The sequence below is a fragment of the Streptomyces sp. NPDC046931 genome (genome assembly GCF_040644655.1).
Taxonomy (GTDB): domain Bacteria; phylum Actinomycetota; class Actinomycetes; order Streptomycetales; family Streptomycetaceae; genus Streptomyces.
Genome location: NZ_JBEYWX010000008.1, coordinates 1 through 113,091, shown reverse-complemented (window position 1 = coordinate 113,091; position 113,091 = coordinate 1). Strand labels below are relative to the sequence as shown.

The following is a 113,091-nucleotide window of genomic DNA, read 5'->3' as shown; positions in this document are numbered from 1 at the left end:
CTATCTGCCGGAGGGCGCCGCCCTGTGGCACGCCAATCTCCGGTCCAGGGAGCGTGCTCTTCTGATGCTGTTCCTGTTCACGGAGGTCACCGAGGACGACGCCCCGACCCGCATCCGCGCCGGCTCGCATCTCGACGTACCCCCGGTCCTGGCACCGTACGGCGAAGAGGGCGCCTCCTTCCTGGAGCTGGGCCCACGGGTGGACGCGGCCTCCGCGCGCCGGCCGCTCGCGTATGCCACCGGCCGCCCAGGAGACGTCTACCTGTGCCACCCGTTCCTGGTCCACGCCGCCCAGCCCCACCACGGCACCCGGCCCCGGTTCATGGCGCAGCCGCCCCTGTATCCGGCGGTGCCCTGTGAGCTGGAGCGGGCGGACGGGAACTACTCTGCGGTGGAGCTCGCGATCCGCCGGGGCCTGGGCCGGAAGGGCTGAGCCCGGCGCATCACCCCCGGAGGCGGTCCGCGTCGTGGCCGTCGGCTCCAGGTGGACCATCTCGGCGTGACCTCATCCGTACGGGCGTCAGCGCCACGGACGCCGGCGGCCGATCACCGCCATTCGGCCGGACGGCACCGACGGCGCTCCCGCGACCGAGGCGGATCCCCGGGTCAGGGCCCGGGTTTGCGGAACGCCCTGAGGGAGAACATCGGATCGGGGCGCGGCAGGTCCTGATCCGGCAGCTCGGCGAGACGCCCGGCGATCCGCTCGGGGAGCGGATCGCCGGGCGTCAGCGTGGCGAACCAGCCGCGCCTGAGATCCGCCAGCGTGCTGCGGGGACTGCGGCCCTGGCCGACGCCGGGGAAGCCGGCCGCTCCGGCCGGTACCAGACCGCAGGCGGCGGCGTGCGCGGCGACGGCCTGCGCGGCGTCGACGGCCGGCCGGCGCGGGCGCGGGGCGAGCACGGCGTCGATGTCACTGCCGACGTCGTGGGCGGCGGCCTTGTCGACGGTGGTGACATACACCCCGCCCGGCCTCAGCACCCGGGCGCACTCGGCAAGCACGGCCCGTACGTCCTCGGGCCGCCCGACGAGATGCAGCAGCCAGATGCCGGTGACCGCGTCGAACGTCCCGTCGGCGAACGGCAGTCGGCGGCTGTCGGCGAGGACGACGGCACGGGGCAGCCGGGCGTCGGCCCGGCGCGCCATCCCGTACGAAAGGTCCACCCCCGTGACCCGCAGCCCGGGTCTTCCGGCCGCGAGCCGCCGGGTCACGATGCCCGTGCCGCAGCCCACGTCCAGCAGCCGGTGCGCGTCCTCGGGTATGAGCCCGAGCACGGCGTCGGCCGCGGCCGCGGCTCGCGGCTCGCCACCGCGCGAGACGTCGTACGCCTCGGCCTCCTGGTCGTAGTCCAGCACGCGTCGTTCCCCCGTTCAGTGCGCGCCGTGCCCGGGCGCCAGATCCTCGATCCGGTGGGCGAGCTCGAGGTCCAGCTCGGTGACCGCGCCGCCCACGCTGTGCGTGTTCACGGTGACCGAGACGGTGTTGTAGCCGAGGGTGAGGTCGGAGTGGTGGTCGAGCTCCTCCTGCACCTGGGCGATGTGCACGACCATCGCGGTCGCCGCGAAGTGCGAGCCGAGCCGGTAGGAGCGGGCGATCCGGTCGCCCTCCAGCGACCAGCCGGGCAGCTCCGCCAGCCGGTCCTCGATCTCCTTCTGCGACAGCGGTTCGACGGGCATGGCCTGGCTCCTTCCGTACGGCGCGGGGTTCGCCCCACCCTGTCACATCCCCTTCGTGGGGCTCCGTACGCGCGGCCGGGCCTTCGGACCGTCAGCTTCGTGCACACGCCGCGGCGAGGTCGTCCGCCAAGACGGTGATCTCGGCCCGGCCTTCGACGCGTTCCAGCCACTCGTGCGGCAGTCCGTGGTCGCCGTGATGGGCACCGAGGAGGTTGCCGCAGATGGCGCCGGTGGAGTCGCTGTCACCGGAGTGGTTGACGGACAGCAGCAGCGCGCGCCGGACATCGGGCTCGACCAGCGCGCAGTACACGGCGATGGCCAGGGCCTGCTCGCCGACCCAGCCCCCGCCGAGGGTTTCCACCTTCTCCGCGGTGGGCGAGCCCTCGGCGGCCAGGTCGAGGGCTTCCCGCAGGGCGTCCGTGGTCTCCTCGTGCCCCGGATACCGGGCGAGCAGGCGCACGGCGCGCAGCACCGCCCCCTCCAGGGAGTCGCCCTCGACGAGGTGGGCGACGATCGCGGCGAAGGCGCCCGCGGAGTAGTAGCCGGTGGGGTGGCCGTGGGTGGTCTGGGCACTTCGGGCAGCCATGGCGAACGCGGTGCCGGCCGGCACGCGCGTGAGCCCGAAGGGCGCCGAGCGCATGACCGCGCCGCAGCCCTTGGAGTCGGAGTTCACCGGGCCGGGGCGGCCGAGTTCGGCCCCCGGGTCGGGGGCGAAGTCCTGGGCGAGGCCGGACAGGCAGGCGTTGCCGGGCGCGCGGCGCGCGTACAGCCACGGCTGGGCGGCGAGGCCCTCGGCCCCCTCGGGCGGGCCGGGCAGCCGCTGGGTGTCGAACCAGCGGCCGTACGCCTCACGCACCAGCCGGGACCAGCCGCCGCCGATTCCCTTGTGCCGCTCGCGCTCGTGCGCCTGCCGCAGCCCCTCCACGGTGAACAGGGTCATCTGGGTGTCGTCGGTGACCCGGCCGGCCACTCCCCCTCCGTCCGGCACGAGCCCGGTGACGCCCCGCGCGCCGTGCAGGGCCCGGATGCGGTCCAGGGAGACGAACTCGACGGGATACCCGAGGGCGTCACCGACGGCGCCCCCGAGCAGGGCCCCGCGCACCCGGGCCCGGTAGATCGCCGTGGCCTGCCAGGACGGGTTCAGCCGGTCGTACATGCACCACTCCTCGACTACGGTCGTCGGTATGACCATTGTCGCGTCCGGCGCCGCCGCCTCCCCACCTGCCCCCTCCGACCCGGGCATCGGGCCGCTGCTGCGGGGCTGGCGGGAGAAAAGGCGGGTCAGTCAGCTGGAGTTGGCGCTGCGCGCCGGCTCTTCGGCACGGCACATCAGCTTCATCGAGACGGGACGGTCCCGGCCGAGCGAGGAGATGGTGCTGCGGCTCGCCGAGCACCTCGAGGTCCCGGTACGCGAGCGCAACGCGTTGCTGCTGGCGGCGGGTTACGCCCCCCACTTCCCGGAGACGCCCCTGGACGACCCCTCGATGGATGCGCTGCGCGCGGGCGTGGAGCGGCTGCTCCAGGGCTACGAGCCCTATCCGGCTCTGGTGGTGGACGCGCGGTACGACGTGGTGGCGGTGAACCGGGGCATCGCGCTGCTGCTGGAGGGCGTCCCGGACCGGCTGCTCGTCCCTCCCCTGAACGCGATGCGGCTCACGCTGCACCCCGAGGGCCTGGCGCCGCGCATCGTCAACCTCCGTGAGTGGCGGGGCCACTTGCTGGCGCAGATGGAGCGTCAGATCGCGCTTCAGCGCTCGTCGGCCCTGCACGCGCTGTACCAGGAGGTGACGGCGTATCCGGTACCGGACCGGACCGGGACCGAACCCCGGCCCGAACCGGACGAGCCCGCACCGCACTTCGCGCTGCCGATGCGGATCGAGCACGACGGCAGGGTGCTGTCCTTCGTCTCGTCCATCTCCACTTTCAACACCCCCATGGACGTGACGGTGGCGGAACTGGCCATCGAGACGTTTCTGCCCGCCGACCCGGCGACGGTCAAATACCTTCAGTCGACCGGTACCTGACGGGCCGAGGGTCTGCGGCACGTCGGACCCCATGAGACTTCTCCACGAACATGCCACACTTCTCCCGTACTTCGGCGCGAGGGGAGGCGTGGCAGTGAGTGAGCGACGTGCTGCGCCCACCGTGGGACAGGTGGTGCTCGGGCGGCGGCTCCAGGAGCTGCGGGAGTCCGCCGGGCTGAAGCGCGAGGAGGCGGCGCAGGTGCTGCGGGTCGCTCCGGCGACCGTGCGGCGCATGGAGACCGCCGATGTGGCGTTGAAGATCCCGTACGTGCAGATGCTGCTCGAGAGGTACGGCGTGCCCGACGAGGAGATCGCCGCCTTCGTCCGGCTCGCCGAGGAGGCCAACCGGCCCGGCTGGTGGCAGCGATACCACGATGTGCTGCCCGACTGGTTCAGTCTGCATGTCAGCCTGGAGGGCGCCGCACGCCTCATCCGGTCGTACGAGCCGCACTTCGTGCCCGGGCTGCTCCAGACCGAGGACTATGCCCGCGCCGTGCTGGAGGCGGGAACCGTCGGACAGGCCCGTCCCCAGGACGTCGAACGGCATGTGGCGTTGCGCCTGGCCCGGCAGAGGCTGCTCACCCGCGAGGACGCGCCGCACCTCTGGGTGATCATGGATGAGACGGTGCTGCGGCGGCCGGTCAGCAGCCGTTCCCAGGTGATGCGCGACCAGCTCGACCGGCTCCTGGAGGCCGGCGAGAACCCCGGGATCACTCTCCAGGTGGCCGAATTCGACTCAGGGCCGCATCCGGGGACGTACACCCCGTTCGTGCTGTTCCGTTTCCAGGAGCCGGAGCTGCCCGACATGGTCTACAGCGAGTATCTGACCGGCGCCCTCTACCTCGACTCGCGCGCCGAGGTGGCCATGCATCTGGAGGTCCTGGACCACATGTCCGCGAAGGCGGCCTCCGTCCAGCGCACGAGGACGATTCTGCGCGAGTACCGCGACACCCACTACTGACCCGGCGAATGCCGGGGAGACACACCGAGCACGAAGTCCACCCCCCATCAGGAGCATCAGCATGACGACCGGACACGAGGCGGCGCCCGCCCGCATCGACACCAGCAGGCCGCATCCCGCCCGGGTGTACGACTGGTGGCTGGGCGGCAAGGACAACTACCCGGTGGACGAGGAGCTGGGCCGGAAGATCCTCGCCGTGGACCCGACCGTGCGGCGCGGGGCGCGCGCCAACCGCCGGTTCATGCACCGGGCGACCCGGACGCTGGCCGAGGCGGGGGTGCGCCAGTTCCTCGACATCGGCACCGGCATCCCCACCGAGCCCAACCTCCACCAGATCGCCCAGGAGGTGGCTCCCGAGGCACGGGTGGTGTACGCCGACAACGACCCGATCGTGCTGCGGCACGCGCAGGCGCTGCTGCGCGGCACCGCCGAGGGCGTCACGGACTACGTCCACGCGGACGTCCGCGACCCGGACGCGATTCTCACCCTGGCCGCGCGGTCCCTGGACCTCGGGAAGCCGGTCGCGCTGTCGCTGGTGGCGCTCACGCACTACCTCGACGACGAGGCCGATGACGTCCATGGGCTGCTGAAGCGCTACCTCAAGGCCCTGGCGCCCGGCAGTCACCTGGTCCTGTCGCAGGTCACGCCGGATCTGAACGCCGAGGCCGTCGAGAAGGCCGCGGGTCTGTTCCGGCAGAGCGGCACGCCCCTCTTCCCGCGCACGCTCACCGAGTTCTCGGCGTTCTTCGACGGTCTGGAGCTGCTGGGGCCGGGGGTGATCCCCGTCAGCGGATGGCGGCCGGAGCCGGAGGACGTCGCAGCCCAGGCGGAGGGCATCGTGCCGGTCTACGCGGGAGTCGCGCGCAAGCCCTGAACCGGCGGCATCCTTCCGGCGTCAGGCAGCACCGCCCTGGCCGCCGCCCTTGTGCGCGCCGCTCTCGGCGTTCGTGTCGTTCTCGTCGACGATCTCGGCGTCCACCACGCCCTCCTCGTCCCGAGGCGACGCATGCTCCTCGGCGCCCTGTCCCGGCGTCTGCTGTGCTTGGGCGTACATGGCCTGACCCATCCGCTGGCTGACGGCGGCCAGCCTCTCGGCCCCGGCCCGCAGGGCCGTCGTGTCGGCCTCGCCCTCCAGCAACTCCTTCAGCTCGGTGAGCGCGGCCGTCACCTCGCCCTTGGTGTCCGCCGGAACGTGCTCCTCGTTGTCCCGCAGGAACTTCTCTGTCTGGTAGACGAGTTGCTCCGCATGGTTGCGCGTCTCGGCGGTCTCCCGGCGCCTGCGGTCCTCCTCGGCGTACTGCTCCGCGTCCCGCATCATCCGGTCGATCTCGTCCTTCGGGAGCGCGGAGCCGCCGGTGACCGTCATCTTCTGTTCCCGGCCGGTCGCCAGGTCCTTGGCGAAGACGTGCATGATCCCGTTGGCGTCGATGTCGAAGGCCACCTCGATCTGCGGCACCCCGCGCGGCGCGGGCGGCAGCCCGGTCAGATCGAAGACGCCGAGCTTCTTGTTGTACGCGGCGATCTCGCGCTCGCCCTGGTAGACCTGGATCCCGACGGAGGGCTGATTGTCCTCGGCGGTCGTGAAGATCTCGGAACGCCGGGTCGGAATGGTCGTGTTGCGCTCGATCAGCTTGGTCATGATGCCGCCCTTGGTCTCGATGCCGAGGGACAGCGGGGTGACGTCGAGCAGCAGGACGTCCTTGACGTCGCCGCGGATGACGCCGGCCTGGAGCGCCGCACCGACCGCCACGACCTCGTCCGGGTTGACGCCCTTGTGCGGGTCCTTGCCGGTGAGTTCCCTGACCAGGTCGGTGACGGCCGGCATACGGGTCGAGCCGCCGACGAGGATGACGTGGTCGATCGCCGAGAGCTTCACGCCCGCGTCCTTGACCGCCTGGTGGAAGGGGGTACGGCAGCGGTCCAGCAGATCGGCGGTGAGTTCCTGGAACTGGGCGCGTGTCAGCCGTTCCTCCAGGTGCAGCGGGCCCTGGGAAGAGGCCGTGACGTAGGGCAGGTTGACGGTGGTCTCGGTGGAGCTCGACAGCTCGATCTTGGCCTTCTCGGCGGCCTCGCGCAGCCGTTGCAGCGCCATCTTGTCGGCCGCCAAATCGATGCCGTTCTGCCCCCGGAACCGCTGGACGAGGTGGTCCACGATCCGCTGGTCCCAGTCGTCCCCGCCGAGGTGGGTGTCGCCGTTGGTGGCCTTGACCTCGATGACACCGTCACCGATCTCCAGCAGGGAGACATCGAAGGTACCGCCGCCGAGATCGAAGACGAGGACGGTCTGCTCCTCGCCGCGGTCGAGTCCGTATGCGAGGGCCGCGGCCGTCGGCTCGTTGATGATCCGCAGGACCTTCAGTCCCGCGATCTCCCCGGCCTCCTTGGTGGCCTGCCGCTGGGAGTCGTCGAAGTAGGCGGGCACGGTGATCACGGCGTCGCTGACGTCCTCGCCCAGATACGCCTCGGCGTCGCGCTTCAGTTTCTGAAGGACACGGGCCGACAACTCCTGCGCCCGCAGGCGGGTGCCGTCGACTGACCCCTGCTCCGGGAACCGCCAGTCCGCCTCGCCCATGTGCCGCTTGACCGAGCGCGCTGTGCGCTCCACGTTCGTCACCGCCTGCCGTTTGGCGACCTCGCCTACCAGCACCTCGCCGTTCTTGGCGAAGGCCACGACCGACGGGGTGGTCCGCGCGCCCTCGGCGTTGGCGACGACGGTCGGTTCACCCCCCTCCAGGACGGCCACCACCGAGTTCGTCGTACCGAGATCGATCCCGACCGCACGTGCCATCGCTGTCCCCTTCCGCCAGGGCGCTCCTTGCACTCCATCACAAAACTTGAGTGGGTCCTTGTCAATGACACCGTCTCGACACCGGCCACCGTCCGTCCCCGCCTTCGGCTACCCGGAAAACAGCGGTGCCGCGCCCCCCTTGCGGCGGGCGCGGCACCTGCGGACGTGTGCGCGTCAGGCGAGCTTGGCGTCCAGGGTGATCGTCGTACCGGCCAGGGCCTGGCTGACCGGGCAGTTCTTCTTGGCGTCCTCGGCGGCGGCGGCGAACGCGTCGTTGTCGATGCCCGGGACGGTGCCCTCGACGGTGAGGTGGATGCCGGTGATGCCCTCACCGGGCTGGAAGGTGACGTCGGCCTTCGTCTCAAGCTTGGTGGGCGGGGTGCCGGCGCCGGTCAGGCCGTGCGACAGCGCCATGGAGAAGCAGCTGGAGTGGGCGGCGGCGATCAGCTCCTCCGGGCTGGTCTTGCCGTTCGCCCGCTCGGCGCGCGACGGCCACGACACCGGCTGCGGGCCGATACCGGAGGAGTCGAAGGTGACGACGCCGTTGCCCTCGAGCAGGTTGCCTTCCCAGACGGTGTGTGCGGTGCGCGTGGTAGCCACGATGAGTCCTTTCGCATGCGTGCGCATTCTCGCGAGGCGGCCCCGTAGCCGGGTGCCACGCCCTATCCGATCACATTCCGGCCCGGGGTACCCGCAGGACCGGCTCCCGGCGCCCGAAGCGGCGGCCCGCATCCCCGCTCACCGGGTCGGGACGGGCCGGTGCGCGGCCCGGTCGGCCACCCACAGGGCGATCTGCGTCCGGGTCCGCAGGCCGAGCTTGTCCCGTACCTTGTCGAGGTGGCTGGCAACCGTGTGGGGCGACAGATCCAGCTTTCCAGCGATCTGACGGTTGGTCAGTCCTTGGGCGACCAGCTCGGCGACCATGAACTCCCGGCCGGTCAGCGGAGACTGCTGTCCGGCGTCCGCACCGCCGCCCTCCGCTCCCGCGCCGCCGTACCCGCCCCGCAGCGCGTAGGCGACCAGTCGTTCCCCGCGCAGCCGGCGGGCCGTAACGACGGCGGCCCGCCGTGCGGCCGGCGACAGCCGTGCCCCGGCGCGTGCCGCCGTCTCCTCCACCCGGCGCCGCCACGGCCCCTCGGCCTCGGTGTCCAGCCGCCGGCGTGCCTGGGCGCTCGCCTCGCACAGCCGTAGCGCCCGCTCCATGTCACCGCTCTCGGCGGCCACGATCGCCAGGCCCTCGACGGGGTACAGCGCGTGGAAGCTGGATCCCGGGGCGATCCTGAGCACCTCGGCGAAGAGCTCCTCGGCGCGATTCAGGTCGCCGAGGGCCAGCCGCGCGGCGCCCGTCGTGTGCAGTGCGGCCGCCAGCTGACGCCAGGGGGCGTGCCGCCGGAGCACCGGCAGGCAGTGGGACATGAGCGCATCGGCCTCCCGTTCGCCGCCCGCCTGGAGCAGGGCCCAGGCCAGATGGTGGGAGCACCAGGCGGTGGCGTGCGCGTTGCCGAGCGAGGCGACGACGGTGAGGCACTCGCGCAGATCCGCCACGGCCTCCGAGAACTCGCCGCGGCACAACCGGGCCCCGGCCCGTGCGTCCAGGGCGTTGGCGAGGCCCGCGGGACTGTCGCGCGGGCGCTCTTCGTGCACGGCTCGCTCGCCGAGCCGCAGCGCCTTGGCGAGTTCGCCCTGCTGGCAGGCCACACGGGCGGCGAGTGCCGGGACCTCGCCGCCCAGCGCTCGGCTGCCGGCGTCGTCCACGAGGCGGGCCAGCAGCGCCCGGGCGGCGGACGGCTGCTCCTGCTGGTAGCGGATCCGGGCGAGTTCGAGGGCGAGACGGACATGCACGCCGCCGTCGCAGGGCGCGCCCTGGGCCAGGGCCGCGGCGAGATTGTCGCGTTCCGCCGCCAGGCCGCCGCCTGCCTGGTCGGCGAACACCTCGTCCCCGGCGTCCTCCGCGAGCCCGTTCAGCCACCGCACGACCCGTCGGCGGGTGTCCTTGAGTTCACCGGCGGCGATCAGGCGTTCCAAGGCGTAGGCGCGAATGGCGGTGAGCTGCCGGAACCGTGCGGGCCGGGCCTCCCCGGGCACCCGTACGATCAGGGACTTGGCCTCGAGGGCGCACAGCACCCGCAGGACCTGCCGCGACGCGACGGGGTCGCCGCCGCAGACCGCCCGGGCCGCGCTGTGGTCGAACCCGCCGACGAGGACGGAAAGACGCCGGAACACCGCCTGTTCCACCGGTTCGAGCAGGCGGTGGCTCCAGTCGATGGCGGCGGCCAGCTCACGGTGGCGGCGGGGCCCGGTCCTGCTGCCGTCGGCCAGGAGGGACAGCTGGTCGTCGAGGCCCGCCAGGATGCCGTTCACGGGGAGACTTCCGGCCCGGCGGGCCGCCAGTTCGATGGCGAGCGTCAGACCGTCGAGGCGGCGGCAGATCTCGGCGACCGTCCGGCCGTTGCCGCGATCCAGGCGGAAACCGGGCGCGCAGGCCGAGGCACGGTCCACGAACAGCCGTACGGCGTCGGCCCGCAGCAGTGCCGCCGGATCGTTCCCGCTCCCGGGAGGAGCCAGCGACAGCTCCGCCACCCGGAACACGACCTCTCCGGGGACGCGCAGCGGTTCCCGGCTCGTGGCGAGGATGCGCAGACCGGGGCAGCGGCCGAGCAGGGTCGCCGCCAGATGTGCGCACGGGTCGGCCAGGTGCTCGCAGTTGTCCAGGATCAGCAGCCGGGAGGTCTCCCCGATCGCCCGGGCCAGGAGATCGGTGCCGGTGTGTCCCGCCCGCTCACCGACGCCGAGTGCGGCCGCCACGGACTGCACGAGTTCGGCGTCGTCCTGCAACGAGTCGAGTTCCACCAGATCGACCCGGCCGGCTCCGCGGGGCCGGGCCCTGGCGTACTCCAGCGCCAGCCGTGTCTTGCCGACCCCGCCGGTTCCGGTCAGGGTGACCAGCCGCGACGACCGTAGCAGCGTACGCAGTCGGGCCAGTTCCGGCCGGCGGCCCACGAAGGAGTCGAGCGCCCGGCCCAGGCCGCGGTCGTGTGTGACCGCGGGCGGGGCCTGCGCCGGGGCCGCGGCCCCCCGCGCCGGGTGTGCGTCGCGGCGGGCCGCCCGCTGCCGGAACGCCCGTTGTCTGCATGCGCCGGAGCAGTAGCGCGCCGGCCGGCCGGCCCGCGGCCCTCCGGTCAGGGGCCCGCCGGTCAGGGGCGCGCCGCACTCCTCGCAGATTCGACTCGGGCTCATCCCGGATTCCTGGCCGTGACGTTCCGTGGAGAAACCACCGTCTCCGGCGCCGGGGCGGCCGCCCTCAGGGGGTCGCGGCGGGGTCGATGCCGAGCACGACCGTGCCGGTCACCCCCTTGCCCAGGTCACCCCCCGTCTGCGTGAGCGTCAGGAGGGTGGACGAGCCGCCGCGTTGGTAGATGCCGTCCCGGGCGTTGGGGGTGCGCGCGGTCGAGTTGGTCCGGTAGGGGTCCCGTGCGGCGACCCTGTCGTTGTACGTCTCCGGGAAGTAGAGCTGGCCGGTGTGGGACACATGGCCGCCGTGGTACTTCCCGCCGGAGACGGTGCCGCCGACGTGTGTCTTGACATGGATGTGGAGGGCACGCGCCACATACCAGCCGGGATAGATCGTGGTGAACGTGGCGACGCCGGAGGCGTCGGTCAGCTGCACCCCGCGTAAGAACGTCGTGTCCGGGGTGGAGCCGCCGGCGACGTAGCCGGAGTAGACCCCGAGAGCGTCGCAGTGCCAGATGTCGACCGCGGTGCCGGGCAGCGGTGCGCACGTCTTGGCGTTGACCACCGTGACGCGCAGGGTGAGGGGCACCCCGGCCTTGCCCTCGGTGATGTCCTTGCGGACCGTCTCCAGGTCCAGGTAGTAGGGGCCCTCCGTCTGTTCCGGGGTGAGGACACAGGCGACGGCCGGGCGGGGGCCTGCCTCCGGGGTGTTCCGGTCCGGTTCCGTCTGCGTCTGCGCGGCGGCGGAACCTGCCAGGCCCATGGCCGCCAGTCCGAGCGTCATTCCGCCGATACCCGTGATCACGGACCTGCGGCTGGCTCCGCTCCGGCCGTCGGCGGACGCGGACGTCTGCTCCGCCTGCGCGGAGTGGGGGTGGGGGGTGTCAGTCATACTGCGACAGTGGCACCGCGTGTGCCCCGGCGCATCCCTCGCATGACCCGCGGACCGGGCGAGTGACGAAACTACTTGCGGGGGCCCGCAGGGGCCCGCGCGGCGGTCAGGCGGCGCGTTCGTTCTCGTCCGCGCGTCCCGTCACGGGCACCTGGGGACCGTCGCACTCGCGCAGCCAGCGGCGGAAGACCTCATGGAGCCGCTCGGCGCCGACGAGTTCCGCTCCGTCCCCGGCCGGGGCGGACAGAGTCAGCGGCCACAGCAGGAAGGGCCGCCCCTGGGCACCGCCGAGTCCGCCGTGCGAGCCGATCTGCTCCTCGAAGGCGAGCACTTCTCCCGAGGCCGGGTCGTACCAGGAGTTGACCATGATGTCGGCGGTGTGCGGGAAGGAGTGGGTGCGGCGTACGGCGTCGGCGGCGCCGGGACCGAAGGCGGCCAGCGGCCCGGTTCCGTCGGCGAGCCGGTCGACCGGGATCGCGGCGCCGTGCGCGCCCAGCACCACCCCGCCGTGCTCCTCGCTGCGGACGAGGACGAAGCCGACGCCGGGGTGGTCGGCGAGCGTCGACAGCAGCGCGGGGTGACGGCGGTCGATCTCCTCCCTGCTCATCCGGTGCGGCACGTCCGGGAAGGAGACGAGTCCGAGGTTGCCGGAGGCGAGCACGACGGGCTCGGAACGGCGGCGCGCAGCCGGGTGGCCCCCGCCGTTCTCCTCGACCGGCCGGCGCAGCGCGGCCCGGACCGCCGCACGCGCCTCGGCGCCGCTGTGGGTGCTCTCCACCCGGCGCGGCACGGGCAGACCGCAGCCGGCCCGGACCAGGTTGCCGAGGCTGAGTCCATAGCGGGTCCGGAAGGTCTCGCCAGGGCTCTGGCCGTGGTCGGACAGCACGACGATCCGGTACGGGCGCGGGGCGTGCTCGGCGACCTGTGCGAGCAGCGCGAGCGAACGGTCCAGCTTCTGGAGGACCTTCTCGGCGTCGCGGCCGTGCGGGCCGGAGTGGTGGGCCACTTCGTCGTACGCGACCAGGTCCGCGTAGACCGCGTTGCGCCCGGCGAGCATGTCGCCGATCACCGCGGCGACGACGACGTCCCGTTCGACGACCGTGGCGAAGGCGCGGACGAAGGGGTAGAGACCGCCGCGGCCGACCCGCGGCCGCTGTCCGGCGAGACGGGCCCGGGTGGACTGCCCCATCTCGCGGCCGACCTCGGCGACGAAGGACAGGGCGGTGCGGACGGCGTTGGCGGGATCGCTGAAGTAGGCGAAGTAACCGGCGCGCGAGCGGTTCTCCCGGCCGCGCCGCGCGGCGACGGACAGCACCAGGGCGAGCTGGTCGGCGCCGCCGCTGAACAGGTTGCCGCGGCTTGCGCCGTCCACGGTGAGGAGCCCTCCGTCTCCGGTGCGCTCGACGGCGCGGCGCTGGAGTTCGGCGGCGCTCGTCGGCCGGTTGCAGACCACGACCTCGCGGCTCTCCTTCTCGTACCACCGGAAGGCCGGGACGTCGTGGTTGGAGCCGTGCAGGATGCCGAGCTGGCTCGCACCGGTCTGGCTGGACCAGTCGGTGCGCCAGGCGGTGAGGTGGTGGGTGGGTCCGCGGCCCTCGGACGGCGCGAGCCAGGAGGCGACGGTCGGCATCAGCCCCTTGTCGACGGCCGCTCGCAGCACATCGTGTCCGACGCCGTCGAGCTGCACGAAGACGGCGCCCGGCGTGAGCGGCCCGGCCTGCCCGGGGCCGCGTCCGCGCCTCCGGTCGGCGAGCCGGTAGAGCCGTCTGCGGTACGCGTCGTCGTCCCGGACGGCCAGGGCGGCGCCGGTGGCCGAGGCGACCGCGGACATCACGGCGGCGACCACCACGGCGGTCTCGGGTGCGGCCTCGCCGCGCCCGGAGGGGTTGACGCGCAGGGCGACCAGGAGCAGGGAGCCGTTGAGGAAGAAGACGAGCAGCCCGAGCACCAGGGCGGGCACGAGCAGCAGCAGGCGGACGAGCAGGGGCCATACGAGGGACGACAGCAGGCCGAAGGCACCGGCGCCGGCCGCGGCGGTGACGGCGATTCGGGTGGCGCTGTCGCCGCCCGCGGACTGAAGCCGGAAGTCCGGGAGGATGCCGGCGAGCACGAGCATCGTGGCGGTGGACACGGCCCAGACGGCGATGCTCCGCCACACTCCGCTGATCAGGCTCCGCAGACGCCCGCGCGCCACACCACACCTCACGTCCCGGCCCCCTTCCGCACCCCCCGGGGCCTGACCCACCTTGTCACACCGGCCCGGAAGACCATGAGGGCGCGAAAGCGTTTCGCCGGGTCGGATCCCATAGCGGCGCCGGCTGAACCGGGACTGGTGCCGAGATGATCGACGCGTGTCGGGTACGGGACTTCACCAGGGTGTTCCGGTTGGTGAAGACCAAGGCGGGCATCTACCCTTCGATGATCGCCCGTCGTTGCGAGCTGACCCCCAGCCGCGTCGGCGAAGTGATCGCAGGACAGCGCCAGTTAGAGCACATGGACGTAATTGAGCGCATCGCGGACGGCTCGCGCATCCCAGGACACATGCTCGGGCTTGCCCGTCGAAGCTGGGAGACGCCTCAGGCGCTCGTGGTCGCCCCGCGTGAGGCACCGCAAGTATCGGAGCCCGAGCAGCAGACTCCCGTGGCGCTACCAGGCCCCGATGTCGACAGCATCCTGGCCCTGGCCACGCGAACGGAGCTCAGCGCAGCAACACTGGAAGCCTTCCGCTCCTCCATCGAGGACTACTGGCGACGGGACGACCAGCACGGCGGCGAGGCGCTGAGGCCGGCCATCGTTGGTCAGCTCCGGTATGTCGTTGGGCTCCTGAAGGAGAACCGGCCACCGTCCATCCAGATCGGCCTGTAGGGAATCGCAGCTGAGCTTGCACGCCTCACCGGCTGGACCTACTTCGATGCCCGCCAGTACAACCAGGCCCGCGCGTACTTCACCGAGGCGTTGCAACTGGCCAAGGAGATCGACGACCGACAGTTCATGGCCAACGTCCTCGCGTGCATGAGCTTGCAGGCCACCTACCAGGACAAGCCCGCAGACTCCCTGGCACTCGCGACCGCAGCCCAGGACCAGGCCCGCTCGGCCCTTGGCACCACCCCGCGTGTTCTGTCCATGCTGTCCATGCGCGAAGCCTTCTCCCATGCGACCCTCGGAAGCCGCAGTCTCAATTGCCGCTCGTTCCAGGGGCGTCCGTCACCGTCCACCGGGGGTTGGGAAGCACCTCTGACCAGGGGCGAACGTCGATTCGCGGACGCCCATGGACGTGCCCGGAGCAAGATCGAACAACTCGTAATGCGGGGATCGCTGGTGTGCTGACTGATCACTCCCCGATGTCGGGATCCTCCCGCGTCGCATCCAACTGCTCCACGAGCCTCGCGCTGGTCAGGGTGTTGGGGTGGTCTTCGCCCAGTACCCGCCGCTGCCGGGTCAGGGTGTCTTCGCCCAGGGCGCGGGCCTCCTCCGTCTGTCCCAGCGCCGCAAGACGGATGGCCAAGTTGCAGGCGCTGGTCAGGGTGTCGGGGTGGTCTTCGCCCAGCACCCGCCGCCGCCGGGTCAGGGTGTCCTCGCCCAAGGCGCGGGCCTCCTCCGTCTGCCCCAGCGCCGCCAGCCAGATGGCCAGGTTCGAGGCGGCGCCCAGGGTGTTGGGGTGGTCTTCGCCCAGCACCCGCCGCCGTCGGGTCAGGGTGTCCTCAGCCAGGGCGCGGGCCTCCTCCGTCTCCCCTAAAGCCGCCAGATGGTTGCTCAGGTTGGAGGCGGTGGCCAGGGTATCGCGGTGGTCTTCGCCCAGGAGGCGGCGGCGCCGCTGGAGGGTGTCCTCGTCCAGGGCGCGGGCACGGGCGTGGTCCTGGGTGTTGTTGTAGGCGCGGGCGAGGTACTGGGCGGTCCACAGGGTGCCTTCGTGGTCCGGGCCGAGTTGCCGGGACCAGGTGTCGTACAGCTGCTGGAGGCGGTCTCGGGCGGTGCGGGCCTGGCCGCGGTCCAGCAGGTACCAGCAGGCATTGCGGACGATATTCCGTCCCGTCTCGCTGGTGATGAGGGCCGGGTCCACCGCGAGGAGGTGGGGCAGCAGCGTTCGCCAGGCAGGCCACGTCGAGGGCTGCCCGACATACCCAGGATCGGCCGCGGTCAGAAGGGCTTCGGCGTCCCGGCCCGCCTGCTGCCGCTGGTGGGGTGTGAGCTGGTCGCGCAGCACCCTCTGGGTCAGGCGGTGCAGCTGAAGGGTGCCGTCCTGGGCCCTCGCCAGGCTGTGCCGAGTGATGGCACGCAGCGCTGTGCTGCCGGCCAGGCGGGTGGCCAGGGCGTCGGCCAGGGGTGTGGAGGCGGTGTCGGGGAGGTGACCGGCGCAGGTGGTGATGGGGAAGGGTTCCGGGGCCAGCAGGCTCAGGGCGAACATGAGTGCGGCTGCGCCGGGGTGGTCGGATTCCAGGCGGGTGGTGGTCAGACGGACCTGCGCGGCCAGGGAGACGGGATAGCCGACGGGTCGCCCCTCGGCCAGAACCTCGGCCGTGCTCCGGGCCAGTTCCGCGCTCAGGTCGGCAGCGGACAGGCCGTCGGTGAGAAGGGCGGCGGCCTGGGCGAGGGCGAGCGGAAGGTCATCCAGGGCCCGGGCGAGACGGTCTGCGTCGCTCTCACCCAGAACGGCGCCGTGAGCGTGGAGCAGGGCGATCGATTCGGCACGGGTGAAGACGTCGACGTTCAGCGGGCTGGCGTGAGCCTGCCAGTGCGGGCTGCGCGAGGTGATGAGCACATGGCCACCACCCCCCGGCAGATAAGGGGCCAGGACGGCGGGGTCTTCGATGTTGTCGAAGACCAGCAGCCAGCGAGAACGGGTGCGCAGCTCACCCAACAGCGCGTCCACGGCGTCGGCCGAAGCGGCATCGGCAGGCGCGGCGCCGATACGGGTGGCGAGCTGGGCCAGCTGATCGGGAACGAGGGCGGGATCCTCGGCGGCGATCCACCAGGCCAGTTCGTACTCGCCGGCGAAGCGGTGCGCGTACTCGACGGCGAGCTGGGTCTTACCGACCCCTCCCCGCCCGTGCAGCGCCTGGACGGCCACCCGACTGCTGGCCGCCAACGTCTGACGCAGCCGGACCAGGAGGGTGTCCCGGCCGGTGAAGGAGGCGTTGCGGGCGGGCAGGTTCCACACCCGCGGCAGCGACCCGGGCAGGCGGGGCCCGCTGCCACCCAGCTGCCGCAACGCCCCGGGAAAGACCGGGGCAGCGGTCGGCCGACGCGGGCCGCTGACCGCCTCCAACAGCACCCGGCGGGCGGCCTCCTCACCCAAACCGAACAACTTCGGGGCCAGCAGGGGGCGCAGGATCGCCGGCGAGACGACCTCGGCCACACAAACAGGAGTGATCTTCTCCTTCATCGCCACGACGGCCGTCCACTCCGGCGTGGTGAACCGCTCCGGCTCGAAATAGGCCGGGGAGAACAACGCCAGAAACCGCCCCGCTTCCAAAGCGGCGTTCATCTTCAGGACGAAGTTGTCCCCCGCACCCCAGTCCCAGTAATCCAACTCCACCTCGAATCCGGCGTCGACCAACTGCCACGCCGCCCACTCCGCCCAGGCCCGATCCGCCCCCGCATGACTGACGAACCACGCCCCGCCAGACACCTCAACGCCGCCCATCCCCATCCCCCGAAACCAGCCACCCCACTGAACCTCCGAGCCTAGAACCCCCCACCCCCCACCGACCCGCGTTCACCCACACAAGCCAGGAAACAGGCAAGATTCGGGACCACACCGACCACAGATGACTCTCAGCGGTATCCGATGTCCCGCCGGCAGTGGCTCGTTGTCGGAGGCGCGCCTCACTCGAACTCCACAACGCCTTCGTCTCCTGACTGTCACGGGCATCGAACTTGATCATGGTGGATTCCATGTGAGAGCGTACGCGCACAGCTCGCGTGCTGCGCAATACACCGATTTCGGTGCTTATTGCGCAGCCTTTACTTGATTCCCTCCAGATCGGAAAGGGTTGCCGAGATGAAGGCAATATCCTCGCGCCGCTTTGCGGCTGTCGCCGCCGCGGCAGCATGCATGGTGATCGGAACCGCGACATCCGCCAGCGCAGCAAGCGCGGACTCGCCCAAGTCGTATGCGTTCAACGGTGACGGCTGGGCATACTTCGTGGCCAATGGCGATGAATTCAAAATTCACGACAGCAAATGCGACGGTGACACTGTCTGGGCTCAGCTGTCATGGTACAAATCCGGATATGGATGGAACTTCCGGACGATTCGCAATATTTCCGGATGCGGTACCACGGACACGGAGCACCCATGGAACATCCCCGAGGGTGCGGACGTAACTGTCCAGGCCTGCGGCAGCGTGGGTGACGGCTTCGTCAACACCGGCGCAGGCATGCTCAGCGCCTGTCACGACGCTGGCACCCAGGCGTACGGTACGGCCTGAGGTACGAGCGAGCCTGTCCCACTGTGCGCGGTTCCGCGTCCAGTGGGACAGGCTGGATCAGCTACTTGCTCCTGAAGAAGTCGAGCTAGCCTCGAAGTTTCGTGACGGTCCGCCGACGGAGTCGGTGGACCGTTTTCGTGCCGTGGGCGAAGGCTGTGCAGGCCCAGGGCCCGAGTGTCGCCTCGGGGTGGCGCCGGGTTCCACTGCTCCGGGTGTTGAGCTGCTGTCGTAGGTACGGGGAATCCGTTGGTCAGCCGGGGTTCGGCAGAAGTGCGAGCCGCTCGAGAGCTGTGGTGATGTGGCTGGTCCAGGGCCAGTGCCGGGCCAGGCGGAGGGTTCGCCGACGGCCGGTGGTCACGAGTTGTCCGGCCGTGGTGAACAGGCGGAGCCGTAGTCGGCGGGGCTCCCAGAGCCTGGCCATGCCGGTCAGCGCGAGCATCGGCATCCAGGCCAGCAGGTCGAGAGCGATCTGCACGATCTCCAGCCAGATCCGGTTCTGGGCGGTGCGGTGCAGGGGCAGGTTGCGCAGACCAGTGGCCCGGGCGGCGCGGATGCCGTCCTCGGCCCGGGCCCGCAGCCGGTGCCGGAGTTCGAGCCCGGCGATCGGCCGGCCCAAGGTGTTGGTGACGAAGCAGGTCAGCCGCATGCCGTCCGCATCCGTGAGCCGCAACTGGGCCCCGGGGTGCGGCCGTTCCTTGCGGACGGTCAGCCGCATGCCCTTGGGCCAGCCGTCCAGAACGTCGCCGGTGAGTTCGGCGACCCAGGCGCCGTCGCGTATCTCGCCGTCCGCCTCGACGGCCGCCGTCCAGGCCGATGCCGGAACCTTCAGCACATGCAGGTGGATCGCCTCGGTGATCACCATGCCGACCGAGCGGGACAGCCACCGCCCCCGCTGAGCGAGCCAGGCGACGAAGTCGTGGGTGCCGCCCGCGGAGTCGGTCCGGATCAACGTCGGCGCCCGCACCGGTACTTCCCCGGCAGCTGGTGCCAAGGCCAGTTGAGCGGCGGCAATGTGGTCGGCGGCCGTGTTCGAGCCCACGTTCCCCGGCCTGAGCAGGGCCACGACCGGCTCACCCGTGCCGCCCGGTCTGTGGTCGACGAACCCCATCAGCGGGTGGTGCCCGTAGGTCCGCTTCCACGTCGGTGCCGCGTCCTCCTTGTCCGAGTGCGCGATCACCAGCACCCCGTCGAGGTCCACGGTCACCGTCCCGCCCGCATCAGGCGCTTCCCGGCCGGCCAACCGCCAGACACGTCGGCGGACTTCAGCTCGCGCAGCACGGATGGCCCCCAGGGCCTTGTCCTCGGAGGCTGCGAGGGTGTCGATGAGGCGGGAGACCGTCGGGTCGGAGGCCACCGGCCCGAACACGGCCGGCTCGGCCCGCAGCATGGCGACATCCGCGAGGCAGTCCCCGCCCAGCGCGACCGCCAGGGCCATGTCCAGCAGGATCTTGCCCGGATCGTGCACCGCCCGAGCCTTCTGCCACGGCGTCAGCGCCGCTGATATCGCGGTGTCCAAGCCGGCCTTGCGGACGGTCTCGACCAGCAGCACGCCCCCGGCCTGCCAGACCACCGCCCGGCCGCCGCCCTCGATGCGGACACGCGGGTACGACCCGATACGCTTCTTCACCTGGAGAGTGCTTCTTTCCATGCAGCCAACAGGACCCTAGACAAGTCCCATCGTTGCAGGTCAGGAGCACTCTCCGCTTATTTGATCAAGCCTCGGACACCCCACTTGGGGAAAGCGCGAGGCTAGAGAAGTCAATAGGGCCGCCTATGGGCCATGTGTGGGCCAGGAAGCGCCGGAGGATTCTTAGAACAGGCCCTGACCAGGGTGTATGCACTGCTCCTTTGACGCTCTTGAAAACCGTGCTGGACCTGGGACGGCCCCGGGAGCCCGGACGGGCCCGGCGCCGGATCAGCGGCCGTCGTAGCCCGCTGTCGGCATCGAGAGGCGGCGGTGGACGCGGGCCTTCATCTGGGCGTCGTACGACGGTTCCGCGCGACCGACCGTCTCGACGCGCACCCCCCGCCGCGCGCACTCGGCGGTGAACTCCTCCACGGAGGACAGGGCCCGCTCCAGGACGCGGCGGCTCGGGGCCACGAACAGGTCGACCAGGCCCGCGTCCACGTCCGCCCACAGCGCGCAGTGGTCGGGGCGCAGGCCCCGCACGAGCAGTTCCCGCGTCACCACATAGCCGTGCTCCGCGGCCCAGCGGGCGCACATCGCGTGCTGGCTGCGGGAGTCGACGAGGAAGGGGTCCGCGTCCAGCTCCTCCAGCGGCGTCAGACTGGCGATCGCCGTGACCCGGACCATGGCCGGACCGCCCAGGACGTCGCGTGCGCCGGAGGTGCCGTGCGCATCTCCCATGGAGTCCCCCCTCACCTCAGGGTTTCGCCGCAGACCCTACTCCTGCCCGTAGGCTCGAGGGGAGTCGCGCGAAGGAGGCATCGGAGTGCCGGTGGAGATCACGTGGTGGGGACACGCCGCCTGCACGGTCGAGGACTCCGGGCTGCGGGTTCTGACCGATCCTCTGTTCGCACGCCGCCTGGCGCATCTGCGGCGGCGGCGCGGTGCCCCGCCACCGCCCGAGGCCGCGGTCGCCGATCTGGCGCTGGTGTCGCATCTGCACGCCGACCACCTGCATGTGCCGTCGCTGGCCCGGCTGGCCCCGGGCACCCGTCTGCTGGTGCCGCGCGGGGCCCCCGGACAGGTGCCGGGGCTCAGGCGGCTCGGCTCGCTGCGGGTCACGGAGGTCGTGCCCGGCGACCGGGTGCGGGTCGGTGACCTGGTGGTACGGGTCGTTCCCGCGCGTCACGACGGACGCCGGCTGCCCGTGGGACCGCACCGCTCCCCCGCCCTGGGGTTCGTCGTCGAGGGCGAGGCGCGGACGTACTTCGCCGGCGACACGGGCCTGTTCGCGTCGATGGGCGAGGAGGTCGGGCCGGTCGATGTGGCGCTGCTGCCGGTCGGCGGCTGGGGACCCTGCCTCGGCGAGGGGCATCTGGACGCGGGGCGTGCGGCGCAGGCGCTGGCCGCGCTGATGCCGCGCAGCGCGGTGCCGGTGCACTACGGCACGTACTGGCCGATCGGGATGGATGCCGTGCGCCCCCATGAATTCCATGCGCCGGGTGATGAGTTCGTGCGCCTCGCCGCGCAACGCGCGCCTGGGGTCGCGGTGCATCTCCTCGGCCACGGCGAGAGCGTACGGCTGGAGGCCGCCCGATGACCGCCGCCGTCCGCCACCGGCCGGCCGCCCCGGCCCGCTTGATTCGCCGCCGTGGCCCCGGGAGCGATCCCCACGGTCCGGCAGGCGGGCCCGCCGCCGCGTCCCCGGGGAGGGCCCGGTGACGTTCCTCGCCGCCGCGGGCGGCATCGTGCCCACGGAGTCCACGCAGCAGGCGGTCGGTTATCCGTCGCTGTTCCTGCTCGTGCTGATCGGCGCCCTGGTGCCGGTCGTGCCCACGGGGGCCCTCGTCAGCACGGCGGCGGTCGTGGCCTTCCACCGGACCGCACTCTTCTCGCTCGCGCTGGTCTTCGTCGTGTCCTCGCTCGGAGCCTTCCTCGGGGACGTCGCGCTCTACTGGCTGGGCCGGCGCGGCATGCGGTCGAAGAACGGCTCCCGCTGGCTGGAGACGATCCGCGACCGGGCCCCGGAGGAACGGCTGGCGCAGGCGCAGGAGAAGCTCCACGACCACGGCACCGCGGTGCTCACCCTCTCCCGGCTCGTCCCGGCCGGCCGGATACCGGTGATGCTCGCCTGCCTGGTGGCCCGGCTGCCGCTCAGGGAGTTCGCCCGCGGCGACGCCCCGGCCTGTCTCGCCTGGGCCGTGACGTACCAGCTGATCGGCATCCTGGGCGGCTCACTGTTCGCCGAGCCCTGGGAGGGCGTGGTGGCGGCGGTCGCGCTGACCCTCGCGATCAGCGCGGCGCCCGGGGTGTGGCGCCGGGTGCGCCGCTCCGCCGCCTCCTGAGCGCCGGGGTCACTCCAGCACCCGGGACGCCCCGATCGGCAGGTCCCACAGATGCTCACGGGCCAGCCCCGCCTTCTCCCAGGCCACCCGCACCCGCGTCAGCGGTTCCAGGACCGGCTCCGCCGACAGCACGAACGTGCCCCAGTGCATCGGCGCCATCCGCCGCGCGCCGAGGTCCGCCGTCGCCCGCACCGCCTCCTCCGGGTCGCAGTGGACGTCGCTGAGCCACCATCGCGGGTCGTAGGCGCCGATCGGCATGAGCGCCAGGTCGATCCCCGGATAGCGGCGGCCGATCCGCTCGAACCAGTGGCCGTAGCCCGTGTCGCCCGCGAAGTACACGCGGCCTCCGTCGGGCGCCGTCAGCAGCCAGCCGCCCCACAGCGAACGGCAGGTGTCGGTCAGGGTGCGCTTGGACCAGTGGTGGGCGGGGACGAAGTCGAAGCGCACGCCGCCGAGTTCGGCGCACTCCCACCAGTCCAGCTCGGTGACGCAGGTGAACCGGCGCCGCCGGAACCACGGGGCGAGCCCGGCCGGTACGAACACCGGTGTGGTGGGCGGAAGCCGGCGCAGGGTGGGCGCGTCCAGATGGTCGTAGTGGTTGTGGCTGATCACGACCGCGTCGATGCGCGGCAGGGCGCTCCAGGCGATGCCGACGGGGGTGATACGGGGCGGCGTGCCGAGGATGCGCCGGGACCAGACCGGGTCGGTGAGCACGGTCAGCCCGCCGATGCTCACCACCCAACTGGCGTGCCCCGCCCAGGAGACGGCGATCGTGCGCGCGCCGACCCGGGGCAGGGGCTCCGGTTCGTACGGCAGCAGCGGGATGTCTCTGAGGCCCTCGGACCCGGGCCGTACCGCACCCTCACGGGCGAAGCGGGCCAGGGCCCGCAGGCCGGGCAGGGGTGCGGTGAGCCGGTCGGCGAAGGAGCGCGGCCAGATACGGCGTGCGCCGAGCGGGCGGGGCTCGACGAGCGGCTGGGGCGGGGTCGTCGCCCCGGGTTCCGGGCTCAGCAGGGACGCGGACGCCGGCTCTACCACGTTCTGGCAGGCCGGTGCGGGGGTCGTGGTCGGCTCGGACTGCTGCGTCATCGAGGAGGCTCCCATCGCTGAGCGTCGTCGCGTAGATCGTCGAGGACCGATCCCAGGTGGTTCAACGCGCGTTGCACATGCGGCAGTTCCAACGGCGCGGGTGAAAGGAGGGATTGGATCCGTTCCTCGGCCGTAGTGCCGAGGAACGGCCCGGTGGACAGGCGCACGCGGAGCTCGGCCAGGTCGTCCCCGAAGCGGTGGCCGCCCGGCACCGGCATGCCGAGCCGGCCGGTGAGGAAGTCCTCCAGCTCCTGGGCGTCGCCGACGCCGTGCGCGCCGAGCGCGGAGCGCAGGGGGCCGAGGTCGGCGTAGAGGTGGCGACCGGCCAGCGGGGGCCTGGCGAGAGCGCCCGCGGACACCACGATGCGGTACACGGCGTTGGCCACGCGCGCGTGCAGCGCGACACCGGCGGCGAGGCGTTGGGCGACCTCGGGGGGCTCGTCGAGGGCGTACACGGCCGCGGCGGCGACCGGGTCGGCGACACGGGCGTCGAGGGCGGTGAGCACGTCCAGGACGCGGGCGCGCAGCCCGGCGCCTTCGGCGGTGGCCGGGAAGCGGGCGACGGCGGCGGGCCAGCTCGTGGGCAGAAAGGGTCCGGCGAGGTCGGTGACCACGGTGACCCGTTCCGGCAGCATCTCGGCGGGGCTGAGCAGCACGGTGCCGTGCGGCCGGTGCACGGTGTCGCGCCATGTCTCGTCGCTCACCAGGTGGAGCCCCTCCCCGGCGGCGGCCTCCACGGTCTCGTGCACCAGTTCGGGCGGTGCCACCGTGGCGGTCGGGTCGTCGGCGACCGCCAGCGCCAGCAGCCGTGGATCGCCGCCTTCGGCGCGGATCCTGCGGACGGTCTCCAGAAGGGCGTAAGGATCGGGCACGCCCCCGCACTCGGCGGGTGTCGCCACGTGGAACACGGAGCGTCCCAGCACCCTCACCTGGGGCACCCACCAGGCGGCGCAGGGCCGCGGGACGAGCACATCACCACCGAGCGCTGCGGTGACCGCGAGCAGCAGGGCCGGGGCGCCGGGTGCGGCGGCCACCGCGTCGGGCCGGGCGCGCAGTCCGCGTCGTGCGAAGTAGCCGCACGCGGCGGCGGGCAGCCCCGGCACCCCGCCGTGCTCGTCGCCGCCATGGTCCGCGGCGTCGGCGAGCACGGCGGACAGCCCGGCCGGCAGGGGCAGCCCATGGCCGGGAAGGGACGGGCCGTAACGGACCGGGCCGTGCCCTTCCGGATCCGTCCGCCGCATGCGTGCCTCCGCGCAGTCCGTGGTGCCGGGTCCGGTCCCCCGGTGTCCGGCTCGCCGCGGGCACTCGACGTCCGGCCGACCGTCCTCGTACCTGTGTTCCCCTGGTGCCGGTGGTGCCCACGGGCTCTGAGTACCCAAGGTTCCGGCCGGTCATGGGCGCCCGGCCGGTTCCCCGGATCACGGGTTCGGCCGCTGCCGGCCGGTACGCGGGGCCGGACCGGGTACAGGGCGGCGGCGCACGCGCCCGCGATCAGGGGCCCGCCCACGACGAGCGCGGGGACGGACCCGGCGAAGGAGCCGCCCAGCCGCGTGTGCACCCCGTGCCCGGAACCGACGGGCGCCGGCCCCGTGTTGTGCTCCTCTTCCCGCTCCCCTCGTACTCCCCTTGCGATCCCGCCCGGGCGGCCCCCTGCCGCCCCGGCTGGGGGCCGCCCTGCTGCTCGGCGATGTCCCGGGTGGCGCGGGCGGACGGGCCCGGCGCGGTCGCCCCGGGGCGACCGTGCCCGGGACGGCACCGGCCGGAGCGTGGGCGGACAGGACGGGGGCGCTGGGGCGCATGGGGTGCTCCTTCGGCGGGGTACCTGCGGGCACGGCGGCCGTGCCCCTGCAAGCCCATGACAGCCCGCCAGGCCCCGGCCCGCGCGTGGCCGTGCCCCATTCGCGCGACCGGGACGTCCGCGCGGGTGACCACCGCGCCCCGAAGACGCCGGGGCGCGAGGCCGGTACCGCTAGGCCGCGTCCTTCATGACCTGGTCCCTGAGCCGGTTGCAGCAGCGGCTGATCAGCCGGGAGACGTGCATCTGGGAGATGCCGAGCCGTTCGGCGATGCTGCTCTGGGTCATGTCGTCGAAGAACCGCATGTAGAGAATGGCCCGTTCCCGCTCGGGCAGGGCCTGGAGCCGGGGCTTGACGGCCTCGCGGTCGACGACGGTGTCGAGCGCCGTGTCGGGCGCGCCGAGCGAGTCGCTGAGCGAGTATCCGTCCTCGCTGCCCGGCAGCTCGGCGTCCAGCGACAGCGCCGTGAAGCTCTCCAGTGCCTCGAGGCCCTCCCGGACGTCCTCCTCGCTCATCCCGGCGTGCTCGGCGATCTCGGCGATGGTGGGCCTGCGTCCCGAGATGGTTCCCGACAGGTCCTGGCAGGCGAAGCGGACCCGGTTGCGCAGGTCCTGGACACGGCGCGGCACATGGAGGGTCCACATATGGTCACGGAAGTGCCGCTTGATCTCGCCGGTGACCGTGGGGACGGCGAAGCTCTCGAAGGCGTGGCCGCGGTCCGGGTCGTACCGGTCGACGGCCTTGACGAGGCCGAGCGCGGCGACCTGGCGCAGGTCATCGAAGCTCTCGCCGCGGCTGCGGAAACGTCCCGCGAGCCGTTCGGCCATGGGCAGCCAGGCCTCGACGATCTCGTCGCGGAGCGCGTCGCGCTCGGGGCCCGGGGGGAGTGTGGCGAGCCTGCGGAAGGACTCCGCGGTGTCGGGGGCGTCGTCGTGGGGGTGGTGCTTCACGCTCGCTCGGTTCGGCATGGTGGGTCGCAGCTCCCTAGCTGGTGCCTTGGGTGGACGGTCAGCGTGGGAGGGCGCCCGTGCCGGACGGGAACACCCGTGGGCGGGTATGCACCGCTCCCACGGACGTGCCTCCTGTCCGAAGCACTGAGACAGCGCCTGCCCCGACACCTCCGCGACAAACACCCCGTCTCCCGGCTCGTCCGGGGTGGCTGGGCCCACCCGGACGTCCGAGCGGGTCGCGCGTTCGGGGCCGTCGGCTACATGAGGTTCAGCGTTCGTCCCGGAGTGTGCGCGGCCAGGCAGCACGGTGGCCCCGCTCTCACACCCGGCGCCGGGCCGGCACTCCACATGACGGAAGCTTGAGGGTTGAACCTCTGTCTCTCCCGTACCGAACGCCTGCCGGGTTTCCGTGTCGATCGCGGCCCACCGGGTACGCGACTGCCACCCCCGAACACCTGGAGGGAGTCATGCAGCGAGGCAGCGACCGGCTGAACGTTCACCGCGACGACGAGATGAAGCACGAACTGCAAGGGCTGCTTCGGTCCGGTCACCCGACGCGGGCCGAGGAGTGGTACGACCCCGAGCCGAGCGCCGACGACGATCCGGAGATCTGGGGCGGTCCGGTGGTGCCGGGCGGCGCCCCGCGCTCGATGGCCGACGTCCGCTACGCGTTCGCGCGGATCCTGGGGCGCACGGCCTTCCCGGCGCGCCGGGACGACCTGATCGAGAACCTGCGCCGCAGGCATGCCCCGGACGCGCTCGTCGAGACCGTGGAGCGGCTCCCGCGTTCGGCGCGCTTCGCCAACGCCCACGAGCTCGCCGAGGCCGTCCTGGAGGCGTGAGAGGCCTCGGGGAAGGCATGGGTCCCCGGCTGAGGGGTACTGCGGGCGTCGTCCCGCCGACGTGCCCCCGCGACGGCCGGGGGACCTGGGAAAGGACTGGAGTGCATGGCTGATTTCGTCAGGGAGGCCATCGTCGGGATCGTCGTGACGCCCGGCGTCGTGGCGGTCCGCCCGGACTCCTCGCCAGGCGAGGCGGCGCAGCTGACAAGCGTGTCCGGACGGGCGGCCACCGCCGGGCGGGTGACCGGATGAGCCGCCGGGACGGGGCCGCCGAGGTCAGCGCGTACGGGGCCACCGTGGACGTGGGCGACGCGACGACCCGCTACCTCCTGTACGGGCTGCTGCCGTCGTGGTTCGTACCGGGTCTGGCCGACTGGGCGATGCACCGGCGCACCCGGATCGAGGACACGGCCGGCACGAAGGAGTCACTGATCCATGCGCTGATGATGGCCGAGGTGGGCACGCCCATCGCGCTGACCCTTCGGTACGAGGTCAACCCCCTGCTGCTGTGCGTGCAGTTGGCCGGGATCGCGGTGCACGAGGCGACCGCGCTGTGGGACGTGCGGACGGCCGTCGACAGCGACCGCGAGGTCAGGCCCGTAGAGCAGCACATCCACAGTTTCCTGGAGTCGCTGCCCTTCGCGGCGCTCACGGCGCTGTCGTGTCTGCACGTCGACCAGGTGCGCTCGCTGCTGCGCGGCGGCCGAGGCGACCCGCACGCCTGGCGGCTGGTGCCCCGGCGGCGGCCGCTGTCCCCCGGGTATCTCGCGGGTGTGGCGGCGGCGATCGGCACCTGTGTGCTGCTGCCCTACGGCGAGGAGCTGCTGCGCTGTGTCCGTGCCGGACGCGGCCGGGCACGCAGCCGGAAGAAGGGGGCGCCCCGGGACGAGGCCGCATGGCACGCGGAGGCGGCAGCGCCCGCGCCGGCAGAGCCCGCAGAGCCCGCAGAGCCCGCAGAGCCCGCAGAGCCCGCAGAGGCAACGAAAGGACAGTGAGCACATCATGCGTATCGCGTTCCTGACCGCGCCCGAAGGCGTGGAGCAGGTCGAACTCACCGAGCCCTGGAAGGCGGTGTCCGAAGCCGGTCACCAGCCGGTCCTGGTGTCCACGAAGCCGGGCCACATCCAGGCGTTCAACCACCTCGACAAGGCGGACACCTTCCCCGTGGACGCGGTCGTCGGCCAGGTGGAGGCCGAATCCTTCGACGGGCTGGTCCTGCCGGGTGGTGTGGCCAATCCGGACTTCCTGCGGATGGACGAACGGGCCGTCTCGTTCACCCGGTCCTTCTTCCAGCAGGGCCGCCCGGTGGCCGCGATCTGCCACGCACCCTGGACCCTGATCGAGGCGGACGTCGTACGGGGCCGGGTCCTGACGTCGTGGCCGAGCCTGCGAACGGACATCCAGAACGCCGGCGGCACCTGGGTGGACGAGCAGGTACGGCTCGACCAGGGCCAGAACAAGCTGATCACCAGCCGTAAGCCGGACGACCTGAAGGCGTTCACCGAGGCGATCCTGACGGAGTTCGGCGGCTAGACCCGGTCGCCGTGGTAGTCGCGCCCCCCGCCTGCCCCGCGCCGCCCCGTGCGGGGGCAGGCGCGGGGCGCGCTCTCAGCGGGCCGGTTCGGCTCCCTGGCAGGGGCCGAGGTCGGCCGCTCCCCGTTCGCGTGCCCCGTCGCGGGTCCGGCTGGCCACGACCGGGCGGCGGGGGTGGCGGCGCAGATACTCCCCCTCCAACCGCGCCATGCGGTCGTTGTGCGTGCGCAGCGCGTCGTTGGAGCCGTACAGCAGCGTGTCGTGACGGGTGCGGTGGATGTTCTCCAGCTCCTTCATGAGCTGCTGGTCGGTCAGCAGGCCCGGGTCGACTCCGGTCATGGTGGCACCCCGCTCGTCGTGTTCCTCAGTGTGGTCCGGGTACCCGCCCGGAAAGGCAATACCCCGAGCGGCATCCGGGAGGGAGCCATGGATCTCGCGTTCCTCCATCCACTGTACGAACATCCCGGACCCTGGGCCTCCGTATACGTCGACACCTCCCGGCGTACGGAGTCCACCCCGCACGAGCTCTCCCTGACCGCTCGGGCCCTCGTCCGGGACCTGGCCGGACAAGGCGCGGACGAGCCCACCTGCCGGGCCGTGCGGGAGGCGATCGAGGAGCTGGGCCACATGCCCGAGCCGTACGGAAGGGCCATGTTCGCCCGTGCGGGCGAGGTGGTCCTGGATCCGCCCCTGGTCGCCGCCCCGCCGCGTTCCTCGGCCCACTGGTCGCCGCTGCCCCACACGGCGCCGCTGCTGGCGCTGGCCGGCGAGGACCCGGTGTGCGTGGTGGCGTACATCGACCGCAAGGGCGCCGAATTCGAGCTCCGCGGAGCGCTGGGCAGCCGGGAGGCCGGGCAGGTGACCGGAAGGGAGTGGCCGCTGCACCGTACGACCTCCTGGGACTGGTCGGTGCGGCACTTCCAGCTGCGGGTGGAGAACACCTGGGAGCACAACGCGGCGGAGATCGCGGACGCGCTCACCGTCTGCCAGGAGGAGACGCGCGCCGACCTGGTGATCCTCGTCGGGGAGCAGCGTGAGCGGCGCGCCGTGCACGAGCGGCTCCCGCAGCGGCTCGAGGACCGCGTGGCCGAGGCCCCGCACGGCGCGGGCAGCCGGCTGCTGGACGAGGACGTGGAGAGGATCCGCAACGAGCACGTGCGTCGGCGGGCGGAACAGGAACTGGAGCGTTTCCTGGCGGCCCGGGCACCGGACGAGCAGGGACGGACCCGCGCGGTCGAGGGCGTGCCCGCCGTGATGGAGGCAGCCCGCGAACACCGTATCGACGAACTCCTGATCCAGCCGGACGGCCCGGACACCCGCCTCGAGGTGTGGGTCGGCAAGAATCCGGACCTGCTCGCGGTGCGCCGCAACGAGCTGGAGGCGCTGGGTGAGGCGCACGCCTTGCCGGCCCGCGCGGACGACGCCCTGGTGCGCTCCGTGGTGGAGACGGGGGCCGAGGCCGTCTCGGTGACGGCCGCGACGGCGGCCGAGGTACCGGCGGGCGGCGTGGGCGCGTTGCTGCGCTGGGCCTGAGGCAGGACCTAACGGGCCCGTTCCACGCGCCGTTCGTCCCAGACCGGTTCCGGGGTCTCCCGGAGCCGGCCGTCGCTGCCGAAGACCAGATAGCGGTCGAACGAGCGGGCGAACCAACGGTCGTGGGTCACCGCGAGCACCGTGCCCTCGAATCCCTCCAGGCCCTTCTGGAGCGCCTCGGCGGATTCCAGGTCCAGGTTGTCCGTCGGCTCGTCGAGCAGCAGGGCCGTCGCCCCCATCAGTTCCAGCAGCAGGATCTGGAACCGGGCCTGCTGTCCGCCGGACAGCCGGTCGAAGGTCTGCTCGGCCTGCGCGGTCAGCTCGTAACGGCGCAACCGGGACATGGCCGCGCCCCGGTCCTGGGAGTGTTCCCGCCACAGGATGTCCAGGAGCGGACGGCCCTCCAGCTCGGGGTGCGCATGCGTCTGGGCGAAGTGCCCGGGCACCACGCGCGCCCCCAGCCGCCACTGCCCCGTGTGCGCCACGTCGCCGCCCGCGAGCAGCCGCAGGAAGTGCGACTTCCCGGAGCCGTTGGAGCCGAGGACCGCGACGCGCTCGCCGTAGAAGACCTCCAGATCGAAGGGTTTCATCAGGCCCGTCAGTTCGAGTCCCTGACAGGTGACGGCCCGGACGCCGGTACGGCCTCCCCTGAGCCGCATGCGGATGTCCTGCTCGCGCGGCGGCTCGGGCGGCGGTCCGGCCTCCTCGAACTTCCGCAGGCGGGTCTGGGCGGCCTGGTAGCGGGACGCCAGCTCATGGCTGACGGTCGCGGCCTGCCGCAGGTTCAGGACCAGCTTCTTCAGCTGGGCGTGCTTCTCCTCCCAGCGTCTGCGCAACTCCTCGAAGCGGGCGAAGCGTTCGCGCCGGGCCTCGTCGTACGTGGCGAAACCGCCGCCGTGCAGCCATGCGTCGGCGCCGGCGGGTCCCGGTTCGAGCGACACGATCCGCTGTGCGGCACGGGCCAGCAGCTCCCGGTCGTGGGAGACGAACAGAACGGTCTTGCGGGTCTCCGCCAGCCGCTCCTCCAGCCACCGTTTCCCGGGGACGTCCAGGTAGTTGTCGGGCTCGTCGAGGAGGAGGACCTCGTCGGTGCCGCGCAGCAGCGCCTCGAGGACGAGCCGCTTCTGTTCGCCGCCGGAGAGGGTGCGGACCTGGCGCCACTGGGCCTTCTCGTACGGGATGCCGAGCGCCGCCGTGGTGCACATGTCCCACAGCGTCTCCGCCTCGTAGCCGCGCGCCTCGGCCCAGTCGGCGAGTGCCTGCGCGTACCGGAGCTGGGCGGCCTCGTCGTCGACGGTCATGACGGCGTGCTCGGCGGCGTCCACGGCGCGGGCCGCCTCGCGGATGCGGGGCGGAGCGACCGAGACGAGCAGGTCCCGTACGGTCGTCTCGTCCCGTACGGACCCCACGAACTGGCGCATCACCCCTAGCCCGCCGCTGGTGGTGACGGTCCCGCCGTGCGGCTTCAGCTCACCGGACAGCAGCCGCAACAGGGTGGTCTTCCCCGCGCCGTTCGGTCCGACGAGCGCGACGACGGCACCTTCGCCGACCCGGAAGGACACATCGCCGAGCAACGCCCTCCCGTCCGGGAGGTAGTACTCGAGGTGCGCGGCTTCCAGATGTCCCATGGGGCGCATTGTGGGCGGCCACCGCGGGAGCGGGCAAACGGTTATCGCGCCGTCGGCATCCCACCCGGAGGGGCTCCGCACGGTTCGGCCGTCCGGGGGTATCCGCGACGCATGACCCCAGATGTCGACCTCACCACCCGCCCGCCGGGCCCGCATCCGTTCCGTGACCGGTTCCTCGCCTTGGACTGCCGTCTGTTCGAGGCCGTCGCCGCCCGGCACTGGCCCGGGGCCGACCCCCTGCTCCCCCGTCTGAGCCGTGCCGCCAACCACGGTGTGCTGTGGTTCACGACGGCGGCGGCCCTCGCCGCCACCCGCAGTCCCCGCGCTCGCCGGGCCGCCGCCCGTGGTGTCGCCTCCCTCGCGCTCGCCTCCGCCACCATCAACACCGTCGGCAAGCGCTCGGTCCGCCGCCCCCGTCCCGTTCTGGACCCGGTCCCGGTCGTCCGCCGGCTGAAGCGCCAGCCGATCACCACGTCGTTCCCCTCGGGTCACGCCGCCTCGGCCGCCGCCTTCGCCGCGGGCGTCGCCCTGGAGTCGCGCGGCTGGGGTGCGGCGGTCGCGCCGCTCGCCGCCGCCGTCGCGATCTCCCGTGTCTACACCGGAGTCCACTTCCCGAGCGATGTCCTCGCGGGTGCGGCGCTGGGCGCGGGCGCCGCCTACGCGGTACGCGGCCTGGTGCCGACCCGCGACCCGGTACGGCCGCCCGGCCGTCCGCGCTCCCCCGGGTCCTCGGGTCCGCTCGAACGGGGAGGTACCCCCATGGCGCCCGCGTTGCCGGACGGTGCGGGACTCGTGGTGGTCGTGAACAAGGGCTCGGGGACCGCGGACCGCGTCCGTGCCCTCAAGGACGCCCTTCCGGCCGCGGAGACGGTGGAGTGCGAGCCTGCGGACGTACGCGCCGAACTGGAGAAGGCGGCGGCCCGCGCCCGTGTCCTCGGGGTGTGCGGCGGCGACGGCACGGTGAACACGGCCGCCGATGTCGCCCTGCGCCGTGATCTCCCGTTGGCGGTCCTCCCCGGCGGCACGCGCAACCACTTCGCACTCGATCTGGGCATCGAGGAGGTCCGGGACGTGGTGCGGGCACTCCGACAGGGTGACGCGGTCCGCGTCGACGTGGGCAGGTTCTCCTCCGGGAAGACCCGGGGCTGCTTCCTCAACACCTTCAGTCTGGGCGTCTACCCGGAGCTGGTGCGCGAGCGGGAGCGCTGGTCACGGCGGATCGGCGGCTGGCCGGCCGGCGTCCTCGCCGCCCTGCGTGTCCTGCGTGCCGACCGCCACCCCCTGCGCGTCGAAGTGGGCGGCCGGACCCATCCGTTGTGGCTGTTGTTCGCCGGCAACGGCACATACCACCGGATGGGCCTCGCCCCCGGCCGCCGTTACGACCTGGCCGACGGGAGGCTCGACGTGCGGGTGGTGCACGGCGGCCGCCGCCCCGCGGCCCGGCTGCTGGCGGCCGCGGTCGCGGGACCGCTGTCCCGCTCCCCCGCGCACTCGGCGGTCCGGGTGCGGCGCCTGCGCCTCGAGGGGCTGGCTCCCGGCACCCTCCTCGCCTACGACGGGGAAGTCATGGAGGTCGAGGGCGAGATGACGCTCGAGAAGCTCCCCGAGGCGCTGACCGTGTACCGCCCGCTGCCCCTCCGCTGACCGTCCGGCCCGCCAACGGCCCGCACGGCATCCACTCCGCCCGCTCTCCGCGTTGTCCGTATTACGAGACGTCAGTCTCAGTATTCGGCATGACGGGCTACGGTGGTGCGTACCGCGCCGCGGTGAGATCCGCGCGGTACCACCCGTACGAGGGGAAGAGGCAGGGCATGCCGAAGGACACCGCCGTCTACACGCACGGCCACCACGAGTCCGTGCTGCGCTCGCACACCTGGCGGACCGCCGCCAACTCCGCGGCATACCTCCTGGACTCGCTCCGGCCGCATATGCGGATCCTGGACATCGGCTGCGGACCGGGCACCATCACCGCCGACCTCGCGGAGCTGGTCCCCGACGGCCATGTCACCGGTGTCGACCGGGCGTCGGGGGTACTGGAGCAGGCCCGGGCCACCGCCGCCGCCCGCGGCCTGGCCAACGTCGACTTCGCCGTGGGGGACGTGCATGCGCTGGAGTACCCGGACGACACCTTCTGCGTGGTCCATGCGCACCAGGTGCTCCAGCACGTGGGCGACCCGGTGCAGGCGCTGCGGGAGATGCACCGGGTCACCCGCCCCGGTGGCTTCATCGCCGTCCGCGACGCCGACTACGCGGCGATGACCTGGTACCCCGCGTCCGAGGGCCTGGACGACTGGCTGGACCTGTACCGGCGGGTCGCCCGCGCCAACGGAGGTGAGCCCGACGCCGGGCGGCGGCTGAGGTCATGGGCTCTGCGGGCCGGTCTCGAGGACGTCAGGGCCACCTCCGGCACCTGGACCTTCGCCACACCGCAGGAGAGGGCCTGGTGGAGCGGGCTGTGGGCGGACCGCACCCTCGCCTCCGCCTACGCCGACCGGGTGACGGGGGGCGACCATGCGACCGCCGAGCAGCTGGCGGCCGTGTCCCGGGCCTGGCGGGAATGGGGACGGCACGAGGACGGATGGTTCTCGGTGTTGCACGGAGAAATTCTGTGCCGAAAGGACGCCTGATTCCCGGATTTCGGGAAACCCGGTGATCAGGAGGTAACACCATGGTTCCCGTTCTCTTGGTTCTTCTGCTGGCCCTGATTCTCTTCGGCGTCGGATTCGCGATCAAAGTGCTGTGGTGGATCGCTCTGGCGGTGCTCGTGATCTGGCTTCTGGGATTCCTGGTGCGCGGTACGACCGCGGCCGGAGGGAGGGGCCGGTGGTATCGCTGGTGACCGGTCGGAGCAGAAGATCCGTCCGGCGCCCGATCGCCCGGTGACATCCCGGACGGTCAGTCCCGCGGAAGCAAGGTTCCCAGCGGCCCGAGGTCCAGATTGAGGTCCTCGGGCCGCAGTCCGTAACGCTGCCGGAGTTCGGTCATTCGCTCCTCGAGCAGCATCAGGGTGAGTCCGATGCGCTCCTCCTGCTCCTCGCTCAGCTCGCCGGTGTCGAACCGGCGCAGCGCCTGTCGCTCCATGAGCTGGCGGAGCAGTTCGACGACGGTCAGCACGAGCTTTACCAGGTCCCGCTCCACGGTGTCGGGGGCGAGCTCCAGTCGGTTCTCTCGAGCGGTCACTGTTCCTCCGGCCAGGGTGCGGACACCTGTGCGCCGACCGAGCTGATCAGCGCGTTGAGGTCGATACGGACGAGGTCGACGTCGGCGATGCGCAGGGTGAGGTCGCCGGTGATGACGACTCCGCCGGCCAGCAGCCGGTCGAGCAGGTCGACCAGGGCGACCTGCCGGTGCTCGAGGGCGGTCACGGGCGGGCCCGCCCTTCGACGCCGCTGAAGGAGTACGCGGCCCAGGGTCCCGTCAGTTCCACGCGGACACCGGGAATTCCGCTCTTCTCGCCGTCGACCCGTTCCACGAACGCCTCGGACGCCGAACGCGGCACCAGATAAGCGGCGTTGAGCACGTTACGGCCCGGCACCTGGGAGAGGGCGGGATTCTGCGGAGGATGCAGAAGGGAATCCTCGGCACATCCGGAAAGGGTCTCGTGCAGTCTGCGCACGAATCTCTCGGTGTTTTCCCGTATTTCCTCGTGGGCCTGGTGGCGCAGGCGCCGCTGACGCAGGTAGTCACGGCCCGAGGTGGCCGAGGCGGCCTTCCGGTCGCCGGGGGGCTCCTGGGCCCGTTCCGTCCGCTCCGCTTCCGCATACACCTTGACGCCCCATTCCACCCGGCCGTCGAGCCGGTCCAGCGCACGGTGGAAGTCGTCCTCGCGTTCCTCCAGCATCGCGCGTACACCGCTGTCGTCGCGGAACACCGTGGCGAGCCGCAGCGGCAGGGGGGTGGTGACGGAGGTGAGGGCGTCGATGACGCCCTGGTGGGCGCGGGCGGTGGCGGTGAGCCACCCCAGGTCCTCCAGATGGGCCCTGAGCGGTGCCTCGCCGAAGTCCTCCTCCGGGACCGTGCTGACGATGGCGATCAGCCCGCGGTGGGGCAGCTGCCGGGGCGGCACCCCCGCGACGCCCGCCGGGCCGTCCTCGAGTGCCGCGCCGAAGGGGCGGCAGACGGCGTACACGTACCGCAGTCCGGTCATGATCCCTCCTCCTCGGCGCGGGGCGCCTCCAGTCGGGCCAGTCGGCCGCGCAACTCGGCGTTCTCACGGGCGAGTTCCCGGTGCCGGGCGCGGGAGGACAACGCGGGGTCGTCCTCCCACCAGTCGATGCCCATCTCCTTCGCCCGTTCGACGGAGGCGACCACCAGGCGGAGCTTGATGGTGAGCAGCTCGATGTCCAGCAGGTTGATCCGGATGTCACCCGCGATCACGATGCCCTTGTCGAGGACGCGTTCGAGGATGTCGGCCAGGTTCGCGCCGCCGTCGCGTGCGTAGGGATCGGGCAGTCGCCCGGGAGTGGTCATGAACGGCCGCCTTTCTCCGGGCCCTCGTCGTCCTCGTCCTCGAACTCGGCACGCTCCGGGTCCACGTCCTCGAACTCGTCGTACTCCGCGTCCTCCAGGTACTCCGCGTCCTCCGGGAACTCGGCTTCCTCCGGGAACTCGGCGTCCTCCAGGTCCGCGGCCTCCAGCCCCGCTTCCTCCAGCGCAGCGGACACCAGGGCCGCCGCGTCCGCGACGTCGGCGTCGGCGTCCATGTCTTCCTCGTCCCCCCATGTGTCCTTGTCCAGGGGGTGCGCCGGGCCGCCGGCCCGGGTGACATGACGGCCGACGGCCAGGGCGAGGCGGGCGAAACCGGGGCTGTTGCCGTCGACGATGTCGTCGAGCCTGACGCTGAGCCCGCCCAGCCTGCGGCCGAGGGCGGCGAACAGGGGCTGGGCCCGCACCATCACATACGCCCACGCCTCCGCCTTGAGCCGCTGGACGGCCGGATCGTGCGCGACCGCCGGGGTGCGGGCCGCCAAGGGCTGCCTCGGCCTGCCACTCCTGCGTCCGAGGGCGTAGGCGATTGCCAGGGCGAGGCCGAGTTCGAGTCGGTTCATCGTGCCGTACCGCCCGCTGTGCCGGGACCGCCGCGTTCCATGGCGGTCTCCAGCCGGTCCAGGAGCTGATCCTCCAGCCGGTCGAACTCCTCGGCGTCGATCTCGCCCGCCTCCAGCCGCTCCTCCAGACGGGCGAGTTCGGCGCGTACGGCGGCCGGGTCGTAGTACTGCCGCTCGGCCTCGGCGAGCACCTGTCTCACCGCCCAGAAGCTGCCGCGCACGGGCGCGAACGGCAGCAGCAGCACCTCGCCGATCAGCCCCATGCGCTCACTCCGCGCCCTTCGCGGCGGCCGCGGGCTCGGCCGGGCCCGGCTCCACGAAGCTGTACGGCGGCAGCGGTCCGTTGACGCGCACATCGATGTGCGGGTGTGCCCTGCGGACCTCCTCCACGGCGTTCAGGAACGCGGCGGAGGAGTCTCGGTCCACCAGGAACGACACATTGGCCAGCCACCCCGTGGACTCGGGACCCACGCTCACGGCCTCGGCGACCGGCTCCAGGGAGCGCCGCACCTCCGCGGCGTCCTCGCCCTCACGGCGCTGCACCGCGGCCGCCACCGTCTCGCCGAGCCGCAGCCGGTCCTCGTAACTGCCTCCGCCCGCGGCGCGGTTTGCCTCCGCGAGGGCGCGGACGTCCGCGTTCTCGGACATCACACGGTGCAGCACGGCCTCCTGGTCGTGGCTGGCCTTGACGTTGTACTCGATCTTCCCGGCCAGCGCGTCCAGCCGCTCCCGATAGTGGTCGACGCGCTCCGCGAGGACGCCGGTGACGGCGTCGTCGTCCGCCGCGACACTGCCGAACCGCATGGGCAGGACGGATCCGCCCGCGGCCGCCTCGCTCAGCACGTTCTGATGGGCCAGCAGGTCACGGCGTTTGGGGCGCAGCCCCTCGGGCGCGTCGCTGACGATCGCGGCCAGCTCGCCCTGGGTCAGCACGCGCACCGGACGGGCCGGGTCCCCGACCCCGCCCATGCCCGTGGGCAGCGAGGGGTGGGAGGCCGCGGCGATGCCGTAGACGTACGTGGTCACTCCTGCTCCTCCTTCTTCTCCCGGGCGGAGGTGGACTTGCGGGTCCGGGACCGGGGCTGGGCCTCTTCACGGGCCTGGCGGAAGGCGTCGGATATGGTCTCCGCGGCGCCGGAGAGCGCCCCCTTGGACTTGCCGCGCGCCCCGGACTCGGTGATCTCACCGACCAGGTCGGGCAGTCCGGGATTCTTGTGCGGGCCGGACTCCAGGTCGAGGCGGTTGCACGCCTCGGCGAAGCGCAGATAGGTGTCGACACTGGCGACGACGACCCGTACGTCGATCTTCAGGATCTCGATGCCGACGAGCGAGACGCGAACGAACGCGTCGATGACCAGCCCGCGGTCGAGCACGAGTTCCAGAACGTCGTACAGGCCGCTGCTGCCGCCTCCTCCGGTCTGTTGTGCCGGGACAACGGTCATGGCGAACGGACCTCCTTACGGTCTCGGGTACGGGATACGGGGGGTTGCCGGTAGGGGTACGGGACGGGCGGTCGCTCAGGAGCGGCCGCCCGTCCGTGCGTCGGCCCTTCCGCGTTCGTAGCGGCGAACGCGCCGGTAGCCGGTGAGCTCGCCGTCCGTGGCGAGGTCCACCTCATAGGTCGCGAGCAGGCTCATCGTGTCGGGGACCCTGGCGAGTTCCAGGACCTCGATCTGAAGGGTCCAGCCGTCCTCGGTGCGGTCGAAGGACGACACGGCCTCGGCGGTCAGGCCCGTGAGCTCCGTGAACTGGGCGCGCGCATGGCGCAGCACCTCCATGGTGCTCGGCCGGCCGTTCGCCGGGGCGTCGTCGTCGGACGAGTCGTGGTTCTTCTGCGTACGTGATGTGTTCGTCATGGCCACCTCTCCCCCCGTGTGGCCGCAAAGACGTTGGCCAAACCTGTGGGTGTGCGGTTCAGCCACGCAGGGCGTCGAGCCGCCGCCGGGCGGGACCGAGGGAGCGCCCCCTGCCCGGCAGGTCCGCCCAGGGGTCGGTGCGGGCCTGGTCCACCGCGTCGGCGACGGTCCAGCGGCGCGCGTGGACGTTCGGGTCGTCCAGCTGATCCCAGGTCAGGGGCGTGGCGACCGGGGCGCCGGGCAGGGCGCGGACGGTGAAGGGGACGACCGCGGTCTGGGCGTAGGCGTTGCGCTGCACATCGAGGTAGAGGCGGTCGCCCCGGTCCTTCTTGAGGGCCGCGGTGGTGAGTCGGTCGGGGTGTGCGGCGGCGAGGGTGTCGGCGAAGTCCTTGGCGAACTCCCGTACTTCGCCGAAGCCGTGGGAGCCGGCGAGCGGGACCACGACGTGCAGACCGCGCGAACCGGTGGTCATCAGCCCGGAGGGCAGCCTCAGTTCACCGAGCAGCTCCCCCACCAGCCGTGCGGCCTGGCGCACTTGGCCGAAGTCGTCGTCCGCCGGATCGAGGTCGAACACGAGCCGGTCGGGCCGCTCCGGCCGGTCGGCGCGGGAGAGCCAGCGGTGCAGGGTGAGACAGGCCTGGTCGGCGAGGTACACGAGGGTGGCGGTGTCGTCGCAGACGGTGTGGCAGACGGTACCGCCCTTCTTGGGCAGCTCGGCGCGGTGGACCCAGTCCGGGTAGTGGCCGGGCGTGTTCTTCTGCATGAAGCGTGGGCCGCCGACCCCGTCCGGGTGCCGTTCCAGCATCAGGGGCCGCCCGCGCAGATGGGGCAGCATCCAGGGGGCGACGGAGCGGTAGTAGTCGACGAGGCCGGCCTTGGTGTACTCCTTGCCGCCCCCGCCGACGGGGAACAGCACCTTGTCCGGCCGGTGGACCTCCAGCGTGCGGCGGCCCGCCCGCACGGCCCGCGTGCTGGTCATCGCGCTCCTTCGGTCACGGCACCACGGCGTGTTCCACCAGCAGCCGGGCCGCGGCGACGATCGACTCCGCGTCGATGCCCGCGGCGTGCAGCTGCTCGGCGGGGGTCGCCGAGCCGGGCATCGTACGGACCGCGAGGCGCACCAGACGCGGTACGGGCCGCCCGTCCAGGAAGGCGTCGAGGACCGCGTCACCGAGGCCGCCCTCCTCCCGGTGGTCCTCGACGGTGAGGAGGCATCCGGTGCGTTCGGCGGCCTCGCGCAGGGTGGCGCGGTCGACGGGCTTGACCGAGTACAGGTCGACGACCCGTACGCGGATGCCGTGTTCGGCGAGGGCGTCGGCGGCCTTCAGCGCCTCGTGGACGGTGACGCCCGCGGCGACCAGGGTGAGCCGGTCCTCGGCGGAGGCGCGCAGCACCTTGCTGCCGCCGATCGGGAACTCCTCGGTGGGGCCGTAGATGACCGGGGTCTTGCCGCGGGTGGTCCGCAGATAGCGGATGCCCTCGCGGCCGGCCATGCCGGCGACGAGCTTGGCCGTCTGGTTGGCATCGCACGGGTACAGGACGGTGGAGTCGTACACGGCGCGGAACATCGCGAGGTCCTCCAGGCCCATCTGCGAGGGCCCGTCCTCGCCGATGGCGCAACCGGCGTGCGAGCCCACGAGGTTGATGCCGGAGCCGCTGATGGAGGCCATGCGGATGAAGTCGTGGGCGCGGGTGAGGAACGCGGCGAACGAGGAGGCGTACGGCACCCAGCCGCGTGCGGCCATGCCGACGGCGGAGGCCACCATCAGCTGTTCGGCGATGTAGCACTCGAAGTAGCGTTCCGGGTGGTCCTTGGCGAAGTACTCGGTGCGTGTCGAGTCGCCGACCTCGCCGTCCAGGGCCACGACGTCACCGCGTGCGCTGCCGAGCGCGGCGAGCGCCTGGCCGTAGGCGTCCCGGGTGGGGACCTCGTCGCCGATGTCGTAGCGCGGCAGCTCCAGATGGCCGCCCTGGACGGCGTGCAGCATGCGGGCCGCGGGCGGCGGCTGGACCTCGACGTGCAGGTTCCGTATGCCGCCGAGTTCCTCGATCGCCTCCTCCGGGTCCGGCAGCGGCTTGCCGTGAAGGCCCTCGCGGTCCTGGACGGCGGTGACGCCCTTGCCCTTCAGGGTGCGGGCGAGGATCACGGTGGGCTGTCCGGTGGTGGACTCGGCCTCGGCGTAGGCGCGGTCGATGGCCTCGACGTCGTGCCCGTCGACCTCGACGGTGTGCCAGTCGAAGGCCTTGAAGCGGCGCGCGTAGGCATCGAGGTCGTGGCCGTGGCGGGTGGGTCCGCGCTGGCCCAGCCGGTTCACGTCGACGATCGCGATCAGGTTGTCGAGATGCTCGTGCCCGGCATGCTCGGCGGCCTCCCACACGGATCCCTCGGCCAGCTCGCTGTCGCCGCACAGCACCCAGACGCGGTAGCCCGTGCGGTCGAGCCGCTGCTCGGCCAGGGCGATGCCGACGCCGACGGGCAGTCCCTGGCCCAGGGAGCCGGTGGCCGTCTCCACCCAGGGCAGCCGGCGGGGCGTGGGATGTCCTTCGAGCCGGCTGCCGAGCTTGCGGAAGGTGAGCAGCTCGGTCTCGTTGATCGCCCCGGCGGCCTTGTAGGCGGCGTACAGCAGAGGTGAGGCGTGTCCCTTGGACAGGATGAACCGGTCGTTGCCGGGATGGGCGGGGCGTTCGAAGTCGTAGCGGAGGTGTTTGGCCAGCAGGACGGCCATCAGGTCCGCCGCGGACATCGAGGAGGTCGGGTGCCCGGAGCCCGCCGCGGCGGCGGCGCGCACACTGTCGACGCGCAGCTGCTGGGCGAGTTCGGTGAGCTGACGGGTGTTCATGAATGATCCTCCGTACCGGATTTCTCCGTACCGGACTGTGCGGGGGCTCCCGGCACGCGGGCCAGTTCGGGCGACGCGGTGTCCAGCGGTACGTTCCAGGAGCGGACCAGCCCCAACTGGACGTCCTGGCGCGGCAGTACGGCTTCCAGGAGCCAGTCGGCGGCGACCCGGATGCGGTTCGCGGGCATCGCCGCGAGGTGGTAGCCACGGGTGACGGCTCCTGCGAGCGGCCCGGACAGGGGGATCCCGAGCGGGTTGGCGGCGGCCTGCACACCGCCGAGGTCCACGACGAAACCCAGGTCGCGATGACGGTAGGGGCGTCGGCTGCCGATGCCCAGCGAGGCCGCTACGTTGACGGCGGCGACCTTACCGTGCCGCCAGGCGTGCTGCGCCGTCATCGGCGTGTACTGGCCGGGCTTGGCGAGATCGGGCACGGCGGCCGCGTCCCCGCAGGCGAACACGTCGGGGTGACCCGGCACCTGCAAATACGGGTCGACCAGCAGCCGGCCGCGTTCGAGGGGCTTTCCGAGGTTGCCCACGAGCGGATCGGGCCGTACGCCGACACACCACACCAGGGTGCGGCTTTCGACGAACTCCCCGTCCGTCAGCAGGACTCCGTCGTGGGTCGCCTCCTTCACGGAGACTCCCATCCGTACGTCGACACCGCGGTGACGCAGGACCCGGTCGGCGGTGCGGGAGAGCCGCTCGTCCATCTCCGGCAGCACGCGGGGCGCGACGTCCAGCAGCATCCAGCGCGGGCGCATGCCCGCGCGCAACGGCTGCTTGCGCACCAACGCGTCGGTGAACAGCTGTCCCTGCGCGGCGACTTCGGTGCCGGTGTAGCCGGCGCCGACCACCACGAAGGTGCAGCGGGAGGCGCAGCTCTTGGGCTCGTCGGCCGCGGCGGCCAGCTCCACCTGGCGGGTCACGTGGTCGCGCAGGTAGAGCGCCTCGGGCAGGCCCCGGAAGCCGTGGGCGTTCTCGGCGACGCCGGGAACGGGCAGCAGCTTGTTGACGCTGCCGACGGCGAGCACCAGCCGGTCGTAGCCGAGGGTGCCGCCCTGGCCCTCGGGGTCGGTGTAGTGCACGGTGCGCGCGTCGAGATCGACACCGTCGGCCTCGCCGAGCACCAGGCGGACATGGCGCAGGGTGCCGGCGAGGGGAACGGCGACGCGCCGCGGCTCCAGGATGCCCGCGGCGACCTGGGGCAGCAGGGGCAGATACAGAAAGTAGTCCGTCGGATTCAGCAGGGTGATCTCGGCCCGGTTGCGGGTCAGCCGGGAGAGGGTGCGTGCCGTGCGGTAGCCGGCGAATCCGGCACCGACGATGAGGATGCGAGGTCGACTCACGTTTCGCCTCCGGCGTGGTCGCGCGTACGTCGTCTGCCTGGCGGGCGCACGAATGCCACCCGTGGAGACCTTCCGCGTTTCCCAGGTCAGGGCGCCCAAACCCGGCAGGCCCGGCGTTTCGCCCCCACCGGCGCGGTTACCCGGCCGGAGACCGACGCGGTAAGCCCCGTCCCGGAGGTTCTTCCATGACCGAGTACGGCTATTTCCTCTCGTGTGAGGAGTTCGGCCCCGCTGATCTGATCGAGCAGGCGCGGATGGCCGAGCAGGCCGGATTCCAGGCGCTGTGGATCTCGGACCACTACCACCCGTGGAACGACGCGCAGGGCCAGAGCCCCTTCGTGTGGTCGGTCATCGGTGCCCTCTCGGAGGTGGTGTCGCTGCCGGTCGAGACCGCGGTCACCTGCCCGACGGTGCGGATGCATCCGGCGGTGGTGGCGCAGGCCGCCGCGACCAGCGCGGTGATGACCGGCGGCCGCTTCCGGCTGGGTGTCGGCACGGGCGAGGCTCTGAACGAGCACATCCTCGGCGACCGCTGGCCGCCCACGAGCGTGCGTCTGGAGATGCTGGAGGAGGCCATCCAGGTGATGCGCCGGCTGTTCACCGGCGAGGAGGTCACCCACCACGGCACTCACTACACGGTGGAGAACGCCCGCCTCTACACGGTCCCCGACGCACCCGTCCCGATCGACATCTCCGGCTTCGGGCCCGCGGCGACCTCGCTCGCGGCCCGGATCGGCGACGGCTACATCACCATGATGCCGAAGGAGTCGATGGTGGCGCAGTTCCGCAAGGGCGGGGGCGGCGCCAAACCGGTGAGCGGCGGCACGAAGGTCTGCTACGGCACCGACCGGGACGAGGCCGTCCGCACGGTGCGCAGGCTGTGGGCCAACGAACTGCTGCCCGGCGAGATGGGGCAGGTGCTGCCATCGCCGAAGCACTTCGAGCAGTTGCAGCCGCTGGTCACCGAGGAGACGGTGCGCGAGAACCGGGTGTGCGGGGACGACGTGGACGAGCACGTGGCCGCGCTGTCCGCGTTCGTCGACGCGGGCTTCGACCGGGTCTACGTCAACCAGATCGGCCCCGACCAGCGCGGCTTCTTCGACTTCTACCGCACGAAGGTGCTGCCGCAGCTGCCGCGTTGAGATGTGTCGAGACGTGACGAGACGTGACGTGACGTGACGTGGGGCCGGGAGCGGGGCCTGGCGCACGAGACCGCCCCCGTTTTCCAGCCCCACTCCGCGCCCCGGGCCCCGCTGTCAGCCGCGGCGGCGCAGGGCCTCGACTGCCACCGCGGCGCCCAGTCCGCCGGCCAGCAGACCGGCGCCGATCCTCGCCCGGTTGCGGGAGAACCATTCCTCGGCACTTATCGGCTGGGACTCCGCGTCGAAGCGTCCGTGCGCCCCGAAGTCATGGCCGTGCGGGCCGTCCGCGGGGGTCCACAGGTTCCCCGCCCCGTCGTGCCGCGCCTTGTCCCGCTCGTCCTGCTGGGCGTCGAACCCGGTGCGCGCGAGATACCGGTCCAGCAGCCCGGGAGCCACCGCATTGGCGATCAGGGTGGCCACCGTCGATCCGCCCACCCAGTACTCCCGGCGCCTGGCATGCCCGGCCGCGTGCACGATCGCGCGTGCCGCCACCTCCGGCTGGTAGACCGGCGCGACCGGCCTGGCTCGCCCCGGCATCCGGTTCAGCACCCAGTCGAACTGCGGGGTGTTCATGGCCGGCAGCTGCACCATGGTCGTCCGCACCCGCGACCGTTCGTGCATCAGTTCGCATCGCAAGGACTCGTTGAACCCCTGGATGGCATGCTTGGCACCGCAGTACGCCGACTGGAGCGGTATCCCCCGGTACGCGAGCGCGGAGCCGACCTGGACGATCGTCCCGTGGTTCGCGGGCTGCATATGCCGTAGGGCGGCCCGGGTACCGAACACACATCCGAGGTACGTCACTTCGGTGACCCGGCGGAACTCGTCCGGCGCGATGTCCGTGAACCGCGCGAAGACACCCGTGAACGCGTTGTTGACCCAGACGTCGATCCGCCCGAACGCATCGGCGACCTGCTGCGCGGCGTCCTCGACCGCTCTGGCGTCCGCCACGTCGACAGGTACGACGAGCGCCTCACCGCCGACGCGCCGCACCTCTTCCGCGGCCGCCGCGAGGCCCTCGCGGCCCCGGGCCAGCAGGGCGACCCGGTCGCCGCGCGCGGCGAAGGCCACGGCCGCGGCCCGGCCCACGCCGCCGCTCGCCCCGGTCACCACGACCGCCCTGCGGCGACCCGTCACGGCTCGCGTCCACGACCTGGCCATCGTTCACCGGGCCCGGCGGTGCGGTACGTCGGGGCCGGCTTCCGGCATACCCGGCACAGGGCCGCCCGTCACCGGGTCCCCGGGTGCGGCGGGCGGCACCGGCGGGTACGGCATGCCGTGGCCGCTCGGCGGTCCGGCGGGCGGCGGCGTACCGCCGACGAGACGGCCCGTGGCCCCGTGGGATCCGGTCCCGTGCGGGTGGCCGCCGGAGCGGGCGGCACCGCGCAGCACATAGGCGGCCACGCCCAGCACCGCCGCCATGATCAGCGCGGCGGCCCAGCCGGGCAGGCCGAGGGCCAGGGCCAGGCCGACGGCGAGCGCCAGCGCGGCACCCGCATACAGGCCGGCGGCACCGGACGCGGCGTACAGCGCGGCCGTGCGGCGCTGCTTGCGCGTCTGTTCGCGCAGCTCGTCACGCACGGCCTCACGGGCCACCTGTGTCAGCTCGTCGACCAGCTGCTTGTCCAGATGTTCCAGATGATCCAAGCGCTTCATGCCGGCCGGGTACCCGGGCATGGGCGCGCATAACGCCGTGCCACCCGCCTGCCACACCCCCGTCCCGGGGAAAAGCGGCGTGTATCCGGCGGAATCGATCTCCTCTCCCGAACCGCCCCAACTAGGCTCGCCCGCATGGAGATTCTGGGAGCCTCGCTGCGCGTCTGCGTCGACGACATGGAGACCGCGGTCCCCTTCTACGAACGTCTGGCGGGCGGCAGAGCTCTCCGTTTCGAACGCGGGGGCGTCCAGGTCGCCGCGGTCGGCTGCTTCCTGCTGATGAGCGGCCCGGCGTCCGAACTCGAGCTGCTGCGCAGGGTGGCGGCGACGATCGCCGTGGATGACGTCGACGAGGCCCACCGCGTGCTGACCGGCCTCGGAGCCCGGATCATCGCGGGCCCGCTCCCCACACCGGCGGGCCGCAATCTGATCGCGGCGCATCCGGACGGGGTGGTCTACGAGTATGTGGACCGCCGGCCGCCCGCCTAGCCGCTCACGGTGCGGGCCGCATCCGGAAGTCGTAGCGCGCCGGCAGCGGCTCGTCGGTGATCCGGGCCCACAGCTCGCTGATCGTCTCCTCGCCCTCCCGCAGATCGGCGACTTCGAACCCCTCGTCGAACACCGCCCGCGCCGCCTCGCGATCGCCCTCCGCGAGCAGCAGCCGCGCCTCGATCAGCCGGAAGCGGCCGCGCTCTCGCGTCATGGGGTGCAGGCGGTGCCACACCGCCCGCGCGTCCCGGGCGCGGCCCACGGCCAGCAGGGCCTCGAGGGTCTCGCGGCCGAGCGCCGCGGTGGCGGCCGTCCAGGTCTCCCCGTCGTCGCGACGCTCCCGGCACAGGTCGTCGAAGGCCTCGGCGTACCGGTCGGCGGCGCGCTCGCGGTGTCCGGCCTCCTGGTCGGCCACCGCGAGACAGCGCAGCACGGGCCACAGGGACGGGGCGAGAGGAAGGGCGCGCTCCCAACTGCGCACCGCCTGCGCACGGTCCCCGGCATGCCACTGGGCGATGCCGAGGTGATACTCCGTCAGGGGCCGTGCGGGCGCGGTCTCCAGCATGTCCCGCCAGTGCGGCGCCACCAGCGTCTCCCCCGGCGGCCCGGCCCGCCGCGCCTCGGGGAAGGAACCGGTCCGCAACAACTCCAGCCATGGCGCCTGCGCATCACCGAGCGTCGCCTCCTCGAACGGGGTCCCCGGCAACTTGCCGCCCGTGCACAGCACTTCGAGTGCGCCCCAGCCCGAACCGGCGGCGAGCACCTCACCGGGTTCGGCGTCGGCGTACGGCCGCCACGCGGCGTAGGCGGTGTCGACGCGCTCGCGCGGCAGACAGGCCTCCAGACGCGCCTCGGCCGCGCGTACGACGCCGGGCCACTCCCCTTCGCGCTCGGCGTGCAGCGGCCCGTACGCCTCCAGCCAGGCGACCTCGCTCTTTGCCTCCAGGCGTACGTGTTCCAGCTGGGTGCGGGCCAGTCCGGCCTGGATCTCGCAGTATCCGCCGGTGCCCGGTTCGGTGAGCCACTCCTGCCAGCGGCGACCGCCGGTGCCCGTGCCCCAGACGAAGAGCTTGCGGCCGTGCAGCACATCGGTCGACGTCTGCACCAGTCCGTGGCCGTCCTCGCCGAGCGCGGCGATCCAGCGCCGCCGCCCGTCGGGGACGTCGTAGAACCAGTCGGCGGGATGGACGCTGTTCGCCGGACAGGTGCGGTCCACACCGTCGTACGACGGCACCGGCACACGGTGCGGTCGGCGCTCGTAGCCGAAGTGGTAGGCCTCCTCGGCGGGGGCGAGCACCCGGCACTCCTCGGGTACGGCGATATTGGACCACCAGTAGGTCGGCACCGGCCGGTCGTGCGGATTGCGGATCCGGGCGCCGACGTACAGGAAGTCGGAGCCTTCCGGCAGCCAGAGGTCGACCTGGAACGGCAGGTCGCGCAGGCGCTCCCACTCCCACAGGCGCAGCATCTCCCCGCCGTCGGGCGCGGTGACGCGGGCCGCGTGCAGGGGCGAACAGGAGAGGGTGGTGTGGCCGGTGGCGCCGATGTTCCACTCGATACCGCCGGAGAACCAGGCGCCGTTGAGCGCGAAGCAGGCGGGCTGGAACACCGGGTTGCGGTAGAGGAGTTCACGTCCGCTCGGCTTGTGGAACAGTGACGCGACGCGTCCGCCCAGGCCGGGCAGGACGGTGACGCGCAGCCGGTCGTTCTCGATCACGAGGGTGACGATGTCCCGGTGAGCGCGCGCTCTGCCGTAGCCGTCCCGCACCCGCACGGGCAGCAGGCTGCGCAGAGGCGCACAGCCGAACTGCCGGGCCATGTCGGGCGGCAGGTTCTCCCTGTCGCGGTCCTCGATGCGGTGCACGTCGTCGAACGGCCGCAGCGGGGGCAGTGGGTTGTCCGGTCCCAGAGCCGCCGCGGGCAGCTTCATCACGTCCCGTCGGATCGTCGTCACGATCGCCATGGAACCCGTTCGCCGACGAGCCGACCAGGGGCTCTGCCGGTCAGGATTCCGCAAAGCCGGACATGACGGCGCCCGGGGCGATGCCGCACCGGACCTCCCCGGAGGCCGCGGGCCCGGGTCAGCTGCCGGTCATCTCGGCGGTGATGGCCCAGCGTTCGTGGTCGCGCCAGGCCCCGTCGATGTAGATCATGTTCGGCGAGAAGCCCTCGAGGCGGAAGCCGCAGCGCCGGGCGAGGGCGATCGAGGCGGTGTTGCCGGGCTGCGCGTTGATCTCCAGCCGGTGCAGTCCCATCGGTCCGAACGCGTACCGCACCACGAGGTCGAGGGCCTCCGCCATCAGTCCCCGCCCGGCCGCATGGGCGAAGACACCGTAGCCGAGGGCCCCGCACAGGAATCCGCCCTGGACGATGTTGTTGATGTTGATGAACCCGGCGATGGCCCCGCTGTCCTTCTCGCACACCAGGAAGCCGGTCTTCGTCGGATCGTCGATCAGCCGGCCCGCGTAGGCCGCGTAGGCCCGCGCGGTGACGGGCGGGAAGAGCCACGGATGGTGCAGGTCCTTGCTCTCCCGCGCCCGGGCGGTGAATTCGGCCTCGTCCTCGTAGGTGAAGTGGCGAATGCCCACGCTGGGGCCTTCGGCGAGATATCCGCGGGTCACAGGCACACCGGTACCCTACGTGACCCGCGGCCCCCGCGCCGCGGAGCTACGCCAGCGCCGGCTCGTCCAGCGTCAGCGTCCCGGCCTCCGCGTCCAGTTCGGCCCCCACCCCGAACGGGATGGTCAGCGCGCCCTCGCCGTGCCCGAAGCCGAACTCCTCGACGACCGGTACCCCGAGGCCGCCGAGCCGGTCGGTGAGAACCCGCCGCAGCAACTCGTACGGACCGCACTCCTTCCAGGAGCCGAGCGCGATCCCGGCGACCCCGTCGAGCCGGCCGGAGCGCAGCATCTGGGTGAGGACCCGGTCCACGCGGTACGCCTCCTCGCCGACGTCCTCGATCATCAGCAGGCCTCCCCGTGAGCCGGCCCGGGCGTGCGGGGTGCCCAGTTCGGTCGCGAGCAGGCTCAGACAGCCGCCGAAGGTGACGCCCCGGGCCCGTCCGGGCACGAGCACCGTCCCGCCCAGAGCGCGGATGGCCGTCACGGACTCCGGCTCGAAGAGCGTGGCCCGCAGATGCTCCTGCGCCCGGGCGTTCTTCAGGAAGTCGACCGACGACACCATCGGACCGTGCAGCGTGACCAGGCCGAGGCGGACCGCGAACGCCTCGTGCAGCGCGGTGATGTCGCTGAAGCCGACCAGCACCTTGGGCCCGGCGGCCCGCAGCGCGTCCCAGTCGAGCAGGTCCACCATGCGCTGCGCCCCGTATCCACCGCGGGCGCACAGCACCGCGGTCACATCCGGGTCGCACCAAGCGGCCTGGAAGTCGGCGGCCCGGTCGGCGTCCGTGCCCGCGAGGTAGGGGTAGTCGGGGTGCCGGTCCAGGACATGCGGGCCCACGACCGGGTCCAGTTCCCAGGCGCGCAGGAGGTCGAGCCCGGCGGCGAGCCGCTCCTCGACCACGGGCCCGCTGGGCGCGACGACGGCCACGCGGGCGCCGGGGGCGAGTCTCGGCGGCCGTGCGAGAGGGATCATCTGCTGAGCTCCAGGGTGGGTATGCCGGGCGGGTCGAACCCGAAGACCTGCGCGTACAGGGACAGCTCGGCCTCCAGGGCACGCACCATGGTCTCAACCCGCCGGAAGCCGTGCCCCTCGCCCTCGAAGGCGAGGTAGGCGTGCGGCACCCGCCGCCCCGCGAGCCGCGCGAGGAACCGCTCGCACTGCGCCGGCGGACAGATGGGGTCGTCGAGCCCCTGGAGCAGCAGAAAGGGGGCGGTGATCCGGTGCGCGTTCTCGAGGGGCGATCTCTCGGCGTACCGGTCGGGCACCTCGGAGTAGGGCCCCACCAGGGTGTCCGTGTACCGGGACTCGAAGTCGTGGGTCTCCCCCGAACCGAAGCTCTTCAAGTCCAGGACGGGATAGATGATCGTGCCGCAGGCGTAGCCGTCCGTCGTCGTCAGGGACACCGCCGACGTCCAGCCGCCCGCGCTGCCGCCCCGCACGGCGAGCCGGTCGCGGTCGGCGATGCCCTCGTCGGCGAGGGCGGCCGCGACGGCCGCGCAGTCCTCGACGTCGACGACCCCCCACTGTCCGCGCAGCCGGTTGCGGTACTCGCGTCCGTATCCGGTCGAGCCGCCGTAGTTCACCTCGACGACGCCGATGCCGCGCGAAGTGAAGTAGGCGATCTCCAGGTCCAGGACGCACGGGACCCGGCTGGTGGGCCCGCCGTGGGCCCACACGAGATAGGGCGGCAGCTCGCCGTCGGGCGCGGTGTGACCGGGGTGGTGCGGCGGATACAGGTGGGCGTGGATCTCCCGGCCCCCGGGCCCGGTGAAGGTACGGACCCGCGGGTCGGGGTAGTAGGCGGGGTCGACCGCGTCCTCGTGGGCGGTGCCGACGACCCGGGCGCGGCCGGTGCTCACATCCAGTTCGACCACCTCGTACGCGGTGCGCGGGCTCGCGCCGACGGCGACGATCCGGCTGCCGTGCGCGGCGAGGGTGGCGGCGAACTCGGTCCAGGGTCCGGCCGCGTCGACGACCTCGCCGCTGTCCGGGTCGAGGATACCGAGCCGACTGGCTCCCCTGCCGTGCAGGACGGCGATCAGCCCGCTCTCCAGCGGAGCGAACCACCGCAGGCCGACCTTCCACAGCGGCCCGGCGAACTCCTCCGCGCGGGGGCACAGCGGCACACCGTCCCGGTACAGATTCCACCAGCCGCCGAGGTCACTGGCGTACAGCAGGGAGCCGTCGGCCGCCCACTCGGCCTGGGGGATGGACTCCTCGGGGCCACCGGCGAGAGTGCGCGGCTCCCCGAGTGTCCCGTCGCCGGTCACCTCGGCCACGATGAGCTCGGTGCCGTCCCACGGCATGCGCGGATGGTCCCAGGCGATCCACGCCGCGCGCCGCCCGTCCGGCGAGAGGCGGGGCCCCGTGACGAAACGGTGCCGCGCCTCGGTGAGTTCCCGCACGGCACGCCGGTCCCGCGCCGCGGAACCGTCCAGGGGCACGGCGGCCACCACCCGGCGTACGTCCGAGGGGCCCTCACCGGTGAACTCCTCCAGCACACACCACACCTCGCCGCGCTCGGCATGCAGTTGCGGGTCGACCCAGCGCAGTCCGCCGCCCACCGGCGAGAGGGGAGTGAGCGGGCGCGGCCCGTCACCGGGCGCCGCCGGCTCGTATGCGTACAGCCGCTGGTCCGCGAAGTGGACGAAGACCAGCAGCGGGCCCTCGGGACGCATGACACCGGACCAGGGCCGGCCGCCGTACTCCATGACCCGGCTGCGCACGTTCCACGGCGGGGGCAGCACCGTCTGCTGTGCACCGTCCGCCGTGCGCCGCACGAGGGTGCGGCGGCCGCCTTCCATGGGGCGTGGCTCGGTCCACCACGCCTCCTCGCCCACGAAGTCCACCGAATCCGGCTGCCCGTCGTGCGCGGCGGCGAGCGCCGCGTCGATGGGCGAGGGCCACTCCCCGTAGGGCAGGATCCGCGCCATCTCCCCCACCTCTCCTAGGCCGTCCGCAGAAAGCGGTCGAGGACTCGGACGCCGAAGTGCAGGGCCTCGACGGGGACGCATTCGTCGACGCCGTGGAAGAGTGCCTGGTAGTCGAAGCCCTCCGGCAGCTTCAGCGGCGCGAAACCGTATCCGGTGATGCCGAGGCGCGAGAACTGCTTGGCGTCGGTGCCGCCCGACATGCAGTACGGCACCACATGTCCCTCTGGCGCGAACTCCTCCACGGCGGCCCGCATCCGGGCGAAAGTCGGTGAGTCCACCGGTGATTGGAGGGCGACCTCGCGGTGGTGGTACTCCCAGTCGACGTCCGGTCCGGTCAGTTCGTCGAGTGTGGCGCGGAACTCGTCCTCACCGCCGGGTACATAGCGTCCGTCGATGTGGGCGACGGCCTCGCCCGGGATCACGTTCACCTTGTAACCGGCGCGGAGCATGGTCGGGGTGGCGCTGTTGCGGACGGCCGGCCGGACCAGTGCCGCGGCCGGGCCCAGCTCCTCCAGAAGGTCGTCCGTGGCGACGGGGTCGTCGAGGTCGGCGTCGAGGCCGTACAGGGCGGCGAGTTCGGTGAGCGCGGCCCGCACGGTCGGGGTGAGCCGCAGCGGCCACTCATGGGCGCCGATCCGGGCGACGGCGGCGGCGAGCCGGGTGACGGCGTTGCTGTGGTTCGGCTTGGAGCCGTGGCCGGCGCGGCCGCGGGCGGTCAGGGTGAGCCAGGCGGTGCCGCGCTCACCCGCCGCGACGGGATAGATGCGCCGGCCGCCGCCGTCGTGGAACGTGAACGCTCCGGACTCGCTGATTCCTTCGGTGCACCCCTCGAAGAGATGCGCATGGCGGTCCGCCAGGAACTCGGAGCCGTCCTCGGCGCTCGCCTCCTCGTCGGCGGTGAACGCGAGGACGAGGTCGCGGCGGGGCCGCACGCCCGTGCGGGCCCAGGCCGCCACGACCGCGAGGATCATCGCGTCCATGTTCTTCATGTCGACCGCGCCACGGCCCCAGACGACACCGTCGCGCACCTCTCCGGAGAACGGGTGCACGCTCCAGTCGGCGGCCTCGGCGGGCACCACGTCGAGATGGCCGTGGACGAGCAGTGCGTCCGCGGACGGGTCGGTGCCCTCGATCCGGGCGACGACGTTGGTCCGGCCTTCGGTGCGTTCCAGGAGCGTGGGCTCCAGGCCCGCCTCGGCCAGCCGCGCCGCCGCGTACTCGGCGGCGGGCCGCTCGCGGCAGTCTCCGCCGCCCCGGTTGGTGGTGTCGATCCGGATGAGGTCCGAGGTGAAGCGCACGACCTCGTCGAGTGCCTGCCGGTCAGCCATACTGCTCCTCCACCGCCGCAGAGGCGATCGTGGTGACCGCCTTGAAGGTACGGATGCCCTCGTACATGGTGGCGCTCGTGTACGCCACCTTCCGCTCGCCGATGCGGTCCACGCCCGGGACGACGGTGGCGGCCATCGCGAGGTGCTCGGCGTCGAACTCGAGCGCCACGGTGAACGGTCCTGCGTAGACCGGCTCCTGGCGCACCGCCAGCGCGACCGCCCGCTTGGCGGCGGCGCGGATGTCGGCGGCGGTCCTGGCGGGTGTGCGGCACACCGCCGCGTACCGGGAGACGTGGTCCTTGACGGCGACCTTGAGCGCCTCCGGCGCATAGCCCAGCGCGTCCTCGCAGGCCACGTCGTCGCCGGTGACCAGGATCACGGGCACGCCGTACTCGGCGGCGACGTGCGCGTTCAGCAGACCCTCGCTGGCGCGGACGTCGTTCAGCCAGACTCCGGTGATGGAGTTGGCGAGATAGGTGTGCGCCAGCACGCCTTCCATACCCGCGCCCGCGTGGTAGCCGACGAACGCGATGCCGTCCACGTCGCCGTGTTGGACGCCCTCCACCATGGACAGGGACTTGTGACGGCCGGTGAGCATCTGCGCCCGCTCGTCGAGCCGCTCCAGGAGCAGATTGCGCATGGTCCAGTGTGCCTCGTTGATCAGCACCTCGTCGGCGCCGCCGTCGAGGAAACCGAGCACGGCGGCGTTCACGTCCGAGGTGAACATCGCCCGGCACCGCTCCCACTGCGGCGTCCCGGGCAGCACGTCGGCCGGCCAGGTCACACCGGTGGCGCCCTCCATGTCGGCGCTGATGAGGATCTTCATGCACGAAACCGTACGTGCTGGTGACGATGCGTGACCAGCCCTGTGGAAAAGCGGTCGCCCCTTCGGGGGTCAGGCGCCGCAGGAGCGGAGGAAGGCGCGGGTGCGGACGGCGATGGGCAGCGGCCGCCCCGGTGGGCAGGGGTACATGTCCTGCTCGACGATGGCGAAGAGGTCGACGCCGAGGCCCTGGGCGGCGGCGAGGACCGGTTCCAGCGCGGGCACGCCGCCCGGGGGTTCGCACATCACGCCGCGCTGCACGGCGGGCCCGAAGGGCACCCCGTTCGCCACGACGTCGGCGAGGATCTCCGGGTCGACCTGCTTGAGGTGCAGGTAGCCGATGCGCTCGCCGTAGGTCTCGATGAGCTTGACGCTGTCGCCACCGCAGTAGGCGTAGTGCCCGGTGTCCAGGCAGAGGTTGACGAGGTCGGAGTCGGTGGCGTCGAGGAGGCGCCCGACGTGCTCCTCGGTGTCGATGTGGGTGTCGGCGTGCGGGTGGACGACGATGTCGAGTCCGTAGGTCTCCTTGACCTCGTGGCCGAGCCGCTCCATGCCCTTGCAGAGGTGGGCCCACTGTTCGGCGGTCAGCTCCGGCGGCTCGATGATCTCGGCGGTCTTGTCGTCCCGCCAGAAGGAGGGGATGACCACCAGGTGTTGCGCACCCATCGCCTGGGTGAGCGCGGCGACCCGGCCGACGTGCTCCCAGGTGGACTCCCATACGGCCGGTCCGCGGTGCAGTGCGGTGAAGACGGTGCCCGCCGACACCTTCAGACTCCGCTTGTTCACCTCGTCGGTGAGCCGGGCCGGGTCGGTCGGCAGATAGCCGTAGGGGCCGAGTTCGATCCAGCAGTAGCCGGCCTCGGCGACCTCGTCGAGGAAGCGTTCCCAGGGCACCTGCCGCGGGTCGTCGGGGAACCAGACGCCCCAGGAGTCCGGGGCCGAGCCGACCCGGATGCGGTCCAGGGCAGGGGTCATCTCAGGAGTTCCCTTCGGGAGGTGCGGCCACGGGTGCCCGGAGGTCCCTCTCCTCCGGGAGGCCCTGGACGTCGACGCCGCCGACCTGTGCCAGCTCGTGCTTGAGAGCGGCGAGTTCGGCGCCGCCGGCCATGTGGTTGGTCAGCTCTTCCAGGCTGACCTGTGTGCGGTCGGCGCTGAGCTCCAGGGTGCCCAGGCGCAGCACACTGAAGTGGTCGCCGACCATATACGCGTGGTGCGGGTTGTGGGTGATGAAGATGACGCCCAGTCCGCGCCCGCGGGCGGCCGCGATGTACTTGAGGACGACGCCCGACTGCCTGACGCCGAGGGCGGCGGTGGGCTCGTCCAGAATGAGGACGCGGGCTCCGAAATAGACGGCGCGGGCGATGGCCACGCACTGGCGCTGGCCGCCGGAGAGGGTGCCGATGGGCTGTTCGAGGTCGTCGAGGACGATGCCCATGTTGCGCAGTTCCTCGTCAGCGGTCTTCTTCATCCGGGCGATGTCGAGGCGGCGGACCGGCCAGGGCCCCCTGGTCATCTCCGAGCCGAGGAAGAAGTTCCGCCACACCGGCATGAGCGGCACGGTCGCCAGATCCTGGTACACGGTGGCGATGCCGCGGTCCAGGGCCTCACGCGGGGTGCTGAAGCGCACCGGTTGCCCGTCGACGAGGAACTCGCCCTCGGTGTGCTGGTGGAGCCCGGAGATGATCTTGATCAGAGTGGACTTGCCGGCGCCGTTGTCGCCCAGGACGCAGGCGACCCTGCCGGGGTGGACGGCGAGGTCGACGCCGTGCAGGGCGCGGATGTTGCCGTAGGACTTGCCCGCCCCGCGCAGTTCGACGATGGGGGCCCGGTCGGCCGGGGTGGACGTGCCGTTGGGGGTGCCGAGGTCGGCGGTCGTCATGGGGATCACCTCCGGGTCGCCGACTGGCGGACCCACAGATTGATGAGGGTGGCGCCGAGGAGCATCACGCCGAGGAATGCCTTGAACCAGTCGGGATTCCAGCCGGCGTAGACGATGCCCTGGCTGACCATGCCGAACATGAAGGCGCCGAACACGGGGCCGATCGCGGAGCCGTAGCCGCCGGTGAGCAGGCAGCCGCCGATGACCGCGGCGGCGATGTAGATCAGTTCCTGGCCGACGCCCTCGCCGGACTGCACGGTGTTGAAGGCGAACAGCTGGTGCATGCCGACGAACCAGGCACCGAGGCCGACCACCATGAACAGGGTGATCTTGGTGAACTTCACCGGCACGCCGACGGCCCGTGCGCTGTCCTTGTTGCCGCCGACCGCGAAGATCCAGTTGCCGTATTTGGTGCGCAGCAGGACCCAGGTGGCCAGGGCCGCGAAGCCGAGCCACCACAGGACGGTGACCTTGAACTGGACGCCCCCGACGGTGAGGGAGGAGGCGAAGACCGCCTTGGCCTGGTCGAAGCCTTCCATGTCGCTGATGTCGTCGGTGGCGACGTTGCCTGTGATCAGCTTGGTGACCGCGAGGTTGATGCCCTGAAGGCCGAGGAACGTGCCGAGCGTGATCAGGAAGCTCGGCAGTCCCGTGCGCATCACCATCCAGCCGTTGAACGCCCCGATCGCGAGCGACACCACGAGGGCGACGATCACGCCCACCCATACGTTCATGGTCAGCTGGTAGCTGACCATGCTCGCGGTCAGCGCGGAGGTGATCACCGAGACACCGGACGACAGGTCGAACTCGCCGCCGATCATCAGCAGCGCCACGGGCAGCGCCATGATCCCGATGGTGGAGGACTGGTAGAGGACGGTGGCCATCGCACTGCCCGTGCGGAACGTGGGCGCCGCGACGAAGAAGAAGACGAACACCGCGACGGCCCCGAGGAAGACGCCGACCTCGGGCCGAGCGAGCAGCCGGAGCACGAGGGAGCGCTGTACCGTCCGGCCGTCACGCTCCTTGGGGCCGGAGGCCGGCGGTGAGGACACCGCCGGCACAGCCTGCTCGGACATGGTCATCACCTCGTGCCCTTCGCGGCGAACGCCGCGACGGTGTCGACGTTGGACTTGTCGACGAAGGCCGGTCCGGTCAGCACCGGCTGTTCGCCGCCGCCGCTGTAGTTGCCGTTGTTCTTCTGGAGCCACAGGGAGTCGACCGCCAGGTAGCCCTGGAGATAGGGCTGCTGGTCGACGGCGAACTGGATGTCACCCTTCTGGATGGCGTCGGTGAGGTCCTTGTTGAGGTCGAAGGTGGCGACCTTCGCCTTGCTGCCCGCGTCGCCCACCGACTGCACCGCGGTCAGGGCGTAGGGCGCGCCGAGCGCGGCGACGTAGTCGATGGAGCTGTCCTGCTTCAGCTTGGCGGTGATGGTCGACTTCACCGACGGCATGTCGGTGCCGTTGACATAGAGGATCTGCGTCTTGCCGCCGAATGTCTTCTTCACGCCGTCGCAGCGCTGGGTGAGTCCGACGTTGCCCTGCTCCTGGATCACACAGACCGCGTTCTTCGCTCCGACCTCGTTCAGCTTCTTGCCGAACGCCTCTCCCGCCACGCTCTCGTCCTGCCCGAAGAACTCCAGCAGTCCCAGCTTCTTCCAGTCGCTCACCCCGGAGTTGAGGCCGACCACCGGGATCCCCGCCTGTGTCGCCTTGCCCACCACGTCCTTCATGGCGTCCGGTTTGGCAAGGGTGATCGCTATGCCGTCGACCTTCTGGTCGATGGCGTTCTGCACCAGGTTGGCCTGGCTGCCCGCGTTGGGGTCGCTGGAGTAGACGAGCTTGATGTTGTCCTTGGCCGCGGCCGCCTCGGCTCCCTTGCGGACGATGTCCCAGAAGGTGTCGCCCGGGGCCTGGTGGGTGACCAGCGCGACCGTCATCCGGGGCGTGGTCGCCTTGCCCGCGGCGACGCCGGAGTTCTTCTCCTCCGCCTTCCTGCCGCCCGAGCTGCTGGAGCAGCCGGCGGCGAGCAGCGCGGACGCCGCGGCCAGCGCGACAAAGGGGACGACTCTGCGGGAGTGGCGGGGGTGGAACGTGCGGTCCATCTTTCCTGCACCTCACTGTGCGGCCGGGGAAGGGGAAAGGGAGAGGGACGGCGCCGGGCGGCAGCCCCACATGGGGCCCGGACCGGGGGTCCGGGCCGGGTGCCGTGATCCGGCGGTTTCGCTGGGACCGGATACAAGCCCCTGGCGCACCCACCTGTCAATACTTTGTTAAGACATTATTTAAGAAGCAGGTCCGAATGTAAGTACATAGTCTTGACAGTGGCTTGCCGTGCGGCCTACACATGTCCCAGGCCGTCGAGCGTTTCGAGTCCGATCACCGTGCGACACATCGGGGGCGATCTCTACCCACTACAGACCGGTATGGCGCTTCCGCAGGTCGAGTCGTCAGGAAGTTTCCAGGACCATGCGATGACACAGGATTCCGCCGAGCAGTCGGCCGTCCGTCTCCCCGGCGTGACCCCCGGCCCGCCCTCGGCCCCCGCACCTCCCACGACCCCGGCCCCGCCCAAGGCCCTCGACTTCGCCCTCGACCGCGGCAGCCCGGTCCCGCTCTACTACCAGCTGGCCCAGCAGCTCGAGGCGGCCATCGAGCAGGGAGCACTGGGCCCGGGCAGTCTGCTGGGCAACGAGATCGAGCTGGCCGGGCGCCTCGGCCTGTCCCGGCCCACCGTCCGCCAGGCCATCCAGTCCCTCGTCGACAAGGGTCTGCTGGTCCGCCGCCGGGGCGTCGGCACCCAGGTGGTGCACAGCCAGGTCAAGCGGCCCTTGGAGCTGAGCAGCCTCTACGACGACCTGGAGGCCGCCGGGCACAAGCCCGCGACACGGGTGGTACGCAACACCCTGGCACCGGCGTCCGCCGAGGTCGCGGCCGCCCTCGGTATCGCCGAAGGTGCGGACGTGCACCATCTGGAACGTCTCCGGCTCGCCCACGGCGAGCCGATGGCGTTCCTGTCCAACTACGTGCCGATGGGCCTGCTGGCCCTCGACACCGGGAAGCTCGAGGTGACGGGCCTGTACCGGATGATGCGCGGCGCCGGCGTCACCCTGCACAGCGCCCGTCAGTCCGTCGGCGCCCGTCGCGCCACCGCCGGGGAGGGAACCATGCTGGGCGAGCCCGAGGGTGCCGCCCTGCTGACCATGCGGCGCACGGCGTACGACGACACGGGCCGCGCCGTCGAGTACGGCACCCACATCTACCGCGCCTCCCGCTACTCCTTCGACTTCCGGTTGCTGGTCCGCCCCTGAACCGCCCCCTTTCGCGGCTCGGCCGGACGGGCCGGTCGCGGTGCCCGGTTTCCGTGACAGCGAGGGGACCATGCCGGGCATCGGTCAGCCGCTGCGCCGAAGCGGAGCGGCCGCCGCGTCCGGCCCCGCGGTCATCCGAGGTCCACCCAGGTCCGCAGCCGCGCGGAGCGGCTCATGGCGTCCAGGGCGGTGGCGCTGTGCACGGCGTCGTCGAGGGTAGGGCCGTACGCCGTTCCCTCCGCCACCGAGCGCAGGAAGTGGTAGGCCTCGATCACCTTCAGGTCGTCGTAGCCCATGGCGTTGGCGGTCCCGGGCTGGAAGGCGCCGTACTCGCCGTGGCCGGGGCCGACATAGAGGGTGCTGACGGGCTGGTCCTGGTAGAACGTGCCGCGGCTGACGCCCAGTTCGCCCATGCGCCGGAAGTCCCAGAAGACCGCGCCCTCGGTGCCGTGCACCTCGAAGCCGTAGCTGTTCTGCTCGCCGACGGAGACCCGGCAGGCCTCCAGGACTCCACGGGCCCCGGACGCGAAGCGCAGCAGGCAGTTGACGTAGTCCTCGTTCTCCACCGGGCCCGGCTCGCCGCCCGTCGCACGCGTGTGGCCCGCGGTGGCGCCGACGGGACGGGCTCGCTCGGGGATGAAGACGGCGGTGTCGGCGGCCAGCGACTCGATCTCGCCGAGCAGGAAGCGGGCCAGGTCCACCCCGTGCGAGGCGAGGTCGCCGAGGACTCCGCTGCCGCCCCGGGCACGCTCGTACCGCCAGGTCAGGGCAGACTCGGGGTGAGCGGCGTAGTCGCTGAAGAGCCGGATGCGGACATGGGTGACGGTGCCGATCCCGCCGGAGGCGATCAGCTCGCGGGCGGCTTCGACCGCCGGTGCGTTGCGGTAGTTGAAGCCGACCGTGCCCTGCACCCCGGCCTTGGCGACGGCGTCCGCGACCGCGTGGGCGTCCTCGACGGTCAGACCGACCGGCTTCTCGATCCAGATGTGCTTGCCCGCCTCGGCCATGGCGGTGCCGATCTCACGGTGCAGGAAGTTCGGCGCGGCGATGCTCACCGCCTGGACGCGGGGGTCGGCGGCGACCTCCCGCCAGTCGCGGACGGCGGTGGCGAAGCCGTACTGCCGGGCGGCCTCCTCGGCGCGGCCCGGCACCTCGTCGGCCACGGCGACCAGTTCGGGCCGCAGAGGCAGCCGCGGGAAATGGTGCGGCACACGGATGTACGCCTGGGTGTGCACCCGTCCCATCCAGCCGAACCCCACGACGGCGACGCCGAGCGTACCCACCATGCCTGCCCCTCTTTGGACCGGTCCAGAGATTCCCAGCCCACACTGGAGCCCGTCCCTGCAGTTGTCAATCCTTTGACAAGCGGATGAGCCGCATGGAACGGTCCAGACATGAGAGCGCCGACGATCCGCGATGTGGCCGAACGGGCCGGAGTGTCGAAATCGCTGGTCTCCCTGGTGCTGCGCGGCTCCGACCAGGTGCGCCCGGAGAAGCGGCAGGCCGTGCTGGCAGCCGTCGAGGAGCTGGGCTATCGCCCCAACGCCGCCGCGCGCAGTCTCAGCGAACGGCGCACCCGTACGGTGGGTGTGCTGCTGAACGACCTGCGCAACCCCTGGTTCGTCGAGCTGCTCGACGGCCTCAACTCCCGGCTGCACGACGCCGGACTGCGCATGCTGATGGCCGACGGCCGCCTCAGCCGGCGTCTCGGCGAGGACCTCACCCGTACGTTCACGGACCTCGGGGTCGACGGGCTGATCGCCGTGGGCACACTGCCGCCGTCCAAGGCGCTGAGGACGGCGGCGGCGCGGATTCCCACCGTGGTCGCGGGGGCCCGCGAGCCCCGGCTGCCCGCGGTGGACATCGTCGCGGGCGACGACGGACACGGCGCCCGGCTCGCCACGGAGCACCTCATCGACCTCGGCCACCGCCGCATCGCGCACATCGCCGGTCAGGGGGTGGTCGGGGAACTGCGCAGGCGCGGCTTCGAGACGGTCATGCGCGAGCACGGTCTGGCGGACACGGCGGTCGTGCAACAGGGAGATCCGACCGAGGAGGGCGGCTACCGTGCCGCGGTCGGCCTTCTCGCAGCCCCCGAACGCCCCACCGCCGTCCTGGCGTTCAACGACATGGCGGCGGTCGGCACCCTCTCGGCGGCCGAGCAGCTCGGCCTCCAGGTACCCCGGGACCTCTCCGTCGTCGGCTACGACAACACCTATGTCTCCCGTCTGCGGCACCTGTGGCTCACCACGGTGGACAACGGCAGCCACGACGTCGGCCGCCGCGCCGCCCGGTGCCTGCTCGACCGGATCGCCGACCCCGCCCGCCCCGCCGAACTGGTGCTCACCACACCGGTGCTGGAGGTACGGGGGACGACGGGAGCACCGGCGCCGGGCACCGCCGTCTGAGGAGTCCGCCGGCCAGGGACGGGTCCGGCGTCCGCAGGGCAGCCGGTGACGATGAGGGCGCTGCCCGCGCGGCCGGTCGGCCTGTGTTCGACGATGCGGGAGCGGACCGGTCGCCGGCCGGATCGACCTCGCCGCCGCAATCGATCACCACCGGTCACACCCGGACCATGCACCCGATCCGGTCAAGCCCGGCATCCGGGATCGCTCGAGCCCTGTTGCGTCGGCAGATCAGGCCATGACAGAACTGAACTTGTTACGGTTATTTCACCGGATGGGTTGAAGCTTCTCTGAATAGGAGCTGCCTCATCACCAGGAGGCTGGGAGATGGCCGACACGACGCCACCGTGGTGTCGGCGGAACTCCCGTCCTCCCGGCTCAGCGGGCACCTCTCTGCATCATCTCTGCCCAGCCGCAGTCACCGGCCGGTGGTTTCGGGTTCAGTCCTCGTGCCCCAACTGCAGATCGCGCTCCGTCCGGCCGCCCCCGGCAACCTGCAACACGGTGGCCACCGGCGGGTATCCCGCCGCGATCACGGTGTACTCCCCGGATGACAGATCGACGAACCGGAACGTCCCGTCGGCTCCCGTCGTCAGCGTGTCGACGACGTTGCCGGCCGCGTCGAGCAGGGTGACCCGGGCGTCCTCCACCGGCCGCCCGCCGCCCGCGCGCACGGTGCCGCGCAGCACCGCGCCGCCCGCGAGTTCCACGTCCTGCCGGGTCTCGCGGGAGGCCTGCACGCTGACGGGCAGCGCGGCCGGGCGGAACGCGGGCGCACTTGCGGCCAGGGTGTACTCCCCGGCCACCAACTCGGTGATGACATAGCCCCCTTCACGCCCGCTGCGGGTGCTCGCGACCACTTCTCCGTGCACATTGGTGAGCGTGACGGCGGCGTCGCGCACCGGCGTGCCGTCGGCGGTCAGCACGCTGCCCGCCAGCCGTCCCGCACCGCCGAGCACGACGTCCAGTTCCACCGGACGCTCCCCCACGGTCACCGAGACCGCCTGCGGCTGGTGGCCGCCGGCCGCGGCGATCAGGACGTAGGACCCGGATCCCGGCGTGGACAGCGCGTACCGGCCGTCCTCGCCGCTCGCGCCACGCCCGATCTGCTGTCCCGCGACGTCGATGAGGGTGAGCGCCGCACGTGGCACGACGGTGCCGTCGGGGTGCTGAACCGTGCCGCAGACGGGTACTCCGGCGGCGTACGGCGAACGCGCCTGCGGGACCTGGGTGGTGGTGGCGGGCGGGCACTCGGCGGGGACGTTGTGGGACACCAGTGGTTTCTCCTTGAGGAAGAAGGCGATGAGCAGGCCGAGGACGAGCACCGGCACGAGATAGAGGAAGATCCTCGGCATGGCGTCGGCGTACGCCTCGATGTACGTGTCGCGCAGGGCGGGCGGGAGCGCGTGGACGAGCTGCGGGGTGAGGGACTCGGGGTCGGGCAGGCGGGTGCCGCCGCGGGGCGGAAGGCGGTGTTCCAGCGCGTCGGAGAGACGGTTCGCGAACAGGGTGCCGAAGACGGCCGCGCCCGCGCTTCCGCCGATCTGCCGGAAGTAGTTGTTGGCGCTGGTCGCGGTGCCCAGGTCGGCGGGGCGCACGGAGTTCTGCACGGCGAGGATCAGCACCGGCATCACCAGGCCGATGCCCGCTCCGAGGACCGCCATCCAGAGGCTGTACTGCAACCGCGTCGTGCCCGGGTCGAGCCTGGACAGCAGCCACATGCCGACGGCCGCCAGGCCGCTGCCGAGCACCGGGAACACCTTGTACCGCCCGGTGTGGCTGACGAGGTGTCCGCCGATGACGGAGGCACCGACGATCCCGGCCATCATCGGCAGCATCAGCAGCCCGGACTCCGTGGCGCTCGCCCCGTCGACCATCTGCAGGAAGGTGGGGAGGTAGCTGGCGGCGCCGAACAGCGCGACACCGACCACCAGGCCCACCAGAGCGGTGACGTTGAACACGGAGTCGCGGAACAGCCGCAGCGGGATGAGGGGTTCGGCGGCGAACCTCTCGGCGGCCAGAAAGAGGACGACAGCCACGGCCGCGCCGGCACCGAGCCCAAGGATGACGCGCGAACCCCACGCGTACTCGGTGCCGCCCCAGCTGGTCAGCAGCACCAGGCAGGTGGACGCGGCGGCCAGCAGCAGGGTGCCGGGCACGTCCAGGCGGCCCTTCGCGGCGGGCTTCGGCAGTTTCAGCACCACGGTGACGACGGCCAGGGTGATCAGGCCGAAGGGCACGTTGATGTAGAAGCACCAGCGCCAGGAGAGATGGTCCGTGAAGTAGCCGCCCAGCAGCGGTCCGGCGACGGAGGCGAGCCCGAAGGCGGCGCCGATCAGGCCCATGAACCGGGCGCGCTCGCGGGGCGGCACGATGTCCGCCATGATCGCCTGCACACCGATCATGAGCCCGCCGGCTCCGACGCCCTGGACGGCACGGAAGGCGATCAGCTGGTCCATGGTCTGTGCCCGTCCGGCGAGCGCGGAGCCGACGACGAAGACGGCGATCGCGAACTGGAAGACGCCCTTACGGCCGAACAGGTCCCCACACTTGCCGTAGACGGGCAGTCCCACGGTGGAGGTCAGCAGATAGGCCGTGATCGCCCAGGACATCCGGTCCAGGCCGTGCAGCTCGCCGACGGTCTTCGGGAGCGCGGTGGCCACGATCATCTGGTCGAGGGCCGCGAGCAGCAGCGCGAGCATCAGCCCGACGAAGACGAGGCGTACCCGGCGGGGGCCGAGCGCCGTGGGGCGTTCGGCGCCGGCCGGCTCCCGGGGCGCGTCGGGGACCACGGACGGCACGGCCCGCTTCTCGTCCACGTCCACCACCGTCGTCCCGCCCACGTCCCGCTCCCCTCATCACCTCTGCGCCGCCCATTTCTCGCATTGCGCGACAACCGGGTTCAAGCGAGGCGAGTTGCCAGGGGAGGGTGCGGTGCGAAGGTATCCGCCGGTCGGAGCCCTACGGCGTACAACCGCGTCATGCGGAAAACCACTCGAAACGGTGAGCGTGAGATTCGGCCGGACGACTGACGACGTGCGCTCCGGAGCTCGGAGTCAGGACTTCACGCCCCGGAGCGCACAATGGGTCGCGACGGAGCCGGGAGCTCGCGCCGGTCGCGTTCGGTATCGCTTCGCAACGGCGTCAGTACGCCGACGGCGTCACTTCTCCACCTCGGCGGCCAGCTTCCCCAGCTCCGCGTCGTAGATCCGGGCGAGCCCCTTGGGCGCGAAGGTCTTCTCGAAGAAGCCGCCGATGCCACCGGCGCCCTTCCAGGTGGTGGTCACGACGACCCGGGACCTTCCCTCGCCGGCCGGGGTCACCCGCCAGGTGGTCACCATCGAGGAGTTGCGGTCCTTCTCGACGAGTTCCCCGTCGGTCGGCTCGCTGACCTCGAGCAGGCAGTCACGGACGCGCTTGCTGGTGGCCTGAAGCTTCCAGTGCACGAGGGTGCCCTCGCCGTCGCCGCCCTCGCGCACCTCGTACTCGCTGAACTGCTCGGGCAGCAGCCGCGCGCGGGTGCCGCTGTAGTCGGCGAGGGCGTCGAACACCGTCTCCGCGTCCGCCGCGATGATCCGCTCCGTCGTGGCCTCGACCTGCGCCATGACCATCCTCTTCCTGTACGTGTGATGGGGCGTCCGCCATCCCATCACACCCCGGGCGCGGTCACTGACGGGACGCCGGCACCGGGCGGTCCTCCACGGCCGGCGCTCCGCGCCGGGCGCGCCGGGCGCGGAGCGCCGCGAGGCACTCCTCGAAGAAGCCGAGGGCGCGCAGATGGTACGAACGGGCCGCCCAGCCCAGGCTGATGTTGTGGCCCGCCTCCGGCTGGTGCTCGACCCGCAGGACGGGTGCCGCCGCCAGCAGGGCGGTGATCTCCGCGATGTCCCGCTCGCCGTGCAGCCACCACGCCTCGTGCTCGGCGAAGGTCATCCGTACGGGGATCCGGAGGCGGGGTGCGAGGTCCTCGAACATCCCCGGCCAGTGGGCGACTTCGTCGGCTTCGCGCACCGGCATGGGGGCCACCAGGGCCCCGAGGGAACGGAACGTGTCCGGCGGATACAGCCGCAGCGGGCCCCAGTTGCGTCCCCAGGAGGAACGGCTGAGGACCCGGGGAAGATCGGCCGGCTCGATGTCGTAGCGGTGGCCGCAGCCCGACACGTCGAGGGCGAGCGGCCGGAGGGTGTGCGCGGCGCTGACCATGGCGACCTTGCCGCCGTAGGAGTGGGCCAGCAGGAAGAACCCCGCTCCGGTGGCGTGACGCTGCGCGAACCGGTCCATGACGGCGTCCAGCACCTCGGCCTGCTCGGCCAGGCTCTGCCCGGCGGGCAGCTGTCCGGCGGACAGACCGTAGCCGGGCCGGTCCAGGGCGAGCACCGTGAAGCCGAGGCGCGCGCCCAGCGTCAGCAGGGACAGGTCCGGGTGGGCCTGACCGTCGAAGTAGCCGGCCGTCATGCCGCCGCCGTGCACGGCGACCACGGTGGCCCGCGGCTCCCCGTCCGGTGGCTCTGCGAACAGACAGGACAGGGTGACGCCCGCGGCGTCCAGGGTGAGGGGGCGCACGCCCGCGGACAGGGGCTGCGACGGTTTCGACGTCTCCACCCGTCCGTTATGACGTAGATCGCGGCCCTGGGGCGGTGGACGCGCCGAGCTCGCCGTCGAACCGTTGCCCCTTCTGTGTGACCGTAGGGAAAGAAGCAGGTCAGAGCGGGTGCCCCAAGGAATCAGCCGCGAATCGAACTCTCAATCGAGTCAGCCTCGCGATCATGGGAACCTATGTTCTATTCTTTGGCCTGTGCTTCGACACCCCGGAGTTCCGCGGGATCACCAATTCAGCCTAAGAGGTTCGATGCTCAGCGCGGCAGCCGCAGACAAGGCCTGGCGGGACATGTTGAGTTGCACCCGAGGCCGACAGGCACCAGCGGGCCCCTCCTTGAGGCCGGCAGGAAAGGCCGCTTACGCCGCGCTGCTGCAAGGAGGATGCAGACCCTCCCCCGGTGACGCCCCCGCCGAGCAGTGGCTGCTCCTGCGCGATCGCACGTCGAGCCGCTCCGACGGGCACTGAAACCCTCGCGGCGCCTCAGGACCGCCGTTTGGAGCCGCCACCGCCGGCAGCCGCTCCTGCGACCGCGCCAGGACTGGCCTCACCGTGCGAGCCGCATTCCCCGTGGCTGCCAGTGTTCGCGGACGAGGATGCCCTTCCTCTTCAGCTGCTTCAGGTGGTGGTGCACGGAGCCGATGCTGCCAAGGTTCGTGCGCTCGACGAGGACGCCGGGCGCGCCCTCGGCGTCGGCCAAGCCCGCGTAGATCTCCCCTATGACGCAGATCGCGGCCCTGGGGTGGTGGACGCGCCGAGCTCGCCGTCGAACCGTTGCCCCTTCTGTGTGACCGTAGGAAAGAGGCAGGTCAGAGCCGGCGCCCCAAGGAATCAGCCACGAATCGAACTCTTAATCGAATCAGCCTCGCGATCATAGGAACGTGTGTTCTATTCTGTGGTCAGTGCTACCGAGGAGGTGCCCATGCGCTGGGACCATCTGGCGGAAAACCCCGCCACGGCCCGCGACGCCGCACTGTTCGACGCGGACGCGGTGACCACCCGCACCTTCGACACCCCGGAGTTCCGCGGGATCACCTTCCACGAGGTCAGGGCCCGCTCGATCGTGAACCGGGTCCCGGGCGCCTCCCGCATGCCATTCGAGTGGACCGTCAACCCCTACAGAGGCTGCACGCACGCGTGCGTCTACTGTTTCGCCCGCAAGACGCACAGCTACCTGGACCTCGACACGGGTCTCGGCTTCGACACCCAGATCGTGGTCAAGGTCAACGCCCCGGAACTGCTGCGCGCCCATCTCGGCTCGCGCCGCTGGCACGGCGAGCACATCGCGATGGGCACCAATGTCGACTGCTACCAGCGGGCCGAGGGCCGCTACCGGCTGATGCCGGGGATCATCGCGGCCCTGCGCGACCACGCCAACCCGTTCTCCATCCTGACCAAGGGCACGCTGATCCTGCGCGATCTCGACCTGCTCCGGCAGGCCTCGGAGGTCACCGATGTCGGCATCTCCGTCTCCGTCGGCTTCGTCGACCAGGAACTCTGGCACACCGTCGAACCCGGAACCCCGGCGCCGCAGCGCCGTCTGGACGTCGTACGCACCCTGAGCGAGCACGGCATCGGCTGCGGTGTCCTGATGGCCCCGGTGATCCCCTTCCTCGGCGACCATCCGGCCCAACTGCGCGCCACCGTGCGGGCGATCGCCGCCGCCGGGGCCACCTCGGTGACCCCGCTGGTGCTGCATCTGCGCCCGGGCGCCCGCGAGTGGTTCATGGCCTGGCTGGGGCACCGGCACCCTTATCTCGTACGTCGCTACGAGCGGCTGTACGCGGACGGTGCATACGCCCCGAAGTGGTACCAGCGCCGGATCACCCGTCAGGTGCACGAGCTGGCACGGGAGTACGGCATCGGGCCCACGCCCGCCGGAATGCCGCGCCGTATCCGGCGGCCCGAGCCCCCGGCACCCGCCCCCGCGGCGCCCGGGCCCACGGTGAGCGGGCCGACCCAGCTCTCTCTCCTCTGACCGCGCCCGCCGGGCATCCGAGCGCTTCGGGCTACCCGATCGGGTCAAGTGCCGCCGTAACACGCCCTGCCGGGCGGCCCTTTCCGGGACGATGCGGCGAGGACCTGACAGCCGTGGTCCGCCCCGTCCGTCCTGGGAGGACTGACATGAGAAAAGGCGCAGCCGTACTGTGCGGTGCCGCCCTCGTGGTGGCCGGGATGCTTCCCGCGCTCCCGGCCGACGCGAACGCCCCACGCGCCGCGGACACCGCGCAAGCGACCGGACTCACCTGGAACAAGTGCGCCACCGCCGCCTCTCCGACGCTCCAGTGCGCATCCGTGACGGTGCCGCTCGACTACGCCAACCCGCGCGGACGGCAGATCACGGTGGCGCTGTCGCGCGTCCCGCACACCGCGAAGACCTCTCAGGGGCCGCTGCTGGTCAACCCGGGCGGGCCCGGCGGCAGCGGTCTGAAGCTCGCCGGATTCGTGGCGTCCGCGCTCCCCAAGGCGGTGGCGGCACAGTACGACGTGATCGGCTTCGACCCGCGGGGGGTGGGCAAGAGCGAGCCGGCGCTGGACTGCCGCCCCGGCCACTTCGGCCCGGTGCGCCCGGACTCGGTGCCCGGTACACGCGCCCTGGAGAGGGCCAACCTCGCCCGCGCCAGGTCCTTCGCCGTGGCCTGCGCCACCAAGTACGCGAGCGTGCTGCCGTACATCGACACGATCAATGCCGCGCGGGACATGGACGCGATCCGCAAGGCGCTGGGCGCCGAGAGGCTGAGCTACTTCGGGTACTCCTACGGCACCTACCTGGGCGCCGTCTACGCGAAGCTCTTCCCGCAGCGGGTGCACCGTCTGGTGCTCGACTCCATCGTCGACCCCACGGGCGTCTGGTACGACGACAACATCCAGCAGGACTACGCCTTCAACGACCGCCATCTGGCCTTCCTGTCGTGGGTCGCCCGGCACGACCGGACGTACCGGCTGAGCCCCGACCCGGCCCGGGTCGGGGCCAAGTGGTACGCGATGCGGGCGGCTCTGGCCAAGAACCCCGCCCGGAACAAGGTGGGTGCCTCCGAGCTGGAGGACACCTTCATCCCGGGTGGCTACTACAACGGCTACTGGCCGCGCCTGGCCGCCGCGTTCTCGGCCTATGTGAACGACAAGAACCCCGGCCCGCTGGTCAACGCGTACCAGGCCATGGCAGCGGTCGCCCCCTCGGGCGACAACGGCTACAGCGTCTACGCGGCGGTGCAGTGCCGTGACGTCTCCTGGCCGCGCGGCTGGGCTCAGTGGCGCAAGGACACCTGGGCGGTGTACGCCAAGGCGCCGTTCATGGCCTGGAACAACGCCTGGTACAACGCGCCGTGCGTCTTCTGGCCGACGTCCGGGCTGCGGCCGGTGGACGTGGCCAACGACGCGCTGCCGCCGACGCTGCTGTTCCAGGCGACCGAGGACGCCGCCACGCCCTACCAGGGCGGAGTGACGGTCCATCATCTGCTGCGCCGTTCCAGCCTGGTGGTCGAGCAGGGCGGCGGCAACCACGGCGTCTCGCTGAGCGGCAACGCCTGTCTCGACAGGTATCTGGCGGCATATCTCACCGACGGCACGGTGCCGCACGGGCGCGGCGGAATCGACGCGGTGTGCCCGAAGCTGCCGGATCCCGAACCGGCGACCGCCAAGACGGCCACCACTCCCAAAGGCGGTTCCACGCTGCACGGTCTGCTCGGCTTCCGCGGCTGAGGGGCCCGCCCGGCCCGTCGGGGGCGTTGTCAGACCCGTGGTCCACCATGGACCCATGAGTGAGCTGACCAGGATCCCCGCCCCCGACGGAGTCGCCCCCGCCTCCGCATACGCGCATGTCGTGCTGGGCACCGGACGCTTCGTGGCCATATCCGGCCAGCTCGCGCTGGACGAGGACGGCGGGCTCGTCGGCGAGGGCGACCCGGCGGCCCAGGCCCGGCAGGTCTTCGAGAATCTGCGCCGCTGTCTGGCCGCCGCCGGGGCCACGTTCGACGACGTGGTCAAACTGACCTACTTCGTGACGGACATGGCGCACCTGCCGGCGATCCGCGCGGCCCGCGCCGCCCACATACCCGGGGACCGCCTGCCCGCCTCGTCGGCGGTACAGGTGGCGGCGCTGGTGGGCCCCGAGTTCCTCCTGGAGATCGAGGCCTTCGCGGTGCTCCCCGAATAACCCCTGGCCCGGCGCGGCCGGGCCCGTCTACGGTTCCCGTCATGGACGGCCGGCTGCGTATCCGGGACATGACGTTCGCCGACTGCCGACGCGTGAGCGAGATCCGTGTCAGCGGCTGGCGGACCGCCTACCGGGGGCTGATTCCCCGGTCGTATCTCGATGCGCTCGACGTGGACGCCGAGACCGAGCGGCGCCGCGCGCGTCTCGCGGAGGGCGACGGCCGGGTGGTGAACGTGGTCGCCGTGGGGGCACCTCCGGGGCCGTCCAGGCACTGGGGGAAGGACGGCGAGACGGTGGTCGGATGGGCCGCGCACGGACCGTACCGGGAGGGCGAAGTGCGTACCGGCGACGCCGAGTTGTACGCGCTCTACGTGGCTCCCGACTTGCTCGGGCGCGGCATCGGCCGGGCCCTGCTCACGGAGGCGGTCCACAGGTGCAGCGCGGCCGGACACCCGCGGATGTATCTGTGGGCGCTCAAGGACAACGTCCGCGCCCGGCGTTTCTACGAGCGGGCCGGATTCCACGCCGACGGCACCGAGGCGGCGTTCGGGGCGGACGGGGTGACCGTGCCCGAGGTGCGGTACGCGGCCGTGCTGCCGCTGCTCGGCTGAGGCTCAGTGCTGCGGGGGGATGCGCGCGAGTGCGTGCACCGCCGCCTCCGCGAGTGCCGGGTGGGCGAGTGCCTCGCTCAGTACGGATACGGCCCGTGCGTCCCCGAGCTCGCCGAGCCCCTCCACACAGGCGAGCGCCACCTTCCGGTACGGGTCGTGCGGCCGGAGTCTTCGCTGGAGCGTGGTGATCAGCGCGGGCACGGACTCGGGGGCGCGCAGTGCGACGAGCAGGCGTACGGGGTGGAGTGCGTAGGCGACGCGGAGTTCGTTGGTGGCGAGGGCGGCCGCGGCGCGGGCGGTGCGGGGATCGCCGAGCCGCGCCAGGGCATGGGCGGCCGACACACATCGCTGGGGATCGCGGTGGTTGAGCAGCAGGACAAGCGTTTCGAACGCCCTCCGGTCCCCCGCGACACCCAGCCGGAAGGCGGCCAGCTCCCGGGCCCACAGCGGCTGTCCGTGTTCCGTCAGCACGGCGGCCAACTCGTCCGGGTCGTCCGTGGCGACGAGCCGCCCGTACACCGGCGAGGAGCCGGCCTCGTCCCGTAAACGTTCCGCGAGTGATCGCAGCGCTTCCTCCATGGAGCCGAGACTAGGGCGGTCAACCCGATGGGGGGACCTACATCACAAAGTCCAGGGGTGGCGTGCTCGTTACCCACCGGTTAAGCTCATTCGAGCGAGCTACCCGCTCGCGTATTGCAGTGGTTTGGTGACGCAGCCATTGCAGGGGCACCTCCCAGCCGTCAGGGCGGGAGGCGCCTGTCGGTTCGGTACATCGTGTACCCGAGTACGACCCGGCTCCGGGACAGGGCCGGTCGGAACAACGCTCCCGGACGTGTGCACGTCCGCGGACGCACCGGGCGTGTGCGCTCGTCAGCCCGGCAGACACCCGCGTTCTCCGCACTGTGTGCGCCCTTCGGCGCATCCAGGCCTGCCCTCTCAGTCGTCACCCTCATTCCTGGAGTCCCGCGATGGCCGCTCCCCTCTCCGACACCCCTCTGTCCCCGCTCAATACCATTGCCGTGATCGGTCTCGGCACCATGGGCACCGGCATCGCCGAGGTGCTGACCCGGGCCGGCCGCGAGGTCGTCGGCATCGACATCAGCGAGGCCGCGGCCACGAAGGCCGTCGCCGCCGTGAACGCCGCGACCGCCCGCGCCGTGAGCCGCGGCCGCCTGACCGAGCAGGAGCGCGAGGACGCCCTCGCGCGCTTCCGCACCTTCACCGACCTGCGCGCGGCGGCCGACGCCGACCTGGTCATCGAGGTGGTCCCGGAGTCGTACGAGATCAAGCAGCAGGTCTTCCGTGCTCTCGACGACATCGTGCGCCCGGACACCATCCTCGCCACCGGCACCAACGCCCTCTCCGTCACCCGGCTCGCGGCCGACTCGGCCCACCCGGAGCGGGTCCTCGGGCTGCACTTCTTCAACCCGGCGCCCGCGATGCGCCTGGTGGAGGTCGTCTCCTCCGTGCTGACCGCGCCCGCGGCCGTCACCGCCGTCACCAACCTCGCCCTGGACCTCGGCAAGGAGCCCGTCGCGGTCGGCGACCGGCCCGGGTTCGTCGCCGACGGGCTGCTGTTCGGCTATCTCAACCAGGCCGCCGCGATGTACGAGGCCAAGTACGCCTCCCGCGAGGACATCGACGCCGCGATGCGGCTCGGCTGCGGCCTGCCCATGGGCCCGCTCGCCCTGCTCGACCTGATCGGCATCGACACCGCGCGCACCGTTCTCGAGGCCATGTACGCGGCCTCCCACGACCGGCTGCACGCGCCCGCGCCGATCCTGAAGCAGCTCAGCGAGGCGGGCCTGACCGGCCGCAAGTCGGGGCGCGGCTTCTACACCTACGAGGCGCCCGGCAGCCCGACCGCCGTGCAGGACGCGCTGACGCCGCTCACGGGTGCCGCCTCGGTGCCGGGCCGGCCGGTCCGATCGGTCGGAGTCGCCGGTTCCGGCACCATGGCGTCCGGTATCGCCGAGGTGTTCGCCAAGGCCGGGTACGAGGTGGTCCTCGCGGCCCGCACCGAGGAGAAGGCGCTGGCCGCGAAGGCCCGGATCGGCAAGTCGCTGGCCCGCTCGGTCGACAAGGGCCGGATGACGGCCGAGGCGGCCGCGCAGACGCTCGACCTGATCCGGCCGACGGGCTCCTACGACGACTTCGCCGACGTCGACCTGGCGCTGGAGGCGGTCGCCGAGGACCTGGAGGTCAAGCAGCAGCTGTTCGCCACGTTCGACAAGGTCTGCAAGCCCGGAGCGATCCTCGCCACCACCACCTCCTCGCTGCCCGTCGTCGCCTGCGCCCGCGCCACCTCGCGCCCGCAGGACGTGATCGGCATGCACTTCTTCAACCCGGCGCCCGCCATGAAGCTGGTCGAGGTGGTCCGTACCGTACTGACCGCGGACGATGTGCACGCCACGGTCCGTGAGCTGTGCGCGGCCATCAGGAAGCACCCGGTGGACTGCGGCGACCGCGCCGGATTCATCGTGAACGCGCTGCTGTTCCCGTACCTCAACAACGCGGTCAAGATGGTGCAGGAGCACTACGCGTCGCTCGACGACATCGACGCGGCGATGAAGCTGGGCGGCGGCTACCCGATGGGGCCGTTCGAACTGCTCGACGTGGTCGGTCTGGACGTCTCGCTCGCCATCGAGAAGGTCCTGCACCGCGAGTTCCGTGACCCGGGCCTGGCTCCCGCGCCGCTTCTGGAACACCTGGTGGCCGCGGGCTGCCTCGGCCGCAAGACCGGCCGCGGCTTCCGCGAATATGCCAAGCGCTGACGGGCCCGGCGACTGGTTCGAAGGCGGCGCCGACTGGGGCGGGCTGCTCGATCCCCAGGGTGACCCCCCGCCCCCGTGGGGCGGGGGGAACCCGGGACATGCGCGCCATCCTGCGCACATGCAGTACGTTCGGGTCATGTCCCAGCCCGCCAAGTCCTCCCGTACACCAGCTACGCCCGACGCACCGGAGAGTGCCGCAGGCAGCCGCGCCGCCGCCCAGCGGCTCAAGATGCGCCGAGAACTGGCGGCTGCGGCGATGGAGCTTTTCGCCACGAAAGGGTACGAAGCGACCACTGTCGACGAGATCGCGGCGGCCGCCGGGGTCGCCCGGCGCACCTTCTTCCGCCACTTCCGCTCCAAGGAAGAGGCGATCTTCCCCGACCACGACGACACCCTGATCCGGGCCGAGGCGGTGCTCAACGCCGCCCCCGCGCACGAGCACCCGCTGGACACCGTGTGCCGCGGCATCAAGGAAGTCATGAAGATGTACGCGGCCCGGCCGGAGATCTCCGTGCAGCGCTACAAGCTGACCCGCGAGGTGCCGACCCTGCGGGAGGCGGAGATCGCCTCGGTGGCCCGCTACGAACGGCTGTTCACCCGCTATCTGCTGGGCCACTTCGACGAGCACGCGCACGACGACGACGCCAACGACGATCCGCTGCTCGCGGAGGTCGCCGCATCGGCGGTCGTCACCGCCCACAACCACGTCCTGCGGCGCTGGCTGCGGGCCGGCGGCCAGGGGGACGTCGAGACCCAGCTGGATCACGCCTTCGCGATCGTGCGCAGGACGTTCGGCACGGGCATCGGCGCCGGCCGGGACGCCGCGCCCCGGACCACGCCGGCCTCGGTGACGTCCCAGGGCGAGGTCCTGGTGACGGTGGCGAGAACGGATGCGTCCCTCGACGAGGTGATGCGCACCATCGAGCAGGCGCTCAAGGAGCGCTCCTAGCGACACCGCTGCGGGAAGGGGCGGGCGGCGGCACTCGGTGCCGCCGCCCGCCCCTTCCCGTTTCCACTACCCGGCAGTAGCTTTGATCGATCATCGCTCATCTGTTACGTAAAGATTTCATCTGAGGGAACTTTCTGGCACCCAGTGCCTTGCGGGGTGACACGCCGTGCCATACGTTGGTGTCGTCCGGGCGGCCGGCGTGCAGAGACCTTTCGTACGCCGGCTGTCCCCGCAAGCCTCCCCGGCGAGCGCGCCCGGACGCCTGCGTCACAGGCACCCTCCGCGCCACAAAGCGCTGCCACAGCACCACCTCCGCCGAACCGACGGCACCCCTCTCACCAGCACACCGACGTAGACCCTCAGCGTCTCCCCTCAAGACGCTCTTTCGCCGGAGGCAACACCGTGAAGGACATCCTGGACGCGATCCAGTCGGGGACGGCCACGTCCGCCGACTACGCCGCTCTTCCGCTCCCCGAGTCGTACCGCGCGGTCACCGTGCACAAGGACGAGACGGAGATCTTCGCCGGGCTCACCACCCGGGACAAGGACCCCCGCAAGTCGCTGCACGTCGACGACGTCCCGCTGCCGGAGCTCGGCCCGGGCGAGGCCCTGGTCGCCGTCATGGCCTCCTCGGTCAACTACAACTCGGTGTGGACCTCGATCTTCGAGCCGCTGTCCACCTTCGGGTTCCTGGAGCGCTACGGCCGGCTCAGCGAGCTGACCAAGCGCCACGACCTGCCGTACCACATCATCGGCTCCGACCTGGCCGGTGTGGTCCTGCGCACCGGCCCCGGCGTCAACGCCTGGAAGCCGGGCGACGAGGTCGTCGCGCACTGCCTCTCGGTCGAACTGGAGTCCTCCGACGGCCACAACGACACGATGCTCGACCCCGAGCAGCGGATCTGGGGCTTCGAGACCAACTTCGGCGGTCTCGCGGAGATCGCGCTGGTGAAGTCCAACCAGCTCATGCCCAAGCCCGGCCACCTCAGCTGGGAGGAGGCCGCCGCGCCCGGCCTGGTCAACTCCACCGCCTACCGGCAGCTGGTCTCCCGCAACGGCGCCGGCATGAAGCAGGGCGACAACGTCCTGATCTGGGGCGCGAGCGGCGGCCTCGGCTCCTACGCCACGCAGTTCGCCCTGGCCGGCGGCGCCAACCCGATCTGTGTCGTCTCCTCGCCGCAGAAGGCGGAGATCTGCCGCTCGATGGGCGCCGAGGCGATCATCGACCGCAACGCCGAAGGCTACAAGTTCTGGAAGGACGAGCGGACCCAGGACCCGAAGGAGTGGAAGCGCTTCGGCAAGCGCATCCGCGAGTTCACCGGCGGCGAGGACATCGACATCGTCTTCGAGCACCCCGGCCGCGAGACCTTCGGCGCCTCGGTGTACGTCACCCGCAAGGGCGGCACCATCACGACCTGCGCCTCGACCTCGGGCTACATGCACGAGTACGACAACCGCTACCTGTGGATGTCGCTGAAGCGGATCATCGGCTCGCACTTCGCCAACTACCGCGAGGCCTGGGAGGCCAACCGGCTCATCGCGAAGGGCAAGATCCACCCGACCCTCTCCAAGGTGTACTCCCTGGAGGAGACCGGTCAGGCCACGTACGACGTGCACCGCAACCTCCACCAGGGCAAGGTCGGCGTCCTGTGCCTGGCTCCCGAGGAGGGCCTGGGCGTGCGCGACGAGGAGATGCGCGCCAAGCACGTCGACGCCATCAACCGCTTCCGGAACATCTGAGGACAGCGGAGGTCACAGATGACAGAGCGTCAGCCCTCCGAGTCCCGGAGGCAGAAGGACCGGCCGTGGCTCATGCGCACGTATGCCGGTCACTCCACGGCCGAGGCGTCCAACGAGCTGTACCGGCGCAATCTCGCCAAGGGTCAGACCGGCCTCTCGGTCGCGTTCGACCTGCCGACCCAGACCGGCTACGACTCCGACCACGTCCTCGCCCGCGGCGAGGTCGGCCGGGTCGGGGTCCCGGTCGCGCACCTCGGTGACATGCGACGGCTGTTCCAGGACATACCCCTGGAGCAGATGAACACCTCGATGACCATCAACGCCACGGCCATGTGGCTGCTGGCGCTCTACCAGGTCGTCGCCGAGGAGCAGGGTGCGGACATCACCAAGCTCCAGGGCACGACCCAGAACGACATCGTCAAGGAGTACCTGTCGCGGGGCACCCATGTGTTCCCGCCGGGGCCCTCGCTCCGGCTGACGACGGACATGATCGCGTACACGGTCTCCCACATGCCGAAGTGGAACCCCATCAACATCTGCAGCTACCACCTGCAGGAGGCGGGCGCCACCCCGGTGCAGGAGATCGCGTACGCGATGTCCACGGCGATCGCCGTGCTCGACGCGGTGCGCGACAGCGGCCAGGTGCCGCAGGAGCGCATGGGCGATGTCGTCGGCCGGATCTCCTTCTTCGTGAACGCGGGCGTCCGCTTCGTCGAGGAGATGTGCAAGATGCGGGCCTTCGGCCGCATCTGGGACAGGATCACGCGCGAGCGCTACGGCATCGAGGACCCCAAGCACCGCCGCTTCCGCTACGGCGTCCAGGTCAACTCCCTGGGACTGACGGAGGCGCAGCCGGAGAACAACGTCCAGCGCATCGTGCTGGAGATGCTGGCCGTGACGCTCTCCAAGGACGCACGCGCGCGTGCCGTGCAGCTCCCCGCCTGGAACGAGGCGCTGGGCCTGCCGCGGCCCTGGGACCAGCAGTGGTCGCTGCGCATCCAGCAGGTGCTCGCGCACGAGAGCGACCTGCTGGAGTACGAGGACATCTTCGAAGGCTCGAAGGTGATCGAGGCCAAGGTGAGCGAACTGGTCGAGGAGTCGTTCGCCGAGATCGAGCGGATCCAGGAGATGGGCGGCGCGATGGCCGCCGTCGAGTCCGGCTACCTCAAGTCCCAGCTGGTCGCCTCGCACGCCGAGCGCAGGGCCCGGATCGAGTCCGGCCAGGAGAAGATCGTCGGCGTCAACATCTTCGAGACGACCGAGCCGAACCCCCTCACGGCCGATCTGGACACCGCGATCCAGACGGTCGACCCGGCGGTCGAGGCCCGCGTCATCGCCTCGCTCCAGGAGTGGCGCGACACCCGCTACCAGCCGCCGTTCAACCACCCGCGCCCCTGCAAGGCGCTGGAGCGGCTGAAGGAGGCGGCCAAGGGCACCGGCAACCTCATGGAGGCCACCCTGGACTGCGCCCGCGCCGGCGTCACGACCGGCGAGTGGGCCGGGGCCCTGCGCGAGGTGTTCGGCGAGTTCCGCGCGCCGACCGGAGTGTCGTCGGCGCCGGTCGCGGTGACCGCCGAGGAGGGCACGGCGCTGGCCCAGGTGCGCCGCAAGGTGGAGCTGACGGCCCGGGACCTCGGTGCCGGCAAGCTCCGCTTCCTGGTGGGCAAGCCGGGCCTGGACGGGCACTCCAACGGTGCCGAGCAGATCGCCGTGCGGGCCCGTGACGCCGGGTTCGAGGTGGTCTACCAGGGCATCCGGCTGACCCCGGAACAGATAGTCGACGCGGCCCTCGCGGAGGACGTGCACGCGGTCGGGCTGTCGATTCTCTCCGGCTCGCACGCGCAGCTGGTGCCGGACGTGCTGGAGCGGCTGCGTGAGGCCGGCGCGACCGATATCCCGGTGATCGCGGGCGGGATCATCCCGAGCGGCGACGCCGAACAGCTCAGGGCTGCGGGAGTGGCCGCGGTCTTCACCCCGAAGGACTTCGACATCACCGGGATCATCGGCCGTATCGTCGACGAGATCCGCACAGCGAACAAGCTCGACCCCCTGGAGGTCCCCGCATGACCGTCAACCGTCTCCGTCCGCGGCGTTCCTGCCTCGCCGTGCCGGGAAGCAACCCCCGCTTCCTGGAGAAGGCGCAGGGCCTCCCCGCCGACCAGGTCTTCCTGGACCTGGAGGACGCTTGTGCGCCGCTCGCCAAGCCCGAGGCGCGGCACACCATCGTCAAGTTCCTCAACGAGGGCGACTGGACGGGCAAGACGAGGGTCGTACGGGTGAACGACTGGACGACCGAGTGGACGTACCGCGACGTCGTGACGGTGGTCGAGGGCGCGGGTCCGAACCTCGACTGCATCATGCTGCCGAAGGTGCAGAACGCCCAGCAGGTCGTCGCGCTCGACCTCCTGCTGACCCAGATCGAGAAGACCATGGGCTTCGAGGTCGGCCGCATCGGCATCGAGGCGCAGATCGAGAACGCGCAGGGCCTCAACAACGTCAACGAGATCGCCCAGGCGTCCCCGCGCATCGAGACCATCATCTTCGGCCCCGCCGACTTCATGGCGTCCATCAACATGAAGTCGCTGGTCGTGGGCGAGCAGCCGCCGGGCTACCCGGCGGACGCCTACCACTACATCCTGATGAAGATCCTGATGGCCGCCCGCGCCAACAACCTCCAGGCCATCGACGGCCCCTACCTGCAGATCCGCAACGTCGAGGGCTACCGCGAGGTGGCCCAGCGCGCCGCCGCCCTCGGCTTCGACGGCAAGTGGGTGCTCCACCCGGGCCAGGTCGAGGCGTCCAACGAGATCTTCTCGCCCTCCCAGGAGGACTACGACCACGCCGAGCTCATCCTGGACGCGTACGAGTACTACACGTCCGAGGCCGGCGGCAAGAAGGGCTCCGCGATGCTCGGCGATGAGATGATCGACGAGGCGAGCCGCAAGATGGCGCTGGTCATCTCGGGTAAGGGCCGTGCCGCCGGCATGCAGCGCACCAGCACGTTCGAGATCCCGGAGGCGTAAGGGCCATGCAGTTCGGACGGACCTACGAGGAGTTCGAGGTCGGGGCGACGTACAAGCACTGGCCGGGCAAGACGGTCACCGAGTACGACGACCACCTGTTCTGCCTCCTGACCATGAACCACCACCCGCTCCACATGGACACGAACTATGCGGAGAAGACGACGGACTTCGGCAGGAACGTCGTCGTCGGGAACTACGTCTACTCGCTGCTGCTCGGCATGTCCGTCCCGGACATCTCGGGCAAGGCGATCGCCAACCTGGAGATCGAGTCGCTCAAGCACGTGGCGCCGACCTTCCACGGCGACACCATCTACGGCGAGACGACCGTGCTCGACAAGTGGCCGTCGAAGTCGAAGAACGACCGCGGCATCGTCCACGTCGAGACCAAGGGCTACAAGCAGGACGGCACGCTGGTGTGCGTGTTCCGCCGCAAGGTGATGGTCCCCACCGAGACGTACATCAAGGAGCGCGGCGGCGAGCAGCCCGGCCGCCCGGAGCTGAAGCAGCAGGAGAAGTAGAGATGAGCCGTCTCGCCCAGACCCACGGTCTCACGGACGTCCAGCAGGAGATCCTCTCCACGGTCCGTGACTTCGTGGACAAGGAGATCATCCCGGTCGCGACCGAGCTGGAGCACCGCGACGAGTACCCGCAGCAGATCGTCGACGGCCTCAAGGAGCTCGGCCTGTTCGGTCTGATGATCCCCGAGGAGTACGGGGGCCTGGGCGAGTCGCTCCTCACCTACGCGCTGTGCGTGGAGGAGATCGCCCGCGGCTGGATGTCGGTCTCCGGCATCATCAACACGCACTTCATCGTGGCGTACATGCTCAAGCAGCACGGCACACAGGAGCAGAAGGACCACTTCCTGCCGAAGATGGCCCTCGGCGAGATCCGCGGCGCCTTCTCGATGTCGGAGCCCGCGCTCGGCTCCGATGTGTCGGCGATCACGTCCAAGGCGGTCAAGGACGGCGACGAGTACGTCCTGACCGGCCAGAAGATGTGGCTGACGAACGGCGGCACGTCCTCGCTCGTGGCCGTCCTCGTCCGGAGTGACGAAGGACACCCCGAGGGCACCGCGCCGCACAAGTCGATGACGACCTTCCTGGTCGAGAAGGAGCCCGGCTTCGGCGAGGTCCGCCCCGGCCTCACCATCCCCGGCAAGATCGACAAGATGGGCTACAAGGGTGTCGACACCACCGAGCTCATCATGGACGGTCTGCGCATTCCGGCCGATCGGGTGCTCGGCGGGGTCACCGGCCGAGGGTTTTACCAAATGATGGACGGAGTCGAGGTCGGCCGGGTGAACGTCGCGGCACGTGGCTGCGGTGTCGCACAGCGTGCCTTCGAGCTGGGCGTCTCGTACGCGCAGCAGCGGCACACCTTCGGCAAGCCGATCGCCCAGCACCAGGCCATCCAGTTCAAACTGGCGGAGATGGCCACCAAGGTGGAGGCGGCCCATGCGATGATGGTCAACGCGGCCCGCAAAAAGGACTCCGGTCAGCGAAACGACCTCGAGGCGGGCATGGCGAAGTACCTCGCCTCGGAGTACTGCAAGGAGGTCGTGGAGGACGCCTTCCGGATCCACGGCGGGTACGGCTTCTCCAAGGAGTACGAGATCGAGCGTCTCTACCGCGAGGCTCCGATGCTTCTGATCGGTGAGGGTACCGCCGAAATCCAGAAAATAATCATCGGTCGCCGACTGCTCGAAGAGTATCGACTCCAGGGCTAGTTATCCGTTTTCGGGGTGTTTTCTTCGCGAAGAAGATCACACCCCGTCAACGCTCTTCGGCCGCCGACTCGGCTTCCTCGCTTGCCGAGTTGCGGCCCGCGCCCGGTACGATCGCCGGAAAGCCGCCGTCCCCCGTCGAAGCGCGGCATCATCCGCTACGAAGGTCATCCATGCCCCACAGCCAAACCTCTGCACCACGCGACAGCCTTGTCAGCGTACGTCTCGCGCGCGGAGCATCGCCGTGGCTTCTCCCGACCGTTGCCACCGCAGCACTCAGCCTGGCCCGGGCGCGCCGTTCCGGCGCCGCCAAGGCCGTGGCAGTGCCCGCCACCGCGCTCGCGGCGGGCATGCTGTGGTTCTTCCGCGACCCCGAGCGTGAGATCGCCCAGGGCCGGGTCATCTCGCCTGCCGATGGTGTGGTGCAGAGCATCATGCCGTGGAAGGACGGCCGCACCCGCGTCGCGATCTTCATGAGCCCGCTCAACGTCCACGTGAACCGCGCGCCGCTGGCCGGCACGGTCACGTCGGTCGAGCACATCCCGGGCGGCTTTGTTCCCGCTTTCAACAAGGAGAGCGAGAACAACGAGCGCGTAGTCTGGCATTTCGACACCGAACTCGGCGACATCGAGATGATCCAGATCGCCGGCGCGGTGGCCCGTCGCATCGTCCCCTACATCCCGCAGGGCACGAAGGTCGAGCAGGGCGACCGCATCGGCCTGATCCGCTTCGGCTCGCGTGTCGACCTCTACCTGCCGGAGGGTGTGGAGGTCGCGGTCGAGGTCGGCCAGAAGACCGTGGCTGGAGTGACTCGCCTTGACCGTGATTGATCGTGATACCAAGGCCGGCTGGGTGCCGGAGGCCGACGAGGTGGACGACGAGGAGGAGATGCCTCTCTCGCTCCGCCTCTCGATAGCGGACACCCTCACCCTCGGCAACGCCACGTGCGGCTTCATGGCGGTGTACTTCACCACCACCGGCATCCTGATCCCGCACCTCACGGGCAACGACGAGTCGACGGGCATGGCCCGGCACAGCGCCGCCACGGCCGTGATCCTCATGCTGTGCGCGGCGGTCTTCGACCTGTTCGACGGCCTGGTCGCCCGTAAGCTCCGCTCCTCGCCCATGGGCGCCGAGCTGGACAACCTCTCGGACCTGATCAGCTTCGGTCTGGCCCCGGCGTACTTCGTCCTGGTCTACGGCATGGTGGCGGACGACGCGCACCAGCGGGTGGCCGCGCTCGGGGCGATCGTGGTGCTGCTCGCGGTGGTACTAAGGCTTGCGAGATTCTCCTGCGTGACGATGAAGGACGGCATGTTCCAGGGCATGCCCTCGCCGTTCGGCGCGCTGACGGTGGTCTCGATCGTGCTGCTGGAGCTGCCGTTCTTCGCCACCCTGCTGGCGATCCTCGGCACCGCCTGGCTGATGGTGAGCCGGGTGGAGTACCCGAAGCCGCGAGGCCGCCTCGCCGGGGCGATGCTGTCCTGGATCGTCCTGTCGATGGGACTCCTGGCGGCCTGGGCCTTCGACGCCCCCAGCGGCCAGCTGCTCCTTCAGACGGGCTGCGCGCTGCAGCTGGTCATGGGCGCGGTGATTCCGCTGTTCGCCACGGCGCGCCGGGTGAACAACTTCCGCGGCAACCGCCGCGAGGCGCGCGCCGCACAGCTGCCGTAGCGGACGTGGACACGCGAAGGGCCCCGAACCGGTCGGTTCGGGGCCCTTCGCGTGTCCCGGAGACCTTCGGAGGACTCTTCGCCCGTGCCTGAGGCCGGGCGCCGGGGCCTTCCCGGGTGCCTGGCCGGCGAGGGCGAGAGGGGCGGGGCTCAGGTCAGGTGGTTTCGGGCGATGCGCTCCGCCACTCGTTCCAGGATCGGCCCGGCGTCGGCGAGGCAGCGGCCCACGTCCGGTTCCAGCTCCGTCAACGGGTAGGCCCGGCCGATGCCCGCCTTTTCCAGGGCCTCCGCGGGCAGGGCGAGCCGGCCGCACACCGCGACCACCTCCCTGCCCGCCGCCCTCGCGGCCGCGGCCACCCCCGCCGGAGCCTTGCCGTGCAGGGTCTGCGCGTCCAGCGACCCCTCCCCCGTGATCACCAGGGAGGCCCGCTCCAGCGCCGGCGCGAAGCCCAGCACGTCCAGCATGACGCCGATGCCGCGCCGGAACCGCGCCCCGAGGATCAGTGCCGCGTACCCGATGCCCCCCGCCGCGCCCGCGCCCGCCGACGCGGCCAGCTCCGCCGCGCGAGGGCCGATCGTCTCCTCCAGCACCTTCGCGTAGTGGGCGAGCCCCGCGTCCAGCGCCTCCACGTCGTCCGGCGAGGCGCCCTTCTGCGGCCCGTACACGGCCGGGGCGCCCGCCGGCCCGGTCAGCGGGTTGTCGACGTCGCTCGCGAGCACCAGGTCGACCGAGGCGAGCCGCGCGTCCAGGCCCGACAGATCGGCGCGAGCCAGGCTCGCCAGCCCTCCGCCGCCCGGCGGCACCGGCTCTCCCTCGGCGTCCAGGAACCGCGCCCCGAGCGCGGACAGCATCCCCGCGCCCCCGTCCGTCGTGGCGCTCCCGCCGACCCCGAACACGATCGTCCGCGCCCCCGCGTCCAGCGCGGCCCGCACCAGCTCCCCCGAGCCGTACGTGGACGCCGTCAGCGGCGCGAAGACCCCCGCGGGCAGCCGCTGGAGCCCGCTCGCCTCCGCCATCTCCACGACCGCGGTCTCACCGCGCAGCGCGAACGCCGCCGTCACCTCGTGGCCGAGGGGACCGGCCACCCGTACCTCGTGCCGTTCGAACCCGGCCGCGACCGCCGCGTCCACCGTCCCGTCGCCTCCGTCGGCCACGGGCAGCGCCTCGACCTCCAGCCCCGGCACGACACGGCGCAGCCCCGCCGTCACCCGCTCCGCGACCTGTACGGCGGTCAGCGACCCCTTGAACTTGTCCGCGGCGACGAGCACCCGCTGTGCGGGCCGTTCCGTCCCGGCCGGCCGTGCCTCCCGGGTGTCGTTCACTGCAGCGTCTGCCACCTGCACTCCCCTTGCTCTGCGAGCCTTGCGCACGTCAAGGCAGTCGCGCCGCTGCGACCTTAACCGCAGCACGGCCCGGCCGTCATGCCCCTCCCGCAGGCGGAGGCGCCGGCCGTGGGCAACCCTCGCGGAAACGGGTAGAGGTCCCTGCATGACCCTTGTGGGCGCCGATCTCCGCGACCGCATCCTCGGCGGCTGGCTGGGCCGGATCGCGGGCAACATGCTCGGCAAGCCGGTCGAGCGGGGCGAGGTGTGGACCCGGGACCGTATCGACCGCTATCTGCGGCGGGCCGGGGCCCTGCCGCTCACCGACTACCTGCCGGAGCCCGCCACCGAGAGCGAGGCCCTCGATCTGCGGCCCGAGTGGCGCCAGTGCGTACGCGGCCGGATCCACGGCAGCTGCCGCGACGACGACATCGACTACGCGATTCTCGGCCTCGACCTGCTGGAGAGGCACGGCTTCGGCTTCAGCACCGAGCAGGTCGGCGAGCTGTGGCTGCTGCGGATGCCGTACCTCCAGACCTTCACGGCGGAGCGGGCCGCGTACCGCAATCTGGCGAACGGCCTCAAGCCCCCGCTGACGGCCACGTTCGACAACCCCTACCAGGAGTGGATCGGCGCCCTGATCCGCGCCGACGTCCACGGCTGGACCTGGCCCGGCGACCCACCTCGCGCCGCCGCGCTGGCCCGCCGGGACGCGGTGCTCTCCCACACCGGGAACGGGGTCTACGGGGCGATGTGGGCGGCCGCGCTGATCTCGGCGGCGTTCACCGCGCCCACCGTCCGGGACGCCCTGGACACGGCGCTGGCGGTGATCCCCGCGAGCAGCCGGCTCGCCCGTACCGTACGCCGGGTGATCTCGCTCCACGAGACCCGGCTGAGCTGGGAGGAGACGCTCGACACGGTCTCCGTGGAGACGGCCGGGCTGGGCTGGATCCACACGGTCCCCAACGCCGCGGTGCTCACCGCCGGGCTCCTGTACGGCGACGGCGATTTCACCCGGACCATCGCGCTGACCGTCCGCGGGGGTCTGGACACCGACTCCAACGGCGCCACCGCGGGCTCGGTCGCGGGCGTCCTGACCGGGGCGGCGGCGATCCCCGCGCACTGGACGGATCCCCTTCAGGACAGGGTCCGCAGTGCCGTCTTCGGCTTCGACGGCATCCGCATCACCGAGCTCGCCGAGCGCACACTGCGGCTGGCGGAGGCTGCGGGGGGCGCCTAGGGGTGTGGGCCGCGACCGCGGCGGGCGTGTTGGCCGGGCCCGGGGCTGGTTACCCTTCGTGGATGACCACTCAGGATTTCGCCGCCTACATCGCGTCCCTGCCCCGCGTCCTGGCCGGTGCGGCCGCGGTCTTCCGGGACGCGGAGGGCCGCGTCCTGCTCGTCGAGCCCAACTATCGCGAGGGATGGGCGCTGCCCGGCGGCACCGTCGAGTCGGACACCGGAGAGACCCCGCGGCAGGGCGCCCGGCGGGAGACCGCGGAGGAGATCGGCCTCGACGTCGAGCTCGGACGGCTGCTCGCGGTGGACTGGGTGCACGGGACGGCGCGGCCGCCGCTGGTGGCGTATCTGTACGACGGCGGGGTCCTCGGCGAGGAGGACCTCAAGGCGATCCGGTTGCAGGAGGAGGAACTGCTGTCCTGGCGGCTCGTGCCCCGGGAGCAGCTCGTCGAGTATCTGCCGGGCGCCCTGGGCCGCCGTGTGCTGGCCGCGCTCGACGTGCTGACGGAGGGCGCGGGGACGGTGGAGCTGGAGAACGGCCACCGCGTCGGCTGAACGGCTCCGTCGGGCAGGATGTCATCACGCCTCAGGGACTGACGGGCATCTCGGCATTCGCCTGGGTCCGCGCCGGTCTCGACGGCCCTGTCTCGGGAACGCCGGCCATACGGCACATCGACACGGATCCCGGCCGGGCCATGCCCGCCCCGTCCCCTCATCCCGGCCGGCCGTGGGAGCCCGCCTCGAGGGTTGCGCGAAGGATGGCCAGGGTTGAGGCGATGCGGGCCAGGTCGTCGGGGGGAACCGCCGCTGTCAGTGAGATGAGCTCGCTTTCGACAATGGGGCGGGAAGCGGACAATTGCTTCTCACCCGCGGATGTGAGGCGGAGGACGGACGAGCGGCGGTCCTGGGGGTGCGCGACCCGCAGGCACCAGCCCGCAGCCACCAGCCGGTCGACCGCCTTGCTGACGGCCCCCACGGTGATCGCCAGTTCGCCGGCGATGTCGAGCACGCGGCACCCCGGCACGCGGTCGATGATCTCCAAAAGCTCGAACTGTCCCAGCCCCAGCCCTTGTTCGGCGCGCAACCGTGCGCTCACCGCGTTGTAGAGCCGGGTCTCGACGCGGACCAGATCGGTGAAGATCGGGGTGATGTGGCTCACATTGGCTCCAATGAATTCCTGGGAATCATCTTCCTTGGAATCCGGTTGGGGTCAGGCAGGTGGATTCCAAGGAATCCATCCTCGCACCCCGACCCATGGAGGCCCCGCATGTCCCGACAGCAGCGTGACGCCCTGGACGCCCTACTCCGTTCCGCCCCTCGCAGCAAGATGCGGCCCACTCCCGAGGAGCAGCGCAGCGGTTTCGCCGCGGCTGTCACCCGCCCCGCGCCGGACGGCGTGGTAACACGCAGGACCGTCCTGGGCGGGCGGCCGATACTGGAGCTGGAGCCGGCCGAAGCCTCCGGCCGCGGCCGACTGCTCTACCTGCACGGCGGCGGCTACGTCATCGGCTCACCGGACACCCACGCAGGGCTGGTCGGTGAACTGGCCCGCCGCGCCGGGCTGCGCGCGACGTCGGTGGATTACCGGCTGGCGCCCGAGCACCCTTTCCCCGCGGCTGTCGACGACGGGCTCGCGGCCTACCGCGAGCTGCTGGCGTCGGGCACCGACCCACGGGACCTCGTCATGGCCGGTGACTCCGCCGGTGGCGGATTGAGCATCGCCACGCTGCTCGCCGCCCGGGAGGCCGGGCTGCCGCAACCAGCCGCCGTGGTCGTCTTCTCCCCCTGGGCCGACCTCACCCTCGCTGGAGGAAGCATCCGTTCCAGGGAGAGCGCCGACCCCATTTTCACAGAGGCCGACGTGCGCGCCTACGCCGATCTCTACGTCGGCGCAGGCGACAGGGCGCATCCCCTGGCCAGTCCGGTGTTCGCCGACCTCACCGGACTGCCCCCACTCCTCGTGCAGGTCGGGGCGAACGAGGTGCTCCTCGACGACGCGGTCCGGCTGGCCGGCCGCGCGGGCGCCGACGGCGTCGAGGTCACGCTCGAAGTCGGCCCCGGCCTCCCCCACGTCTTCCAGCACCACTACGGCCGCCTCGACGAGGCGGACGCCGCACTCGACCGCGCCGCACGCTTCCTCACCGCCCACCTGAGCGCCGGGCGCCCGGGCGCCGACCATCTCGAACCAGTCCATTGACACCGACCCCGACGGCCTCCACGTGATGTCGGCGACGGCCGCAGGAGCACCACCGCCGACATCACGGGTTCAATTCGGTAAGAGTTCGCGCAGACAGACGCTGCACGGAGGCGGGCGCAGAGCAGGCCATGCCCAGGGCAAGCGTCAGTTTTGGAGTCGGACTCCTGTGTCCTCCCGTTGGCTCTGTTTCTGCCCGCGCGGCTGTGTCGGTCGACGCAACCTTTCACCGCAGTGACGTGTCTCTGGCAAAGCACCGTGCTACCGCGATCAGCAGGGGGGAATTTGACCGAGTACACGAGCGAGACGGCTCCGCGCGCCGAGGGTGCGCTGCGGTGGGGACCTGCCCGGTGGGGCGGCGTACTTGGTCTGGGTCTCGCGGGAGCGGTCGCTTCGGTGCTCCCTGTCATCGGTATCAAAGCGTGGCTGGGGGTCTCCGAGGACGGAATCCTCCTGCTCGTGTCGATGGCCGTCGTGGTCGTGGGACTGCTCATGGCCGTTCCGGTGATGCTCCTCGTGCTCCACGAGGTCCGGCGCTCATGGCCCCGATACGCAAAGACGGTGCTGGCCTGCGCGCTCCTGGCCGATATGGGAGTAATGCTGCTGCTCACCGTGGCCCTCCCATTCCGATGGGGGCTGCTCAGTTGCCTGATGTACTGCCTGCCCGCGCTGTTCATGGCCTGCGCCACAATCCTGCGATCGCGTGCAACCGTGCAGGCCGCAGTTGGGGGTCTGCTCGCCGTGTACATACTTGCGGTACCGGTACGAGAGCTTCAGCAGCACGTCGCCGCGAAGGAGTGGCTGAGGGCCACCGGGATTCCGTCGCGGGCGATGGCTCAGGTGGTCGCCCTGCCGGGGATGACGCAGGAGCCGTACACCTGGGACGGGAAGACCCTCACGGCGATGTTCGACCTTCCCATGGGGCCGTCACAGGCATGGATGGGAGCCGAAAGGGTGACATTGGGTTACGTCAACCCCTGCGGACCCTTGCTCGAAGGCGCTGGGGACGCGAGTGAAACCGAGTCGCCGCCATGTGTCCAAGACCGTCCGGGGCTTTGGTTCCGCGGTACCTCTGACGACGTCGTCGGATACGTCCTTCAGCGGGACGGGGTGACCATCTCCCTGACAGGGGGGTTGTGGCCTCGCGCGGGTGAGTCTGATGTCGAATACGCCGCAAAGCGGAGAGCCGCACTGCGACAGGTGATTCTGGCGGCCCATCCCGCAACCGACGCCGAACTGTGGTCACGAGAGGGCTCCACGAAGCCGACCCTGGTGGGTCTGCTGTTGCTCTGATAGTTCAATCCGCCCGAAGCTCAAGCAGACAGCCACGGCCTCACGGAGCCTTTTTCAACTTGGTTGAGCCCCGCCCTGCCCAGGCCCCGTTCTGCCCCTGCCGGCGCTCTCGTCCGGGACCCCGTTCAGCGCACGGTCACGCCGCGCATTGCGAAACGCAGCTCCTCGAACAGGTCACGCAGCTCGCTCGGCATGCGGGGCGCCACGACCGCGCCCACCTCGAGCAGGAGCCGGACGCCGCCCCGGAACTCCTTGTCGCCGGTGGGCTCGTCCAGCATCCTCGCCACCTCGATCAACGGAACCGCGATGTAGACCTCGACCTCGACCTCGTCCGGGAGGCCGTCGAGGTAAACGTCGTCCTCGGTGAGCACGAGATCCCCGATGCGGCGGACGGCTTCCCTGACGAACTGTGAACCAGTATCGAATGGCACCGTCACCTCATGTCGGTCAGTGAGCCCTCTTCCAACCTACCTAGATAGCGCCCTGGACCGAGGAACCCGCCCCCGCACGTTCCGCTGCCGCCTGCCCCGGGCGCCGGCGGCGAGTGCCCTCGGCGCAGTGGGTGCGCCCCGATATCCTTTGGCCCTGAGCAGGCAGGCGTCCTACTCTCACCCCCATGGACAGGCCCCTCGTAGCGATCCTCAGCGGCGCCGGTATCTCCACCGAACAGAGCATGGGCAGAAGTAACCTCACGCCATGACCGATGACCTGGTACAGCGGGCGCACTGGGGTGACTTAGACGGGCAGAACTGGGGAGGTTTGGTCCGGCTGTCCCTCGAACCGGATGCCGACGAGTTGTCCGCATCAGCTCCGGGCAGGACGCCGGACCACCCCGCCGGCAACGGCCCAAGATGGCGTCCGGCCACGGGCCGTGACATCAGGAGCCGGGAGGAGCAGGAGAAGGACGCCCGCCGGTTCGTCGAGAGTCGCGGAGGCAGGTACGTCTACACGTACGAGGAACCCGACACCTCGGCATGGAAGCGCAAGCGGGTCCGCCAGCCGGACGGAACAGTCGCCTATCGCGTGATCCGCCCCGTGTTCGAGGGTGCATTAGAGGACCTGAAGCGCGGGACGACGCCAGACGGTGAGCGCCTGGACGGCCTGATCGTCTACGACATCGACCGCCTCACGCGCGACAACCGGCACCTCGAAGACGCCATTGAGGTCGTGGAGAACTTCCGCCGCCCGATCATCGATATCACAGGCACGCTGGACCTCCTCACCGACAACGGCCGGACCGTCGCCCGACTCCTGGTGACCGTGGCCAACAAGTCGAGTGCTGACACGGCCCGACGAGTCCGCCGCAAGCACCAGGCCATGCAACAGGCGGGAATCCCCACAGGCAGCACTCGCCCCTTCGGCTACAAGGACGACAAGCGGACGATCGAGCCGAAGGAGGCCGCCGCGATCCGGAAGGCCGTGGAGCGCGTTCTCACAGGAGCGTCCCCGCGAGCGGTAGCGGCCGACTGGAACAAGCAGGGCATCACCACGACGCGGGGCAACAGGTGGAGTAAGGAGACTGTGAAACAGGTTCTCCGCAACCCCCGAATCTGCGGTTACCGCTCAAGGAAGGTTCGGGAGTTCAACCCGGAGACCGGGACCGAGAGCGTCAGGGTTGAGCCCGTCTTCGACGAGGACGGGGAACCGGTGAAGGGGCAGTGGGACCCGATCATCTCAGTCACTGACTGGGAAGCCGTCACCGAACTCATCGGCAGAGGCCCCCGGGCCGGTGACGCGTACAACGCCCGCAAGTACTTGGGAACAGGCACCCTGCGATGCGACAAGGCGGGCTGTGGAGCACTCTTGCGCGCGCAAAAGGCTCCGGCAAGCAGGAAGAAGCCGGAAGGGTTCTTCTATTACACCTGCCCTGACAAGCGGAGCGGATACGGGTGCGGTGGGGTCCGTATCTCAGGGCCGGAGACCGATGAGGCGCTCAAGATGCTCGCGATCGCCAAGTACGAGGAGGAAGCCAAGGACAGGGAGGCCACCGAGGTTCCACAGCAGTGGGAAGGCGAAGAGCAGCTTGCCCGAATCCGGGAGGACATCCAGGACTGGACAGAGCGCCGGGAACAGCGGCTGGTCAGCAAAGAGCGTTTCTTCGCGTTCCTCGCAAAGGCTGAGGCGACGGAACGCCGGCTCATCAATGAGCGGAACGAGTGGCGCCGTCGTTCACTGCGAGCTCAGGGAGCACCGGTCGACTTGAGGCACGTGTGGGATGGACTCGACTTCCTGGAACAGCGCGCATACGTGGAGAAGACGCTCTTGACCGTACTCGTCAGTCCTGCGGTCAGGCCCGGTGGACCGGTGTGGAATCGGCTCACGCCCATCTATCGCGAAGAGGACTGACAGGCGCTATCACGCCGGACCGGGCCCATCACGGCACACGCTTGCCGGAACGGGCCCGCCGGGTGGTTCTCACCTCTAGACCGAGAATGGCGTTTACTTGCCGCCATCGCTTATCGGACCATTTCGGAGCCTTCCGCGCCTGTTCTCTAGCCCACGCCCACCCAGCGGCTTCTGTGATCTCGTCTCTCGCGGTCAGTTGCCCACCGCCCTCAGCGAGCCGGACCGATCGTCGCGGGCAGCCTCGCGCAGGAGGGCAAGGTCTTCGGCGATTCCGGCAGCGATGAGGCCAGCGCCGGGGGTGTGGCCGGAGCCGACGTAGCGCCAGTGCCGTTCGGTGACCGCGTCAGGGATGTCGTCGTGGCCCATGTGGTCGGCCCGTTCGGCGCGGAGTGCTGCGTACGTGGTCGAGTAGGCGCGGGACTTGGTGAGGATGTGGCCCCGGTAGCCGAGCGTGTGAGCCCAAGTGCGCAGGTTGAGCGGCTCGTACTCGGGGAGTCCGCCGAGGCGCCAGCAGGTGTGCATGAGGGTGCGAACGTGCTGGCTCAGCGGCGCCGCTTCGATGTCGTCCCGGGTGGTGACCCTGTGGTCGGTGCCGGCGCCTGTCTCGCTCGCTCCCTTGGTGACGTACTTGGCCACGTACGCGGCCACCGCGTCATCGTCCGGGCCGTCGCCGTCGGTGCGCAGTGGCCGTGCATCGATCTGGGCGCCCCAGCGCAGGGCCAGCTCACCCACGGCCGGGCTGTAGGGCGTGCGGACCAGGACCCGTCGGGCGGAGGCGCGCACGGCGTCGATGAGGAGTTCCGCGGTTCCCCAGGCGGGGGGTTCGTCGTCGGGTCCGTTCGGGCCGTCGAGGCGTATGACAGCGTGCACGTGGACGGCCGCGCGTTTCTGGTACTCGGCGACGCGGGCGAAGGACAGCCGGGCGTGCTGTGCGAAGCGGGACTGGACGAGACCGACCGAAGACGCCAGGCGCCGCCGGACGTCGATGACGAACCGGTCCCACAGCTTGGAGGCATGCGCGTGCCACAGCACGTGGGTTGTGTAGTCGTAGCAGTCGGGGCAGATCGGTTGGCCGACAACCGGCGCATCCGCGGCGTGGACGGCGCCGCAGCCGAGAGGGCGGCCGTGTTCGCAGATTCCGCTGTCGCGGCGCGGGCGGCACAGCTCTCCTGCTCGGTGGAGCGGGCCGAAGGACGGGGCAGTGAGGGTGACGAAGAGCCGGGGGCGGTGGCGGACCGTGTCGGGGACGTTCTTGCCGCCGAGGAGGCCGGCGCGGACGAGGTGGTAGGTATCTCCGGCGTGGAGGCGGGAGCAGGCGGGGCAGACGGTTGCGCGGCGGTTGCGGCAGCGGACGAGGAGGCGTTCGCCGGGTTCGTCGCGGGTGTCGTAGCGGTGGAGGATCTCGCCCGTTGTGCCGTCCAGGGTGGTGGTCGAGCCGGACAGGTGGACGGGATGGGTGCAGCCACCGGTAGCGGTGATCTGCTCCAGCCAGCGGTGGAACTTCGGGTCTTGGGCGAGGCGGATGGCGTCGCGGTCTGCTTCGGTGAGCTGACGCAGGCGCGCCGCGCGCTCGAGGGCGGCGCGCCTGTCAGCCGGGGTGAAGTCCGGGGTGATGGTGGTGACCTTCCAGGGTGGGCCGCCGAGGCGGCACGAGTGAGGGTGGGTGGTGCGTGGTTGGCCATGGGGATCACCTCTTTTGCGGTGTCGTTGGGGTGGGGGTTCAGCGGATGGTTCCGGTCCCGCGGCAGACGCGGCAGCGCCGCAGACGTCCGGTCCAGGTCTTCCTTGCTCCGTCGCCCTTACATTGGGGGCACCTCACGCGAGGCATGGGCACGTTATGTCCTTCCTGATCAGAAGTGGTTGAAGCCGCTGAGGAACCAGGTGATGAAGCCGTTGATCGTGAAGCTGACGGGCGTCTGGCCCAGGTACATGCCGAAGAGGGCGATGCAGGCTGCTTCCCAGATCCGCACGTCGCGGGAGCGGACGAGGAGGAAGGTGATGATCCCGAAGACCACGACGAGCGAGACCGCTGTACCCGTGCTGATCACTTGTCGTCTCCTTCCAGCACCGCGAGGGCGTGGCCTAGCGCGGGCAGTTCCGGGGTCGTGGCGGCGTACTTCCTGGTGATTGCCACGGCCTCTTCTGTCGGGGTGAGGTGGGAGCGGGCGCGGCTCCATCCGCCGTCCGGGCCGGTGCACACGGCCACGCCGCGTTCCTCCGCGGTAATCGACTGGGCGACGGCCACGGCGTCCTTGTTGAGGTCGCCCAAGGTCATCTCTGCCGTGCCGGGGTCGTTGACGCGGTGGCAGATCCGGCCGCCGAGCTGGGCCCGCAAGGCGGTGACGCCGGGTCCGAGATCGGAGCCGACGCGCTGTCCGGCCACCACCAGGTGGATGCCGAGCGCGGCACCGAGCTGTGCGAGCCGGAGGAGGAGCGTGGAGCACTGCTCCGCCTCCGCCTTGCTCTCGCGGGTGCCGTCGGACAGGTACAGTTCCGCGATCTCGTCGACGATCACGACGACGGGCACCGGCCGGAGCTTCTCGGGCAGCTCCCAGATCGAGCGGACACCGGCCGACCGGCACGCGCTCATCCGGTCCTGCATGTCGACCACCAGCGCGGAGAGCACAGCGACCGCCTCACGCCTGCACGTGGCCAACGCGCTCAACCGCCCCGAGAACAGGCCCAGTTCCATGCCGCCCTTGCAGTCGATGCCGACCAGGGCGACGGCCTGAGTCGCGAGTTGGGTGATCAGCCGGGCCAGCAGGGTGGACTTGCCGGAGCGGGTGGCCCCGGTAATGAGCCAGTGCGGCACCAGCCGCAGGTTCATGACCCAGGCACCGCCGCTTTCCAGGACGCCGATCAGCGCCGACAGAAGTTCGGCCGGCGCCGTGGCTAAGCCGGGCCGCTGAAGCGGATCGGTGGCCGTCCCGGTCAGCAGCACGAGCCCGCGTTCCGGGGAGGTGACACGCACCGCGTGGACCTTCCACGCGTGCACCAGCCCGTCTGCCGCCTTCATGTACGCCGCAGGGGTCTGGCCCGCGTGCAGCCGCACGGTCACGGACAGGCCCATGCGGGTCGCCCTGGGGAACGAGATCCGCGGAGCCACCGGCCGCAGCGGATCACCCTTGACGACCAGGTCCCCGAGCAGCCCGCGCGACGGACGACGGGAAACGGCAAGGTCGTTGAGGATGGCCACCTTGCGCCAGGTCGCCATGACCCGGCAGGCGGTTGCCGGGTAGCCGACCAGGTACCAGTGCCAGACCGGACGGTGCTGGCGCACCAGGTCACCGACGACGAACACCCAGGCCAGCGCGGCCAGCGCGAAGGCGAGCACTACCGGTCCCATCACGTGTCACCGCCCTTGGCGCTCACGGAGCCGCCACGCACGGGCGTGATGGCGTCGGCGCGGAAGCTGACGCCATGCCGGTCACCCATCGACCACATGAACGCCGTCAGGCCGGTGACCTTGACGATCTGGCCTTCCTCGATGCCCTGGGGCTGACCGCTCACGGCGATCTCGATGACGGAGATCCGCCGACCGTCCTGCCGCACGGTGACGGCCACCGTCCAGACCGGATTGCCGTCCCGGTCCCTCTTCACCTCCTGCGTCTCGGTGTTCGTGATCTTCGCTTCGGGCGCGATGGCGCACCGCAGTACGCCCAGCCGCGCCGTGTCCACGGGAATGGACTGCATTTCGTTGGCCTCCCTGGCCACTCAGGACGTCAGCGATGTACTGACGTCACTTGTCCTTACGAGTTACGACTATGGAATCCTGTACGGCGGCGATGCAACTACTTATGCTGACGAGTGATGTCGCGCGTGCGACGTGCCTACGACTTGAACCCGGAGATGCCGAGATGACGGAGATCCAGCGCCCCGGAGCCCTCTACCAGCAGGTGGCCGCAGCGATCCGAGAAGCGATCCTGTCCGGCGAGTTCCCGCCCGACTCCCTGTTGCCGTCCGAAGCCCAGCTCATGGGCCGCTACGGCGTCTCCCGCCCCACGGTCCGCAACGCCATCGCCGCACTGCGAGCGGAAGGGCTGATCGACGTCCGCCACGGCAAGGGCAGCTTCGTACGCTCCAGCGGACAGCCCGTGCTCACCATCGAGCGGCGCATCAGCCACACCACCGAGGGCAAGTTCGTCATGCCCAACGGCGACACCTGGCAGGAAGCCGAGGAGCCCAGCACCTACCGCACGCACACCACGAAGAACACCGGCCGGCTCCTCCACCTCGGTGAGGAGGAAGCCCTGTTCGGCTGCGACCGGCTCCTCATCGACCCCAGCACCGGGACGCGCGCCATGCACCGCACGCTGATCCCCTTCGCGACCGCCGAGGGCAGCCCGCTGCTCGTCGAGGAGCCGTGCAAGCGCCCGGCCGCGATCTACTGGCTGCTCACCCAGGCCGGACACAAACTGTCGTGGACCGAGACCGTACGCGCCCGCATGCCGCTGCCGGACGAGCGGGCGGCCCTCCGGCTGCCGGACGCGACCCCGATCCTGCACGTTGTCCGCGTCGCGCACGAAGCCGACGACCGCCCGCTGTTCCTCGAAGAGCTCCGCTTCGGCGCGGACCGTGCCGAACTCGCCTACCGGATCACCGCCGACAAGCAGCCCGCAGGAGGCGCCCGCGCCTGACCGGCATGCGGCATCGGTCGAAACAGCCTTCACTTCCTCAAGGGCGCGCCTGCGGCGCGCCGGGGCGCCCAGCCGTCCCGGCCGGGCGTGCGGCGTGGACGCCGGTCCCGTCCGGTCGGCTGGTGCCCCCGCCCACAGCACCCCCAAGGAGTCGAGGCGGCGACCAACCATCGGTGCCGAGTCTCGGGCCGTACCGGCAGCGACGATCACGAACACGGAAGCATGGTTGCTGCCGGTGGGTGGCTGACCGAGACACACGCGTGCCAGCTCGTTCGCCGCACGGCATCGTCGTGGCTGACTGTCTGTGGCTGAGGCATCAAGCAGGGGAGTCACCGACCTCACGCAGACTTCACCAGCGGAAGCACCCCTCATGCTGCACCGCCATCGCTGTCCGCGCGTGCCTCCAGGAGCACAGAGAGCCGGTCCACGACGGCCGGCCAGCCCGTCAACCGCACCACCCCGCGCCCCTCCTCGTTCGTGGACGCGACGGCCCGCACGGCGGACAGCTCCAACCCCGCACCCAGGAGTGCGCGGTTCAGCCGGTCGGCAGCCTCACGCGCCTCACGCCAACCGGAAATGTAGTCCACCCCGGACACCCAGAGACCGGAGTCCGCCCCCGGCAGGTCGAGACCATCGTTCAGCCAGCCCTCACCCGCGCCAGTCACCTTGCCCACCTCTGCCCTGATCTAGGTAACGGATCATCAACTTCCTTGGACCAGGGCTGAAACGCAACACGGCGGCCCCGGTACCATCAGGCACCGGGAACCGCCGTGTTCCCAGCCGGGCCACCCTTCGCTTTCCAGGGCTGACGGGGTGGCCCGGCCTATATGGGGATGTGAAGCGCGGACTCTCGCTCGGGAGGGGAGCCCCCGGGCCGTCCGAGAGACCGCGCCCCTTCGGCCGGAGTGGTCAGGCTCCGGCCAGTGACCGGGCTGCCGCCCCGCTCCCGATCGCGAGGGAGCAGAGCAGGGGTGGCGACCCGGCGTCTGTCAGGCCGAGGACTCGAACCAGTTGGCCCTGACGCGATCAAGGTCAAACCGGCACCACACTGACTTGCCGGCACCCTTGAGTCCCGGCGACCACCACACCGCATCGGCCAGGCGCTGAACGATCATCAGTCCGCGTCCCCGATCCGGTACGAGCGCTTCGACGAAGTCGCCAGCCAGATCCGGCGAGAGGAACTCACCCGCTGGAAGGTCGGGAGGATTCGAGTCCTCATCAAAGACGCCGATCCCCAGCAGCCCCGGCCAGTTGATCAGCCACAGGTCGATACGCCTCTTCGCGCCGGGCATCGACAGCCGCTCATCCGGTACGGCGTGGTGGACGACGTTGCCCACTAGTTCCGACACGACGAGCTTCGCGTCATCGACCACGTACCCCAGGCTCCAGGTCGTGAGGTAGGAGCCGACCATGTCCCGCGCGGCCTTCACGCAGTCCGGGTCCTCTGCGTAGACCGTCAGCGCCCGGAAGTGGCCGCTGGAGGGGGCGTACCACGAGCGGTGCGAAGCGCCCACCGTCGGGGCGTTCGCTGTGTGTTTGCTCTGCCGCGCTTCCACCGCGTTCCCTCCCGTGCACCGGCGAGCCCTATGGCCCGCCGAACTGTGCTGACCAGTGAACGGCGCGCCAGGCTTGGCCGGGAGCGTTCATCGGGGGGTTCACGTGAACACTGGCAAACCCGGAGGGGTTCACCAATGAACCCCCCAACCGCGACACTGCTGTGACACGATGAACACTCGCCGTAATTCTCGGGTTGGCAGGGGAGCATGAGCCGAGAACCGAACGCTCAGTTGATCGCCGTCATGGACGAAGCGCAGGTCTCTAACAAGGGGCTGGCCAAGCGGATGAAGGACGCTGCCGCCCAGCGAGGCATCCCTCTCGGAACGACACACGTCGCTGTGCAGCGCTGGCGAGACGGCGTCGGAATCAAACCGGAGACAGCAGCGATCATGGCCGACGTCCTCAGCGCCAAGCTGGGCCGCCGCATCACGCCGGGCGATCTCGGCTTCTTCGACCACACTCGGCCGGCCGCCCCCGAGCCGATCGGCTACCCGAGCACGGTCCCCGGCGTGCTGTCGGCGCTTGACGGTCTTGCGCAGGAGGGTGCCGACACGCCCGTCTCAGACCGACTGACCATTGCGGACGCCGATCTAGGCACAGCCGTCCTGTCATGGATGATCGACCGGCCCGATGGCGTCCAGGCCGACAGGCCCGCGCATCAACGAGTCGGCATGCGCGACGTACGCGCGATCCGGGATGCCGCCTCCATGTTCATGCAGCTCGACTTCAAGTACGGCGGCGGCCACGGCCACAAGGCATTACGCCACTACTTCCGTCACGAGGTCCTTCCCCTGCTGAACGCGAGCTACAGCGAGAAGGTGGGCACAGCGCTCTACGGGGCCGCCGCCGAGGTCTCCCAGTTGCTCGCGTGGACCGCGTACGACGTCGGTAACCACCGGCTTGCCCACCGCTACCTCACGTCCACACTGCGGCTGTCCAAGGTCATCGATGACCGGATGTTCGGGGCGCGCATCCTGGGCAACCTCAGTCACCAGGCCAACTACTTGGGCGCGCACGCCCAAGCCATCCAGCTTGCCCGCGCAGCCATTGAGGGTGCCAAAGGCCGAGCCACCCCACGAGCCATGGCCAACTACTGGGCAATGGAGGCCCGCGCACTCTCCAACGCCGGCGACCGGGCGGGAGCGGCCGAGGCGATGAACCAAGCGGAACGCCACTTCGAGCGGGCCGAAAGCGCGGATGACCCGGCATGGCTAAGCTACTTCGATGACGCAGAACTCTTGGGCGAGTTCTGCCACTGCTTCCGGGACCTGAAGATGCGCCGGGAAGCCGTCGAGCACGCGCAGCGCGCCGTCGACAGCACCGACCCTCAGTACGCCCGCACGTTGGGCTTCTGCCGGATGGTGCTCGCCCAAAGCCAGCTACTGAACGGCGAGCTGGAAGCCGCCGTGACCACCGCGAGCCTTGCCGTGGACGGCGGTGATTCCCTCCAGTCCTCACGCTTCCAGCGCTACGTCACCGACTTCCAGGCAGAGGTGAGCACGCACGCCACTCACCCCGACGTCGTCGCCTTCAACGAGCAGGTGAGCGAAGCTCTCGCCCGCCTGGACGACGATGACGAGTAGCAGCTACCAGGGACGCCAATCCCGCGGCGCATCGTCGCTACGCAGGCCAGCGATGCGCCGGCGGTACTCGGCCGTAGTCTCCTCGTTCTCCTGCACGTTCTGCATGAGCCACGTCGTCATGCCGAATTCTTGAAGACGCCGGAGCGTGTCGTAGCCGTGCCAGTCGCGCAGGTCCCGCCCGTACGCCCTCACGAACTCCGCGTACTGCTCATCGGTCTGCCATCCAAGACTGTGATGCTCGACCGCCGTGACCATCAGGTCCCATTCCGGGTGGTCGAAGCAGAAGGCCTCGAAGTCGATCAGGATCACCTCATCCCGATCGTTCACCATGAGGTTCTGCACGTGAGCATCCCCGTGCACAGGCCCCTTCGGAGTCTCGAACTCCAACTCCTCGAACTGGCCGCGCAGCTCATGCCACCGCTTGCGGAGGAAGACCCGGTCATCAGCTGGGATCGGTGCCCTATTGATCCGCAGCTCTTGCTTGTCGAAGGGGTCGAACACAGGCAGCTCAAGGCCCACGGGCACCCTCATAGAGTGCAGGTCCCTCAGGATGCCGCCCAGTTCGCCGTACGTGGCCTTACGGTCGCCCTCCACAATGAGACGCCAGAAGGTCACCGGGTGGCCGTCGATCAGGAAGGGCTGTTCCAGGCCGTCAACGAGTCGGGACGCCGGAAACCCCTCTGCGGCCAGCCACCTGGCAACAGCAACCTCGACACGAGCCTTCGGCAACCACGGTTCGCCCCGAGCCACTCGAACGATCACCGGCGCCGTGGCCAGTCGGAACAGCGCGTTCTCTCCCAGCCGGATCAGCTCAGCGCCTCTGTCATCGAGCCCCGCAGCCCGGCACGCGGCACTCATCACCCGCGTAGCCCTGACCGACGTGAACCCCTCTTCCGATCGAGCAGCGTCAACCGCCATGCCCGTACCAGCTCCCCTAGTCGCGCGATCAACCAATGCGAGCCTCGGGTGACCAACCCAACGCGCACCGGACACACGAGCACGACCGTACCCAGGAGCAGGCGGTCTCAGCGAGAGAGGGAGCTCTCAGCTTGCGGGGCTTCTGACGTCAGTTGCTGCGCTGACCGGAGGAGGGACGCTGTCGGGGCTTGGGCGCACCCATGAGCGGTCCTGGCACGTGACTGGCACGACCCGTTCACCCTGTGGGAACACTGGGCGGAAGTTAAATCTTGGAGTCCGCCAACGGGAGCCAGCCACGATGACGGGCTTATGAGTTTCGCGACAAGCTGCCGGGTGCCGTCTCCGTCTCCGCTCGTCACCGTCAGCGCTGCCATCAATTGAGGATCCGAAGACTCCGCACCCGAGAGACGACGCACGCTTGGCGGGGCCGCCGGCGGTTAGCCTCAGAAGTTGTCACCGCGAATATGTGACAATCTCATATTTGCCAACGTTTCGCCTCGGCGAGAATGTCCGCCAGTTTCTGTCTCTCGAGAGGTTTCAGTTGGCGTTACGGCAAGGTGCCATAGATCTTTGAGTAGCCTCTCTCTGAGTTGTTCATCTGTCTCTTGCGAAATGGGCAACACCTTGCCTTTCAAAGGAGGCTTTGGAGATTCGACTGATCGCAGCGATGTAACTTGTCCGCGACGCACTAGCGCCTGTCGCGTCGCACTGGGGCTGCTTTTGCGTTTCATTTGACTAATTTTAGATCAGTCGGGCGAAAAAGTCAACATTTTACTACAATGTCGCAAATTGTCAAGCATTCACCGTAGTGGACGAGTGCAATGGACCACGAACGGGTGATTTTCAGCGGCAATTGAGCCCGTCCCTTCAGGGAATTCCGCGTAAAGGGAACCAATGAGCCAACGGCTGAGCTCTGATGAACAGGAGGCCGGATGCCTCGAAGGGGTAGGCGGGTGGTAGCGCGTCATGGCGCGCCAGCCAACCAGCCATGGGACCTGACGGAACGACCGGAGGTCGTTTACCGTCTTTTCGATAAACGTCACGACTGGCGACTCCGTGCGGTAGAACGTGTCGAGTTTTCCAGTGCTTTGTGGTCGGAAAGAACCAGGTCCATTCATGTGCGACCCATAAAAGCGGTATTGGAAGGTCTGATTCCTGGTGGCGCCGATGCAATCTGGCTCCGCCTGCCGATCACCAGCCTAAGAAGACGTCCGAATGTGGGCCTAGAGCTAATTGTGGCAGGCGAGACGACATATCAAGTGCATCGAAAGGTGAGCGCCGAACTCCAGGCGGGATACATTGTAAAGCTCGCTAGAGATATTATCGAAGCAGATTCGCAAATTAATTTGGGGCCTCTTGTTCTAGATGAGCCGTTCAAGGAATTCCTTACTGCAATCTTCAACTCGGACCTCGGTCGTTGGGAGCTAGACAATAAAGGGCCGAATGGGGTCACTGGTTTCGCAAAGAGGTGGCTGTCCGTTGTCAGTGCGACGTACAGGAGGCGAAGGAATGTGGAGGTTCTTCGGGCACACCTCCGCAATGAAAATGTCTGGGGAAAGAGGTTGGATGCCCTGGCCAGGGAATGGGCTGACCCCAAACAGTGCCCCATCAAAGAACTAATCAGGAAGTATTCGACGCCAAATCTTTACGATCCAACCCAGAATCCGCTGCTATCGCTGGGCTACTTCCAGAGCAGGGCGCGGCATGCCTACCTTTACAGAAGCATCCCCGCACACCTGAAGAAACTTCAAGTATTTCTATCCGAGGTTGACAGGATCGCTGAAGTCGGTTCCCCTGTTGCACGCGATAAAGCGAAGAGCCTGTTGAGGCGATACTTCCAATATGGGGAATTTTGGGTTCTAATGACTGACTGTCTTGTTCCGACAAAAGAGCCCTTCACGATCACACTTAATGAGAGACGTCCCGTCGAGTTTGATCAAAAGAGGGACTCGCGCGACACTCCTAAGATCGCGCGAAAAAAGGCTCGAAACCTGGAGCAAGTCCTAATCTTTCAAGACGCACAGATTAACCAAATCAGCTTCCGCATCTCTGACGCCAACGTAGAATTCGGGAGTTTCGAATTTCAGGATGATAGGGGCGCCTCATTCGCTGCCCCGCCCGAGGAAGCCTACGAAAGCAAGGAATTGCTATTTATTTCTTCGCTCCACCCAGAGCGTCCTAAGCGCATTCGAATCAAGGGTAAGCTCAGGGTTGCGCACACGATTCGGTGGATGCGACGCACCATCTTGAGCGCTGTGATCCTAACAACCGCGGCGATCCCTGTAGCTTGGCATTACATTCACTGGCTGACGGCAGCGCACCTGGCTTTGGTTCTCGCTCCAACAACTTTCGCCGGCTCCCTCCTGCTAATTAGGGAAGCATCGGCGTTGAGTGATGCTTTGGCTAGGAGCTTTCGATATGCATTGCTCTTTTCTTTGGCTGTCTTGTGGGGGACTGTGCTGGTTCTCTATGCCTCCAACCATGTAAAGCTAGAGATTCCAAAGCCATCCTCCTCAAGTCCATCCTCTTCATCCAGTCCCCGGTGAGCGCCAGCCTTCTCTTATCTTGCGTTGCGACTGTTCCGCTTTGGACATCAGATAGCGTCGTAGGCTTTCCGCGAGCTGAAAATGTGGCTGACCCTGCTTTCAGGACGGCGATGTCATTTCGATGCCACCGTACAAGACGGCCACGATGGGAAGCCTGGGCGGCGTGTATCCCTCCTCGGTCGAACAGCTTTGCCAGACAGAGGGTTCTCCAGGAGCCGCTAACCTCGATCTTGCATGGCGGTTCATCAGTCTGGTTGGCGGTCCGTTTCTGCGTCCTGGCGCTGGGTGTTTCTGCTCATGGGTGCGCTGATGGCCCGGCTGCCGCATGGGATGGGCGCCGGGTTCCACGGCTCCGGGAGATGGGGGTTCGTCGGGGCGGTTCGTTGCGGCTGGTCAGCCGGGGTTTGGTAGCACAGTTCGGCGGGCAGGCCGAGTCCGCTGGAACGGCGTTGGCACTAATTGGTCATCCGCTCGGAGGGAGGAGTGTAGGTCAGGTTCGGGTCTCCGGATGCGTTCGGTGCAGGCATTCCGTTACTCCGCGTCTGTTGGAGCGTTTCTGCAATCGCGGCGAACTCCTCCAGGGCGGCCTGGAGGTCTTCGACGATCTCGACGGCCAGGACCTCTGGTGCGGGGAGGTTGTCGGCGTCGTCGAGGCTCGGGTCGCGGAGCCAGGTGATGTCGAGGTTCGCCTTGTCGCGGGCGACCAGTTCCTCGTACGTGAACGCCTTGAAGCGTTCCGACTCCACTCGCTTGGAGCGGTCGTCAGGCTGGAAGCACTGAACGAAGTCTTCGAGGTGGGCCCGTGTGAGCGGGTTCTGCTTGAGCGTGAAGTGCTGGGCCGTACGAAAGTCGTAAACCCACAGTTTCTCGGTCCACGGTTGGTTCGGGCGGGCCGGCTTGCGCTCGAAGAACAACACGTTGGCCTTCACGCCGCCCGCGTAGAAGATGCCGGTGGGCAGGCGGAGCAGCGTGTGGACGTCGTACTCGTTCAGCAGGCGCCGGCGGATAGTCTCGCCCGCGCCGCCCTCGAAGAGCACGTTGTCGGGGACGACGACCGCCGCCCGGCCGTAGATCTCCAACAGCGAGGCGATGTGCTGGACGAAGTTGAGCTGCTTGTTGGTCGTGGTGACCCAGAAGTCGCGCCGCTCGTAGGCGATCGCCTCACGGGCGGCGGAACCGTCGTCACCGTAGACGGTGATGGACGACTTCTTACCGAAGGGCGGATTAGCCAGAACCAGGCTCGCGCGCTTGTCGGGCGGGGCGGCGAGGGCGTCCCGGGTGCGGACCAGGGCGGGTCCGGTGGGATGGCCGATGCCGTGCAGGAAGAGGTTCATCGCGGCGAGACGCGCGGTGTTGCGGACCAGCTCAGTACCCCAGATGCCGCCGCTGCTGAGGTGCTTGCGCTGCTCGGGGGTGAGCTGGTTGCCATACTCGTGGAGGATGTACTCGGCGGCGGCCAGCAGGAAGCCGCCGGTTCCGCAGGCGGGGTCGGTGATTGTGTCGTCCGGGGTCGGGCGGACGCAGTCGATGATGGCCTGGATCAGCGGGCGCGGGGTGAAGTACTGGCCCGCGCCCGACTTGATGTCCTCCGCGCCACGGGACAGCAGTTCCTCGTAGGCGTCGCCCTTGATGTCGGTATTCTGGCCCGACCAGTTCTCCTTGTCGATCAGGTCCTTGACCAGGCGCTTGAGCTTCGCGGGGTCGTGGATGCGGTTACGCGCCCCGTTGAAGATCAGGTGGAAGGTGGTGTCCTTGCGCTGGTTGCCGAGGTCTTCGAGGAGTTCGGCGTAGGCGGTCTCGAGCGCGGCACCATCGTTCTTCAGCAGCTCGGGCCAACCACGGCCCTCCCAGACCGACCCCTCGGGCATGATCTGCTCGCGGAACATCGGGGGGCGGGACTGCGCCTCGTACGCCATCTTGAGAAATACCAGGAGCGTCAGCTGCTCGACGTAGTCGATGGTAGAGACGCCGTCGTCACGCAGGACGTGGCAGTAGCTCCAGAGCTTGTCGACGAGCCGACGGGCCTCAGTCGTGGTCACGAGGGGATCTCCAGGTCAAGGGTGGGCTGGGTGGCGGTGGCGAGGGCGGGAGCGTCGGCCGGGGGCGGCGGGGGCACGTCCGGCGCGGGCGCGGTGTCCGGGGTGCGCCTGCGCTGGGCGGGTGCCCGGCGGAGACTCTGACGCCGGGACTTGGTCGCCCCGGCCACCTCACGCTCGGCGCGGATGCGGTCGAGCACGGCATCGGCGGGCTCGTCGGTGCCGTCCTGGGGAATCAACCGACCGGTGAAGGCTTCGGCAAGCAGAGAGCGGCGCAAGGCTGAGGATTTCGCGCGGTACGCCTCGGCGGTTGTGGTGGCGTGCCTGGCTCGCTCAATCACTTGGGCGACAGCCTGGACTGTCTGCCGCTGGACCTCCAGGTCAGGGAGCGGAATACGGGTGCCGAGAATCGTCTCCTGATCGATCTTCGGCATCGATCCCGCCAGTCCCTTGGCCTGGGAGCGGTAGTAATGACGTGTTTGTGGTGCACTCAGCACCAGGTGAGCGAACTGCGGATCAAGCCGGTCGGAAGTCCTGACACGGATCAATAGGTCAGGGAAAATTGCCCAGTCCTCCGGACCCTCGTAAAGAGCGGAAGTACCCACAAGCTCCGGGGTGTTGGAACGCTGAATGAAGATGTCTCCAGGCTTCAACCAAAGCTTGGCAACCCGCGCCGGGTCAGCCGCCGTCAGCTTCGTGTGGGCATCATCGAACAGGCCCTTGGTAACTGCAGTAAGAGTCAACGTCCGAATCGTTCCATCTGCCGCAGCCCGCGCAGAATGACCGTTGCGCAGCGGCTCTCTGATCTCTTCCCCGAGGGTGGCAGACGGAAATCGGTTTGCCAGATCGCGAACGGCGCGCGCCTTGATGGAGTGAATCAGTATTTCCGCCGCCCTCATGGCACTGAACGCGTTACCGGTGGCCGCGTCGAGCCGTGACAGTTGCTCTTCGAGCGCAGCAACGATGCGCCGCTGCTCCTCCAGCGGAGGCACAGGAACAGGAAGCTTCACCAAAGCCTCCTGGTTGATTTTAGGCAGGACAGAACGGCCTTGATGGTTGGCGGCCAGACCAGTGAATGCGGGGCTACGCAGCCAAAGGGTAAGGTAGCCCGGATCTAGTTCCGTAGCAATCGGATACATGTCTGCGCTGCATAGGCCGTTGAACTTCGCCATCACCACCTTGGCGAGGTAAGGCCGAATCTTGGAGTAAAGGATATGCCCGGAAGTAAACAAGTGCTTCGGACTTTTGACCCCGTCCTCCGCTACCGTCGAGAACGGAAGGAGACGTCCCGTCTCCGACTCGATGTGGTTCGGCGCGATATGCGGCAGATTGGAGTAGTCGAACGGCGACACGAGGTTGCTCGCCACACGCGCTACGTCCGCAAAGGACGCCCACGCCCAGCCCCTCGGCAACTCCCAGGGGCCATCGATACCCTCGCTCACGCGCCCAACTCCCGTCCCAGTTCGTCCAGAATTTCAGCCCCCCGGTCGGCCCCGAAGTCCCGCAGGAAACCGTCCACGCCCCCGCGCTCGATGAAGGGTACGTCCTTCAAGTGGTCGGGCTCGATCGCCGCATCCGTCGCTATCACGTCGACGATCCGGTCCAGCCACCACACCTGGTCCGGCGTGAACACCGCCCCCACCTGCTCCTGCCGAACCCGCCAGGCCGCGTACCGTTCCTCGACCAGCGCCCGGTACGGCCGTACTTCCTGGTCCAGCCCCAGCTCGAAGCGGAGCAGGCCGATCAGGTCCACCACGCCGGCCGCGCCCCGCGGGTGCTGGGACGCCTTGCCCAGCTGCACGTACGCGTCGTACAGCCTCGCCGGGGTCCACTGGAACGGGGGGCGCTCGATCTTCCGTGCCAGGTCGCGCAGGCGCTGGTAGACCTCCTTCGGGTCGCGCCGCTCGCCGAAGGCGAGGCTGAGCGCGGCGATCTCGTCCCGGTGGTCCTTCAGGTACTGCTGCCAGGACGACACGCGGCGGATGGCCAGTTCCTCCGCGGTGATGCCGCGCGCCTCCTTCAGCTCGTCCACGCTGACCTCGTCGATGACGATGTCGTGGGCGCGGCGCATCGACAGCAGGCGGTCGCGCAGTTCGCCGTTGGAGGCGAGCGGCTTCAGCGCGTCGAGCATGTCCTGCCGGACCTGCTTCTCGCCGCCGATGCGCCGGGCCCGCTCCTGCTGGTCGGGGTCGACGGACCGGACCAGCTCGCCGACGATCTTCTGGAGCGGCTGGCCAGCGAGTTCCTCGATCTCCTCGTGCTCCTCGGGGGTGAGCTGCCGGGCGAGCCGGGCCAGGCGGCCGGCCAGGGTGGCGACCTCGTCCTCCGTCATCGCCAGACCGGCCGTCTTGGCCATCAGCCGCTCCAGTGGAATCTTCCGTTCGGAGACGCGGTTAAGCGGACGCGCGTCCACGCGGGGCGAGTCCGTGACGCCGACCGCGTCGACGATCACGAACCGCTCCTTGACCTCGGCGTCCGGCGTGACCGCCTGGAACTCCGCCGGGTCCACGGTGCGCGAGCCGCGCCCCTTCATCTGCTCGAAGTAGGCCCAGCTCTTGACGTCCCGCAGGAAGAACACGCACTCCAGCGGCGGGATGTCGGTCCCGGTGGCGATCATGTCCACGGTGACCGCGATCCGCAGCTCGGGGCTGTTGCGGAACGCCTTGATCAGTTCCGCCGGGCGCTTCGCCGCGTGCGTGATCTTCATGCAGAAGTCGTCGCCCTCACCGAAGACCTGCCGTACCGTCTGGACGATCTCGTCGGCGTGGTTGTCGTCCACGGCGAAGATCAGCGTCTTGGGCACGTGCGTGCGCGCCCGCTGGACGTCGCCCTCCCCCACCGGCGCGAAGATGTCGGTGAACAGGTGCTTGCGGAAGGTCTCGACGACGAGCTTCAACTGCCCCTTGCTGATGACCTGGCGGCCCAGCTGGGACGCCTTCCACTCCAGGTCCTCCTCCAACTCCTGGTAACGCTCCCGCCGGGTCTTCCGCTCCCGCATCGGCACGACCGTCTCGGCGGGGATCGTGCCGCCGTTCTCGCCCAGCTCCGTACGGATGCGGAAGACGTCGAAGTCGACGTTGACTCCGTCGGCGACGGCCTGCTCGTACGGGTACTCGCTGACCAGGTTCTGGAAGAAGAAGCCGAAGGTCTGCTTGACCGGGGTGGCGGTGAGGCCGACCAGGTGGGCGTCGAAGTACTGCAGGACCGCGCGCCACTTGCCATAGATGGAGCGGTGGCACTCGTCGACGACGATCAGGTCGAAGGACTCCGGCGGCAGGCCCGGGTTGTAACCGACCGTCACAGGCTCGTCGACGAGGTCGTAGCGGTCCAGGGCCTCATTGTCGTCGTCGGCGCTCGGTACCGCCTGGCCCGTCAACGCGAGCCACAGCCGCTGCACCGTGGACACCACGACGTGCGCGGAGCCGAGGACGGTGTCGCCCGCGAGGCGCTGCACGACGTACAACTCGGTGAACTTGCGGCCGTCGTCCGGGGTGTCGAAGTTCTCGAACTCGGTGGCGGCCTGGCTGCCGAGGTTGTTGCGGTCGACGAGGAAGAGGATGCGCTTGGCGCCGGCGTGCTTGAGCAGCCGGTAGCTCTCGCTGACCACGGTGTAGGTCTTGCCAGCGCCGGTGGCCATCTGGATCAGGGCGCGCGGGTCGTCCTTGGCCAGGGAGCGCTCAAGGCCGTTGATCGCCTTCACCTGAGCCGGGCGCAGGTCCTCCGGGTCCAGGAAAGTCTGCGGCAGGCGGCGCATCCGGGCGCGCAGGGTCGGCGCGGTGGGGTCGACGTCGGCCTCCTCGATCCAGCGCGCGATCGTCTCCGGGCGGTGCACGGCGAAGACGTCACGGGTGCGCGGGGAGGGGTCAAGGTCGTTGTGGAAGCGGACGGTGTTGCCGTCGGCGACGTAGCGGAAGGGCAGGCTGGCGCGCCAGGCGCTGAGCTGCTGGCTGCGGGTGAGCCCGGTGGCGTAGCGGGCAGCCTGCTGCATAGCGGCCTCCAGGTCGCCGCCCTCCCGCTTGGCCTCTATGACTCCTACCAGGCGCTGGTCGACGTAGAGGAGGTAGTCGGCGCGGCCGACGGCGGTGGAGACCTCACGGACGGCGACGCCACGGCCCGCGAAAAGGTTCTTGGCCTTCTCGTCCTGGACCGTCCAGCCCGCCTTCTCCAGGATGCGGTCAAGTTCGGCACGGACCTGCGCTTCACTCATTGGCGGACGGGCGGCCTTCTGGGCGTGTGTGATGAACTCGTCACGCTGGGAGGCCCCGTCCAGCGGGCGGGCGGCCGAACGGGACTCCAGGGCCGGAGTCGTCAGTTCGGTGATCTTCTCGCTCAGTTCGGCGATCAGGTCGTGCAGCGCGGCCCGCTCGTCCTCCGCACGGGCAAGTTCTGCCTCGGCCTGCTCGCGGGCGGCCCGCTCGCGCTCCAGGCGGCTCTGCTTGCCGTCGTAGCGGAGCCGGGCCTCCTCCAGCCGACGGTGGTAGGCGTCGAGCTCGGCGCGCAGTTGCTCCAGCTCGTGCTGGTCGGCGACGGTCGCAGGCGCGGGTGCAGCGGAAGGAGGAGCGGGCGCCAGGAAGACCCGGTGGGTGGTGTCGGACTGGTCGAGGGAACGGTGCAGCCAGTCGCCGAGACGGAAGCACATCTCCACGGACTGGAGTGCTTCACGGACGTTGGCGTAGTACTCGTGGACCGCCCGGTTGCCCGTCATGCGGATCGTCTCGAACCAGGCACGCACCTGCGGGACGAGAACACCCGCCTTGGTAAGGGCGTTGATCCGGTCCACCTGCCGGGGCCCCGGCACGGTGATGCCGAGGAGCGTGACCAGGTGCCGGGTCATGACCTCGCCGAAGAGACGGGCCTTCACCATGGCCGAGTGGGGATCGGTGTGGACGTATGACTCCGCGGCACAGCCGAGCGTCACCAGCAAAGGCTCGTACCTGATCAAGTGACCGAAGTTGGACGAACGTGCCGCCAGCCAGGCGACCTTCTTTTCATCGTCCTGTCCGGCGTTGGCCAGCGACGCCATCATGATGCTCCCCCCAGGGCCACGCTTGGCGATCAAAGCCTTCCAGGATTCCACCACTTGGGCTTATACGCAAGTTCTGACGACTCTGGATGGGCGGGCGCCTGTCTTGGGGGCCCTACAGATCCAATCGCGCCCCTGCCTGCCACTGCGCACCTACGAGCCCTCCGGCCTGTAAGGGAACTCGGGGCCGAGCAGTCACGCAAGCTAGCAGGCCCCTCGCACCCACTCCACCTCGGAAACGATGTGCGGGGTTACTTCCACGGCCCGGCAACGGCGTTTGAGAGGGCATCGAGGACACCGACGGACGAGGGCCCGAAGCACCAACTGCAGCCAGGGTAGAGGCCACTTCCTCCTCGCTCACCCCCGCCAGCGCCTCAACCGTCCGATCGAGTGCCTCGCTCACCTCAGTGCTCGTGACCACTCGAAGCCAGCGTCGGACCTGCGTTCTTGACCATCAAGGGCAGCAACTTCTTGCCGGTCGGGCCCAATTTTACCCAAGTAACTATCTGCGGGCAGATCGCTACATGCCGGATACTGATGGGCATGGTGGCGAAGAGCATCGGAGAAGCGCGGCAGGCGCTACGTGATCACAAGTTCGATGAACTGTTGGGGTTGCGGGAGTGTGATTGGCTGGACGTAAAAAGTGGGCCCTATCAGTTCGTAAATCCAGCAGGAGCCGAGGAACTAGCCAAAGATGTTGCTGCATTCGCGAACGCTGCAGGAGGCGGCCTGTTGATCGTCGGCTTCAAGACCGTCCCAGATCACGATGGCGAGATAATTTCGGAGCTTCGGCCGATTCCTCGCTCTCTAGTTGACCTTGATCGACATCGGAAATTGATCTACGAGCGCATCGTCCCTACCGTACGAGACTTTCGGGTCGAATGGATCGCCTGCGAAAACCAGAAGGGCGTACTGTGCATAGAAATTCCGGCTCAGCCGGTCACGTCAAGACCGTTCGCGGTTCCTGGACCTAGCGGCGGCAGGGGAAATCCGAACGAGATGTCTGTTTCCGTACCCCTTCGGGTGGGTGATGGGACGCACTGGCTATCGAGAGGAGAATTGCAGCGTCTACTGGCCGCGGGCTGGGCAGCGATGGGTGGCCCTGGGGTAGCACCCATAAATCAGACTCAGGCTCTGGACCGAATTAAGGCTGCTCGAATCATTGCGGCGATCCCCGTGGACGCTCCATGGCTCAAGGCGCAGAAAAATGTCTCCATGCATCGAGTCCCAGCCTGGGTTAGCGAAGCTGCATTCAGGGCGCAGCAGAAGGTCGCTGATGACATCGTCGATTTCCTCGATCCCGATGTGGCCGCTGTCCATGAGGCGCTGGTGAAAGCACTTAATGCTCTGTGCGAAGAGTTGACGGGAATGTTTCCCCCGTCGGGGCCCTCTCATCACTCCAATAGGTACACAGAAATTCCGCCAGAATGGAAGAGAACTGACCCTATTCGTTACCGAAAAGCATTGGATGACCTAACGTCAGCCAGTGACAACTTTTTGGACAAATATCAGCAGTGCGTGAATCTACTGAACAAAAAGGGACTGCTGCTTCCTACTTGATCATCCAAGGGTTGTCTCGCCTTAACGGTCAGCGGCAGCAACTTCTTGCCGGTCGGGCCTACTGGTACCCAGTGTCCATCTGCGGACCGAAACCTGAACACACCGAAATCTCGTTCACCAACCACTCGCCTAAGGGCTGGCCCGCAAAGGATCTCCGGGAGTCAGCGGTGCGCTACCCCATGACCTCGCGGGCCGCGTCGAGAAACGCCGACCGGTTGCCCTCCAGGTAGTCCCGCACGCTCTCACCGTCGGGCAAGCCGTGCCACACCGTCCTGTTGAGGTCGAGAAAGTGCGCGTGTGCGGCGTCATGCACGGTCAGAGGGAACTGGATGCGGAGGAGTCGATCCGCGACCCACAACCTGTACATGACGTCCCGGGTCGTGAGGTACCAGTCATCGGTGTCATCCCACTCGGACGGCCGGGTGTAGGCGCAGCGTTCCGCCTCTGCTGATACCTCGATGAACCGCTCCAGCAGCGCCAGCCGTTCCGCGCGTCGGGTCTCCGACAACGCGATCCGCTGCCGTTGCTGTTCAGCACGTTCCGCTGATTGCTGAGTCCTGTGCTGAACGAGGTAGGACAACACGCCGCCGAGGACAACGCCGCCCAACGATATGAGTGACACCCAGACCTGACCTGCCATGCCGATCATCGTTCCACAGCATCGATCTTTGAGACGATCTCGCTATGCCTGGTGTGATCACGGCGTCCGAGCCGTCCTGGATAGCCCCATTCACCGGGCTGAGCCCACGTCAGTTCGGCAAGCTGCTCAACTGCGCTACGGCGAGAGGGCGCGGATCCGGTCCGCAAGGGCCGGCCGTGGAGCCTGCGGCTGGAGGACCGGGTGTTGTTGGTGGCTGCGTACTGGCGAACGAATCTAACCTTGCGGCAGCTCGCTCCGCTGTTCGGCGTCTCGAAGTCTGCAGCTGACCGCATCATCAACCATCTCGGCCCGTCGCTCGCGCTCCTGCCGCGCAAGCTGTTCCGCAAGGACACCGTACTGATCGTGGACGGAACCCTGGTCCCGACCCGCGACCACACCATCGCCGAGCAGTCGAAAAACTACCGGTACTCGACCAACCAACAAGTCGTCGTCGAGGCCGACACCCGACTCGTGGTCGCTGTCGGCCGGCCGCTGCCCGGCAACCGCAATGACTGCAGTCATGGCACGTCCGTCCCCCTACCCTGCTGAGCTTCGTGAGCGTGCGGTGCGCATGGTCGCGGAGGTCCGTCCGAACTATCCGACCGAGTGGGCCGCAATGAAGGCGGTTGCCGCGAAGCTGGGCATAGGCACGGCGGAGACGGTGCGTAGCTGGGTCCGCAAGGCCGAGGTTGACGCTGGCCAGCGACCCGGAACCACCTCGGAGGAGGCCGCGGAGATCAAGCGGCTGAAGGCCGAGAACGCCGAACTGCGGCGGGCGAACGAGATCTTGAAGGCCGCGTCGGCTTTCTTCGCGGCCGAGCTCGACCGGCCGTCGAAGCGCTCGTAGCGTTCATCGACGCGCACCGGCAGGTGTTCGGGGTCGAGCCGATCTGCCATGTCCTGGCCAGCCACGGACTGAAGATCGCAACGAGCACCTACTACGCCGCCAAGAAGCGCACGCCCAGTGCCAGAGCGGTGCGCGACGCCGAGCTGAAGACGCAGATCAGCCGCGTCCACGCCGACAACTTCGGCGTCTACGGAGTCCGGAAGGTATGGCGCCAGCTGCAGCGCGAGGGCATAGCCGTGGCCCGCTGCACGGTCGCCCGGCTGATGCGCGACCTCGGCCTTCAGGGCGCCCGACGAGGCAGGAAGATCCGCACGACCGTCCAGGACGACGGGCATGAGCGGGCGGCTGACCTGCTGAAACGCAACTTCACCGCGTCCAGGCCGAACGAGAGGTGGGTCGCGGACTTCACCTATGTCGCCACCTGGTCGGGGATCGTCTACGTCGCGTTCGTCGTGGACGTCTTCTCCCGGGCGATCGTCGGCTGGTCCGCTGCCACCAGCAAGCGGGCCAAACTCGTCCTCGACGCCCTCGACATGGCCCTATGGCGACGCGACCGCGCTGGCACGCCGGCCGGACCAGGGCTGGTTCATCATTCGGACGCGGGCAGTCAATACACGTCTTTCGCGTTCACCGCACACCTCCTTGAAGCCAGCATCGACGCCTCGATCGGCACCGTCGGCGACGCCCTGGACAACGCGCTCATGGAGTCCCAGATTGGCCTCTACAAAACAGAGCTGATCAAGCCTCGTCGGCCCTGGCACGGCCTCGCCGACGTCGAACTCGGCACTGCGGAATGGGTCGACTGGTTCAACAACCAGCGCCTCCACAGCGCGATCGGGGACATCCCACCCCACGAACACGAGACCAACCACTACGCTCAACACCAGCCCCAACCGGCGGCTGGAGTCAACGCATAGAGTGGTATGCCCCGGGTTCAATAGGGCCGGGATGCTGGAGAATTGACTACCCGTCGGCCTCCGGAGGGCCGTTATGCCCCGCAGCTATCCGCCCGAGTTCCGCCGCCGTGTCCTCGATCTGGTCACCTCCGGCCGGAAGATCGCCGAGGTGGCCACGCTCCTC

102 protein-coding genes and 2 pseudogenes (1 of these 104 only partly in view) are annotated in these 113,091 nt (G+C 70.1%); 44 read left to right on the top strand and 60 right to left on the bottom strand.

Annotated elements, in window-relative coordinates; genetic code table 11:
• On the top strand, positions 1-433 hold the 3' portion of the coding sequence (locus ABZ876_RS17110; RefSeq protein WP_361780970.1) for a phytanoyl-CoA dioxygenase family protein. The gene continues 338 nt to the left of window position 1, outside the view; the window shows 433 of its 771 coding nt (coding positions 339-771); its start codon lies beyond the left edge, outside the window; the stop codon is at positions 431-433.
• Between the two features lie 173 nt (positions 434-606).
• On the opposite strand, the gene ABZ876_RS17105 is transcribed toward ABZ876_RS17110, so the two are convergent.
• The 3 genes from ABZ876_RS17105 to ABZ876_RS17095 form a co-directional block, all read right to left on the bottom strand.
• Positions 607-1,353, bottom strand: a complete 747-nt coding sequence (locus ABZ876_RS17105; RefSeq protein WP_361780967.1) for a class I SAM-dependent methyltransferase — start codon at positions 1,351-1,353, stop codon at positions 607-609.
• A gap of 15 nt (positions 1,354-1,368) precedes the next feature.
• Positions 1,369-1,674, bottom strand: a complete 306-nt coding sequence (locus tag ABZ876_RS17100; RefSeq protein ID WP_361780964.1) for a 4a-hydroxytetrahydrobiopterin dehydratase — start codon at positions 1,672-1,674, stop codon at positions 1,369-1,371.
• A 91-nt stretch (positions 1,675-1,765) separates the two neighbouring features.
• The gene (locus tag ABZ876_RS17095) at positions 1,766-2,830 is read right to left on the bottom strand and encodes an ADP-ribosylglycohydrolase family protein (protein WP_361780961.1); all 1,065 of its coding nucleotides are present in this window, start codon (positions 2,828-2,830) and stop codon (positions 1,766-1,768) included.
• Positions 2,831-2,858: 28 nt separating this feature from the next.
• Between ABZ876_RS17095 and ABZ876_RS17090 the strand changes: the two genes are divergently transcribed.
• From ABZ876_RS17090 to ABZ876_RS17080, 3 genes are all read left to right on the top strand, one after another.
• Positions 2,859-3,698, top strand: a complete 840-nt coding sequence (locus ABZ876_RS17090; RefSeq protein WP_361780958.1) for a helix-turn-helix transcriptional regulator — start codon at positions 2,859-2,861, stop codon at positions 3,696-3,698.
• Between the two features lie 94 nt (positions 3,699-3,792).
• Entirely contained in the window at positions 3,793-4,659 is an 867-nt protein-coding gene (locus tag ABZ876_RS17085) for a helix-turn-helix transcriptional regulator (protein WP_361780956.1), read from the top strand.
• Between the two features lie 61 nt (positions 4,660-4,720).
• The gene (locus ABZ876_RS17080) at positions 4,721-5,533 is read left to right on the top strand and encodes an SAM-dependent methyltransferase (RefSeq protein WP_361780953.1); all 813 of its coding nucleotides are present in this window, start codon (positions 4,721-4,723) and stop codon (positions 5,531-5,533) included.
• A 21-nt stretch (positions 5,534-5,554) separates the two neighbouring features.
• Here ABZ876_RS17080 and dnaK read toward each other — a convergent pair whose 3' ends face one another.
• From dnaK to ABZ876_RS17055, 5 genes are all read right to left on the bottom strand, one after another.
• Positions 5,555-7,447: a molecular chaperone DnaK gene (gene dnaK / locus ABZ876_RS17075; RefSeq protein ID WP_361780950.1), complete on the bottom strand. Its 1,893-nt coding sequence runs from the start codon at positions 7,445-7,447 to the stop codon at positions 5,555-5,557.
• A gap of 174 nt (positions 7,448-7,621) precedes the next feature.
• Entirely contained in the window at positions 7,622-8,047 is a 426-nt protein-coding gene (locus ABZ876_RS17070) for an OsmC family peroxiredoxin (RefSeq protein ID WP_361780948.1), read from the bottom strand.
• A gap of 138 nt (positions 8,048-8,185) precedes the next feature.
• Positions 8,186-10,684 carry a LuxR C-terminal-related transcriptional regulator gene (locus ABZ876_RS17065; RefSeq protein ID WP_361780945.1) on the bottom strand — a complete coding sequence of 833 codons (2,499 nt, stop codon included), beginning with the start codon at positions 10,682-10,684 and terminating at the stop codon, positions 8,186-8,188.
• Positions 10,685-10,748: 64 nt separating this feature from the next.
• Complete coding sequence (locus ABZ876_RS17060) at positions 10,749-11,570, bottom strand: intradiol ring-cleavage dioxygenase (RefSeq protein ID WP_361780942.1); 822 nt, start codon at positions 11,568-11,570, stop codon at positions 10,749-10,751.
• A gap of 106 nt (positions 11,571-11,676) precedes the next feature.
• On the bottom strand, positions 11,677-13,764 hold the full coding sequence (locus ABZ876_RS17055) for an alkaline phosphatase family protein (protein ID WP_361780939.1): 2,088 nt from the start codon (positions 13,762-13,764) through the stop codon (positions 11,677-11,679).
• Positions 13,765-13,910: 146 nt separating this feature from the next.
• Between ABZ876_RS17055 and ABZ876_RS17050 the strand changes: the two are divergent.
• A pseudogene (locus tag ABZ876_RS17050) lies at positions 13,911-14,741 on the top strand (tetratricopeptide repeat protein); the annotation flags it as partial.
• A 160-nt stretch (positions 14,742-14,901) separates the two neighbouring features.
• Here ABZ876_RS17050 and fxsT read toward each other — a convergent pair.
• Positions 14,902-17,214 (bottom strand): FxSxx-COOH system tetratricopeptide repeat protein, encoded by a 2,313-nt coding sequence (gene fxsT, locus ABZ876_RS17045; RefSeq protein WP_361780936.1) that lies wholly within the window; start codon positions 17,212-17,214, stop codon positions 14,902-14,904.
• A gap of 357 nt (positions 17,215-17,571) precedes the next feature.
• Between fxsT and ABZ876_RS17040 the strand changes: the two genes are divergently transcribed.
• Positions 17,572-18,000, top strand: a complete 429-nt coding sequence (locus ABZ876_RS17040) for a hypothetical protein (protein WP_361780933.1) — start codon at positions 17,572-17,574, stop codon at positions 17,998-18,000.
• A gap of 250 nt (positions 18,001-18,250) precedes the next feature.
• Here ABZ876_RS17040 and ABZ876_RS17035 read toward each other — a convergent pair whose 3' ends face one another.
• Both ABZ876_RS17035 and ABZ876_RS17030 read right to left on the bottom strand, forming a co-directional pair.
• Positions 18,251-19,627 carry an IS1380 family transposase gene (locus ABZ876_RS17035; RefSeq protein ID WP_361780930.1) on the bottom strand — a complete coding sequence of 459 codons (1,377 nt, stop codon included), beginning with the start codon at positions 19,625-19,627 and terminating at the stop codon, positions 18,251-18,253.
• A 288-nt stretch (positions 19,628-19,915) separates the two neighbouring features.
• The gene (locus ABZ876_RS17030; RefSeq protein WP_361780927.1) at positions 19,916-20,368 is read right to left on the bottom strand and encodes a hypothetical protein; all 453 of its coding nucleotides are present in this window, start codon (positions 20,366-20,368) and stop codon (positions 19,916-19,918) included.
• An 85-nt stretch (positions 20,369-20,453) separates the two neighbouring features.
• Between ABZ876_RS17030 and ABZ876_RS17025 the strand changes: the two genes are divergently transcribed.
• Positions 20,454-21,227, top strand: a complete 774-nt coding sequence (locus ABZ876_RS17025) for an MBL fold metallo-hydrolase (protein WP_361780924.1) — start codon at positions 20,454-20,456, stop codon at positions 21,225-21,227.
• 118 nt (positions 21,228-21,345) lie between these two features.
• Positions 21,346-21,972, top strand: coding sequence for a VTT domain-containing protein (locus tag ABZ876_RS17020; RefSeq protein ID WP_361780921.1), 627 nt, complete (start codon positions 21,346-21,348; stop codon positions 21,970-21,972).
• Between the two features lie 9 nt (positions 21,973-21,981).
• Here the strand turns inward: ABZ876_RS17020 and ABZ876_RS17015 are convergent, their stop codons facing one another.
• From ABZ876_RS17015 to ABZ876_RS17005, 3 genes are all read right to left on the bottom strand, one after another.
• Positions 21,982-23,061 carry an MBL fold metallo-hydrolase gene (locus ABZ876_RS17015; protein ID WP_361780918.1) on the bottom strand — a complete coding sequence of 360 codons (1,080 nt, stop codon included), beginning with the start codon at positions 23,059-23,061 and terminating at the stop codon, positions 21,982-21,984.
• Positions 23,058-24,302: an aminotransferase class I/II-fold pyridoxal phosphate-dependent enzyme gene (locus ABZ876_RS17010; protein WP_361780915.1), complete on the bottom strand. Its 1,245-nt coding sequence runs from the start codon at positions 24,300-24,302 to the stop codon at positions 23,058-23,060. Before ABZ876_RS17010 ends, ABZ876_RS17015 begins: the two co-directional genes overlap by 4 nt.
• Before the next feature lie 728 nt (positions 24,303-25,030).
• Positions 25,031-25,825 carry an RNA polymerase sigma factor SigF gene (locus ABZ876_RS17005; RefSeq protein WP_361780912.1) on the bottom strand — a complete coding sequence of 265 codons (795 nt, stop codon included), beginning with the start codon at positions 25,823-25,825 and terminating at the stop codon, positions 25,031-25,033.
• A gap of 449 nt (positions 25,826-26,274) precedes the next feature.
• Between ABZ876_RS17005 and ABZ876_RS17000 the strand changes: the two genes are divergently transcribed.
• The 4 genes from ABZ876_RS17000 (at position 26,275) to ABZ876_RS16985 (ending at position 28,182) form a co-directional block, all read left to right on the top strand.
• Positions 26,275-26,649 carry a DUF2795 domain-containing protein gene (locus ABZ876_RS17000; RefSeq protein ID WP_361780909.1) on the top strand — a complete coding sequence of 125 codons (375 nt, stop codon included), beginning with the start codon at positions 26,275-26,277 and terminating at the stop codon, positions 26,647-26,649.
• A gap of 105 nt (positions 26,650-26,754) precedes the next feature.
• Complete coding sequence (locus ABZ876_RS16995; RefSeq protein WP_361780907.1) at positions 26,755-26,901, top strand: hypothetical protein; 147 nt, start codon at positions 26,755-26,757, stop codon at positions 26,899-26,901.
• Positions 26,898-27,644, top strand: coding sequence for a diguanylate cyclase (locus ABZ876_RS16990; RefSeq protein WP_361780903.1), 747 nt, complete (start codon positions 26,898-26,900; stop codon positions 27,642-27,644). The genes ABZ876_RS16995 and ABZ876_RS16990 overlap by 4 nt, the downstream gene beginning before the upstream one ends.
• 7 nt (positions 27,645-27,651) lie before the next feature.
• Positions 27,652-28,182 carry a type 1 glutamine amidotransferase domain-containing protein gene (locus ABZ876_RS16985; RefSeq protein WP_361780900.1) on the top strand — a complete coding sequence of 177 codons (531 nt, stop codon included), beginning with the start codon at positions 27,652-27,654 and terminating at the stop codon, positions 28,180-28,182.
• A gap of 75 nt (positions 28,183-28,257) precedes the next feature.
• Here ABZ876_RS16985 and ABZ876_RS16980 read toward each other — a convergent pair whose 3' ends face one another.
• Positions 28,258-28,521 (bottom strand): DUF6158 family protein, encoded by a 264-nt coding sequence (locus tag ABZ876_RS16980; protein WP_234515722.1) that lies wholly within the window; start codon positions 28,519-28,521, stop codon positions 28,258-28,260.
• Positions 28,522-28,608: 87 nt separating this feature from the next.
• Between ABZ876_RS16980 and ABZ876_RS16975 the strand changes: the two genes are divergently transcribed.
• Complete coding sequence (locus ABZ876_RS16975; protein ID WP_361780897.1) at positions 28,609-29,715, top strand: Vms1/Ankzf1 family peptidyl-tRNA hydrolase; 1,107 nt, start codon at positions 28,609-28,611, stop codon at positions 29,713-29,715.
• 8 nt (positions 29,716-29,723) lie between these two features.
• On the opposite strand, the gene ABZ876_RS16970 is transcribed toward ABZ876_RS16975, so the two are convergent.
• Positions 29,724-31,343: an ATP-binding cassette domain-containing protein gene (locus tag ABZ876_RS16970; RefSeq protein ID WP_361780894.1), complete on the bottom strand. Its 1,620-nt coding sequence runs from the start codon at positions 31,341-31,343 to the stop codon at positions 29,724-29,726.
• Between the two features lie 111 nt (positions 31,344-31,454).
• Between ABZ876_RS16970 and ABZ876_RS16965 the strand changes: the two genes are divergently transcribed.
• The 3 genes from ABZ876_RS16965 to ABZ876_RS16955 all read left to right on the top strand — a co-directional run bounded on the left by ABZ876_RS16965 (position 31,455) and on the right by ABZ876_RS16955 (position 34,182).
• The gene (locus ABZ876_RS16965) at positions 31,455-32,987 is read left to right on the top strand and encodes a phosphatase PAP2 family protein (RefSeq protein WP_361780891.1); all 1,533 of its coding nucleotides are present in this window, start codon (positions 31,455-31,457) and stop codon (positions 32,985-32,987) included.
• Between the two features lie 167 nt (positions 32,988-33,154).
• Entirely contained in the window at positions 33,155-33,970 is an 816-nt protein-coding gene (locus tag ABZ876_RS16960; RefSeq protein WP_361781332.1) for a methyltransferase domain-containing protein, read from the top strand.
• Between the two features lie 41 nt (positions 33,971-34,011).
• Positions 34,012-34,182, top strand: coding sequence for a hydrophobic protein (locus tag ABZ876_RS16955; RefSeq protein ID WP_361780888.1), 171 nt, complete (start codon positions 34,012-34,014; stop codon positions 34,180-34,182).
• 56 nt (positions 34,183-34,238) lie between these two features.
• Here ABZ876_RS16955 and ABZ876_RS16950 read toward each other — a convergent pair whose 3' ends face one another.
• The 12 genes from ABZ876_RS16950 to ABZ876_RS16895 all read right to left on the bottom strand — a co-directional run bounded on the left by ABZ876_RS16950 (position 34,239) and on the right by ABZ876_RS16895 (position 42,436).
• Positions 34,239-34,523, bottom strand: coding sequence for a gas vesicle protein K (locus ABZ876_RS16950; protein ID WP_361780885.1), 285 nt, complete (start codon positions 34,521-34,523; stop codon positions 34,239-34,241).
• Positions 34,520-34,708, bottom strand: coding sequence for a gas vesicle protein (locus ABZ876_RS16945; protein WP_361780882.1), 189 nt, complete (start codon positions 34,706-34,708; stop codon positions 34,520-34,522). Before ABZ876_RS16945 ends, ABZ876_RS16950 begins: the two co-directional genes overlap by 4 nt.
• Positions 34,705-35,490, bottom strand: a complete 786-nt coding sequence (locus ABZ876_RS16940; RefSeq protein ID WP_361780879.1) for a GvpL/GvpF family gas vesicle protein — start codon at positions 35,488-35,490, stop codon at positions 34,705-34,707. The genes ABZ876_RS16945 and ABZ876_RS16940 overlap by 4 nt, the downstream gene beginning before the upstream one ends.
• Entirely contained in the window at positions 35,487-35,813 is a 327-nt protein-coding gene (locus ABZ876_RS16935) for a gas vesicle protein (protein ID WP_361780877.1), read from the bottom strand. Before ABZ876_RS16935 ends, ABZ876_RS16940 begins: the two co-directional genes overlap by 4 nt.
• Positions 35,810-36,391, bottom strand: a complete 582-nt coding sequence (locus tag ABZ876_RS16930) for a hypothetical protein (protein WP_361780875.1) — start codon at positions 36,389-36,391, stop codon at positions 35,810-35,812. Before ABZ876_RS16930 ends, ABZ876_RS16935 begins: the two co-directional genes overlap by 4 nt.
• Positions 36,388-36,654, bottom strand: coding sequence for a gas vesicle protein GvpG (locus ABZ876_RS16925; RefSeq protein WP_361780873.1), 267 nt, complete (start codon positions 36,652-36,654; stop codon positions 36,388-36,390). The genes ABZ876_RS16930 and ABZ876_RS16925 overlap by 4 nt, the downstream gene beginning before the upstream one ends.
• A gap of 4 nt (positions 36,655-36,658) precedes the next feature.
• Positions 36,659-37,417 carry a GvpL/GvpF family gas vesicle protein gene (locus ABZ876_RS16920; RefSeq protein ID WP_361780870.1) on the bottom strand — a complete coding sequence of 253 codons (759 nt, stop codon included), beginning with the start codon at positions 37,415-37,417 and terminating at the stop codon, positions 36,659-36,661.
• The gene (locus ABZ876_RS16915) at positions 37,414-37,833 is read right to left on the bottom strand and encodes a gas vesicle structural protein GvpA (RefSeq protein ID WP_234515709.1); all 420 of its coding nucleotides are present in this window, start codon (positions 37,831-37,833) and stop codon (positions 37,414-37,416) included. The genes ABZ876_RS16920 and ABZ876_RS16915 overlap by 4 nt, the downstream gene beginning before the upstream one ends.
• A 75-nt stretch (positions 37,834-37,908) precedes the next feature.
• Positions 37,909-38,247, bottom strand: a complete 339-nt coding sequence (locus ABZ876_RS16910) for a gas vesicle protein (RefSeq protein ID WP_361780867.1) — start codon at positions 38,245-38,247, stop codon at positions 37,909-37,911.
• Between the two features lie 58 nt (positions 38,248-38,305).
• Positions 38,306-39,226 carry a non-homologous end-joining DNA ligase gene (ligD, locus tag ABZ876_RS16905; RefSeq protein WP_361780864.1) on the bottom strand — a complete coding sequence of 307 codons (921 nt, stop codon included), beginning with the start codon at positions 39,224-39,226 and terminating at the stop codon, positions 38,306-38,308.
• A 13-nt stretch (positions 39,227-39,239) separates the two neighbouring features.
• The gene (locus tag ABZ876_RS16900; RefSeq protein ID WP_361780862.1) at positions 39,240-41,087 is read right to left on the bottom strand and encodes a transketolase; all 1,848 of its coding nucleotides are present in this window, start codon (positions 41,085-41,087) and stop codon (positions 39,240-39,242) included.
• Positions 41,084-42,436 carry an NAD(P)/FAD-dependent oxidoreductase gene (locus ABZ876_RS16895; protein ID WP_361780859.1) on the bottom strand — a complete coding sequence of 451 codons (1,353 nt, stop codon included), beginning with the start codon at positions 42,434-42,436 and terminating at the stop codon, positions 41,084-41,086. The genes ABZ876_RS16900 and ABZ876_RS16895 overlap by 4 nt, the downstream gene beginning before the upstream one ends.
• 185 nt (positions 42,437-42,621) lie before the next feature.
• Between ABZ876_RS16895 and ABZ876_RS16890 the strand changes: the two genes are divergently transcribed.
• Positions 42,622-43,578: an LLM class F420-dependent oxidoreductase gene (locus tag ABZ876_RS16890; RefSeq protein ID WP_361780856.1), complete on the top strand. Its 957-nt coding sequence runs from the start codon at positions 42,622-42,624 to the stop codon at positions 43,576-43,578.
• Positions 43,579-43,692: 114 nt separating this feature from the next.
• Here ABZ876_RS16890 and ABZ876_RS16885 read toward each other — a convergent pair whose 3' ends face one another.
• Together ABZ876_RS16885 and ABZ876_RS16880 are read right to left on the bottom strand one after the other, a co-directional pair.
• Positions 43,693-44,739, bottom strand: coding sequence for an SDR family oxidoreductase (locus ABZ876_RS16885; RefSeq protein WP_361780853.1), 1,047 nt, complete (start codon positions 44,737-44,739; stop codon positions 43,693-43,695).
• A 3-nt stretch (positions 44,740-44,742) separates the two neighbouring features.
• Entirely contained in the window at positions 44,743-45,234 is a 492-nt protein-coding gene (locus tag ABZ876_RS16880) for a phage holin family protein (protein ID WP_361780851.1), read from the bottom strand.
• A 135-nt stretch (positions 45,235-45,369) separates the two neighbouring features.
• Here ABZ876_RS16880 and ABZ876_RS16875 point away from each other — a divergent pair, with 135 nt between their 5' ends.
• Entirely contained in the window at positions 45,370-45,723 is a 354-nt protein-coding gene (locus ABZ876_RS16875; protein WP_361780848.1) for a VOC family protein, read from the top strand.
• 4 nt (positions 45,724-45,727) lie between these two features.
• On the opposite strand, the gene ABZ876_RS16870 is transcribed toward ABZ876_RS16875, so the two are convergent.
• The 10 genes from ABZ876_RS16870 to ABZ876_RS16825 form a co-directional block, all read right to left on the bottom strand.
• The gene (locus ABZ876_RS16870) at positions 45,728-47,686 is read right to left on the bottom strand and encodes a DUF5107 domain-containing protein (protein WP_361780845.1); all 1,959 of its coding nucleotides are present in this window, start codon (positions 47,684-47,686) and stop codon (positions 45,728-45,730) included.
• Between the two features lie 118 nt (positions 47,687-47,804).
• The gene (locus ABZ876_RS16865) at positions 47,805-48,350 is read right to left on the bottom strand and encodes a GNAT family protein (RefSeq protein ID WP_361780842.1); all 546 of its coding nucleotides are present in this window, start codon (positions 48,348-48,350) and stop codon (positions 47,805-47,807) included.
• Positions 48,351-48,390: 40 nt separating this feature from the next.
• Positions 48,391-49,317 carry an LD-carboxypeptidase gene (locus tag ABZ876_RS16860; RefSeq protein ID WP_361780839.1) on the bottom strand — a complete coding sequence of 309 codons (927 nt, stop codon included), beginning with the start codon at positions 49,315-49,317 and terminating at the stop codon, positions 48,391-48,393.
• Positions 49,314-51,278 (bottom strand): LpqB family beta-propeller domain-containing protein, encoded by a 1,965-nt coding sequence (locus tag ABZ876_RS16855; RefSeq protein WP_361780837.1) that lies wholly within the window; start codon positions 51,276-51,278, stop codon positions 49,314-49,316. The genes ABZ876_RS16860 and ABZ876_RS16855 overlap by 4 nt, the downstream gene beginning before the upstream one ends.
• 14 nt (positions 51,279-51,292) lie before the next feature.
• Positions 51,293-52,606 (bottom strand): M20/M25/M40 family metallo-hydrolase, encoded by a 1,314-nt coding sequence (locus tag ABZ876_RS16850; protein WP_361780834.1) that lies wholly within the window; start codon positions 52,604-52,606, stop codon positions 51,293-51,295.
• The gene (locus ABZ876_RS16845; protein ID WP_361780831.1) at positions 52,599-53,432 is read right to left on the bottom strand and encodes a M55 family metallopeptidase; all 834 of its coding nucleotides are present in this window, start codon (positions 53,430-53,432) and stop codon (positions 52,599-52,601) included. Before ABZ876_RS16845 ends, ABZ876_RS16850 begins: the two co-directional genes overlap by 8 nt.
• Before the next feature lie 69 nt (positions 53,433-53,501).
• Positions 53,502-54,404 carry a sugar phosphate isomerase/epimerase gene (locus ABZ876_RS16840; protein ID WP_361780828.1) on the bottom strand — a complete coding sequence of 301 codons (903 nt, stop codon included), beginning with the start codon at positions 54,402-54,404 and terminating at the stop codon, positions 53,502-53,504.
• A gap of 1 nt (position 54,405) precedes the next feature.
• Positions 54,406-55,308, bottom strand: coding sequence for an ATP-binding cassette domain-containing protein (locus ABZ876_RS16835; protein ID WP_361780825.1), 903 nt, complete (start codon positions 55,306-55,308; stop codon positions 54,406-54,408).
• A gap of 5 nt (positions 55,309-55,313) precedes the next feature.
• Positions 55,314-56,390 carry an ABC transporter permease gene (locus ABZ876_RS16830; RefSeq protein WP_361780822.1) on the bottom strand — a complete coding sequence of 359 codons (1,077 nt, stop codon included), beginning with the start codon at positions 56,388-56,390 and terminating at the stop codon, positions 55,314-55,316.
• Entirely contained in the window at positions 56,390-57,412 is a 1,023-nt protein-coding gene (locus tag ABZ876_RS16825) for a sugar ABC transporter substrate-binding protein (RefSeq protein ID WP_361780819.1), read from the bottom strand. Before ABZ876_RS16825 ends, ABZ876_RS16830 begins: the two co-directional genes overlap by 1 nt.
• 369 nt (positions 57,413-57,781) lie before the next feature.
• On the opposite strand from ABZ876_RS16825, the gene ABZ876_RS16820 reads away from it, so the two are divergent.
• Positions 57,782-58,618: a GntR family transcriptional regulator gene (locus ABZ876_RS16820; protein ID WP_361780816.1), complete on the top strand. Its 837-nt coding sequence runs from the start codon at positions 57,782-57,784 to the stop codon at positions 58,616-58,618.
• A 131-nt stretch (positions 58,619-58,749) separates the two neighbouring features.
• Here ABZ876_RS16820 and ABZ876_RS16815 read toward each other — a convergent pair whose 3' ends face one another.
• Complete coding sequence (locus ABZ876_RS16815) at positions 58,750-59,904, bottom strand: Gfo/Idh/MocA family oxidoreductase (protein ID WP_361780813.1); 1,155 nt, start codon at positions 59,902-59,904, stop codon at positions 58,750-58,752.
• A gap of 108 nt (positions 59,905-60,012) precedes the next feature.
• Between ABZ876_RS16815 and ABZ876_RS16810 the strand changes: the two genes are divergently transcribed.
• Complete coding sequence (locus ABZ876_RS16810) at positions 60,013-61,026, top strand: LacI family DNA-binding transcriptional regulator (protein ID WP_361780810.1); 1,014 nt, start codon at positions 60,013-60,015, stop codon at positions 61,024-61,026.
• Positions 61,027-61,463: 437 nt separating this feature from the next.
• Here ABZ876_RS16810 and ABZ876_RS16805 read toward each other — a convergent pair whose 3' ends face one another.
• From ABZ876_RS16805 to ABZ876_RS16790, 4 genes are all read right to left on the bottom strand, one after another.
• Positions 61,464-63,815 carry an MFS transporter gene (locus tag ABZ876_RS16805; RefSeq protein WP_361781329.1) on the bottom strand — a complete coding sequence of 784 codons (2,352 nt, stop codon included), beginning with the start codon at positions 63,813-63,815 and terminating at the stop codon, positions 61,464-61,466.
• 369 nt (positions 63,816-64,184) lie between these two features.
• The gene (locus ABZ876_RS16800) at positions 64,185-64,628 is read right to left on the bottom strand and encodes an SRPBCC family protein (protein ID WP_361780807.1); all 444 of its coding nucleotides are present in this window, start codon (positions 64,626-64,628) and stop codon (positions 64,185-64,187) included.
• Positions 64,629-64,689: 61 nt separating this feature from the next.
• The gene (locus ABZ876_RS16795; protein ID WP_361780804.1) at positions 64,690-65,625 is read right to left on the bottom strand and encodes an alpha/beta fold hydrolase; all 936 of its coding nucleotides are present in this window, start codon (positions 65,623-65,625) and stop codon (positions 64,690-64,692) included.
• Between the two features lie 542 nt (positions 65,626-66,167).
• The gene (locus ABZ876_RS16790) at positions 66,168-66,320 is read right to left on the bottom strand and encodes a hypothetical protein (protein ID WP_361780801.1); all 153 of its coding nucleotides are present in this window, start codon (positions 66,318-66,320) and stop codon (positions 66,168-66,170) included.
• A 222-nt stretch (positions 66,321-66,542) separates the two neighbouring features.
• Here ABZ876_RS16790 and ABZ876_RS16785 point away from each other — a divergent pair, with 222 nt between their 5' ends.
• The 4 genes from ABZ876_RS16785 (at position 66,543) to ABZ876_RS16770 (ending at position 70,387) form a co-directional block, all read left to right on the top strand.
• A complete protein-coding gene (locus ABZ876_RS16785; RefSeq protein WP_361780798.1) occupies positions 66,543-67,598 on the top strand; it encodes an Rv2578c family radical SAM protein in 1,056 nt (351 codons plus the stop codon).
• 146 nt (positions 67,599-67,744) lie between these two features.
• Positions 67,745-69,322 carry an alpha/beta hydrolase gene (locus ABZ876_RS16780; RefSeq protein WP_361780795.1) on the top strand — a complete coding sequence of 526 codons (1,578 nt, stop codon included), beginning with the start codon at positions 67,745-67,747 and terminating at the stop codon, positions 69,320-69,322.
• A gap of 55 nt (positions 69,323-69,377) precedes the next feature.
• Complete coding sequence (locus ABZ876_RS16775) at positions 69,378-69,776, top strand: RidA family protein (protein ID WP_361780792.1); 399 nt, start codon at positions 69,378-69,380, stop codon at positions 69,774-69,776.
• A 41-nt stretch (positions 69,777-69,817) separates the two neighbouring features.
• Entirely contained in the window at positions 69,818-70,387 is a 570-nt protein-coding gene (locus tag ABZ876_RS16770; RefSeq protein WP_361780789.1) for a GNAT family N-acetyltransferase, read from the top strand.
• Positions 70,388-70,390: 3 nt separating this feature from the next.
• Here ABZ876_RS16770 and ABZ876_RS16765 read toward each other — a convergent pair whose 3' ends face one another.
• Positions 70,391-70,966, bottom strand: coding sequence for an adenylosuccinate lyase (locus ABZ876_RS16765; RefSeq protein WP_361780786.1), 576 nt, complete (start codon positions 70,964-70,966; stop codon positions 70,391-70,393).
• Positions 70,967-71,355: 389 nt separating this feature from the next.
• Here ABZ876_RS16765 and ABZ876_RS16760 point away from each other — a divergent pair, with 389 nt between their 5' ends.
• The 9 genes from ABZ876_RS16760 to pssA all read left to right on the top strand — a co-directional run bounded on the left by ABZ876_RS16760 (position 71,356) and on the right by pssA (position 82,270).
• A complete protein-coding gene (locus ABZ876_RS16760) occupies positions 71,356-73,161 on the top strand; it encodes a 3-hydroxyacyl-CoA dehydrogenase family protein (RefSeq protein ID WP_361780783.1) in 1,806 nt (601 codons plus the stop codon).
• A 136-nt stretch (positions 73,162-73,297) separates the two neighbouring features.
• On the top strand, positions 73,298-74,110 hold the full coding sequence (locus ABZ876_RS16755; protein ID WP_361780780.1) for a TetR family transcriptional regulator: 813 nt from the start codon (positions 73,298-73,300) through the stop codon (positions 74,108-74,110).
• 402 nt (positions 74,111-74,512) lie between these two features.
• Positions 74,513-75,850 carry a crotonyl-CoA carboxylase/reductase gene (gene ccrA / locus ABZ876_RS16750; RefSeq protein ID WP_361780777.1) on the top strand — a complete coding sequence of 446 codons (1,338 nt, stop codon included), beginning with the start codon at positions 74,513-74,515 and terminating at the stop codon, positions 75,848-75,850.
• Positions 75,851-75,868: 18 nt separating this feature from the next.
• The gene (locus tag ABZ876_RS16745; RefSeq protein ID WP_361780774.1) at positions 75,869-77,917 is read left to right on the top strand and encodes a protein meaA; all 2,049 of its coding nucleotides are present in this window, start codon (positions 75,869-75,871) and stop codon (positions 77,915-77,917) included.
• The gene (locus ABZ876_RS16740; protein ID WP_361780771.1) at positions 77,914-78,873 is read left to right on the top strand and encodes a CoA ester lyase; all 960 of its coding nucleotides are present in this window, start codon (positions 77,914-77,916) and stop codon (positions 78,871-78,873) included. The genes ABZ876_RS16745 and ABZ876_RS16740 overlap by 4 nt, the downstream gene beginning before the upstream one ends.
• A gap of 5 nt (positions 78,874-78,878) precedes the next feature.
• Positions 78,879-79,391 carry a MaoC family dehydratase gene (locus tag ABZ876_RS16735; protein WP_234518857.1) on the top strand — a complete coding sequence of 171 codons (513 nt, stop codon included), beginning with the start codon at positions 78,879-78,881 and terminating at the stop codon, positions 79,389-79,391.
• 2 nt (positions 79,392-79,393) lie between these two features.
• A complete protein-coding gene (locus ABZ876_RS16730; RefSeq protein WP_361780768.1) occupies positions 79,394-80,599 on the top strand; it encodes an acyl-CoA dehydrogenase family protein in 1,206 nt (401 codons plus the stop codon).
• A 170-nt stretch (positions 80,600-80,769) separates the two neighbouring features.
• Positions 80,770-81,426 (top strand): phosphatidylserine decarboxylase, encoded by a 657-nt coding sequence (locus tag ABZ876_RS16725; protein WP_234518874.1) that lies wholly within the window; start codon positions 80,770-80,772, stop codon positions 81,424-81,426.
• Positions 81,427-81,448: 22 nt separating this feature from the next.
• Positions 81,449-82,270, top strand: a complete 822-nt coding sequence (gene pssA / locus ABZ876_RS16720) for a CDP-diacylglycerol--serine O-phosphatidyltransferase (protein WP_361781326.1) — start codon at positions 81,449-81,451, stop codon at positions 82,268-82,270.
• Between the two features lie 149 nt (positions 82,271-82,419).
• Here pssA and ABZ876_RS16715 read toward each other — a convergent pair whose 3' ends face one another.
• The gene (locus ABZ876_RS16715) at positions 82,420-83,592 is read right to left on the bottom strand and encodes a glycerate kinase (RefSeq protein WP_361781323.1); all 1,173 of its coding nucleotides are present in this window, start codon (positions 83,590-83,592) and stop codon (positions 82,420-82,422) included.
• 166 nt (positions 83,593-83,758) lie between these two features.
• Here ABZ876_RS16715 and ABZ876_RS16710 point away from each other — a divergent pair, with 166 nt between their 5' ends.
• Both ABZ876_RS16710 and ABZ876_RS16705 read left to right on the top strand, forming a co-directional pair.
• The gene (locus tag ABZ876_RS16710; protein WP_361780765.1) at positions 83,759-84,832 is read left to right on the top strand and encodes an ADP-ribosylglycohydrolase family protein; all 1,074 of its coding nucleotides are present in this window, start codon (positions 83,759-83,761) and stop codon (positions 84,830-84,832) included.
• Between the two features lie 62 nt (positions 84,833-84,894).
• A complete protein-coding gene (locus ABZ876_RS16705; protein WP_361780762.1) occupies positions 84,895-85,386 on the top strand; it encodes an NUDIX hydrolase in 492 nt (163 codons plus the stop codon).
• 157 nt (positions 85,387-85,543) lie between these two features.
• On the opposite strand, the gene ABZ876_RS16700 is transcribed toward ABZ876_RS16705, so the two are convergent.
• Positions 85,544-85,990 (bottom strand): MarR family winged helix-turn-helix transcriptional regulator, encoded by a 447-nt coding sequence (locus ABZ876_RS16700; RefSeq protein ID WP_361780759.1) that lies wholly within the window; start codon positions 85,988-85,990, stop codon positions 85,544-85,546.
• Between the two features lie 108 nt (positions 85,991-86,098).
• Here ABZ876_RS16700 and ABZ876_RS16695 point away from each other — a divergent pair, with 108 nt between their 5' ends.
• Both ABZ876_RS16695 and ABZ876_RS16690 read left to right on the top strand, forming a co-directional pair.
• A complete protein-coding gene (locus ABZ876_RS16695) occupies positions 86,099-87,028 on the top strand; it encodes an alpha/beta hydrolase (protein ID WP_361780756.1) in 930 nt (309 codons plus the stop codon).
• A gap of 393 nt (positions 87,029-87,421) precedes the next feature.
• On the top strand, positions 87,422-88,318 hold the full coding sequence (locus ABZ876_RS16690) for a hypothetical protein (RefSeq protein WP_361780753.1): 897 nt from the start codon (positions 87,422-87,424) through the stop codon (positions 88,316-88,318).
• Positions 88,319-88,443: 125 nt separating this feature from the next.
• On the opposite strand, the gene ABZ876_RS16685 is transcribed toward ABZ876_RS16690, so the two are convergent.
• Positions 88,444-88,749 carry a hypothetical protein gene (locus ABZ876_RS16685; protein ID WP_361780750.1) on the bottom strand — a complete coding sequence of 102 codons (306 nt, stop codon included), beginning with the start codon at positions 88,747-88,749 and terminating at the stop codon, positions 88,444-88,446.
• Positions 88,750-89,014: 265 nt separating this feature from the next.
• Between ABZ876_RS16685 and ABZ876_RS16680 the strand changes: the two genes are divergently transcribed.
• Positions 89,015-90,664: a recombinase family protein gene (locus ABZ876_RS16680; RefSeq protein ID WP_361780747.1), complete on the top strand. Its 1,650-nt coding sequence runs from the start codon at positions 89,015-89,017 to the stop codon at positions 90,662-90,664.
• A gap of 192 nt (positions 90,665-90,856) precedes the next feature.
• On the opposite strand, the gene ABZ876_RS16675 is transcribed toward ABZ876_RS16680, so the two are convergent.
• The 4 genes from ABZ876_RS16675 to ABZ876_RS16660 form a co-directional block, all read right to left on the bottom strand.
• Complete coding sequence (locus tag ABZ876_RS16675) at positions 90,857-92,221, bottom strand: replication initiator (RefSeq protein WP_361781320.1); 1,365 nt, start codon at positions 92,219-92,221, stop codon at positions 90,857-90,859.
• Positions 92,222-92,514: 293 nt separating this feature from the next.
• Positions 92,515-92,712 (bottom strand): hypothetical protein, encoded by a 198-nt coding sequence (locus tag ABZ876_RS16670; protein WP_361780744.1) that lies wholly within the window; start codon positions 92,710-92,712, stop codon positions 92,515-92,517.
• A complete protein-coding gene (locus tag ABZ876_RS16665; protein ID WP_361780741.1) occupies positions 92,709-94,010 on the bottom strand; it encodes an FtsK/SpoIIIE domain-containing protein in 1,302 nt (433 codons plus the stop codon). The genes ABZ876_RS16670 and ABZ876_RS16665 overlap by 4 nt, the downstream gene beginning before the upstream one ends.
• Entirely contained in the window at positions 94,010-94,357 is a 348-nt protein-coding gene (locus ABZ876_RS16660) for a hypothetical protein (protein ID WP_361780738.1), read from the bottom strand. The genes ABZ876_RS16665 and ABZ876_RS16660 overlap by 1 nt, the downstream gene beginning before the upstream one ends.
• 164 nt (positions 94,358-94,521) lie before the next feature.
• On the opposite strand from ABZ876_RS16660, the gene ABZ876_RS16655 reads away from it, so the two are divergent.
• A complete protein-coding gene (locus ABZ876_RS16655) occupies positions 94,522-95,301 on the top strand; it encodes a GntR family transcriptional regulator (protein WP_361780735.1) in 780 nt (259 codons plus the stop codon).
• A gap of 368 nt (positions 95,302-95,669) precedes the next feature.
• On the opposite strand, the gene ABZ876_RS16650 is transcribed toward ABZ876_RS16655, so the two are convergent.
• Together ABZ876_RS16650 and ABZ876_RS16645 are read right to left on the bottom strand one after the other, a co-directional pair.
• Positions 95,670-95,966 carry a hypothetical protein gene (locus ABZ876_RS16650; RefSeq protein ID WP_361780732.1) on the bottom strand — a complete coding sequence of 99 codons (297 nt, stop codon included), beginning with the start codon at positions 95,964-95,966 and terminating at the stop codon, positions 95,670-95,672.
• A gap of 324 nt (positions 95,967-96,290) precedes the next feature.
• Positions 96,291-96,857 carry an ATP-binding protein gene (locus ABZ876_RS16645; RefSeq protein ID WP_361780729.1) on the bottom strand — a complete coding sequence of 189 codons (567 nt, stop codon included), beginning with the start codon at positions 96,855-96,857 and terminating at the stop codon, positions 96,291-96,293.
• A 207-nt stretch (positions 96,858-97,064) separates the two neighbouring features.
• Between ABZ876_RS16645 and ABZ876_RS16640 the strand changes: the two genes are divergently transcribed.
• A complete protein-coding gene (locus ABZ876_RS16640) occupies positions 97,065-98,441 on the top strand; it encodes a sporulation protein (RefSeq protein WP_361780726.1) in 1,377 nt (458 codons plus the stop codon).
• Positions 98,442-98,444: 3 nt separating this feature from the next.
• Here ABZ876_RS16640 and ABZ876_RS16635 read toward each other — a convergent pair whose 3' ends face one another.
• Positions 98,445-99,359: an aminoglycoside phosphotransferase family protein gene (locus ABZ876_RS16635; protein ID WP_361780723.1), complete on the bottom strand. Its 915-nt coding sequence runs from the start codon at positions 99,357-99,359 to the stop codon at positions 98,445-98,447.
• 1,271 nt (positions 99,360-100,630) lie between these two features.
• Here ABZ876_RS16635 and ABZ876_RS16630 point away from each other — a divergent pair.
• A complete protein-coding gene (locus ABZ876_RS16630; RefSeq protein ID WP_361780720.1) occupies positions 100,631-101,905 on the top strand; it encodes a hypothetical protein in 1,275 nt (424 codons plus the stop codon).
• A 455-nt stretch (positions 101,906-102,360) separates the two neighbouring features.
• Here the strand turns inward: ABZ876_RS16630 and ABZ876_RS16625 are convergent, their stop codons facing one another.
• From ABZ876_RS16625 to ABZ876_RS16615, 3 genes are all read right to left on the bottom strand, one after another.
• Positions 102,361-103,944 (bottom strand): class I SAM-dependent DNA methyltransferase, encoded by a 1,584-nt coding sequence (locus ABZ876_RS16625; protein WP_361780717.1) that lies wholly within the window; start codon positions 103,942-103,944, stop codon positions 102,361-102,363.
• Complete coding sequence (locus tag ABZ876_RS16620) at positions 103,941-105,308, bottom strand: restriction endonuclease subunit S (protein WP_361780714.1); 1,368 nt, start codon at positions 105,306-105,308, stop codon at positions 103,941-103,943. The genes ABZ876_RS16625 and ABZ876_RS16620 overlap by 4 nt, the downstream gene beginning before the upstream one ends.
• Positions 105,309-105,379: 71 nt before the next feature.
• Positions 105,380-108,967, bottom strand: coding sequence for a DEAD/DEAH box helicase family protein (locus ABZ876_RS16615; protein WP_361780711.1), 3,588 nt, complete (start codon positions 108,965-108,967; stop codon positions 105,380-105,382).
• A 534-nt stretch (positions 108,968-109,501) separates the two neighbouring features.
• Between ABZ876_RS16615 and ABZ876_RS16610 the strand changes: the two genes are divergently transcribed.
• Positions 109,502-110,524, top strand: a complete 1,023-nt coding sequence (locus tag ABZ876_RS16610; protein ID WP_361780708.1) for an RNA-binding domain-containing protein — start codon at positions 109,502-109,504, stop codon at positions 110,522-110,524.
• A 172-nt stretch (positions 110,525-110,696) separates the two neighbouring features.
• Here ABZ876_RS16610 and ABZ876_RS16605 read toward each other — a convergent pair whose 3' ends face one another.
• Positions 110,697-111,173: a hypothetical protein gene (locus ABZ876_RS16605; protein WP_361780705.1), complete on the bottom strand. Its 477-nt coding sequence runs from the start codon at positions 111,171-111,173 to the stop codon at positions 110,697-110,699.
• Positions 111,174-111,208: 35 nt separating this feature from the next.
• Here ABZ876_RS16605 and ABZ876_RS16600 point away from each other — a divergent pair.
• Both ABZ876_RS16600 and ABZ876_RS16595 read left to right on the top strand, forming a co-directional pair.
• Positions 111,209-111,677 (top strand): annotated as a pseudogene (locus tag ABZ876_RS16600) (transposase family protein); the annotation flags it as partial.
• Positions 111,678-111,684: 7 nt separating this feature from the next.
• Positions 111,685-112,928 (top strand): IS3 family transposase gene (locus ABZ876_RS16595; protein ID WP_361780702.1). Its coding sequence is split into 2 segments (ribosomal slippage): positions 111,685-111,967 and positions 111,967-112,928, totalling 1,245 coding nucleotides; the frame shifts between segments, so codons are not numbered across the junction.
• The last annotated feature ends 163 nt before the right edge of the window (positions 112,929-113,091 follow it).

Excerpts from the sequence above, each read along its gene's own strand:
- ABZ876_RS17100 (WP_361780964.1), bottom strand. The coding sequence starts at position 1,674 with ATGCCCGTCGAACCGCTGTCGCAGAAGGAGATCGAGGACCGGCTGGCG.
- ABZ876_RS17095 (WP_361780961.1), bottom strand. The coding sequence starts at position 2,830 with ATGTACGACCGGCTGAACCCGTCCTGGCAGGCCACGGCGATCTACCGG.
- ABZ876_RS17090 (WP_361780958.1), top strand. The coding sequence starts at position 2,859 with ATGACCATTGTCGCGTCCGGCGCCGCCGCCTCCCCACCTGCCCCCTCC.
- ABZ876_RS17080 (WP_361780953.1), top strand. The coding sequence starts at position 4,721 with ATGACGACCGGACACGAGGCGGCGCCCGCCCGCATCGACACCAGCAGG.
- dnaK (WP_361780950.1), bottom strand. The coding sequence starts at position 7,447 with ATGGCACGTGCGGTCGGGATCGATCTCGGTACGACGAACTCGGTGGTG.
- ABZ876_RS17065 (WP_361780945.1), bottom strand. The coding sequence starts at position 10,684 with ATGAGCCCGAGTCGAATCTGCGAGGAGTGCGGCGCGCCCCTGACCGGC.
- ABZ876_RS17060 (WP_361780942.1), bottom strand. The coding sequence starts at position 11,570 with ATGACTGACACCCCCCACCCCCACTCCGCGCAGGCGGAGCAGACGTCC.
- fxsT (WP_361780936.1), bottom strand. The coding sequence starts at position 17,214 with ATGGGCGGCGTTGAGGTGTCTGGCGGGGCGTGGTTCGTCAGTCATGCG.
- ABZ876_RS17040 (WP_361780933.1), top strand. The coding sequence starts at position 17,572 with ATGAAGGCAATATCCTCGCGCCGCTTTGCGGCTGTCGCCGCCGCGGCA.
- ABZ876_RS17030 (WP_361780927.1), bottom strand. The coding sequence starts at position 20,368 with ATGGGAGATGCGCACGGCACCTCCGGCGCACGCGACGTCCTGGGCGGT.
- ABZ876_RS17015 (WP_361780918.1), bottom strand. The coding sequence starts at position 23,061 with ATGACGCAGCAGTCCGAGCCGACCACGACCCCCGCACCGGCCTGCCAG.
- ABZ876_RS17010 (WP_361780915.1), bottom strand. The coding sequence starts at position 24,302 with ATGCGGCGGACGGATCCGGAAGGGCACGGCCCGGTCCGTTACGGCCCG.
- ABZ876_RS17005 (WP_361780912.1), bottom strand. The coding sequence starts at position 25,825 with ATGCCGAACCGAGCGAGCGTGAAGCACCACCCCCACGACGACGCCCCC.
- ABZ876_RS17000 (WP_361780909.1), top strand. The coding sequence starts at position 26,275 with ATGCAGCGAGGCAGCGACCGGCTGAACGTTCACCGCGACGACGAGATG.
- ABZ876_RS16995 (WP_361780907.1), top strand. The coding sequence starts at position 26,755 with ATGGCTGATTTCGTCAGGGAGGCCATCGTCGGGATCGTCGTGACGCCC.
- ABZ876_RS16990 (WP_361780903.1), top strand. The coding sequence starts at position 26,898 with ATGAGCCGCCGGGACGGGGCCGCCGAGGTCAGCGCGTACGGGGCCACC.
- ABZ876_RS16985 (WP_361780900.1), top strand. The coding sequence starts at position 27,652 with ATGCGTATCGCGTTCCTGACCGCGCCCGAAGGCGTGGAGCAGGTCGAA.
- ABZ876_RS16980 (WP_234515722.1), bottom strand. The coding sequence starts at position 28,521 with ATGACCGGAGTCGACCCGGGCCTGCTGACCGACCAGCAGCTCATGAAG.
- ABZ876_RS16975 (WP_361780897.1), top strand. The coding sequence starts at position 28,609 with ATGGATCTCGCGTTCCTCCATCCACTGTACGAACATCCCGGACCCTGG.
- ABZ876_RS16970 (WP_361780894.1), bottom strand. The coding sequence starts at position 31,343 with ATGGGACATCTGGAAGCCGCGCACCTCGAGTACTACCTCCCGGACGGG.
- ABZ876_RS16965 (WP_361780891.1), top strand. The coding sequence starts at position 31,455 with ATGACCCCAGATGTCGACCTCACCACCCGCCCGCCGGGCCCGCATCCG.
- ABZ876_RS16960 (WP_361781332.1), top strand. The coding sequence starts at position 33,155 with ATGCCGAAGGACACCGCCGTCTACACGCACGGCCACCACGAGTCCGTG.
- ABZ876_RS16955 (WP_361780888.1), top strand. The coding sequence starts at position 34,012 with ATGGTTCCCGTTCTCTTGGTTCTTCTGCTGGCCCTGATTCTCTTCGGC.
- ABZ876_RS16940 (WP_361780879.1), bottom strand. The coding sequence starts at position 35,490 with ATGACCGGACTGCGGTACGTGTACGCCGTCTGCCGCCCCTTCGGCGCG.
- ABZ876_RS16935 (WP_361780877.1), bottom strand. The coding sequence starts at position 35,813 with ATGACCACTCCCGGGCGACTGCCCGATCCCTACGCACGCGACGGCGGC.
- ABZ876_RS16930 (WP_361780875.1), bottom strand. The coding sequence starts at position 36,391 with ATGAACCGACTCGAACTCGGCCTCGCCCTGGCAATCGCCTACGCCCTC.
- ABZ876_RS16925 (WP_361780873.1), bottom strand. The coding sequence starts at position 36,654 with ATGGGGCTGATCGGCGAGGTGCTGCTGCTGCCGTTCGCGCCCGTGCGC.
- ABZ876_RS16915 (WP_234515709.1), bottom strand. The coding sequence starts at position 37,833 with ATGACCGTTGTCCCGGCACAACAGACCGGAGGAGGCGGCAGCAGCGGC.
- ABZ876_RS16910 (WP_361780867.1), bottom strand. The coding sequence starts at position 38,247 with ATGACGAACACATCACGTACGCAGAAGAACCACGACTCGTCCGACGAC.
- ligD (WP_361780864.1), bottom strand. The coding sequence starts at position 39,226 with ATGACCAGCACGCGGGCCGTGCGGGCGGGCCGCCGCACGCTGGAGGTC.
- ABZ876_RS16900 (WP_361780862.1), bottom strand. The coding sequence starts at position 41,087 with ATGAACACCCGTCAGCTCACCGAACTCGCCCAGCAGCTGCGCGTCGAC.
- ABZ876_RS16890 (WP_361780856.1), top strand. The coding sequence starts at position 42,622 with ATGACCGAGTACGGCTATTTCCTCTCGTGTGAGGAGTTCGGCCCCGCT.
- ABZ876_RS16885 (WP_361780853.1), bottom strand. The coding sequence starts at position 44,739 with ATGGCCAGGTCGTGGACGCGAGCCGTGACGGGTCGCCGCAGGGCGGTC.
- ABZ876_RS16880 (WP_361780851.1), bottom strand. The coding sequence starts at position 45,234 with ATGAAGCGCTTGGATCATCTGGAACATCTGGACAAGCAGCTGGTCGAC.
- ABZ876_RS16875 (WP_361780848.1), top strand. The coding sequence starts at position 45,370 with ATGGAGATTCTGGGAGCCTCGCTGCGCGTCTGCGTCGACGACATGGAG.
- ABZ876_RS16870 (WP_361780845.1), bottom strand. The coding sequence starts at position 47,686 with ATGGCGATCGTGACGACGATCCGACGGGACGTGATGAAGCTGCCCGCG.
- ABZ876_RS16860 (WP_361780839.1), bottom strand. The coding sequence starts at position 49,317 with ATGATCCCTCTCGCACGGCCGCCGAGACTCGCCCCCGGCGCCCGCGTG.
- ABZ876_RS16855 (WP_361780837.1), bottom strand. The coding sequence starts at position 51,278 with ATGGCGCGGATCCTGCCCTACGGGGAGTGGCCCTCGCCCATCGACGCG.
- ABZ876_RS16850 (WP_361780834.1), bottom strand. The coding sequence starts at position 52,606 with ATGGCTGACCGGCAGGCACTCGACGAGGTCGTGCGCTTCACCTCGGAC.
- ABZ876_RS16845 (WP_361780831.1), bottom strand. The coding sequence starts at position 53,432 with ATGAAGATCCTCATCAGCGCCGACATGGAGGGCGCCACCGGTGTGACC.
- ABZ876_RS16840 (WP_361780828.1), bottom strand. The coding sequence starts at position 54,404 with ATGACCCCTGCCCTGGACCGCATCCGGGTCGGCTCGGCCCCGGACTCC.
- ABZ876_RS16835 (WP_361780825.1), bottom strand. The coding sequence starts at position 55,308 with ATGACGACCGCCGACCTCGGCACCCCCAACGGCACGTCCACCCCGGCC.
- ABZ876_RS16830 (WP_361780822.1), bottom strand. The coding sequence starts at position 56,390 with ATGACCATGTCCGAGCAGGCTGTGCCGGCGGTGTCCTCACCGCCGGCC.
- ABZ876_RS16825 (WP_361780819.1), bottom strand. The coding sequence starts at position 57,412 with ATGGACCGCACGTTCCACCCCCGCCACTCCCGCAGAGTCGTCCCCTTT.
- ABZ876_RS16820 (WP_361780816.1), top strand. The coding sequence starts at position 57,782 with ATGACACAGGATTCCGCCGAGCAGTCGGCCGTCCGTCTCCCCGGCGTG.
- ABZ876_RS16815 (WP_361780813.1), bottom strand. The coding sequence starts at position 59,904 with ATGGTGGGTACGCTCGGCGTCGCCGTCGTGGGGTTCGGCTGGATGGGA.
- ABZ876_RS16810 (WP_361780810.1), top strand. The coding sequence starts at position 60,013 with ATGAGAGCGCCGACGATCCGCGATGTGGCCGAACGGGCCGGAGTGTCG.
- ABZ876_RS16800 (WP_361780807.1), bottom strand. The coding sequence starts at position 64,628 with ATGGCGCAGGTCGAGGCCACGACGGAGCGGATCATCGCGGCGGACGCG.
- ABZ876_RS16785 (WP_361780798.1), top strand. The coding sequence starts at position 66,543 with ATGCGCTGGGACCATCTGGCGGAAAACCCCGCCACGGCCCGCGACGCC.
- ABZ876_RS16780 (WP_361780795.1), top strand. The coding sequence starts at position 67,745 with ATGAGAAAAGGCGCAGCCGTACTGTGCGGTGCCGCCCTCGTGGTGGCC.
- ABZ876_RS16775 (WP_361780792.1), top strand. The coding sequence starts at position 69,378 with ATGAGTGAGCTGACCAGGATCCCCGCCCCCGACGGAGTCGCCCCCGCC.
- ABZ876_RS16770 (WP_361780789.1), top strand. The coding sequence starts at position 69,818 with ATGGACGGCCGGCTGCGTATCCGGGACATGACGTTCGCCGACTGCCGA.
- ABZ876_RS16765 (WP_361780786.1), bottom strand. The coding sequence starts at position 70,966 with ATGGAGGAAGCGCTGCGATCACTCGCGGAACGTTTACGGGACGAGGCC.
- ABZ876_RS16760 (WP_361780783.1), top strand. The coding sequence starts at position 71,356 with ATGGCCGCTCCCCTCTCCGACACCCCTCTGTCCCCGCTCAATACCATT.
- ABZ876_RS16755 (WP_361780780.1), top strand. The coding sequence starts at position 73,298 with ATGTCCCAGCCCGCCAAGTCCTCCCGTACACCAGCTACGCCCGACGCA.
- ABZ876_RS16745 (WP_361780774.1), top strand. The coding sequence starts at position 75,869 with ATGACAGAGCGTCAGCCCTCCGAGTCCCGGAGGCAGAAGGACCGGCCG.
- ABZ876_RS16740 (WP_361780771.1), top strand. The coding sequence starts at position 77,914 with ATGACCGTCAACCGTCTCCGTCCGCGGCGTTCCTGCCTCGCCGTGCCG.
- ABZ876_RS16735 (WP_234518857.1), top strand. The coding sequence starts at position 78,879 with ATGCAGTTCGGACGGACCTACGAGGAGTTCGAGGTCGGGGCGACGTAC.
- ABZ876_RS16730 (WP_361780768.1), top strand. The coding sequence starts at position 79,394 with ATGAGCCGTCTCGCCCAGACCCACGGTCTCACGGACGTCCAGCAGGAG.
- ABZ876_RS16725 (WP_234518874.1), top strand. The coding sequence starts at position 80,770 with ATGCCCCACAGCCAAACCTCTGCACCACGCGACAGCCTTGTCAGCGTA.
- ABZ876_RS16710 (WP_361780765.1), top strand. The coding sequence starts at position 83,759 with ATGACCCTTGTGGGCGCCGATCTCCGCGACCGCATCCTCGGCGGCTGG.
- ABZ876_RS16705 (WP_361780762.1), top strand. The coding sequence starts at position 84,895 with ATGACCACTCAGGATTTCGCCGCCTACATCGCGTCCCTGCCCCGCGTC.
- ABZ876_RS16695 (WP_361780756.1), top strand. The coding sequence starts at position 86,099 with ATGTCCCGACAGCAGCGTGACGCCCTGGACGCCCTACTCCGTTCCGCC.
- ABZ876_RS16680 (WP_361780747.1), top strand. The coding sequence starts at position 89,015 with ATGACCGATGACCTGGTACAGCGGGCGCACTGGGGTGACTTAGACGGG.
- ABZ876_RS16665 (WP_361780741.1), bottom strand. The coding sequence starts at position 94,010 with ATGGGACCGGTAGTGCTCGCCTTCGCGCTGGCCGCGCTGGCCTGGGTG.
- ABZ876_RS16660 (WP_361780738.1), bottom strand. The coding sequence starts at position 94,357 with ATGCAGTCCATTCCCGTGGACACGGCGCGGCTGGGCGTACTGCGGTGC.
- ABZ876_RS16655 (WP_361780735.1), top strand. The coding sequence starts at position 94,522 with ATGACGGAGATCCAGCGCCCCGGAGCCCTCTACCAGCAGGTGGCCGCA.
- ABZ876_RS16640 (WP_361780726.1), top strand. The coding sequence starts at position 97,065 with ATGAGCCGAGAACCGAACGCTCAGTTGATCGCCGTCATGGACGAAGCG.
- ABZ876_RS16635 (WP_361780723.1), bottom strand. The coding sequence starts at position 99,359 with ATGGCGGTTGACGCTGCTCGATCGGAAGAGGGGTTCACGTCGGTCAGG.
- ABZ876_RS16615 (WP_361780711.1), bottom strand. The coding sequence starts at position 108,967 with ATGATGGCGTCGCTGGCCAACGCCGGACAGGACGATGAAAAGAAGGTC.
- ABZ876_RS16610 (WP_361780708.1), top strand. The coding sequence starts at position 109,502 with ATGGGCATGGTGGCGAAGAGCATCGGAGAAGCGCGGCAGGCGCTACGT.
- ABZ876_RS16605 (WP_361780705.1), bottom strand. The coding sequence starts at position 111,173 with ATGATCGGCATGGCAGGTCAGGTCTGGGTGTCACTCATATCGTTGGGC.